At 59.8% G+C, this 98,570-nt stretch carries 95 protein-coding genes; 53 read left to right on the top strand and 42 right to left on the bottom strand.

The features are described 5' to 3' along the window. Window positions 1–596 precede the first annotated feature (596 nt). The gene (locus tag AC1D35_RS05410; RefSeq protein ID WP_113301803.1) at window positions 597–1,640 is read left to right on the top strand and encodes an NAD(P)-dependent alcohol dehydrogenase; all 1,044 of its coding nucleotides are present in this window, start codon (window positions 597–599) and stop codon (window positions 1,638–1,640) included. Window positions 1,641–1,647: 7 nt separating this feature from the next. Here the strand turns inward: AC1D35_RS05410 and AC1D35_RS05405 are convergent, their stop codons facing one another. The 4 genes from AC1D35_RS05405 to AC1D35_RS05390 form a co-directional block, all read right to left on the bottom strand. Then, window positions 1,648–2,214 (bottom strand): DedA family protein, encoded by a 567-nt coding sequence (locus AC1D35_RS05405; protein ID WP_113301802.1) that lies wholly within the window; start codon window positions 2,212–2,214, stop codon window positions 1,648–1,650. Between the two features lie 55 nt (window positions 2,215–2,269). Then, complete coding sequence (locus AC1D35_RS05400) at window positions 2,270–3,631, bottom strand: FAD-containing oxidoreductase (RefSeq protein ID WP_477832952.1); 1,362 nt, start codon at window positions 3,629–3,631, stop codon at window positions 2,270–2,272. Continuing rightward, entirely contained in the window at window positions 3,631–4,089 is a 459-nt protein-coding gene (locus tag AC1D35_RS05395; protein WP_477938332.1) for a DUF4126 family protein, read from the bottom strand. The genes AC1D35_RS05400 and AC1D35_RS05395 overlap by 1 nt, the downstream gene beginning before the upstream one ends. Window positions 4,090–4,185: 96 nt before the next feature. Next, on the bottom strand, window positions 4,186–5,373 hold the full coding sequence (locus tag AC1D35_RS05390) for an acyl-CoA dehydrogenase (RefSeq protein ID WP_477938331.1): 1,188 nt from the start codon (window positions 5,371–5,373) through the stop codon (window positions 4,186–4,188). A 215-nt stretch (window positions 5,374–5,588) separates the two neighbouring features. On the opposite strand from AC1D35_RS05390, the gene AC1D35_RS05385 reads away from it, so the two are divergent. Then, window positions 5,589–5,927, top strand: a complete 339-nt coding sequence (locus tag AC1D35_RS05385) for a cupin domain-containing protein (protein ID WP_113301798.1) — start codon at window positions 5,589–5,591, stop codon at window positions 5,925–5,927. Here the strand turns inward: AC1D35_RS05385 and AC1D35_RS05380 are convergent, their stop codons facing one another. After that, window positions 5,928–6,881, bottom strand: coding sequence for a LysR family transcriptional regulator (locus AC1D35_RS05380; RefSeq protein WP_113508244.1), 954 nt, complete (start codon window positions 6,879–6,881; stop codon window positions 5,928–5,930). 251 nt (window positions 6,882–7,132) lie between these two features. Here AC1D35_RS05380 and AC1D35_RS05375 point away from each other — a divergent pair, with 251 nt between their 5' ends. The 7 genes from AC1D35_RS05375 to mmsB all read left to right on the top strand — a co-directional run bounded on the left by AC1D35_RS05375 (window position 7,133) and on the right by mmsB (window position 14,314). Beyond that, window positions 7,133–8,344, top strand: coding sequence for an ABC transporter substrate-binding protein (locus AC1D35_RS05375; protein ID WP_477938330.1), 1,212 nt, complete (start codon window positions 7,133–7,135; stop codon window positions 8,342–8,344). A 3-nt stretch (window positions 8,345–8,347) separates the two neighbouring features. Then, window positions 8,348–9,133, top strand: a complete 786-nt coding sequence (locus AC1D35_RS05370) for an ABC transporter ATP-binding protein (RefSeq protein WP_113508245.1) — start codon at window positions 8,348–8,350, stop codon at window positions 9,131–9,133. Next, the gene (locus AC1D35_RS05365) at window positions 9,133–9,834 is read left to right on the top strand and encodes an ABC transporter ATP-binding protein (protein ID WP_113508246.1); all 702 of its coding nucleotides are present in this window, start codon (window positions 9,133–9,135) and stop codon (window positions 9,832–9,834) included. The genes AC1D35_RS05370 and AC1D35_RS05365 overlap by 1 nt, the downstream gene beginning before the upstream one ends. 4 nt (window positions 9,835–9,838) lie before the next feature. After that, a complete protein-coding gene (locus AC1D35_RS05360; protein WP_113301793.1) occupies window positions 9,839–10,726 on the top strand; it encodes a branched-chain amino acid ABC transporter permease in 888 nt (295 codons plus the stop codon). Between the two features lies 1 nt (window position 10,727). Further along, entirely contained in the window at window positions 10,728–11,717 is a 990-nt protein-coding gene (locus tag AC1D35_RS05355) for a branched-chain amino acid ABC transporter permease (RefSeq protein ID WP_113301792.1), read from the top strand. Window positions 11,718–11,827: 110 nt separating this feature from the next. Beyond that, window positions 11,828–13,423, top strand: coding sequence for a GMC family oxidoreductase (locus AC1D35_RS05350; RefSeq protein WP_477938329.1), 1,596 nt, complete (start codon window positions 11,828–11,830; stop codon window positions 13,421–13,423). Between the two features lie 9 nt (window positions 13,424–13,432). Next, on the top strand, window positions 13,433–14,314 hold the full coding sequence (gene mmsB, locus AC1D35_RS05345) for a 3-hydroxyisobutyrate dehydrogenase (protein ID WP_477938328.1): 882 nt from the start codon (window positions 13,433–13,435) through the stop codon (window positions 14,312–14,314). Between the two features lie 7 nt (window positions 14,315–14,321). Here mmsB and AC1D35_RS05340 read toward each other — a convergent pair whose 3' ends face one another. From AC1D35_RS05340 to AC1D35_RS05275, 14 genes are all read right to left on the bottom strand, one after another. After that, window positions 14,322–15,371, bottom strand: a complete 1,050-nt coding sequence (locus AC1D35_RS05340) for a DUF2218 domain-containing protein (RefSeq protein ID WP_477938327.1) — start codon at window positions 15,369–15,371, stop codon at window positions 14,322–14,324. Continuing rightward, window positions 15,368–17,365 (bottom strand): Fe(3+)-hydroxamate ABC transporter permease FhuB, encoded by a 1,998-nt coding sequence (gene fhuB, locus AC1D35_RS05335; RefSeq protein ID WP_477938326.1) that lies wholly within the window; start codon window positions 17,363–17,365, stop codon window positions 15,368–15,370. The genes AC1D35_RS05340 and fhuB overlap by 4 nt, the downstream gene beginning before the upstream one ends. Further along, on the bottom strand, window positions 17,349–18,224 hold the full coding sequence (locus AC1D35_RS05330; RefSeq protein WP_477938325.1) for an ABC transporter substrate-binding protein: 876 nt from the start codon (window positions 18,222–18,224) through the stop codon (window positions 17,349–17,351). Before AC1D35_RS05330 ends, fhuB begins: the two co-directional genes overlap by 17 nt. A 3-nt stretch (window positions 18,225–18,227) precedes the next feature. Next, the gene (locus tag AC1D35_RS05325; RefSeq protein WP_113307861.1) at window positions 18,228–19,007 is read right to left on the bottom strand and encodes an ATP-binding cassette domain-containing protein; all 780 of its coding nucleotides are present in this window, start codon (window positions 19,005–19,007) and stop codon (window positions 18,228–18,230) included. A gap of 89 nt (window positions 19,008–19,096) precedes the next feature. Next, a complete protein-coding gene (locus AC1D35_RS05320; protein WP_477938324.1) occupies window positions 19,097–21,271 on the bottom strand; it encodes a TonB-dependent siderophore receptor in 2,175 nt (724 codons plus the stop codon). Window positions 21,272–21,433: 162 nt separating this feature from the next. Continuing rightward, window positions 21,434–22,318: a helix-turn-helix domain-containing protein gene (locus AC1D35_RS05315; RefSeq protein ID WP_113508255.1), complete on the bottom strand. Its 885-nt coding sequence runs from the start codon at window positions 22,316–22,318 to the stop codon at window positions 21,434–21,436. A gap of 116 nt (window positions 22,319–22,434) precedes the next feature. Beyond that, window positions 22,435–23,190: a fumarylacetoacetate hydrolase family protein gene (locus AC1D35_RS05310; protein WP_477938323.1), complete on the bottom strand. Its 756-nt coding sequence runs from the start codon at window positions 23,188–23,190 to the stop codon at window positions 22,435–22,437. Window positions 23,191–23,268: 78 nt separating this feature from the next. Next, complete coding sequence (locus AC1D35_RS05305; protein ID WP_477938322.1) at window positions 23,269–24,636, bottom strand: FGGY-family carbohydrate kinase; 1,368 nt, start codon at window positions 24,634–24,636, stop codon at window positions 23,269–23,271. Continuing rightward, a complete protein-coding gene (gene rhaM, locus AC1D35_RS05300) occupies window positions 24,633–24,953 on the bottom strand; it encodes an L-rhamnose mutarotase (protein ID WP_113301781.1) in 321 nt (106 codons plus the stop codon). Before rhaM ends, AC1D35_RS05305 begins: the two co-directional genes overlap by 4 nt. Next, window positions 24,950–25,960, bottom strand: coding sequence for an ABC transporter permease (locus AC1D35_RS05295; protein ID WP_113508258.1), 1,011 nt, complete (start codon window positions 25,958–25,960; stop codon window positions 24,950–24,952). Before AC1D35_RS05295 ends, rhaM begins: the two co-directional genes overlap by 4 nt. Continuing rightward, entirely contained in the window at window positions 25,957–26,946 is a 990-nt protein-coding gene (locus AC1D35_RS05290) for an ABC transporter permease (RefSeq protein ID WP_477938321.1), read from the bottom strand. Before AC1D35_RS05290 ends, AC1D35_RS05295 begins: the two co-directional genes overlap by 4 nt. Before the next feature lie 10 nt (window positions 26,947–26,956). Next, a complete protein-coding gene (locus AC1D35_RS05285) occupies window positions 26,957–28,492 on the bottom strand; it encodes a sugar ABC transporter ATP-binding protein (RefSeq protein WP_113301812.1) in 1,536 nt (511 codons plus the stop codon). 72 nt (window positions 28,493–28,564) lie between these two features. Further along, the gene (gene rhaS / locus AC1D35_RS05280; protein ID WP_113301779.1) at window positions 28,565–29,560 is read right to left on the bottom strand and encodes a rhamnose ABC transporter substrate-binding protein; all 996 of its coding nucleotides are present in this window, start codon (window positions 29,558–29,560) and stop codon (window positions 28,565–28,567) included. 47 nt (window positions 29,561–29,607) lie between these two features. After that, window positions 29,608–30,420 (bottom strand): DeoR/GlpR family DNA-binding transcription regulator, encoded by an 813-nt coding sequence (locus tag AC1D35_RS05275; protein ID WP_477938320.1) that lies wholly within the window; start codon window positions 30,418–30,420, stop codon window positions 29,608–29,610. Window positions 30,421–30,615: 195 nt separating this feature from the next. Between AC1D35_RS05275 and AC1D35_RS05270 the strand changes: the two genes are divergently transcribed. Both AC1D35_RS05270 and rhaI read left to right on the top strand, forming a co-directional pair. Beyond that, entirely contained in the window at window positions 30,616–32,712 is a 2,097-nt protein-coding gene (locus AC1D35_RS05270; RefSeq protein ID WP_477938319.1) for a bifunctional rhamnulose-1-phosphate aldolase/short-chain dehydrogenase, read from the top strand. 63 nt (window positions 32,713–32,775) lie between these two features. Next, a complete protein-coding gene (gene rhaI / locus AC1D35_RS05265; RefSeq protein WP_477938318.1) occupies window positions 32,776–34,068 on the top strand; it encodes an L-rhamnose catabolism isomerase in 1,293 nt (430 codons plus the stop codon). A 24-nt stretch (window positions 34,069–34,092) separates the two neighbouring features. Here the strand turns inward: rhaI and AC1D35_RS05260 are convergent, their stop codons facing one another. The 3 genes from AC1D35_RS05260 to AC1D35_RS05250 all read right to left on the bottom strand — a co-directional run bounded on the left by AC1D35_RS05260 (window position 34,093) and on the right by AC1D35_RS05250 (window position 36,229). Further along, entirely contained in the window at window positions 34,093–34,551 is a 459-nt protein-coding gene (locus AC1D35_RS05260; protein ID WP_477938317.1) for a carboxymuconolactone decarboxylase family protein, read from the bottom strand. 278 nt (window positions 34,552–34,829) lie between these two features. Further along, window positions 34,830–35,519, bottom strand: a complete 690-nt coding sequence (locus AC1D35_RS05255) for a RibD family protein (RefSeq protein ID WP_477938316.1) — start codon at window positions 35,517–35,519, stop codon at window positions 34,830–34,832. Between the two features lie 35 nt (window positions 35,520–35,554). Continuing rightward, complete coding sequence (locus AC1D35_RS05250) at window positions 35,555–36,229, bottom strand: HAD family hydrolase (protein WP_477854496.1); 675 nt, start codon at window positions 36,227–36,229, stop codon at window positions 35,555–35,557. Window positions 36,230–36,381: 152 nt separating this feature from the next. Here AC1D35_RS05250 and AC1D35_RS05245 point away from each other — a divergent pair, with 152 nt between their 5' ends. From AC1D35_RS05245 to AC1D35_RS05215, 7 genes are all read left to right on the top strand, one after another. Further along, window positions 36,382–37,251, top strand: a complete 870-nt coding sequence (locus AC1D35_RS05245; protein WP_113301672.1) for a sigma-70 family RNA polymerase sigma factor — start codon at window positions 36,382–36,384, stop codon at window positions 37,249–37,251. Window positions 37,252–37,742: 491 nt separating this feature from the next. Beyond that, window positions 37,743–38,366 carry a c-type cytochrome gene (locus AC1D35_RS05240; protein WP_477833034.1) on the top strand — a complete coding sequence of 208 codons (624 nt, stop codon included), beginning with the start codon at window positions 37,743–37,745 and terminating at the stop codon, window positions 38,364–38,366. Then, window positions 38,363–39,628, top strand: a complete 1,266-nt coding sequence (locus tag AC1D35_RS05235; protein WP_477938315.1) for a c-type cytochrome — start codon at window positions 38,363–38,365, stop codon at window positions 39,626–39,628. Before AC1D35_RS05240 ends, AC1D35_RS05235 begins: the two co-directional genes overlap by 4 nt. Before the next feature lie 7 nt (window positions 39,629–39,635). Further along, window positions 39,636–39,803, top strand: a complete 168-nt coding sequence (locus AC1D35_RS05230; protein ID WP_477938314.1) for a hypothetical protein — start codon at window positions 39,636–39,638, stop codon at window positions 39,801–39,803. Next, window positions 39,803–40,360 carry a cupredoxin domain-containing protein gene (locus AC1D35_RS05225; protein WP_113301674.1) on the top strand — a complete coding sequence of 186 codons (558 nt, stop codon included), beginning with the start codon at window positions 39,803–39,805 and terminating at the stop codon, window positions 40,358–40,360. The genes AC1D35_RS05230 and AC1D35_RS05225 overlap by 1 nt, the downstream gene beginning before the upstream one ends. Next, complete coding sequence (locus AC1D35_RS05220) at window positions 40,350–41,972, top strand: b(o/a)3-type cytochrome-c oxidase subunit 1 (RefSeq protein ID WP_113301675.1); 1,623 nt, start codon at window positions 40,350–40,352, stop codon at window positions 41,970–41,972. Before AC1D35_RS05225 ends, AC1D35_RS05220 begins: the two co-directional genes overlap by 11 nt. Then, window positions 41,972–42,784, top strand: coding sequence for a c-type cytochrome (locus AC1D35_RS05215; RefSeq protein ID WP_477938313.1), 813 nt, complete (start codon window positions 41,972–41,974; stop codon window positions 42,782–42,784). Before AC1D35_RS05220 ends, AC1D35_RS05215 begins: the two co-directional genes overlap by 1 nt. Before the next feature lie 67 nt (window positions 42,785–42,851). Here the strand turns inward: AC1D35_RS05215 and AC1D35_RS05210 are convergent, their stop codons facing one another. Beyond that, window positions 42,852–43,700, bottom strand: a complete 849-nt coding sequence (locus AC1D35_RS05210; protein WP_477938312.1) for an IclR family transcriptional regulator — start codon at window positions 43,698–43,700, stop codon at window positions 42,852–42,854. Between the two features lie 607 nt (window positions 43,701–44,307). Beyond that, window positions 44,308–44,523 carry a hypothetical protein gene (locus AC1D35_RS05205; protein WP_113307845.1) on the bottom strand — a complete coding sequence of 72 codons (216 nt, stop codon included), beginning with the start codon at window positions 44,521–44,523 and terminating at the stop codon, window positions 44,308–44,310. A 129-nt stretch (window positions 44,524–44,652) separates the two neighbouring features. On the opposite strand from AC1D35_RS05205, the gene AC1D35_RS05200 reads away from it, so the two are divergent. Both AC1D35_RS05200 and AC1D35_RS05195 read left to right on the top strand, forming a co-directional pair. After that, window positions 44,653–45,276 carry a TetR/AcrR family transcriptional regulator gene (locus tag AC1D35_RS05200; protein ID WP_113307844.1) on the top strand — a complete coding sequence of 208 codons (624 nt, stop codon included), beginning with the start codon at window positions 44,653–44,655 and terminating at the stop codon, window positions 45,274–45,276. Window positions 45,277–45,363: 87 nt separating this feature from the next. After that, the gene (locus AC1D35_RS05195; RefSeq protein WP_113301680.1) at window positions 45,364–45,549 is read left to right on the top strand and encodes a hypothetical protein; all 186 of its coding nucleotides are present in this window, start codon (window positions 45,364–45,366) and stop codon (window positions 45,547–45,549) included. Between the two features lie 97 nt (window positions 45,550–45,646). Here the strand turns inward: AC1D35_RS05195 and AC1D35_RS05190 are convergent, their stop codons facing one another. Together AC1D35_RS05190 and AC1D35_RS05185 are read right to left on the bottom strand one after the other, a co-directional pair. After that, window positions 45,647–46,087, bottom strand: coding sequence for a DUF1810 domain-containing protein (locus AC1D35_RS05190; protein WP_477938311.1), 441 nt, complete (start codon window positions 46,085–46,087; stop codon window positions 45,647–45,649). Window positions 46,088–46,161: 74 nt separating this feature from the next. Next, the gene (locus tag AC1D35_RS05185; protein WP_113301763.1) at window positions 46,162–46,455 is read right to left on the bottom strand and encodes a hypothetical protein; all 294 of its coding nucleotides are present in this window, start codon (window positions 46,453–46,455) and stop codon (window positions 46,162–46,164) included. A 273-nt stretch (window positions 46,456–46,728) separates the two neighbouring features. Between AC1D35_RS05185 and AC1D35_RS05180 the strand changes: the two genes are divergently transcribed. Both AC1D35_RS05180 and AC1D35_RS05175 read left to right on the top strand, forming a co-directional pair. After that, window positions 46,729–48,099, top strand: a complete 1,371-nt coding sequence (locus tag AC1D35_RS05180; protein ID WP_477938310.1) for an amidase — start codon at window positions 46,729–46,731, stop codon at window positions 48,097–48,099. Between the two features lie 70 nt (window positions 48,100–48,169). After that, window positions 48,170–49,030 carry a sugar phosphate isomerase/epimerase family protein gene (locus AC1D35_RS05175; protein ID WP_477938309.1) on the top strand — a complete coding sequence of 287 codons (861 nt, stop codon included), beginning with the start codon at window positions 48,170–48,172 and terminating at the stop codon, window positions 49,028–49,030. Here AC1D35_RS05175 and AC1D35_RS05170 read toward each other — a convergent pair. Next, window positions 49,027–49,917, bottom strand: coding sequence for a helix-turn-helix domain-containing protein (locus tag AC1D35_RS05170; protein WP_113508270.1), 891 nt, complete (start codon window positions 49,915–49,917; stop codon window positions 49,027–49,029). The two genes, AC1D35_RS05175 and AC1D35_RS05170, sit on opposite strands and share 4 nt — an antisense overlap. A 116-nt stretch (window positions 49,918–50,033) precedes the next feature. Between AC1D35_RS05170 and pobA the strand changes: the two genes are divergently transcribed. From pobA to AC1D35_RS05140, 6 genes are all read left to right on the top strand, one after another. Continuing rightward, window positions 50,034–51,203, top strand: coding sequence for a 4-hydroxybenzoate 3-monooxygenase (gene pobA, locus AC1D35_RS05165; protein WP_477938308.1), 1,170 nt, complete (start codon window positions 50,034–50,036; stop codon window positions 51,201–51,203). Window positions 51,204–51,272: 69 nt separating this feature from the next. Continuing rightward, complete coding sequence (locus AC1D35_RS05160; RefSeq protein WP_477938307.1) at window positions 51,273–52,445, top strand: ABC transporter substrate-binding protein; 1,173 nt, start codon at window positions 51,273–51,275, stop codon at window positions 52,443–52,445. Between the two features lie 94 nt (window positions 52,446–52,539). Continuing rightward, on the top strand, window positions 52,540–53,403 hold the full coding sequence (locus tag AC1D35_RS05155) for a branched-chain amino acid ABC transporter permease (protein ID WP_477938306.1): 864 nt from the start codon (window positions 52,540–52,542) through the stop codon (window positions 53,401–53,403). After that, window positions 53,400–54,404 (top strand): branched-chain amino acid ABC transporter permease, encoded by a 1,005-nt coding sequence (locus AC1D35_RS05150; protein ID WP_477938305.1) that lies wholly within the window; start codon window positions 53,400–53,402, stop codon window positions 54,402–54,404. The genes AC1D35_RS05155 and AC1D35_RS05150 overlap by 4 nt, the downstream gene beginning before the upstream one ends. Continuing rightward, window positions 54,401–55,165 (top strand): ABC transporter ATP-binding protein, encoded by a 765-nt coding sequence (locus tag AC1D35_RS05145; RefSeq protein WP_477938304.1) that lies wholly within the window; start codon window positions 54,401–54,403, stop codon window positions 55,163–55,165. The genes AC1D35_RS05150 and AC1D35_RS05145 overlap by 4 nt, the downstream gene beginning before the upstream one ends. Continuing rightward, window positions 55,146–55,862, top strand: a complete 717-nt coding sequence (locus tag AC1D35_RS05140; protein WP_477938303.1) for an ABC transporter ATP-binding protein — start codon at window positions 55,146–55,148, stop codon at window positions 55,860–55,862. Before AC1D35_RS05145 ends, AC1D35_RS05140 begins: the two co-directional genes overlap by 20 nt. 7 nt (window positions 55,863–55,869) lie before the next feature. Here the strand turns inward: AC1D35_RS05140 and AC1D35_RS05135 are convergent, their stop codons facing one another. Continuing rightward, the gene (locus AC1D35_RS05135; protein WP_477938302.1) at window positions 55,870–56,559 is read right to left on the bottom strand and encodes a GntR family transcriptional regulator; all 690 of its coding nucleotides are present in this window, start codon (window positions 56,557–56,559) and stop codon (window positions 55,870–55,872) included. 280 nt (window positions 56,560–56,839) lie between these two features. Between AC1D35_RS05135 and AC1D35_RS05130 the strand changes: the two genes are divergently transcribed. Genes AC1D35_RS05130 through AC1D35_RS05120 form a run of 3 tightly spaced genes read left to right on the top strand, consistent with a single transcriptional unit; the run spans window position 56,840 to window position 60,287 of the window. Next, window positions 56,840–57,967 carry a tartrate dehydrogenase gene (locus AC1D35_RS05130; RefSeq protein ID WP_477938301.1) on the top strand — a complete coding sequence of 376 codons (1,128 nt, stop codon included), beginning with the start codon at window positions 56,840–56,842 and terminating at the stop codon, window positions 57,965–57,967. Window positions 57,968–58,003: 36 nt separating this feature from the next. Continuing rightward, entirely contained in the window at window positions 58,004–59,482 is a 1,479-nt protein-coding gene (locus AC1D35_RS05125) for an NAD-dependent succinate-semialdehyde dehydrogenase (protein WP_477938300.1), read from the top strand. A 10-nt stretch (window positions 59,483–59,492) separates the two neighbouring features. Beyond that, window positions 59,493–60,287: an aldolase/citrate lyase family protein gene (locus AC1D35_RS05120; RefSeq protein WP_113301692.1), complete on the top strand. Its 795-nt coding sequence runs from the start codon at window positions 59,493–59,495 to the stop codon at window positions 60,285–60,287. 93 nt (window positions 60,288–60,380) lie between these two features. Here the strand turns inward: AC1D35_RS05120 and AC1D35_RS05115 are convergent, their stop codons facing one another. From AC1D35_RS05115 to AC1D35_RS05090, 6 genes are all read right to left on the bottom strand, one after another. Further along, window positions 60,381–61,106: an SDR family oxidoreductase gene (locus AC1D35_RS05115; protein WP_477938299.1), complete on the bottom strand. Its 726-nt coding sequence runs from the start codon at window positions 61,104–61,106 to the stop codon at window positions 60,381–60,383. A 12-nt stretch (window positions 61,107–61,118) separates the two neighbouring features. After that, the gene (locus AC1D35_RS05110) at window positions 61,119–62,180 is read right to left on the bottom strand and encodes an ABC transporter ATP-binding protein (RefSeq protein ID WP_477938298.1); all 1,062 of its coding nucleotides are present in this window, start codon (window positions 62,178–62,180) and stop codon (window positions 61,119–61,121) included. A 61-nt stretch (window positions 62,181–62,241) separates the two neighbouring features. Beyond that, window positions 62,242–62,448, bottom strand: a complete 207-nt coding sequence (locus AC1D35_RS05105; RefSeq protein ID WP_113307832.1) for a DUF2160 family membrane protein — start codon at window positions 62,446–62,448, stop codon at window positions 62,242–62,244. Between the two features lie 4 nt (window positions 62,449–62,452). After that, a complete protein-coding gene (locus AC1D35_RS05100) occupies window positions 62,453–63,289 on the bottom strand; it encodes a carbohydrate ABC transporter permease (protein WP_113301696.1) in 837 nt (278 codons plus the stop codon). A gap of 4 nt (window positions 63,290–63,293) precedes the next feature. Beyond that, on the bottom strand, window positions 63,294–64,169 hold the full coding sequence (locus AC1D35_RS05095) for a carbohydrate ABC transporter permease (protein WP_113307831.1): 876 nt from the start codon (window positions 64,167–64,169) through the stop codon (window positions 63,294–63,296). Between the two features lie 94 nt (window positions 64,170–64,263). After that, complete coding sequence (locus tag AC1D35_RS05090) at window positions 64,264–65,697, bottom strand: extracellular solute-binding protein (RefSeq protein WP_477938297.1); 1,434 nt, start codon at window positions 65,695–65,697, stop codon at window positions 64,264–64,266. A gap of 295 nt (window positions 65,698–65,992) precedes the next feature. On the opposite strand from AC1D35_RS05090, the gene AC1D35_RS05085 reads away from it, so the two are divergent. The 6 genes from AC1D35_RS05085 (at window position 65,993) to AC1D35_RS05060 (ending at window position 71,969) form a co-directional block, all read left to right on the top strand. After that, entirely contained in the window at window positions 65,993–66,877 is an 885-nt protein-coding gene (locus tag AC1D35_RS05085; RefSeq protein WP_113307830.1) for a sugar phosphate isomerase/epimerase family protein, read from the top strand. A gap of 64 nt (window positions 66,878–66,941) precedes the next feature. Further along, a complete protein-coding gene (locus tag AC1D35_RS05080; protein WP_477938296.1) occupies window positions 66,942–68,156 on the top strand; it encodes an ROK family transcriptional regulator in 1,215 nt (404 codons plus the stop codon). Between the two features lie 26 nt (window positions 68,157–68,182). Next, the gene (locus AC1D35_RS05075; protein ID WP_477938295.1) at window positions 68,183–69,160 is read left to right on the top strand and encodes a tagatose kinase; all 978 of its coding nucleotides are present in this window, start codon (window positions 68,183–68,185) and stop codon (window positions 69,158–69,160) included. Beyond that, entirely contained in the window at window positions 69,160–70,434 is a 1,275-nt protein-coding gene (locus AC1D35_RS05070; RefSeq protein ID WP_113307827.1) for a D-tagatose-bisphosphate aldolase, class II, non-catalytic subunit, read from the top strand. Before AC1D35_RS05075 ends, AC1D35_RS05070 begins: the two co-directional genes overlap by 1 nt. A 24-nt stretch (window positions 70,435–70,458) precedes the next feature. After that, window positions 70,459–71,184 (top strand): SDR family oxidoreductase, encoded by a 726-nt coding sequence (locus AC1D35_RS05065; RefSeq protein WP_113301702.1) that lies wholly within the window; start codon window positions 70,459–70,461, stop codon window positions 71,182–71,184. 11 nt (window positions 71,185–71,195) lie between these two features. Continuing rightward, the gene (locus AC1D35_RS05060; protein ID WP_113301703.1) at window positions 71,196–71,969 is read left to right on the top strand and encodes an SDR family oxidoreductase; all 774 of its coding nucleotides are present in this window, start codon (window positions 71,196–71,198) and stop codon (window positions 71,967–71,969) included. An 89-nt stretch (window positions 71,970–72,058) separates the two neighbouring features. Here the strand turns inward: AC1D35_RS05060 and AC1D35_RS05055 are convergent, their stop codons facing one another. Beyond that, window positions 72,059–72,544: a MarR family winged helix-turn-helix transcriptional regulator gene (locus AC1D35_RS05055; RefSeq protein WP_113307826.1), complete on the bottom strand. Its 486-nt coding sequence runs from the start codon at window positions 72,542–72,544 to the stop codon at window positions 72,059–72,061. A 50-nt stretch (window positions 72,545–72,594) separates the two neighbouring features. Between AC1D35_RS05055 and AC1D35_RS05050 the strand changes: the two genes are divergently transcribed. The 6 genes from AC1D35_RS05050 to AC1D35_RS05025 all read left to right on the top strand — a co-directional run bounded on the left by AC1D35_RS05050 (window position 72,595) and on the right by AC1D35_RS05025 (window position 80,121). Continuing rightward, entirely contained in the window at window positions 72,595–74,109 is a 1,515-nt protein-coding gene (locus AC1D35_RS05050; protein WP_113307825.1) for an FAD-dependent oxidoreductase, read from the top strand. Window positions 74,110–74,300: 191 nt separating this feature from the next. Continuing rightward, the gene (locus AC1D35_RS05045; protein ID WP_477938294.1) at window positions 74,301–75,854 is read left to right on the top strand and encodes an ABC transporter substrate-binding protein; all 1,554 of its coding nucleotides are present in this window, start codon (window positions 74,301–74,303) and stop codon (window positions 75,852–75,854) included. Between the two features lie 67 nt (window positions 75,855–75,921). Next, a complete protein-coding gene (locus AC1D35_RS05040; RefSeq protein ID WP_477938293.1) occupies window positions 75,922–77,694 on the top strand; it encodes an ABC transporter ATP-binding protein in 1,773 nt (590 codons plus the stop codon). Continuing rightward, window positions 77,691–78,545 (top strand): ABC transporter permease, encoded by an 855-nt coding sequence (locus AC1D35_RS05035; protein ID WP_477854505.1) that lies wholly within the window; start codon window positions 77,691–77,693, stop codon window positions 78,543–78,545. The genes AC1D35_RS05040 and AC1D35_RS05035 overlap by 4 nt, the downstream gene beginning before the upstream one ends. Before the next feature lie 3 nt (window positions 78,546–78,548). Next, a complete protein-coding gene (locus AC1D35_RS05030; protein WP_113301708.1) occupies window positions 78,549–79,538 on the top strand; it encodes an ABC transporter permease in 990 nt (329 codons plus the stop codon). A gap of 115 nt (window positions 79,539–79,653) precedes the next feature. Continuing rightward, a complete protein-coding gene (locus tag AC1D35_RS05025; RefSeq protein WP_113301709.1) occupies window positions 79,654–80,121 on the top strand; it encodes a helix-turn-helix domain-containing protein in 468 nt (155 codons plus the stop codon). An 81-nt stretch (window positions 80,122–80,202) separates the two neighbouring features. On the opposite strand, the gene AC1D35_RS05020 is transcribed toward AC1D35_RS05025, so the two are convergent. Beyond that, entirely contained in the window at window positions 80,203–82,482 is a 2,280-nt protein-coding gene (locus AC1D35_RS05020) for a PAS domain-containing protein (protein ID WP_113307085.1), read from the bottom strand. A 53-nt stretch (window positions 82,483–82,535) separates the two neighbouring features. Beyond that, window positions 82,536–83,186 (bottom strand): response regulator transcription factor, encoded by a 651-nt coding sequence (locus AC1D35_RS05015; protein WP_113307086.1) that lies wholly within the window; start codon window positions 83,184–83,186, stop codon window positions 82,536–82,538. A gap of 897 nt (window positions 83,187–84,083) precedes the next feature. On the opposite strand from AC1D35_RS05015, the gene AC1D35_RS05010 reads away from it, so the two are divergent. Together AC1D35_RS05010 and AC1D35_RS05005 are read left to right on the top strand one after the other, a co-directional pair. Further along, entirely contained in the window at window positions 84,084–84,731 is a 648-nt protein-coding gene (locus AC1D35_RS05010) for a response regulator transcription factor (protein ID WP_113307135.1), read from the top strand. A gap of 51 nt (window positions 84,732–84,782) precedes the next feature. Further along, window positions 84,783–85,169 (top strand): response regulator, encoded by a 387-nt coding sequence (locus tag AC1D35_RS05005; protein WP_113307088.1) that lies wholly within the window; start codon window positions 84,783–84,785, stop codon window positions 85,167–85,169. Between the two features lie 108 nt (window positions 85,170–85,277). Here AC1D35_RS05005 and AC1D35_RS05000 read toward each other — a convergent pair whose 3' ends face one another. After that, the gene (locus AC1D35_RS05000; RefSeq protein ID WP_113307089.1) at window positions 85,278–86,813 is read right to left on the bottom strand and encodes a PAS domain-containing protein; all 1,536 of its coding nucleotides are present in this window, start codon (window positions 86,811–86,813) and stop codon (window positions 85,278–85,280) included. 377 nt (window positions 86,814–87,190) lie between these two features. Between AC1D35_RS05000 and AC1D35_RS04995 the strand changes: the two genes are divergently transcribed. From AC1D35_RS04995 to AC1D35_RS04975, 5 genes are all read left to right on the top strand, one after another. Further along, window positions 87,191–87,937 carry a glucose 1-dehydrogenase gene (locus AC1D35_RS04995; protein ID WP_113307090.1) on the top strand — a complete coding sequence of 249 codons (747 nt, stop codon included), beginning with the start codon at window positions 87,191–87,193 and terminating at the stop codon, window positions 87,935–87,937. A gap of 386 nt (window positions 87,938–88,323) precedes the next feature. Next, window positions 88,324–89,103, top strand: a complete 780-nt coding sequence (locus tag AC1D35_RS04990; protein WP_113307091.1) for an alpha/beta fold hydrolase — start codon at window positions 88,324–88,326, stop codon at window positions 89,101–89,103. Between the two features lie 157 nt (window positions 89,104–89,260). After that, on the top strand, window positions 89,261–89,947 hold the full coding sequence (locus AC1D35_RS04985) for a response regulator transcription factor (protein WP_477854510.1): 687 nt from the start codon (window positions 89,261–89,263) through the stop codon (window positions 89,945–89,947). A gap of 59 nt (window positions 89,948–90,006) precedes the next feature. Continuing rightward, window positions 90,007–90,252, top strand: coding sequence for a response regulator transcription factor (locus AC1D35_RS04980; RefSeq protein WP_162748414.1), 246 nt, complete (start codon window positions 90,007–90,009; stop codon window positions 90,250–90,252). 279 nt (window positions 90,253–90,531) lie between these two features. Continuing rightward, a complete protein-coding gene (locus AC1D35_RS04975) occupies window positions 90,532–90,972 on the top strand; it encodes a hypothetical protein (protein WP_113301718.1) in 441 nt (146 codons plus the stop codon). A 106-nt stretch (window positions 90,973–91,078) separates the two neighbouring features. Here the strand turns inward: AC1D35_RS04975 and AC1D35_RS04970 are convergent, their stop codons facing one another. Further along, window positions 91,079–91,834, bottom strand: a complete 756-nt coding sequence (locus AC1D35_RS04970) for an SDR family oxidoreductase (RefSeq protein ID WP_477938292.1) — start codon at window positions 91,832–91,834, stop codon at window positions 91,079–91,081. Window positions 91,835–92,572: 738 nt separating this feature from the next. Here AC1D35_RS04970 and AC1D35_RS04965 point away from each other — a divergent pair. Further along, window positions 92,573–93,211 carry a response regulator transcription factor gene (locus tag AC1D35_RS04965; protein ID WP_113307094.1) on the top strand — a complete coding sequence of 213 codons (639 nt, stop codon included), beginning with the start codon at window positions 92,573–92,575 and terminating at the stop codon, window positions 93,209–93,211. 362 nt (window positions 93,212–93,573) lie between these two features. Further along, window positions 93,574–94,335, top strand: coding sequence for an SDR family oxidoreductase (locus tag AC1D35_RS04960; RefSeq protein WP_477938291.1), 762 nt, complete (start codon window positions 93,574–93,576; stop codon window positions 94,333–94,335). 133 nt (window positions 94,336–94,468) lie between these two features. Here AC1D35_RS04960 and AC1D35_RS04955 read toward each other — a convergent pair whose 3' ends face one another. Next, on the bottom strand, window positions 94,469–95,305 hold the full coding sequence (locus AC1D35_RS04955) for an alpha/beta fold hydrolase (RefSeq protein WP_477854511.1): 837 nt from the start codon (window positions 95,303–95,305) through the stop codon (window positions 94,469–94,471). A gap of 506 nt (window positions 95,306–95,811) precedes the next feature. Here AC1D35_RS04955 and AC1D35_RS04950 point away from each other — a divergent pair. Further along, the gene (locus AC1D35_RS04950; RefSeq protein ID WP_477938290.1) at window positions 95,812–96,537 is read left to right on the top strand and encodes a winged helix-turn-helix domain-containing protein; all 726 of its coding nucleotides are present in this window, start codon (window positions 95,812–95,814) and stop codon (window positions 96,535–96,537) included. Window positions 96,538–96,559: 22 nt separating this feature from the next. Here the strand turns inward: AC1D35_RS04950 and AC1D35_RS04945 are convergent, their stop codons facing one another. Continuing rightward, the gene (locus tag AC1D35_RS04945) at window positions 96,560–97,741 is read right to left on the bottom strand and encodes an adenylate/guanylate cyclase domain-containing protein (RefSeq protein ID WP_477833006.1); all 1,182 of its coding nucleotides are present in this window, start codon (window positions 97,739–97,741) and stop codon (window positions 96,560–96,562) included. A 142-nt stretch (window positions 97,742–97,883) separates the two neighbouring features. Beyond that, on the bottom strand, window positions 97,884–98,453 hold the full coding sequence (locus tag AC1D35_RS04940) for a response regulator transcription factor (RefSeq protein WP_477854513.1): 570 nt from the start codon (window positions 98,451–98,453) through the stop codon (window positions 97,884–97,886). Window positions 98,454–98,570: the final 117 nt, after the last annotated feature.

The following is a 98,570-nucleotide window of genomic DNA, read 5'->3' as shown; positions in this document are numbered from 1 at the left end:
ATGCTTCCTCGATCGCCGCAGAAGCCTCGTTTGCGGCAAAGAGAAGCGATGCGAATAGGCAGAATGACACAATCGATTTCATGACGGTCTTCCTTGGATTGCCGATCCGCATGGTGCCGGGAGCGTCATGCCCCGTCACGCCATGCCGGCGCATGCCTAATAACGCTGCTGGGGCCGATTTCGATCCCGCATCCTTGCAATAACCCGCACCGGCTGAAGCAGCGGCTGTGGCTGGCGCCCCTGTCGGAGTGCTGCGACAGCTTCATCGACCAGGTTGCGCCAAAATTCGCGGAGCCGTCTTGTTATCTGCGAGTTGGAAGCCGAATTCCTGGCGACATTGTCGTTGTCGTGCTTCATTGCTTTCTCCTTCCACTTTGCCGTGATCCTTGAACAGAAATATAGTCCTCGGCGAGTTCTGGCGAAATCATACAGACGTCTAGGGAGCGCCTATCTTTCGGGTGATAAGCGTGTGAGCATTTCGTCATATATTGAGCAAAAGCCTCCTGGATATGATTGAATTGCTGGGCGTTGCGGTCTTATAGTCGGCCGCAAGGGCATCCCATGAATCGCGGGAGCCATAGGGAAGGAAACCGATCATGACCAAAGTCCGTGCGCTGGTACTGGAGCGCCAGCATGAGCTTGCGCTTCGCGATATCGATCTGCCTCTGGAGACGGGACCCGGGCAGGTGAAGATCAAGATCCATACCGTGGGCGTCTGCGGCTCTGATGTGCACTATTACACGCATGGCAAGATCGGCCCCTTCGTCGTCAACGAGCCTATGGTACTCGGCCATGAGGCGGCAGGCACGGTGGTCGAGGTCGGTGCCGGTGTGACGCATCTGAAGGTCGGCGACCGCGTCTGCATGGAACCCGGCATTCCCGATCCCAATTCCAAGGCGAGCCGGCTCGGCATGTACAATATCGATCCTGCTGTCGCCTTCTGGGCGACGCCGCCGATCCATGGCGTGCTGACGCCTGAGGTCGTGCATCCCGCCAACTATACGTTCAAGCTACCCGACAATGTCAGCTTTGCCGAAGGTGCGATGGTCGAGCCTTTTGCGGTCGGCATGCAGGCCGCGACCAAGGCGAAGATCGCACCCGGCGATACCGCCGTTGTTCTCGGCGCCGGTCCGATCGGCACGATGGTAGCGATTGCCGCCCTTGCCGGTGGTTGCGCCCGCGCGATTGTCGCCGACCTCGCCCAGCCGAAGCTCGATATCGCCGCCCAGTATCAGGGCGTTATCCCGGTCAATATCCGCGAGAAGAACCTTGCCGAGGAAGTCAGCCGATTGACCGATGGCTGGGGGGCCGACGTGGTCTTCGAATGCTCCGGTTCGCCGAAGGCGTGGGAGACGATCATGGCCCTGCCGCGTCCGGGCGGCGTCATCGTTGTCGTCGGCCTTCCGGTCAATCCGATCGGCTTCGACGTCTCCACGGCTTCCACCAAGGAAATCCGCATCGAGACGGTGTTCCGCTATGCGCACCAGTACGAGCGCTCGATCGCGCTTCTGGGATCGGGCCGCGTTGATCTCAAGCCGCTGATCTCCGAGACCTTCACCTTCGAAAATTCGATCAAGGCTTTCGACCGCGCGGTCGAGGCGCGCCCTGATGACGTCAAGCTGCAGATCGTCATGGAGTAAGGTGCCCCTAGGGGTGCCTTGTGAATGGTTTCATCCTGTGGAGCAGCACCGCGGCCGCGATGACGGCCGCGGCTGCGAGTGCGATCAGAAGATGGTTGTGTAGCGGAAGGCGACCGAGCATCTGTTCTATCCCATGTCCGAAGGCATAGCCGAGTGCGGTGAAAATCTGGCCCCAGACCAGCGCTGCCAGAAGATTGATGACGAGGAACTTCTGCGTCGATATGCGCGTCGTGCCGATCACGATCGGGCTGATTGTTCGCAATCCCACCAGAAAGCGGAACACGAAGATGAAGCCCGTCGGGTATTTTTCGAGAAGCTGCGTTACCCGCGCCAGCGCCGGCGTTTCCATGAGGCGACGAACGAAGCTCCATTGGGCTGCGTAGCGACCGGCGAAGAACCACATCTGGTCGCCGGCAAAGGACCCTGCCGAAGCCGCCATTGAGGCGGCCCAATAGGTCAGAAGGCCGCGATGCGCGATGACGCCGCCGAGAAAGGCGGCTGTCTCACCCTCAAAGGCGGTGCCGAGAAAGATGGCCGGGAGGCCGTAATTCTCGATCATAAGCTCGATGGACATCTGGCCTGCCTCGTTACTGGTTGCGATGCCGAGCTAGCGCTGTACCGTTGTCGGATCAGACCGCCTTCAGGTCGCCGAGCAGCGTCGGAATCAATTCCGAGACGGTTGGATGGATCGGCATGGACCATTGCAGCACCGGATAGGTCGTGCCGGCGTTCATGGCATCGATGAAGCCGTGAATCGCCTCGTCACCCTCGATGCCGAGGATCGCGGCGCCGAGGATTTCCTTTGTTTCGGCATCGGCGATTACCTTCATGAAGCCCTTGGTTTCGCCGCGCTCGTTGGCACGGCCGACCCGGCTCATCGGGCGGGTCGAGACCAGGATCTTGCGGCCGGAGGCGCGGGCCTGCTTTTCCGTCATGCCGACGCGGCCGAGTGGCGGGTCGATGTAAAGCGCATAGGCCGGAATACGGCTCGAAACCTTTCGGTCCCCGCCGTCGAGCAGGTTGGCGGCAGCTATTTCGAAGTCGTTGTAGGATGTATGGGTGAAAGCGCCGTGGCCGTTGCAATCACCAAGCGCCCAGATGCTGTCCACATTGGTGGCGAGCCGGTCGTCTACGGTGATGAAGCCGTGCTTGTCGGTGGCTACGCCCGCAACATCGAGGCCGAGATCATCGGTATTCGGCGTGCGGCCGGTGGCAACAAGTACATGGCTTGCCTCGATCGTTTCGGAATCGACCGTGATGGTTGCACCGTTGGCACTCTTTGCGAAGCTGATGGTGTTGACGTCGGTATGGATTTTTATGCCCTCGGATCTGAGGATATCGGCGATCGCATCAGAAATATCCTCATCCTCTCTGGAGGCGAGCTTCGGGCCGCGCTCGATCACGGTCACGTCTGCTCCGAAGCGCCGATACATCTGCGCGAATTCCAGGCCGATATAACTGCCGCCGATGATGGCGAGATGCTTGGGCAGACTGTCGAGATGAATGATGCCGGTGCTGGTCAGGTAGTCGATGTCGGCAAGACCCGGCATGTCGGGGATCGTCGGCCGCGCGCCGACATTCAGAAAGATCTTCGGTGCGGTCAGCGTTTCGCCGTTGACGGCGACTTCCTTGGGAGACGTGAAGCGGGCATGGCCGTAGATGACGGTCATGGTTTTTATGCCGTCGAACCAGCCGCTCAGCCCGTTTCGCGCATTCATGGTAACCGTCTCGGCTCGCCCACGCACCGTCTTCATGTCGATTGCGATCTCGCCCGGTATCTGCACGCCGTACTCGGCCCCGCGCCGCGCCACCTGGGCGGCACGCGCACTTGCCACCAGCGTCTTCGTCGGCATGCAACCGGCATTGACACAGGTGCCGCCGAGGAACTTGCGTTCGATCAGCGCCACCTTCATACCTTTTTCCGCCATACGGGCGGCCAGGAACGGGCCCGCTTGGCCGGCGCCGATGAAGATCGCGTCGAAGGTCTTCATCAGACTGCTGCTACGATGATGATTGCACCGATGATGGCGACGGCGTCTTCGATCAGGGCCGCCGGGCGATCCTGGCCGAAGGAGGCTGCGAGCCTGCCGCGAACAGCAGCCCCGCCAAGCGTGCCGWTGACAGCGCCGATAATGCCGGCGATCAGGCCACCGAAGAGCAGGCTGCTGGCTGCCCCGATCACGGCGCCGGAAAGCGCGCCCATGACGATGCGGGCGCCGAACTGGATCGGCACCTTGCGTGACGGCGTGGTGGGCAACTGGTCGGTAATGAGCTCAACGACAGCCAGTATGGTGAAGATCCAAGGTGTCCACTGGTAGCCCATGAAAGCAAGCGGCGTCTGAGAGAGATCGTACCAGCCGAGTGCGGCACCCCAGGCGACAGCGGCCGGTGCAGTCATGGCGCGAAGACCGGCAACGACACCGATCAGGAGTGCGAGCAGCAGAAACATAGGCAAATCCCCCTTGCACCGCCGGCCATTCTGCCGCGGTGAGGGGAGGTTTGCACATTGTTAACTCCGTTGCAATTCGCCTTGTGTGCGGCCGAATTAGTTGGAGAAGGAGGCAATGCCCGTGATCGCGCGGCCGAGAATGAGCGCATGAATGTCATGCGTTCCCTCATAGGTGTTGACCACCTCCAGATTGACGAGATGGCGGGCAACGCCGAACTCATCCGAAATGCCGTTGCCGCCCAGCATGTCGCGGGCTGCGCGGGCAATATCCAGCGCCTTGCCGCAGGAATTGCGCTTCAGGATGGAGGTCAGCTCGACCGGCGGATGGCCCTCTTCCTTCATGCGGCCGAGCCGCAAACATCCTTGAAACCCGAGCGAGATTTCCGTCGCCATGTCGGCAAGTTTCTTCTGGATGAGTTGGTTGGCGGCAAGCGGACGGCCGAACTGCTGGCGGTCGAGCGTATATTGCCGAGCCATGGCGTAGCAGGCCTCGGCAGCACCCAGCGCGCCCCACGCAATGCCGAAGCGGGCCGAGTTAAGGCATGTGAAAGGTCCCTTGAGGCCGGTGACGTCGGGCAGCAGGTTTTCTTCCGGCACGAAGACCTCGTCCATCACGACCTCGCCTGTTATCGAGGCGCGAAGCCCAACCTTGCCCTGGATCTTCGGCGCCGAGAGCCCCTTCCAGCCTTTTTCCAGGATGAAGCCGCGGATCAGCCCGTCCTCGGTCTTTGCCCAGACGACGAAGACATCGGCGATCGGTGCATTCGAAATCCAGGTCTTGGAGCCGGTCAGGCTATAGCCGCCATCGACCTTCCTTGCCCGCGTCGCCATGGAGCCCGGATCGGAGCCGTGATTGGGTTCCGTCAGGCCAAAGCAGCCGATCCATTCGCCGGTCGCAAGTTTCGGCAGATACTTCTTCTTCTGCTCCTCGGAGCCGAAAGCGTCGATCGGCACCATGACGAGGGAGGATTGCACGCTCATCATCGAGCGATAGCCGCTGTCGACGCGCTCAACCTCGCGCGCGATCAGACCATAGGCGACATAGCCGAGGCCGGCGCCGCCATATTTCGGATCGATCGTCGGGCCGAGAAGGCCGAGTTCGCCCATCTCGCGGAAGATCTCGGGATCGGTCTTCTCGTGACGAAAGGCTTCGAGAACGCGGGGCGCGAGCTTTTCCTGCGCGTATGCATGGGCGGTGTCCTGCACCATGCGCTCCTCGTCGGTCAGTTGCTCTACAAGCCGGAAGGGATCGGCCCAGTCGAAAACTTCGCGCGTATGCTGCATGTCCAGTCTCCTCACCACGGTTCAGGGCCCATTATTCAGGCATGCCTGATTTAAGGTCGCATAGACCCGCCGACTGGCGGCGTCAACACAAGCGACTATTGCACCAAAGATGCAGAAGTCGTCTTTTCAAATGCGGATCGTTGCGCCAGTTTGCGGCCGATGGATTCCGGCCGGATGGATTCGGGCCAGACAGATTTTCGTGTGAGGAGGCAGACATGTCATCGAGTGATCTCTTTGTATCGGCCGAAGGGGCCGAATGGGTTAACCCTGAGCCGGGTGTGACGCGGCGCATCATGGCCTATTTGCCCGAGATGATGATGGTTGAAGTCGCCTTCGAGCCGGGCGCTGTGGGTGCGGCGCATTTCCATCCGCATATCCAGGCAAGTTATGTGGCCGAAGGCAGCTTCGAAGTCACGATCGACGGCCGCACCGAAGTGTTGAAGCAAGGCGGCAGCTTCATCGTTCCGCCCAATCTCGTACACGGCGTCAAGGCGCTGGAGAAGGGCCGACTGATCGACACCTTCACCCCGCACCGCGCCGAATTCCTGAAATAGTCAGGTCTCGGCCTTTGCTTTCCGTGTCGGGGCGGGCACGTCGATATAGGGCGGGATGAAACAGACATCCTCGCTGCGGACGGCTTCGCGCAGGAAGTCGATGACAGCGCGCACGCGCGGCGCCTGCTTGAGATCGCGATGGCAGGTGATCCAGTAGTGGCGCTTGAGGTCGATCTCGTCGGGCAGCACGCGCACCAGTTCAGGATAACGGCAGGCGAAAAAATAGGGCAGGATGCCAAGGCCGAGGCCATTTCTGGTGGCCGTCAGCTGCGCGAAGATGCTCGAACTCTGGAACTGCGGCTTGATGCGCGGATGTACGTCGCCGAGATAATCGAGGCCCGGCGCGAAGATCATTTCCTCGATATAGCTGATGAAGGGATGGTTCAGCAGGTCGTCACGCGTCCTGATGGGGGCCGCGCGGGCAAGATAGTCGCGCGAGGCGTAGACCTGCAGATGATAGTCGGTCAGCTTTTCCGCAAAATAAGGGCCGCCCTTCGGCTCGTCGAGAACGACGGAAATATCCGCCTCCTTGCGCGAGAGAGACATGATCTGCTGGATGGTGACGAGTTCCAGCGCCAGATGCGGGTGACGGGCTGCAAATTGCGGCAACACCGTCGCAAAGAAGAAGTTGGCAAAGCCTTCCGGGGCGCTGAGGCGTACGAGACCGCGTTGGCTTAGCGAACCGTCAGCGAGATCGGCTCGCAACCGTTCCGTTTCCTGTTCCATCTTTTCGGCGGTTTCGACAAAGCGCGCGCCCATGGCGGTCAGCACGTAGCCGCGCGGGTTCCGCTCGAAAAGCTTTACCTTCAACGCAAATTCCAGCCGGTCGATGCGGCGTGAGACGGTGGCATGGCTGGAGCGCAATTGCCGCGCTGCCGTCGAAAGCTGGCCTGTGCGGGCGACGGCTAGAAAAAACTGCAGATCGTCCCAAGTAAATTGCGAGGCATGGCTCATCGGCGTCGTCCAATCCGTCTACGTCTTTGGTCTAATGCCGTCCGACAAAGAGTGCCGCAACTGTCTGCACAGGGGCATTTTGAAGGGTTCTGTACAAAAATGAACAGATACTGTTTGGAATTAGATGTAAACCGCCAGTTGCCTCATGGAGGGAATTCCGTGATCGTAAGGGCGGAGCGGCCGCTTTGAGGAGGGCGGGTCGCCAAATTTGAACAGATTCGCAATCTGGCCAATCTCTGGGAGGAGAGACAATGCGAAAGAATCTCATTGCGTCCGTTGCATTTTTGCTTGCTAGCAGTACAGCCGTACTCGCCCAGAACGCGGCTGTTTCCGACGGCAAGGTCAAGATCGGTATTCTAAACGATCAGTCGGGCGTCTATGCCGATTTCGGCGGCAAGTCCTCGGTCGAGGCTGCCAAGATGGCTGTCGAGGATTTCGGCGGCAAAGTGCTCGATATGCCGGTCGAGATCGTCGATGCCGACCACCAGAACAAGCCCGATATCGCCTCTAATATTGCCCGCCAGTGGTATGACACCGAGCAGGTCGACGCCATCATGGAACTGACGACGTCTTCCGTGGCGCTTGCCGTGCAGGCAGTGGCCAAGGAAAAGAAGAAGATCGATATCGTTACCGGTGCGGCAACGACCGACCTCACCGGCAAGGCCTGCTCGCCCTACGGCTTTCACTGGGCCTATGACACCCATGCGCTCGCCGTCGGCACCGGCGGCGCGCTGGTCAAACAGGGCGGCGACAGCTGGTTCTTCCTGACTGCGGACTATGCCTTCGGCTACTCACTGGAACAGCAGACCACGGATTACGTGAAAGCGAGCGGCGGCACGGTTGTCGGTTCGGTACGCCATCCCCTGTCCACGCAGGACTTCTCATCCTTTCTGCTGCAGGCGCAATCATCAGGTGCCAAGGTGATCGGCCTTGCCAATGCCGGCCTCGATACGTCGAACGCCATCAAGCAGGCGGCCGAATTCGGCATCACCCAGGGCGGCCAGCATCTGGCGGCATTGCTCTTCACGCTCGCTGAAGTCCATGGTCTTGGCCTTGAGGCCGCTCAAGGACTGACGCTGACGGAAGGCTATTACTGGAACCGCGACGACGACAGTCGCGCGTTCGCCAAGAAGTTCTTCGCCCGCACCGGCAAGATGCCGAACATGATCCACACCGGCACCTATTCGGCCGTTCTGCAATATCTGAAGGCGATCCAGAAGGCTGGCACGGACGAGACGGAAGCCGTCGCCAAACAGCTTCACGAAATGCCAGTCGATGACGTCTTCGGCCGTGGCGGCACGGTTGGCCCGAACGGCCGCATGATCCACGACATGTATCTGCTGCAGGTCAAGAAGCCCGCCGAAAGCAAGGAGCCGTGGGACTACTTCAACGTTCTCGCCACCATTCCCGGCAAGGAAGCCTATATCGACCCCGCCAAGAGCGGTTGCGATCTGGTGAAATAAGATATGGCGGTTTCCGCAATTGAAACACAGGCCAAGCCGCGGGTGGTGCTTTCCGCCCGCGGCCTGCGCCGCGATTTCGGCGGCTTCACCGCCGTCAAGAATGTCGATCTCGATGTACATGATGCAAGCGTGCATGCACTGATCGGGCCGAATGGTGCCGGCAAGACGACGGTTTTCAACCTGCTCACCAAGTTTCTGCAGCCGACATCGGGCACGATCACGCTGATGGGTACGGATATCACCAGGACGCCGCCAGACCGGGTGGCGCGTATGGGGCTCGTTCGCTCCTTCCAGATATCAGCCGTTTTTCCGCATCTGTCCGTACTCGACAATGTTCGGGTCGCCCTGCAGCGGCCGAACAATCTTTCCACGCAGTTCTGGCGGCCGCTTTCGGCGCTCGACAGACTCAACGACAGGGCCGAGCAGCTGCTTGCCAGCGTCGGTCTTTCCAAGGAGCGCGATCATATCGCCGCCGATCTGTCCTACGGGCGTAAACGGGTCCTTGAAATCGCAACCACGCTGGCGCTCGATCCGAAAGTGCTGCTGCTCGACGAGCCGATGGCTGGCATGGGGCAGGAGGATGTCGGTGTCGTCTCGGCCATCATTCGCGATGTCGCCCGCGACCGCGCGGTGCTGATGGTCGAACACAATCTCTCGGTCGTCGCCAATATCTGCCGGCATGTCACCGTGCTGCAGCGTGGCGAAATCCTCGCCGAGGGCGACTATGCGACCGTCAGCCAGGACGAGCGTGTGCGCCAGGCCTATATGGGCACGGAGGAGCACCACTGATGGCGCCGCTTCTCGAAGTCCAAGGGCTGAACGCCTGGTATGGCGAAAGCCATATCCTGCACGGCGTCGACATGACGGTCGGCGAGGGTGAGATGATCACCATTCTCGGCCGCAACGGCGTCGGAAAGACGACGACTTTGCGCACTATCACCGGCATCGTGCGTGCGCGAAAGGGCAAGATCAGCTTTGCCGGCACGGATATGATGCAGGTGCCGCTGCACAAGACGGCCCATAAGGGCATCGGTTTCGTGCCGGAAGAGCGCGGCATATTCTCGACCCTAACGGTCTCGGAGAACCTGCTCTTGCCACCGGTCGTGGCGCCGGGTGGCATGAGCCTCGATGAAATCTACGAGCTTTTTCCGAACCTTTATGAGCGGCGCGCGAGTTCCGGCACCAAGCTGTCGGGCGGCGAGCAGCAGATGCTGGCGATTGCCCGTATCCTGCGCACAGGCGTCCGCCTGTTGCTGCTGGACGAGCCAACAGAAGGCCTGGCGCCCGTGATCGTTCAGCGCATCGGCGAGGTACTGAAGGCATTGAAGGAACGCGGCATGACCATCGTTCTCGTCGAGCAGAACTTTCGCTTTGCGAGCCGTATTGCCGATCGCTTCTATCTGATGGATCATGGCCAGATGGTCTCGGAATTCCCGGTCGGTGAACTGCCGCAGCGCATGGATGTGCTGCACAAGGTTCTGGGAGTGTGACGCGATGACGATGATCTTCGGCATTCCCTTACAGGCGCTGCTCGGCCAGCTGCTGATCGGCCTGATCAACGGGTCCTTCTATGCGCTGCTGAGCCTTGGTCTTGCGATCATTTTCGGTCTTCTGCGCGTCATCAATTTCGCGCATGGCGCCCAATATATGCTCGGCGCCTTCGTCGCCTACCTGCTGCTGAATTATCTCGGTATCGGCTATTGGCCGTCTTTGTTGCTGGCGCCTGTCATTGTTGGCCTTGCCGGCGCGGTTGTCGAACGGCTGTTCCTGCGCCGGCTCTACGATCTCGATCCGCTCTACGGTCTGCTCTTCACGTTCGGCCTGGCGCTCGCGGTCGAAGGCACGTTCCGTTATCTCTACGGCTCATCCGGCCAGCCCTATGCAACGCCACCGGCACTGGCCGGCGGAATGAACCTCGGCTTCATGTTCCTGCCGATCTATCGCGGATGGGTGGTGATCGTCTCGCTCGTCATCTGCATCGGGACGTGGCTTTTGATCGAAAAGACCAAGCTCGGTGCCTATCTGCGCTCGGCGACGGAAAATGCCACGCTGGTCCAGGTCTTCGGCGTCAACGTGCCGGTTTTGCTGACCTTCACCTATGCGCTCGGGGCCAGCCTCGCCGCCTTTGCCGGCGTGCTGGCGGCACCGATCTATCAGGTCTCGCCGCTGATGGGCTCGAACATGATCATCGTCGTCTTCGCCGTGGTCGTGGTCGGCGGCATGGGCTCGATCATGGGCGCCATCATCACCGGCTATGTGCTCGGCATCGCGGAGGGCCTGACCAAGGTCTTCTATCCGGAAGCGTCCAATATCGTCATCTTTGTCATCATGGCGATCGTGCTTCTCATCAGGCCCGCGGGCCTCTTCGGCCGGGATGCGTGATATGGCTGACATCACCGAAACCATCCGAACGGAAAAGAGCCGCACCGCCCTTTCGGTGCAGACCGGGTTCCTGATTATCGGGCTCCTGCTTCTGCTGCTTGCGCCGTTTTTCTTCTACCCGATCTTCCTGATGAAGCTGCTCTGCTTCGCGCTCTTTGCCTGCGCCTTCAATCTGCTGCTCGGCTATACGGGTCTGCTCTCGTTCGGACACGCGACCTTCTTCGGCGGGGCGGCATATTTTACCGCCTATACGGTGAAGAGCTGGGGCTTTCCGCCGGAGTTCGGCATTCTCGTCGGCGTTGTCGGAGCAGCCTTTCTCGGTCTCGTCATGGGCTTCTTCGCGATCCGCCGACAGGGCATCTATTTCGCGATGATCACCCTGGCACTGTCGCAAATGTTCTTCTTCTTCTGCCTGCAGGCGAAATTTACCGAAGGTGAGGATGGCATCCAGTCCGTGCCGCGCGGCCATCTCTTCGGCTTTATTGATCTCAACAGCTCGACCAACATGTACTACTTCGTGCTGGCGGTGTTTCTGATTGGGCTTCTGATCATCTGGCGCTTCATCAATTCGCCCTTCGGCATGATCCTGAAATCGATCCGCGAAAACGAGCAACGGGCGATCTCGCTCGGCTATTCCGTGGCGCGCTACAAGCTTGGCGCCTTCGTGATGTCAGCAGCCCTTGCCGGGCTTGCCGGGTCGGTCAAGGCGCTGGTCTTCCAGTTTGCGACGCTGACGGATGTCGCTTGGCAGATGTCGGGCGAGGTGATCCTGATGACGCTGCTTGGCGGCATCGGCACGCTGATCGGCCCGGTCTTCGGCGCCGGGCTCGTCGTGACGCTGCAGAACTATCTCGCGACGTCGGAATTTCCGGTGACCATCATCACCGGCGTCGTCTTCATGATCTGCGTGCTGATCTTCCGCCGCGGTATCGTCGGTGAATTCTACGCCTCGCGGATCGGGCGTAAACTCGGTTTTGTCTATCGCCGCTGAACGGGCGGACCTCTTCTCCTGCAACGGGGGAAGATGTGCAGCGGCGCCGCGAAATCCCGCCTTCCCACTCCGGGGAGGCGGGATGCAGCTCATTTCGGAGTGCATGATCCATGGATCGCTACGACTATATCATCATCGGGGCAGGCAGCGCCGGCTGCGTGCTCGCAAACCGACTGTCTGCCGACCGTAACAACAGCGTTCTCTTGCTGGAGGCGGGCGGCAACGACAATTACCACTGGATCCACATTCCAGTCGGCTATCTCTACTGCATCAACAATCCTCGGACCGACTGGTGTTTTACCACCGCACCAGAGGCCGGGCTGAACGGACGGGCGCTGAACTATCCGCGCGGCAAGGTGCTCGGTGGCTGCTCGTCGATCAACGGCATGATCTATATGCGCGGCCAGGCCCGCGACTACGACCTCTGGCGGCAGATGGGCTGCACCGGCTGGGGCTGGGACGACGTGCTGCCGTTTTTCCGGAAGTCGGAAGACCATTATCAGGGCGAGGACGAAATGCATGGCGCTGGCGGCGAATGGCGTGTGGAGAAAGCACGCGTGCGCTGGGATGTGCTCGATGCCTTCCAGAAGGCGGCCAAGGAAGCCGGCATCCCCGAAACGGCAGATTTCAACCGCGGCAGCAATGAAGGCTCCGGCTATTTTGACGTCAACCAGCGTTCCGGCATCCGCTGGAATGCGACCAAGGCCTTCCTGCGCCCAGCCATGAAACGCGGCAATCTGACAGTCATGACGAAGGCCCAGGTGCGGCGGTTGCTGGTTGAAGAGGGCGCCGTCGTCGGTGTCGAGTTTCAGCACCGCGGCACGGCCAAGCGAGCCTATGCCGCGAAGGAAACCGTGTTGTCGGCCGGCTCCATTGGCTCGCCGCATATTCTGGAACTGTCAGGTATCGGCCGGGGCGAAGTGTTGCAGCAAGCAGGCATCGATGTGCTGGCGGAGGTAAAAGGCGTCGGCGAGAACCTGCAGGACCATCTGCAGCTTCGCCTCGCCTACAGGGTCACGGGCGTACCGACCCTCAACGAAAAGGCGTCGAAGCTGATCGGCAAGGCGGCGATCGGGCTCGAATATCTCGTGCGTCGCTCCGGCCCGATGGCGATGGCGCCGAGCCAACTCGGCATCTTTACCCGCTCCGGTCCTGATAAGGAGACGCCCGATCTGCAATATCATGTGCAGCCGGTCTCGTTGGACAAGTTTGGCGATCCCGTTCACACCTTTCCTGCGATCACGGCAAGTGTGTGCAATCTCAGGCCGGAAAGTCGCGGTTTCGTGCATGTCTCAAGTCCGGATTTTGCAGCTCAGCCGACGATTGCCCCAAGGTATCTCTCGACGCAGCGCGATCGCGACATAGCTGTTCGTTCAATAAAGCTGACACGCCGGATCGTGGCCCAGCCCTCTTTCGCCCGTTTCCGTCCGGAAGAGTTCAAGCCGGGACCGAGCTACCAGAACGAGGCGGAGCTGGAGAAAGCGGCAAGCGATATCGGCACAACGATTTTCCATCCCGTCGGAACCTGCAGCATGGGCATCGACAGGGATAGCGTCGTCGATCCGCGCCTGAGATTGCGGGCGCTCGCAAGACTGAGGATCGCGGACGCCTCCGTGATGCCGGCGATCACGTCAGGCAACACCAATTCGCCGACGATCATGATCGCCGAAAAGGCGGCGGCCATGATCCTCGAGGACAACAGATAGGAGATGAGCATGGCAAGGATCGGATTTATCGGGCTTGGCAATATGGGCGGGCCGATGGCGGTCAATCTCGTCAAGGCCGGTCACGAAGTTCTCGGCTTCGATCTCGCCGCCCCCGTGCTGAAAGCGGCTGAGGAAAGCGGCGTGAAACCGGCCAGCCATGCCAGTCAGGCGGTCAAGGACGCTGAGATCGTCATCACCATGCTGCCGCAAGGCAAACACGTACTGACGGCCTGGACCGATATCCTGCAATCGGCTGCGCAGGGCACGCTTGTAATCGATTGCTCGACCATCGATGTGGAAAGCAGCCGCAAGGCGCATGAGATGGCGAAAGCCGCAGGCTGCCTGTCGCTCGATGCGCCGGTCTCAGGCGGCACGGGCGGGGCGAGCGCCGGAACGCTAACCTTCATGGCGGGCGGCTCCGGAGGAGCCTTCGCCAAGGCAAAGCCCGTTCTCGAGGCCATGGGCAAGAAGATCGTCCATTGCGGCGAGGCGGGTGCGGGGCAGGCAGCGAAAATCTGCAACAACATGATCCTCGGCATTTCCATGGTCGGTGTCTGCGAGGCCTTCGTGCTCGCCGAAAAACTCGGTCTCTCGCATCAGGCGCTTTTCGATGTCGCCTCCACCTCATCCGGCCAATGCTGGTCGATCAATACCTATTGCCCGGTGCCCGGACCGGTGCCGACCTCGCCTGCCAACAATGACTACAAGCCGGGTTTTGCCGCGGCCTTGATGCTGAAGGATCTGAAGCTCTCGCAGGAGGCGGCTCTTGCGAKCGGCGCATCCACACCACTTGGCGCGGAGGCCGCGCAGCTTTACGCGCTCTTCGATAAGCTCGGCAATGGTGGTAGGGATTTCTCCGCCATCATCGAGATGTTCCGCGAAAAGATGTAGGCAGCGCCTAGCGCTCCCAGTAGGCGCCAATGCTCATCTTGTGCCGGTCATGGCTCCGCTCGATCTTGAGGAAGTCGCGGATGCGCTTGGCCTCGGATCGCTCGCAGCCTGCCCAGACGAACGTGTCGGCATCGGCATCTGCCAGGGCATTCTTGATGGCGGTTTCGACGAGACCCATCGTGCCGGCGGGCGCGCCGTTGCGATGCATCCAGGTCAGATCGACAGTGCCGGCCGATGGCAGGGGCAGCTCTTCCGTCGGGCCATCGACTTCGAGGAAGATACGCAGCCGTGTTCCGGCGGGAACCTCGGCAGCCATGCGCGAGATAGCCGGTAAGGCCGTCTCGTCTCCGGCGAGGATCATCGATGTTGCATCGGGCACGCCGCCGCCGCCGGGACCAAGTGCCCCAGCGATATCACCGGGCTTCGCATTCAATGCCCATTCGGCACCCGGCATATTTTCGCCCTCATGCAGAACGAAGTCGATATCGATCTCGCCACTGTCCAGGTCGATGCTGCGGAACGTGTAGATGCGCACAGTCAGCGCATCCTCATCCTTCGCCCATTCGATGCGGCCGTCAGAACGCAGTTTCGGCCAGATGGGTGTGCGGCCCTTCGGCGGGATGAGCAGTCGGAAGTGCAGCCCACCGTGAGCGAAATGCCTGGCATCGTGACAGGCAACCGTCACCCGCCGCATATGCGGGCTGATGTTGCGGGAGCCGACAACGCGGATTTCACGCAGGTCGGGCAGGCGGTCCGCCTTCGGTGCGTCCGACCAGGCAAGCTCCAATGTTTCTTCGCCGGCGAACTGGAAGAGGTGCTCGGCAAGCACCGAGCGCACGTTCTGAAGTGCGCGTGCACTCTTGCAGGAGAGCTCGATTTCAAGCTTGGGACCGTCCTGGCGGATATCCGCCTTGCCGATCGTCATCTCCAGCGTCACCTGATGGCCGTCACGCTTGACGGTACTGTGTTCGGCGAAATGCGAGCAGATTTCATCGAGCATCCTGTTGGGATCGACAGCGATTGCGACGCCGGATGCGGTAAAGGGTGCAGCCATCATTGCTTGGTGTCCTTTCGCGAAAGCAGCCAGATGAGATAAGGCCCGCCGATCAGCGCCGCGAAGAGGCCGACCGGCACCTGATAGGGGTAGATGACGACGCGCGAGAGCCAGTCGGCCGTCATCAGCACGCCGGCGCCAAAGAGGACGCTAGCAGCAAGCTGGTGGCCTGGCCGGTGGAAACCGGCGAGACGCGCAAGATGGGGGGCGATAAGGCCAGTAAGGCTGAGTGGGCCGACGAGGAAGGAAGCGATCGCCGTCATCAGTGCGGCAAGCACCGCCAGCGTCAGCCGGCTTGTGCCGACGCGAAGACCGAGCGCACGGCTGGAATTGCCCCCAAGCGGCAGCATCGTCAGCCAGCGGCGGAGGAAGGGCAACGGGGCTACCAGCACGACGAGCGAGATCATCGCCGTCCAGGCTTCAAAGCTGCCGGCGCGGCTGGTCGAACCGGAGAGCCAGGTGAGCAGGATGTAACCGCGCATGTCGCCCTGCGCGAGCACCATGGTGATGATCGCCATGGCGAAGGCGCCGATGCCGACGCCCGCCAGCAGCATGCGCTCCGGTGAAAACTGTGCGTGGGCAGAAATGGCAATCATGGTGCCGAAGGCGGTCAGTGCGCCGAGCGCCATGGCAAGCAGCATGATGACGGGTGACGGAAAGCCGAAGAGAAAGAGTGCGACCGTCAGCCCGGCGCCGGCACCGCTGCTGATGCCGAGCACTTCCGGGCTCGCAATCGGATTGCCGGTGACCCGCTGCATGATGAAACCGGCTGCCGCGAGCATGCCGCCGGCGCCAGCAGAGACGATCGTGCGGGGCAGGCGGAAGGCCAGGAGATTGGTGAAATCTGTTCCCGTTGCGAAATGCCAGCCGTCATCGGCCGGGCCGAGCGTGAGGAAGAGGACGAAAAGCAGGACGATGGCGACGGAAAGTGCAATGAGCGTGGCAAGCGGCTTCGAAAGCCTCTTGAGGGCCGCAGTCGATTGTGCGGTTACAGCAGAGACGGAATGGACGCGGGGCAACAGGAAAAGCAGCAGCGGCCCACCCAGCATGGCAGTTGCGGCGCCGGTCGGGGCAAGATCGGTGAAGCCTGGCCCGAGGATTTGTGTCAGGCAATCGGTCAGGAATAACAGACCGGCACCCATCAGCGGGGCCGCGATCATCAGGCTTCCGGTGCTACGTGCGCCGAAAAGCCGGGCAATTGCGGGTGCGGCGAGGCCGAGGAAGCCGATTACGCCGACCTCGGCCGTGACCGAGGCAGCGAGCCAGACGGCCAGCACGAGGATGGCAAAGCGCGCCGAATGCAACGCAAGGCCGAGACTTCTTGCGCTCGTATCGTCTAGTGTCAGAATACCGAGCGGGCGCATCAGCAGCAGGGCGGCAGCAAAACCGATCATAAGGCGGGGACCGAGCGAAAATAGGCCGTTCCAATCTTGCTGGCTGAGCGACCCGGCGCCCCAGATATAGATCGACATGGCATATTCGCCGCGCGCCAGGATCAGCGTCACGCTGAGCGCGGCGGCAATCATGCTGACGATCATGCCGGAGAGCGCGACGGTCACCGGATCGAGCCCGCGCCGCCAGCTGAGTGCGAGCACGAGCGCAACGGCGCCGATCCCACCGCCGAAAGCGACGATCTCCCGAGAAAGGCCGATCAGCAGCGGCGAGAAACTGAGCGCCGCCGTCATCGCCAATTCCGCGCCGGAGGCAATGCCGAGCGTCGATGCATCGGCAATCGGATTGCGCAGCACACGCTGGAGCAGCATACCGGAAAGGCCGAGAGCGGCGCCTGCAATCAGCGCCAGCACCGCGCGGGGCAGAATGCTGTTCCAGAGGATCGCGCCATCGAGTATTGCGGCCTGGGCAACATCGCCGGGCACCTGCGGACGCGTTGCGATCAACAATAGGAAGGCGGCTATGCAAAGGGCCGCAAACGCAATCGCCGAGAAGGGAATGCTGACGCCGCGTGCCGGTCGGGCGAGACTAACCGTTCCATGCATGGCCAAGCCCCTCCCGAAGAAGATCGGCAAACCGCATGGCGGCCGGCAGCGCACCATAGGGATTGATGGAGCCGAGGATCAGCACGCGCTTCTCGCGCACCGCCGGTAGCGCATTCCAGAAGGCGCTGGTGGACAGGGTGGCGATCGCATCGGCCGGATGAGGCGGGATCATCACGATCCAGGCATCCGGCATCGAGGCCAGCGTCTCGATGCCGACGGGAGCGGCGGCCGAATAGCTTGTTGCACCTTGCCACGCGTTGGTGAGGCCGACCCGCTTCAGCACCTCACCGAACATGCTGTCGGAGCCGAAGACGCGAAAATGCCTGGCATCGCCAAGATTGATCGGGATCACGGGCCGGCCGTCGCCCGCCGCAAAACCAGTCTTGTAACGGTCGAGCTTGTCATAAAGCTCTTCGGTGAGTTGCCTTGCGGCGGCAAGCTGCAGCCTATCGCCGATGGCAATCGTCGCCCGCTCGGCCAGCGTGTAAGGGCTTTCGCCCGGTTTATAGATCGCATGGCTTTCGACAGGGGCGATCGGCTGCATCCGTGCATCCGCCCAGGCGTAAAAATTCGAGTTGAAGATCAACTCCGGGCGGGCAGATTGCAGCACTTCGAAATTCGGCGTTCCGCGCAGGCCGAGATCGGCAACGTCATCGGGTATGACGGGGGTTACCGCCACGTCGCGAAACTGCCGCAGCTCCGTTCCAGCAACGACATTGGCGCCGATCGCCAGCAAGGTTTCGAGGATCGCCCAGTCAAGGGTCGCGACGCGCAGGCTGTCGGCCGCCCGCAGCAGCGTGGGGGCCGACAGCGTGGCCGCCGCACCGGCCAGAAACTGCCTGCGGGAAAAAAATGCCATGGCCTACAACAGATAGCTGACCGGCTCGTTGCGAACCGGATGCGGGAAGACACCCATGCCGACGCCGAAGATGGACTGCAGCTTGTCGGCCTGCATGATGTCGGCAGGCGTGCCCTCGGCAGTGATGCGGCCATGGTTGAGCGCGATGATGGCGTCGCAATAGCGTGCCGCGAGGTTGATGTCATGCAGGACGATGACGACGGTGAGCCCGCGCTCGTGGCTGAGTTCCTGCACCAGCGATAGCACGCTTGCCTGATGTGCAAGATCGAGCGCCGAGGTAGGCTCGTCGAGCAGCAGGCAGCGGGCGTTCTGGGCAAGCATCATGGCGATCCAGGCGCGCTGCCGCTCGCCGCCGGACATGCTGGCGACGAGACGATCGGCGAAATCCTCGAGCTCTGTGCGGACGATCGCTTCCTCGACCATGTCTCGATCGGCAGCGCTGAAGCGGCCGAGGGTGCCGTGCCAGGGGAAGCGGCCGAGCGCTACCAGTTCACGCACGGTCATACCGTCGGTCGCCGGTGTAAACTGCGGCATGTAGGCGACATGGCGGGCGAAGGCGCGGCTGCCCCAATCGGCCGCCGCCTTGCCGTCGAAGGAGATCGAGCCGCTCTTCGGTGCTATCTGCCGGGCGATGATCTTCAGGAGGGTGCTTTTGCCGGAGCCGTTCGGGCCGACAAGGCCATAGATGCGGCCTGTCTCAAGGGTCAGGTCGATGCCGTTGAGAATGGGCCTGCTGCCGATGGCATATTCGATCCCGGCGAGATTCAGGAAAGGCGTAGACACGAGAAACTCCGGCTTTGCTGCTAAGGGTTGGGAGGGCAGAGCCCTCCCTTTATCGCAGCTTCCTGAAAAACTAAACTCTATTTGTCAACTTACCATTTCTTGCTGAGCTTGAAAGTGACGGTGCGCGCATCACCATAACCGCAGACCGTCAAGCCACCGCAGCTTTCGACGTAGTTCTTGTCGAAGAGGTTGGCGACGTTGAGCGAGGCGCCCCAGTTCTCTTTCTCATAACGGATTGCCGCATCGACAAGGGTCGCGGCAGGTACCTTCGCCGTGTTGGCTTCATCTGCCCAGGACGTTCCCTGATGGCGCACGCCGGCGCCGAAGCTAAGGCCTTCCATGGCGCCTGTCGTGACCGTGTAATCGATCCAGAGTGAAGCGCTCACCTTCGGCACGATGTATGGCGACTTGCCGATCAATCGCGGATCGGCCTCGTTTTCAAGCACTTCCATATCGGTATAGTCGAGGCCGGCAATGACCTTCCAGTTATCGTTGACGTTGATCTTGCTTTCCAGTTCGAAGCCGCGCGAGCGCACCTTGCCGAGCTGGCTCTGTGCGAAAGTCGCAGGGTTGGTGACCGTGTTGTTGCGCTTGTCGATCTGGAAGACGGACGCGGTGATCGATCCGTCGAAGAAGGTCGGCTCGTATTTGACGCCGCCTTCGATCTGGTAGCCTTCCTCCGGCTTCAGCGGACCGGAGACGCCGGTGCCGATGAGCGGATTGAAGAAGGAAGCGACGCTGACATAGGGCGTCAGGCCATTCTCGAATTCATAGGCGAGGCCGGCGCGACCGCTGACGGCATTGTCGTCAGAACTATAAGACGTTCCGACGACCGCATCGGAATTGGTGTCGACATAGTCATAACGGCCGTTGAGCGTCAGCAGCCAGCCATTACCGAAATGGATCTGGTCCTGCCCATAGAGACCAAGCTGCCTCTGCGTGACGGTCTGATTGATCTGCACGTCGTTGGCCGGCTGTGCCAAGCCATAGATCGGGTTGGTGGCGCTGATCGCCGTCGCAGCGATTGGCCAGGTCGGCCATTTCTGCAAGTTGTCGAGCTTGTAATATTTGTAGTCGAGGCCGACAAGCACGTTGTGTGTGGCGCCGCCAAGCTCCGCCTCGCCTTCCAGCCGGTTGTCCATGCCGAAGGAATCGACGCCCGAGCGGCCTTCGAAGCCGATACGCGCCAAATTGTAATCCGGGCCTGTGGGAACACCGCCGACCCAGCCGTTGAGGTACGGACCGATCTCGTGTTTGTCGAGGCGGCCGTAACGCAGGTTCTGCGAGAACTTGATGCCGTTGTCGAATTCATGCTCGAATTCGTAGCCGATCATCTTCTGAACATAGCTGCCGTCGTCGATGTCGGGTTCGCCATAGAAGGCGTCGCGCGGGATCTTGCCGAATGGCGCATCCTTGACTGTGCCGACATAGGGAAAGAAGCCATTGCCGGTATGGACCTGGTCGAGGCCTGCAAGGTAGCCCCAGACAGTGAAGCTTGTTGAATCGTCAGGCGCAATTTTCAGCTGCGGCATGATGAAGCCGCGGAAATCATGCGAGAAATCCGAGTAATTGTCGCCGCCGGCGACCTTGCCGGTGATGCGGTAGGTCATGGCGTCGCTGGAGCCGACCTTGTCGGATATGTCGAAGCCGGTGAAAGCATTGCCGTTGCTGTTGATACCGATATCCGTGTAGTAGAGCGGCTCGTCGAGCGGGCGCTTGCGCACGAGATTGATGATGCCGCCCGGATTGGCACCGCCGTAAAGCACCGAGGCCGGGCCTTTCAGCACATCAACGCGCTCCAGCATGAAGGGATCGATCTGGAAACCGCCGAAGCCGTAGCTGAAGAGGTTGAGATTGTCGAAGAAGACGCCGGTCTGCGTGGCGTTGAAGCCGCGAATGTAGAACCAGTCTGTGTCGGGGTCATTGCCATAGGGCTGGGCGAGGACACCGGGCGTATAGAGCAGTGCTTCGTCGATCTTGTTGGTGACGCCGCGATCGTCCATTTCCTGCTTGCCGATGACCGAGACCGACTGCGGGATCTCGTTGATCGGCGTATCGCCCTTGGAGCCGACAGACGAATTTTTCGCAACATAACCCTTGACCGGACCGGCCGCGCTGTCAGCGCCGCCCTGGATGACAATTGGCGCCAGCTGTGTCGGATTGGCATCCTGGGCAAAAGCGGAAGACGCCGCCATGATGCCGGCGACGGCAGTCCCCGTCAGAAGATTTGCCCTCGAGATGTACCTCTTGGTCTGCGATCGCATGGAATACCCCACTCGTGCCGTGGCCCTGCTTGCCACGGTATGGCCTTGAATAAGTCGAGTGTTTAACTCAATTTTAATTGGCCGGATTGTCGCGATCGGGTGGAAATTGAACGTTCTTGGGCAATTTTCCGCACTGCAAGCAAATGCCCGGACGTGCTGCAGCTACGCAATCTGCGCCTTTTTCCAGTTCGCCGGCGTCGTTCCGAGATGTTTGCGGAAGACACGGGTGAAATGCGCCTGATCGGCAAAGCCGGTTTCGACAGCTATGGTCGTCAGCGGATATTCGCTGACGACCAGCAGATGTTTTGCGCGCTCGAGGCGGGCATGGGTCTGGTATTGATGCGGCGCCACGCCGGTCGAAGCCTTGAAGGCATGGCTGAAATGCGATTGCGACAGGCCGGTGACTGCCGCGACTTCCTCAAGGCGAATATTGCGCCGGCAATTTTCCTCGATGAATTCGGTGGCGCGGCGCAATTGCCAGGAAGCGAGCTTGCTGCGCTTGCGTGGCTGCACCTTGGTGAGTTTCAGCACATCGATGATGAGAGCGAGCGCCAGGCCGTCGCCGTAGAGGTCATGCAGCGGCTGMGGATTGACGCATTCGGCGGCAATCAACTGGGCCAGCGACAGAAGGCGCTCGTCGGAAAACAGGAGCTGGGCACTCGCAAGGCGCTGCGGATCGAGATCATCGCCGAGCCTTCGGTTGATGGTCTCAACATCGAAATGGATGTCGAGATGGCGCAGAGAATGCACGTCCACCAGATCGGCCCAGACTTCCATATCGGCAGGTACGTAGGAAATCGGACGCTTCTCAGTGTCCTGCACCGTGCCATGGGCGCGCGGCGAGAGCTTCACCCGCGAATTGCCCGGCCCGCGTTTTTCGAGGAGGATGAAAAGCCGCGGGTCGCGCGATACATAGTAGCCACCACTGTGGGCGGCGCAGTCGACATCCCAGACATCGGCCACGATGCCGTTCCACACCCGGCGATTGACGCCTCTAGTAACGGAAAAGCCGTGAATCTTGTTCTGCATGCGCGGTTGAAACGTCATTCCCACTTCCGCCTCCGGCGAGACGCCGGAATAAACCTTCGTAATAAACTCAAGTTTAATACAGGAGGCGGAGCGGGATGACAATCACCCAGTTTGTGCGGCCGGAACTGCCGATATCAGACGACGGAGAAGGTCAGTCGTGCGGTATCCCCGAAGCGGATATCGATCTCGCCGGGTTCGCTAAGTTCGATTGCGCCGCTCAGCGTGCCGGTGGTGACGAGCGCGCCTGACGTCAGCGAGCCTTCCGGCCTCAGCGGATCATTGGCATAGTCCACCAGCCAGGAGACGACGTCGCCCTTCGGATGCTTTCCGAAGCCATCATAGATCGTTTTGCCGCCATGGGTAACCTTCACCGGCGTGCTTGCAGCGGTATCGATGAAGCTCTTTGCAATGGACGGGCCGAGCACGTAACCGCTATTGCCGAGGCGGTCTGCGAGGAAGAGGAGGAAGGAGACGGCGCCGCTTTCCTTGACCGCGCTGACGAGCAGTTCGGCGCCGAGATAGACGGCGGAAACTGCATCGAGCACGTCGGCGCGGCTGTAGGGCGCGCCCCTGCGATAGGGCAGGTCCTTGCCGAAACGCACGGCGACCTCTGTTTCGAACTTCAGGCCCGGATACCAGGCGATGGTGGCACCCGAGACGGCTTCGGCATAGGGATGGAGAGGTGCTGTGACCGGCTGTCCGTCGGGCGAGGCCGTGACCTTCCAGGCGTTGCTTGCAACCCCTTCTTCAGCTTTCAGGAAGTTCTGTGCGTCCATCGCCTGCTGCAGATCGTTCGGCAGCCGAAAGGCGCTTGTCGGCTCCTGCTTTCCGGCCTGGCGCAGGCCGTGGAGTTTGGCGGCCAAAGCGCGCGGGTCAAATGATTCAGTCATGCTGTCTCCTCCATCAAATCGAGAGGTGCCACAGTAGCGGCGCAGCCGGCACGGACAAGGGCAGTCTTGGAAAGACTGTTATTCCATCGCGACGTACCAGCGCTCCCGATAGGCGGGAAGACCTGGAATTGCCAAGGGCGCGAAATGCTTTTCCACCCCGGACACCGGCCGGATGCCGGCGAGAAGCGCTGCGCCCTGGCTGGTGCCGGTCGAGCCCGGCAGGGCCATCGTGTCGCGGCCGGTCAACGCGGAAAGCAGCGACAGATAGGTCTCGTTCAGCGCGAAGGGTCCTTCGACAATAATAGGGCCTTTGGCACCGATCAGGCCGAGGCAGGCTTCCGTCATCAGCGCCAGATAAAGACAGGCGGCGGCATATCGCTCTTCGCGACTTGCGCCTTCGGCGCCGAGCCAGCGACTGACCTTGCCGGGGAAGGGGCCGGAACCGGGCGCCACATTCGGCAGCAGCATAATGCCCTTGACCACGACATCCTCGATGACGGCCTTTGCCGCGGCATCGTCTACCTGGCCGATCTCGGCTGAGAGCATCTCGAATTCGCGTCCGCCCATGAAGCGTGAGGACGGTACGGCGCGGCCATAGGCATCGACATTGGCAAGGGCATCACGCTTGGCATCGAGATGGTCGAGGTCGCCGCCGACGCCGAAATTGATGACCCAGGTGCCGGTCGAAACGACCGCGAACGGCGCTGCGCGGCCGACAAGATGCGGCAAGAGCGAAGCATTGGAATCATGGATGCCGCAATAGACAGGTACCGAAATGCCGATTTCCTCGGCGATGTCAGGGAGGACCTGGCCGAGCGCATCGAAGGCCGAGCGGATCGGCGCCATCCGGTCACGAATGGCGAGCGTGTCGACCAGCGAGGAATAGGCGCCGGTTCTCGGGTTCCAGAGATCCGTATGGCAACCGAGCGACGTCGCTTCGTTTGCCACGACACCGGTCAGGCGCGCCGACCAGTATTGCGCATAGGTGAGAATATCAGCGACTTCCACGAATTCCACGGGAAAGGCGTTCTTCTGATAGTGAAGTTGCGCGCCGATATTCAGCCCCATCGACAGCCGCGGCGAGTAGGTCTCGTCGAAGGAAGGGCGAAGCGCATCATAGGCGTCGCGGATATCCTGCGGATATTCGTGTTCATAGTCGATGACAGGCATCGCCAGCTTGCCATCTGCATCGAGCAGGGCGGCGGCCGCACCATGCGTGGTGATCGAGATCGCGTCGAAACCTAGTTCGCTGGCAAACGTCTTCAGCGCTGCAAGCGCGAAACTCCAGAGCGTCTCGATATCATAGTGTGGATAGAGGCCGTCGCGGATGACGGTGTTAGGTTGCTTGCGGACGGCGATTTCTGCGCCTGTCGCGCTGTCGAGCACGACGACCTTGGCATTCGTCTTGCCGATATCGAGAACGGCGATGCGGCGATAGTCACTCATGGCATATGGAAGAGAGTAACGAGGCCGCTTTGGACGGGTGAATTATCCGGATTGGTTTCCATGATGTCGCCCATATGCGCCCACCACTTCTTCATGACCGGATGCTCGGGCAGGCTCCCCATCGTATGGTCTTTCGGCCGCGTCAACACACCGAAAAGCGTGTTGGTCTCGCGATCGAGATGGATGGAATAGTCGCTGGCGCCCGACTTATGCAGGAGATCGACCAGTTCCGGCCAGATCTCGTCATGCCGCTTCCTGTATTCGGCCTCCATGCCGGGATTGAGCTTCATCTTGAAGGCGTGTTTTTCCAGGGTCATTTGGCGCTCATGGCTTTGATGCGGCGGGCGATGATCGGGATCGCGATGGTGATGATCAGAAGCAGGCCGATGAAAATCGACATGACGATGCCGGGCACGTTCAACAGGCCGAGGCCGAAGGTAACGAGGCCCATGACGAAGGCCGCAATGACGACGCCGCCGATCGTGCCGGAACCACCGAGGATCGAGATGCCGCCGAGCACGACCATGGTAACGACTTCGAGTTCCCAGCCCTGCGCGATCGACGGGCGGGTTGAGCCGAGGCGCGAGGTCAGGCAGACGGCTGCGATGCCGCTCATCACGCCGGTCAGCAGGAAGAGGATGAATTTCACGCGCTCGACGGGAATGCCGGAGAAGCGGGCGGCGAAATCATTGTTGCCGATCGTATAGACCTGCCGACCGAAATTCGTCGCATGCAGCAGGATGGCGAAAAGGATCGCCAGCACGATGAACAGCACGAATTCGAAGGAGAAGACCCAGACGACGTAACCCTGGCCGAAATAGGCGAAATCCGCCGGATATTTTCCGTAAGCCTGGTCGCCGAGCACGATGTAGGAGATGCCGCGGAACAGGCTCATCGTGCCGATAGTGACGACGATCGACGGCAACTTCAGCACCGAGACGAGGAAGCCGTTGAACATGCCGCAGAGAAGCCCGGTACCGATGCCGATCAGCACGAGGCCCGGTGTGCCGACGCCGGCCTGCGCCGCCGCACCCATCGCCGTCGAGGCAAGCGCGATGATGGCGGCAACCGACAGGTCGATCTCGCCGGCGATGACGAGCAGCGCCATGGCGAAAGCGATCATCGCTTTTTCGGTGAAGTTGAAGGTCGCGTCCGAGAGGTTCCAGGCATCGAGGAAATAAGGCGAGGCCAGAGAATTGAAAATGAAAATGAGGACGGCGACCCCAAAGAGCAGCACTTCCCAGCTCGACATGATGCGTTTGAAGGGTGTGCCGAGCCGATCGGGAATGACGCGCTTTTCTGGATTGGCGGAAACCATGCTCATGCTGCGACCTCCGCTGCGGCGCGGTCACGCAGGATGATGCGGCCGCGATTGCGCTCGCGCCGTGCGTTGAAGACGACGGCAAGAATGATGACGGTTCCGGAAATCGCCATCTGGGTGAACGGCGAGATGCCGATGACGGGCAGTGCATTCTTGATGACGCCGAGGAAGAGTGCGCCGAGTACCGTTCCGGCGACCGAGCCGACGCCGCCGGCAATCGAGATGCCGCCGATGACGCAGGCTGCGACGCTGTCGAGCTCAAAGCCATTGGCGATATCGACGTAGGCGACCGCATAGCGCGAGACCCAGAGATAGCTTGAGAGGCCGGCGAGCGCGCCCGAGRGAACAAAGGCAAGGAATTTCGTCTTGCCCGTATCGATGCCGGCGTAGACAGCAGCGGTCGAGTTGCCGCCTGTTGCATAGGCCGAACGGCCGAACTGGCTGTAACGCAGCAGCATGTACATCAGCGCAACGATGATGAGCGCCACCCAGCTCAGCACCGGCAGGCCGAGGATCGGCGTGCGGGGAACGGAAAGGAAGGTCGGCGTCATCTGGTGCGCATTCACCCAGGCACCGCCCGACAGCACGAATGCCATGCCGCGATAGATGGTGAGCGTGCCGAGCGTCACGACGATCGGCGGGATTTCGAGGCGCCAGACCAGGAAGCCGTTGATCGAACCGAGTGCTGCGCCAATCACGACCGCCGCAAGGATGAGCACGATGAGCGGCAGGCCCGGAAAGGCAGCATTCATCATTGCGATCGCCATGCCGGTAAAGGCGAGATTGGCGGCAACTGAAAGGTCGATCGATTTCGTCAGAATGACTGTCATCTGCGCAAGCGCCAGGATGATAAGGATCGCCGTGTCGTTGAAGATGCCGGCCAGATTGTCCGGCGTTGCGAAATCGGCAGCACGCGTCGAGAAGACGGCGATCATCACCACGATGATGGCAAAGAGCAGGGTTTCGCGTTTTCTGATCAGTCTCATCATGCTCGTCACCTCATGCATTTCCGGTCGCCGCGCGCACCAGCGCTTCCGGCGAAAGCTGATCGCGCTCGTAGAGCCCCGCCGACAGGCCTTCCTTCATGACAAGCACGCGGTCCGACATGCCGATGATTTCGGGCAGTTCGGAGGAGATCATGATGATGGAAAGACCCTCGGCCGCAAGTTCGCTGATGAAGCCGTGGACCGCGGCCTTTGAGCCGATATCGATGCCTTTGGTCGGCTCATCGAGGATGATGACCTTTGGCATGGTGGCAAGCCATTTGCCGATGACGACTTTCTGCTGGTTGCCGCCCGACAGAGTACCGACAGGCACGGAGAGGGCAGCGGCGCGCAGATCGAGCCGCTCTGCATATTTGCGGGCGAGCGCGAATTCGTCTGCCGCCTGCAGGAAGCCCTTGCGCGAGGTGCGCGTCAAAGAGGGCAGCGTCATGTTCTGATAGATCGGCATCGGCAGCGCCAGGCCGTGGCGGCCGCGCTCTTCCGGCACGTAGACGATACCGGCGCGGATGGCGTCCTGCGGAGAATTGATCGAAATCTCCTGGCCTTCGAGAACAAGCCTACCGGAAAGCGGCTTGGTGATACCGAAGAGAGATTGCGCAAGCTCCGAGCGTCCGGCGCCGATCAGTCCATAAATGCCGAGGATCTCACCCTTGCGGAGCGTCAGCGAAATATCGCGGAATTCAGTGCGATGACAGTATTTCTCGACCTCGAGAACCGGGCCACCAATCGCCACATCGATCTTCGGGAAGGCGTTTTCGACATCACGGCCGACCATCATACGGACGATTTCGTCCTGTGGCGTTTCCTTCAGCTTTCCGTGGCCGACATCGCGGCCGTCGCGGAAGACGACGTAATTGTCGGCGATCTCATAGAGCTCGTCGAATTTGTGGCTGATGAAGAGAATGGCCTTGCCGCTTGCCTTGAGTCCCTCGACGATGCGGAAGAGATCGTCGATTTCCTTGCGCGAGAGCGCGGCGGTCGGTTCGTCCATGATGACGATGCGGGCCTCGATCGACAAGGCGCGGGCGATCGCCACGAGATGGCGCTGCGCAATCGAGAGGTCCTTCAGGCGGATCGTCGGATCGATATTGCTTTCAAGCGAGGTCAGCAGCGTCCTGGCGCGGCTGTTCATCTCACTCCAGTCGATGGTGCGCCAGCGGGTGCGTGGCGCGTGACCAAGGAAGATGTTTTCGGCGACCGAAAGCTCGTCGAAGAGCACGGTCTCCTGATGAATGGCGGTCACGCCGGCATCGATGGCGGCCTGCGCCGTCGCAAAGTACACCGGTTTGCCATCGACGAGAATCTCGCCCTCGTTCGGGCGATAGATGCCAGTCAGGATCTTGACGAGCGTCGACTTGCCGGCGCCGTTTTCGCCGATCAGTGCCGTCACCTTGCCGGGATAGAGCGCGATGCTGACATTATCGAGCGCCTTCACGCCCGGAAAGATCTGCGAGATACCGCGCATTTCCAGAATGGCGGCAGCGTCATCGGCTTTTTGGTCCGCGACGGGATGTTGAAGGGCAGGGGTCATCAGCAAGCTTACCACCATCGAAAGAGAAGCCCGGCGGCAGAGCCGCCGGGTGTCTGTTCTGAATGTCTGAAATCAGAAGACCTTGGAGAACTGGTCGATGTTCGAGGCATTGTAGACGAAGGGGTCGGCCATAGCGGCTTCGCCATTGTCGCCGATCTTGATCTTGCCCATGCGGCCGGCTTCGATCTCGCTGCCCGGCTTGCCATCGGCATCACCCTTTGCCAGGTGATAGGCGATCTGCGTTGCGGAATAGCCGAGGTCGATCGGGTTCCAGATGGCGAATTCCTTCGTCGCACCAGACTTGATCGCGCCAGCCATTTCGGAAGGCAGGCCGAGACCGGTGACGTAAACCTTGCCCACCAGACCCTTGTCTTCAACGACCTTGGAAGCAGCCAGAACGCCGACCGTCGTCGGAGCGACGATGACCTTGACGTTCGGGTTGGACTTCAGAAGACCTTCGGCTTCACGATAGGACTTGTCCGAGAGGTCGTCGCCGTAAACCGTGGTCACGAGGTTGAGGCCCGCGAAGTCCTTGAGCTGCTTCTTCATCTGGTCGATCCAGATGTTCTGGTTCGTCGAGGTCGTCGTTGCCGACAGGATGGCGAAGTCGCCCTTGCCGCCGTCAAGATGATCCTTGACGAGCGTCAGGCACATCTTGCCGATCAGCTCGTTGGACGACGGGTTGAGCTGCAGGATGCGGCCTTCCGGAGCAACGCCGGAATCCCAGGAGATGACCTTGATGCCGCGCTGGGCGGCCTTTTTCAGAGCCGGAACGACAGCGTCCGGATCGTTTGCCGAGATGGCGATGGCATCGACGCCCTGAGCGATCAGCGAGTTGATGACTTCGATCTGGCCTTCGGCCGTCGTGCTCGTCGGGCCGGTGTAGATCACTTCTACGCCGCCGAGTTCCTTGGCCGCTTCTTGAGCGCCCTTGTTGGCGGCGTCGAAGAAGCCGTTGCCGAGCGACTTTACGACGAGGCCGATCTTGATGTCCTTGGCGCTTGCGGCGCCGGCCATCATGGCGACGGCAAACGCCACGCCGATTGCAAGTGTCTTTGCAAGTTTCATGTCATGTCCTCCCACTGAGTTTTAGACTTCCACACCTCGCCGACGCCTCATGCGACCGACGAGGAATCCTCCTTCACTGCCTGCGCCATCGGGCTCGCAACAACGAGCCGGACGCCTGCATTCTCGACCATACGGGCCGCCTCATCGGCGATGCCGTTATCGGTTATGATTGTTGAAACACGGTCGAGCGCGCACAGAATGAGGCTCGACCGGCGATTGAACTTGCTGGAATCGGCCATGACGACCAGTTCGTCGGCCTGATGCATCAGCTTCTGTTCGCTCTGGATGATCAGCGCATCCGCCTCCATGATGCCGAGCGGTCCGACGCCCTGTGCGCCGATGAACATKCGCCGTGCATAGAAATTGCGGATCGCATCGTTGTCGAAAGGCGACAGGATCAGGCTCTGCTCGCGATAGATCGCGCCACCCGGAACTGTCACAGTGTTTTTCGAATGCTTCACCAGATGCTCGGCAATGGCGAAAGAATTGGTCATGACCTGCATGCGATGACCGGCCATATAGTGAACCATCTGGAAGGTCGTTGTGCCGCCGTTGATGATAATCGCGTCGCCGGCCTCGCACAGATCCACCGCTGCGCGCGCAATTGCGCGCTTTTTATCGATGTTGACTGATTCTGACACTCTGAACGGGCGGCCGGCAAGATTGCCGAGCTGCGGCGGGTGCACTGCTTCTGCACCACCGCGAACGCGCCGTATCTTGCCCTGCACATGAAGGGCCGCGATGTCACGCCTGATTGTCGCCTCGGAAGCGTCCGTCAGTTCAGAAATATCCTGAATCGTGACGACGGACTTCTCCTGAACAGCGCTCATAATGATGCGATGGCRTTCGCGTTCGTGCATTGGGCTCCTCCCGTGTCACATTTATTTCTTATCCGTTAAAAGCTGTCAATCAGAAACGATCATAATTTTTCATATTGCGATGCAACATAATCGAATTTGATCGTTTTCGATTGACAAGCTGCATTTCGATGCGCGATACCGTGACCGAAACGAGCGCTCACCGGAGTGCTCTGGAAGCCTTAATGGGAGGATGATATGGCGGCAAAGGTTCGACTTCTCGACAACCGGTGGGATGATGCTTACGCGGTGGGACTCGATGAACCCGGCAAGCTTCTTTATCGCTCGAATCTGCTCGGCGCCGACAAGCGCATCACCAATTATGGTGGCGGCAATACCTCTGCCAAGGTCATGGAAACCGATCCCCTGACCGGCGACAAGGTCCAGGTTCTCTGGGTCAAGGGTTCGGGTGGCGATGTAGGCACGATCAAGCTTGATGGTTTTGCCACGCTTTATCAGGACAAGCTAGAAGCGCTGAAGGGCATCTACAAGGGCGTCGAGGATGAAGACCGCATGGTTGGCTTCCTGCCCCATTGCACCTTCAACCTGAATGCCCGCGCGGCTTCCATTGACACGCCACTGCATGGTTTCGTGCCTTATACGCATGTCGACCACATGCATCCGGACGCAATCATCGCGATTGCCGCTTCCAAGAATTCGAAGGAATTGACCAAGCAGGTCTTCGGTAACGACATCGGCTGGCTGCCGTGGCGCCGTCCGGGCTTCCAGCTCGGTCTCGATCTTGAAGCCTTCGTCAAGGCGAACCCTGGCGCCAAGGGTGTCGTGCTGGAAAGCCATGGCCTGTTTACATGGGCGAATGATGCCAAGGCTTGCTACGAGCTGACGCTCGATATCATCAACAAGGCAATCGAGTGGTTTGCCGGCCAGACCGAAGGCAAGACGATCTTCGATGGTGCAGTCGTCGAAAGCCTGCCGGTCGCCGAGCGTCGCGCCATCGCCGCCCGCCTGATGCCGGAAATCCGCGGCCGCATCGGCAAGCAGGAGCGCAAGCTCGGTCATTTCGACGATCAGGATGCCGTGCTCGAATTCGTCAATTCCAAGAGCCTGCGCCCTCTCGGTGCACTCGGCACCAGCTGCCCCGACCACTTCCTGCGCACCAAGATCCGCCCGCTGATTGTCGATTTCGATCCGGCCAAGCCCGATGTCGATGCGATCGTCGCCGGTCTCGACAAGTCGCTCGAAGACTACCGCGCCGACTATGCCCGCTATTACAACAGCTGCAAGCACAACAATTCACCGGCTATGCGCGACGCCAATCCGGTGATCTTCCTGGTGCCTGGTGTCGGCATGTTGTCCTTTGCCCGTGACAAGGCGACGGCTCGCATCGCCAGCGAATTCTACGTCAACGCCATCAACGTGATGCGCGGTTCCTCGACCGTATCCGAATATCAGGGCCTGCCGGAGCAGGAAGCCTTCGATATCGAATACTGGCTGCTGGAAGAGGCCAAACTGCAGCGCATGCCGAAGCCGAAGAGCCTTGCCGGCAAGGTTGCCTTCGTCACCGGCGGCGCCGGCGGCATCGGCCGGGCAACGGCTGCCCGTCTCGTCGGCGAGGGTGCCTGCGTGGTGYTTGCCGATATCGATCAGGCAGCACTTGAAGCGACGGAAGCAGAATTCGTCAAGAAATATGGTGCCGACGCGGTTCGCGCCGTCAAGCTCGACGTGACCAAGGAAGATGCGGTTATCGCTTCCTTCGCCGAATCCTGCACCGAATTCGGCGGCATCGATATCCTCGTTTCGAATGCGGGCATCGCTTCTTCGGCACCGATCGAATTGACCGAGCTTTCGACGTGGAACCGCAATATCGACATTCTGGCGACCGGCTATTTCCTCGTGTCTCGTGAAGCCTTCCGGCTGTTCCGCCGCCAGGCCCTCGGCGGCAACGTCGTCTTCATCGCGTCGAAGAACGGGCTTGCCGCTTCGCCGAATGCTGCCGCCTATTGCACGGCGAAGGCTGCCGAAATTCATCTTGCCCGTTGCCTGGCGCTGGAAGGTGCGGACGCAGGCATCCGCGTTAACACCGTCAATCCCGACGCCGTCCTGCGCGGCTCGAAGATCTGGAGCGGCGAATGGCGCGAGCAGCGTGCGGCTTCTTCCAAGATTGAAGTGGATGATCTCGAAGAACATTACCGCAAGCGTTCGATGCTCAAGCTCAACGTGTTCCCGGAGGACATCGCCGAAGCCGTCTATTTCCTGGCGTCCGATCTTTCTGCCAAGTCGACCGGCAATATCATCAATGTCGATGCGGGCAACGTTCAGAGCTTCCCGCGCTAAGCCCAACTTTTGCGGCGGGTGTCATACCCGCCGCTTCTCACGCTAAAGTACCGGGAGGAACTCATGGCCGAGTTTAAGATCGCGCAGGATCTGATTGCGCAGGAAAACGACAAGCGCGCATCTGCGCTCAAATCCGATTATGAAGCGCTCGGCGCCAATCTTGCTCGACGTGGTATCGATATTGATGCGGTGACGAGAAGGGTGTCGGAATTCTTCGTGGCTGTGCCGTCCTGGGGTGTCGGCACGGGCGGTACACGCTTTGCCCGTTTTCCCGGCACCRGCGAACCTCGCGGCATCTTCGACAAGCTCGATGATTGCTCGGTTATCAACGAGTTGACGCGCGCGACCCCGAATGTTTCGCTGCACATTCCGTGGGACAGGACGGACACCAAGGAGTTGAAGGCTAAGGGCGAAGCGCTCGGGCTCGGCTTCGATGCGATGAATTCCAATACGTTCTCCGACGCACCGGGACAGGCGCATTCCTATAAGTACGGTTCGCTCAGCCACACCGATGCGGCTACACGCGCCCAGGCGGTCGARCACAATCTCGAATGTATCGAGATCGGCAAGGCAATCGGCTCCAAGGCGCTGACGGTCTGGATTGGCGATGGTTCGAATTTCCCCGGCCAGAGCAATTTCACCAAGGCATTCGAGCGTTATCTCGCCTCGATGGCGGATATCTACAAGGCGCTGCCGGACGACTGGAAGCTGTTTTCCGAACACAAGATGTACGAGCCGGCCTTCTATTCGACCATCGTCCAGGACTGGGGCACCAACTATCTGATTGCCCAGACGCTCGGCCCCAAGGCGCAGTGCCTGGTCGACCTCGGGCATCATGCGCCGAATACCAATATCGAGATGATCGTCGCCCGCCTGATTCAGTTCGGCAAGCTTGGCGGTTTCCATTTCAACGATTCCAAATATGGCGATGATGATCTCGATGCCGGTTCCATCGAGCCTTACCGTTTGTTCCTCGTCTTCAACGAGCTTGTCGATGCCGAGCAGCGCGGCGTCAACGACTTCAATCCCGCTCATATGATCGACCAGTCGCACAACGTGACCGACCCGATCGAAAGCCTGATCAACAGCGCCAACGAAATCCGCCGCGCTTACGCGCAGGCCCTGCTCGTCGACCGCAAGGCGCTCGCCGGCTTCCAGGACGATAACGACGCGCTGATGGCGACGGAGACGCTGAAGCGCGCCTACCGTGCCGATGTCGAGCCGATCCTTGCCGAAGCCCGCCGGCGCAAGGGCGGTGCGATCGATCCGATCGCTACCTACCGCGCCAGCGGCTACCGCAGGCAAGTCGCCGCTGAGCGTCCCGCCTCGGTTGCCGGCGGCGGTGGTATTATCTGATCTGAACGAAACGGAAGCCGTGGATCACGGCTTCCATCTCCCCGCAATCTGCCGGGTGGCGACGTTCAGCCGGTTCCAGACATTGATATTGGCGATTGCGATGACGAGTGCCGCAAGGCTCTTGCCATCGTAATGGCGCGTGCATTCGTCCCAGATCTCATCCGATACCGGGTTGGCGCGGTCGCTGAGACGGGTGAGGGCCTCTGTCAACGCGAGGGCGGCGCGTTCGGCATCGCTGTAATAAGGCGCCTCGCGCCAGCCAGCGACGGCAAAGAGCCGTTCGTCGGTCTCCCCGTGTTTGCGGGCAATGCGCCAATGCCCGTCGATGCAAACGCTGCAGCCGTTGATCTGGCTGGCGCGCAGATAGACGATTTCCAGGAATCCCGGCGCAAGTCCGGCCGCAACAGGCATTTTGCCGAGGGCATTCAGGGCCTGCATGGCTTCCGGGATGACGAGGGCTGGATTTCCCATTCTCTCTTGCATGTTCAATCTCCTGATAACGTATTCCGTTTGACGCAGAGCCGGCCGGTTGCCGGCTTTCGGTCGTCATGGAGTTGACGCATCAGGATAAGGCAATGTGACTGAGGCAGGAAAAAATGGACGTCTCAGGATTCCGGGAACGACCGCACCATCTGGTCGATATCCTGTGGCTTGCCCCACGCTTCGACGGCAAGCGGGTTATCAGGCACACGATATCCGGATCGGTGGTGATCATGGGGCAGGACATGGCGCTTCGCAGCCACGGCCATCCGTCATGCGTGTCAGGCGTGGACTTTATAGCGCAGGGCGACGGCACCGTTGTCTTTCGTTTCTGCCGATATCAGCGATAGCCGGGTCTTGCCCGCCAATCCGCCGTCGAAAGTAACGACGGGTTGGCCGCCACTGCCATCCAGGGCCGGAGCGACGAGCAGATAAAACTCATCGATGAGCCCGGCGGCAAAGAAGGCGCCGTTGATCGCGGCTCCGCCTTCGAGCAGCAGCTTGCGAATGCCGAGTTCCTGCTCCAGTACACCGAGCGCTGCAGACAGGTCGATCTCGGGGKATGGTGAGACGATGTAGGAGATGCCGTCGGCTGCGAGCTCGGCAAGATGCGTGTCCGGCACGTCGCTGCCGAGAATGACAACGACATGGTCGCCATCGATGTCAGGCCGCGTGAAATGCAGCTTGCCAGAGGTGTCGAGGGCGATCGCGTAGTTGGTTGCCTCGCGATCGGCAAAATGGTTTGGCCGTTCTGCTGAACCCGCTGCTTGCGGCGGATGCGGCTCTCCCTTCGCCATTTCGGCCATAGTGACGCGGCCAACGATCCAGGCATCACCCTGCAGATCTTCATGGGCTTTCTGATAGAGCGCCGTCCATTCCCTGCGGCCRCCATCGGGGCTTTCTGTCCATTTGCTCGGATGCAGGCCGCCATCGAGCGACGACATCATCAGGCAGACGATTTCCGGTTTCATGGGAGATTCCTTTCCGGCGGTGTGCGGCAGGCCGATCAGAACTTGATCGAAAGGTGACCGCTGTCAGAAATGAGAACGGAAGCGCCGCCATAATGTTCGATTTCCGGATAGCCCTGCAGCGAATGCTTGTGGCCGGCCGCGGTGATGACCATGATATCGGCGCCCGCCGCGGTTCCTGCCTTCACGCCAGCTTCGACGTCTTCGAAGACCAGGCATTCATGCGTTGCAAAACCGAGCTTTTCGGCGCCGAGTATATAGCATTGCGGGTCGGGCTTGCCGATGGTCACATCTTCGGCAGTCACAATAGCCTGGGGCATGGGGAGCCCGGCTGCCTCAAGCCGACGCTCCGCAAGGCGACGCGGGGAGGAAGTGACGATCGTCCACCGGTTCGGAGGCAGGGACGCCAGGAAATCGGCAGCACCCGGAAGTGCGACGACGCCTTCGACATCGCGGATTTCGTCCTCAGTAATCTGTGCCGCTTCCGCCTCTGCATCGACACCCGGAAGGTTCAGGCGCCTGATCGTGTCGATGCCGCGCGATCCATGCATGATTGGCAGGAATTTTTCCACATCCAGCCCGTGCCGTTCGGCCCAGCGTCCCCATACGCGCTCTGCCGACGCAATCGAGCTCAGGATCGTGCCGTCCATGTCGAAGAGGAAGGCGGCATATTGTTTGGAACTGTTAAATCGGGGGGACATGGGAAACACCATAGGGAGGGATCAGCCTACCATCAGCCAATGAAAAACGCGGCAGGTCAAGTCATGAGCCAAACCTCGCCGGGACTTGATACGATGGCGCACCTGTCACATCGTCCGGTTTCCGTTCGTCATGGCCTTTGATGCAACAGGATTGGAGTGGATTGATGGACGAGAATAAATGGCTGGCCGGTGAGTTCGAGGCGAACCGCGGGCAGCTGCGGGCCGTCGCTTTCCGCATGCTCGGCTCCCGCGCAGAAGCTGAGGATGCGGTGCAGGAGGCGTGGCTGCGCCTGACAAGGTCGGATAGGGGCAGCGTCGATAACCTTGGCGGCTGGCTGACGACGGTCGTGGCACGCATCTGCCTGGATATGCTCCGTTCGCGCAAGACGCGACGCGAAGAGCCGCTCGACCTGCCGGCGCATGGTGCGATCGCGGATATCGCCAGCAATCCGGAGCACGAAGCAGCCTTTGCCGATTCGGTCGGCATCGCCCTGCTCGTCGTGCTGCAAACTCTCTCGCCTGCCGAACGCGTCGCCTTCGTTCTGCATGACATGTTCGAGCTGCCCTTCGAGGAGATCGCTGCGGTGATCGGGCGAAGCGCTGCCGCTGCCCGGCAGCTTGCCAGCCGCGCTCGGCGCAGGGTGCAGGGGCAGCCGGAAACGCCTGATATCGATCTCGCGCATAAGCGCAGCATAGCCGAAGCCTTCCTCATCGCCTCCCGCAATGGCGATCTGGAGGGGCTGATTGCGGTCCTCGCGCCGGATGCCGTCTTCCGACCGGATACGGCTGCGACCCGTCTGGGTAATGTGGTGCCGCTTCGCGGCGCTGGTGCCATCGCCGAAAGCTTCAAGGGGCGGGCGACATCGGCGAAAGTCGCACTTGTCGATGAGGAAGTCGGTCTCGTCGTCTTCATCGAGGGCCAGTTGCGCGTCGTGCTGGCGCTGAGCTTTGACGGCGACAGGATCTCGGCGATCGATGCTATCGCCGACCAGAATCATCTGCGTGATATCGGTTATTCGGTTTTCGAAGGCTGAGCGATCATAAGCGGTGAGTTTCTTCAGACAGGTGGCTTCCGATCAGGTCGCCTGCCGGCACCCTGCAGCGACACACGAAGATCCAGTGTCCACGACTAAGGACTATAAAAGCCTTATCTGGCAACACTGCCATGAGGCGGCCCTGACTCAAAAAGGAGGATTGCTAGGCCGCAAAACTAGGTCAGTACTCCGACCGCACTAGCATCCATCAAAATCGCTAATATCAAGCGCTTCGCGGCACTTTCTTGACTTTTGTCAAGGCGGGAGCCTTCGAATGCAGCTACTGATTCAACGCGGATCGGGCGCAGTTTCACGCCTCTCACCGATGTAATTTCTTTCGGGGTGCGATCCCCATCAAGATTTTTCACTGTCACGTGATTGTGCTTCGGAGAAACGTAGTGCGCATACGAGAAATCTTCCTGGCATTCTGTCTTTTCTTCCTGGGCGCAAGCCTGGCGTCTGCCCAGGAAGCCAAAGCCTACCCAGCCGATATGTCGGAGCGCGTTCAAGCCTGCACGCCATGTCATGGCGTGGAAGGGAAAGGCACGAACGACCCCTATTTCCCCCGGCTCGCCGGCAAGCCGGCCGGGTATCTCTTCAATCAGTTGGAAGCCTTCAAGTCGGGCAGGCGCAAATACCCGCCGATGAACTATTTGCTCGCATATCTGACGGACGATTATCTGCGGCAGTTCGCAGAATATTTCGCCGATCAGCGGCCGGCGCTGCCCGAACAATCGCCCCCCGATGTCAGCCAGGCGGTGCTCGATCACGGCCATGCGCTCGTCACGCAGGGCGACGTCGACCGATCGATCCCGGCTTGCGTGAGCTGTCATGGCGGCGCTCTGACGGGGCAGTCGCCCGGCATTCCAGGCCTTCTCGGACTACGGGCGAGTTACATCAGCGCTCAGCTCGGCGGATGGCGTTACGGAACGCGCACGGCAATCGCTCCTGATTGCATGCAGATTGTCGCGGGACATCTCACGGAAGATGACGTGCGTGCCGTCGCAGCCTATCTCGCCAATCAGCCGCAGCCCGCCGATCCCGCACCGTCTTCTGCCGGATCCTATTCCTTGCCCTTCGCATGTGGCAGCCAGCCGGAGGGCAACAAGCCATGAGCGCGCATATGAGAATTCTGCCGGCCCTTGTTCTGTCGTCGATGGTGGCGCTTGTGGCAGCCCTTTCGCCCGTCGCAGCACAGTCTCCACAGCCGAACAACTCCTCCGATGTGGTCAAAAAGGGCGAATATCTCGCCCGCGCCGGGGACTGTGTCGCCTGCCATACGGCACCGGAGGGAAAGCTCTTCTCGGGCGGACGCGCCATGCCGACGCCGTTTGGCACCATCTATACGTCGAACATCACGCCGGACGGGACGGGTATTGGCGCGTGGTCCGCTGACGACTTCTACAACACGATGCACCACGGCCGTTTCCCTGATGGGGGGCTACTCTATCCAGCCATGCCGTTCGGGTCCTATACCAAGGTGACCCGCGAAGACAGTGATGCGATCTTCGCCTATCTCAAGTCAATCCCGCCTGTCCATCAACCAAACCGTCCGCACGAGCTCGACTTTCCCTACAATAATCGCTCCCTCATTCTCGGATGGAGAACGCTCTTTTTCAAGGAAGGCGAATTCACGCAGGACCCTAAGCAGTCCGAGGAATGGAACCGGGGCGCCTACCTGGTGGAAGGCCTTGGACATTGCGGCATGTGCCATAGCCCGATCAATGCGCTCGGAGGAAGTCGCGAGTCGGAAGCTTTTCAGGGCGGGCTGATACCGATGCAGGACTGGTATGCGCCGTCGCTGACGTCCAACAAGGAGGCGGGGCTGGGCGACTGGTCGATCGAAGAGATTTCCGACCTCCTGCAGAAAGGCGTCTCGACGCGTGGCGCCGTCTACGGCCCGATGGCGGAGGTGGTCTTCAACAGTCTCCAGTATATGACGGATGAGGACATCCGGGCGATGGCCRTTTATCTGAAGAGCATCGCGCAGGATGAGCCTGCGCCGCCTCGGACATCCGTCAGAACGCAGGAGGCAAGTCTTCTCATCAGTCTCGGGAAGGCAGTTTACGACAAGCAATGTGCGAGCTGTCATGGCGCGGGCGGCGAAGGCAGGCCGCCGCACTATCCGCCACTGGCCGGCAATCAGTCGATCCAGATGGAATCGGCAGTGAACGGGATACGTATGGTGCTCAACGGCGGCTATCCGCCTGCGACCGAAAAGAACCCCATGCCTCACGGAATGCCGCCATTTGCCGTGACGCTGTCGGACGACGAGGTTGCCGCCGTGGTGTCCTACATCAGGACCGCTTGGGGCAATCGCGGCACGCCGGTCAGCGCGTCCGAGGCGAACAAACTTCGTTCCGCTCCACTCCAATGAGGACGTCATGATCAATTCGGAAGATCCTTCAGATGCTCCCGACGACGCCCTCGTCGAGAGGATCGTTGCCGAGGGACCGCATGGTGCCGTCGTCGTCGCGGGGATAGCGACTGCGATCGTCGTTCTTATGTGGTTGCTTTTCTATCTGCTCGTATTCTTGCCCAGGAGCGGCTGATGACCGATATGCATAATCAGGCAGCGGCAGTCTCAGAGCGCGTCGAGCGACGCTGGGCAACCGTTGCGGTCCTCATCATCGTCTTTCTGGCGGGGATGGCAGCTTTCGCAGGCATCCACAATGCCACGATGCCGCAGACGACCGTCGAGACAATCGATCCCACCACGATCCACCTGGCGGGCGAATTCATCGAATCCAATCTCGGCAGCGCCGTCGAATCCGACGGCTCCGTGACGGTGCGCGCGATCGGGCAGCAATATTCCTTCTCGCCGCCCTGCATCGTGGTGCCGGCTGAGACACCGCTCACGTTTCGGGCCACCAGCGCCGACGTCGTGCACGGTTTCCTCATTCAGGGCACCAATATCAATACGATGCTCGTGCCGGGCTACGTGTCGATCCAGAAGGCGAGCTTTGCAGCGCCCGGCGACCATCTGATGCCCTGCCAGGAGTTCTGCAGCGTCGGCCACGAAGGCATGTGGGCAAGGGTGAAGGTCGTGGACAAACAGCAGTTCCTTTCGGAAATGGCGGACAAGAGGAGGCTTTCCTGTGCTCCATAATCGCAGGCTGATTATCGCGCACTTCTGGCTCGCCTTTGCCGTCTTCGGCGTGGCTCTGCTGCTCGGTGCCTGGCAGATGTATGTCCGCAGCCCGCTTTCTCCCTGGGTCAACAATCCGGAATGGTATTACCGCTCGCTGACGGCGCACGGCACCGTCATGGGCTACGTGTTCCCGACCCTGGTGGCGATGGCCTTCGGATATGCGATCAGCGAGTCTTCTCTGAAGCAGAATCTCATCGGCGTGCGCTGGGCGTGGGCGGGATTCTGGCTGATCGCCGTCGGCTCCGTGGTCGCGATGATCCCGGTTGCGCTCGGGATGGCGTCCGTTCTCTACACCTTTTACCCGCCACTGATCGGTAGCCCCTTCTACTACCTCGGTGTCGTGATGGTCGTCGTCGGATCCTGGATTTGGGTGGCGCTGATGTCCGTCAATCTGGGGATCTGGAAGAAGGCCAATCCCGGCGCCCCGGTGCCGCTGCCGATGTTTGCCAATGTTGCCGGATCGTATCTTTGGGGCTGGACCGCCGTCGGGGCGGCGCTCGAACTTCTGTTGCAGATCCTTCCGGTAGCGCTCGGCTTCAGGTCGACGATCGATGCTGGCCTTGCCCGCGTGTTCTTCTCATGGACATTGCATGCGATCGTCTACTTCTGGCTGATGCCCACCTATATCGCCTATTACACCATCGTTCCGCGGTCGATCGGCGGGCGGATCTACAGCGATACGATGGCTCGGATTTCATTCATCCTGTTCCTGGTTGTGGCTATGCCGATCGGCATCCACCACGCTTTTGCCGATCCGCAGGTTGGAGCCGGCTTCAAATTCATCCACTCCGCCTTCACCGCTCTTGTCGCACTTCCGACACTACTTACCGTATTTACCATCTGCGCTTCGGTGGAGATCGCAGCCCGCGCACGAGGCGGCAAGGGCATATTCGGCTGGCTGAAGGTGCTGCCGTGGCGCAATCCGATGATGCTGGCGGTGACATTCTCTTTCATCATGCTCGGCTTCGGCGGTGCGGGCGGCCTCATCAACATGAGTTACCAGCTGGATGCCTCGATCCACAACACGCAGTGGATTACCGGGCATTTCCATCTCATCTTCGGCGGCGCGATCGTTATCATGTACTTTGCGATCGCCTATGACCTTTGGCCCCATCTGACCGGCCGCCCGCTCGTCAGCCTCGGGCTTGTCAGGCTGCAGCTCTGGCTCTGGTTCGTCGGAATGATCGTGACGACATTTCCCTGGCACTATGTCGGCATCCTTGGCATGCCGCGGCGAATGTCGTTCTTCGACTACACGGACCCGGCGCTTGCCAACGAGGCGTTGTCCGTCGTGTTCTCTGCCTTCGGCGGCTTCATCCTCGTTGCTTCCGGCCTCCTGTTCATCGCCATCCTAGTCCGGACGCAGTTTGCAGTACCGCAGCAGCCCGAGGAATATCGCTTCGCAATCGCCGTTCATCCGCCCACCAGGGTGCCAGCGGCGCTCAACAGCTACCGTCTCTGGATCGCCCTGATGGTCGGGCTGACCATCACGAACTACGGCTATCCAATCCTGCAGCTTGCCGTGCGGGACGATACGTCCGTACCGGCGGTCTATGTCGGAGAACGATGATGGCAGGTGACAAGCTGATCAGGTTCCGCAACAGGTGGACGGTCATGAGCGTGACCCTTACGGCCGTCATTTTCGTTATCGCAGCGGGTCTTGGTTTCGTGCTTCTGCCGCGTCTTGAGGCAAGAGAGCAGGTGGCCAGCATCTGGGATTCGATCTGCCGGGCCGCCGGATTACCCCAGCCTGGAGCGCCTTCCGAGACGGTCAAGCCAGACTACAAGACGTCGCTGGTCAAGGTCGCGACGGCGGTGCCGAGAAAGCGGGACAACGAGGCAATCGGGCGCGGAGCAACGCTGGCTCAACAGTGTGCGATCTGTCACGGCCCGACAGGTATCAGCCGTGCGGATTCTCCCAACCTCGCGGGGCAGTATGCGAGCGTCATCTACAAGCAGCTTCGCGACTTCAAGGACGGCGTGCGTGTCAACGCCGTCATGAGCCCGTTTGCCGTAAAGCTGACCGAGCAGGACATGCAGGATCTGGCTGCCTACTATTCCTACCTGCCGCGGCTTCCGGGCTTCCATCCATCGGGCAGCAATCCGGTGCCGAGGATCGTCGCCAGCGGCGCGCCGACACGCGGCGTTGCGCCTTGCGGTTCGTGTCACGGCGGTATCGAGAACAAGCTCGGCAGTCCCTGGCTCGAAGGCCAGTCGGAATTGTACTTGAAGACGCAGCTCATGGCCTTTGTATCCGGGTCGCGGCAGAACGACATCAGCAGCCAAATGCGCAATGTCGCCCGCGCGATGACGCCGGAAGAGATCGATGAGGCAGCGAAGTACTATGCGAACAAGGAGCCGCCCTTCGCCGCTGCGGAATGACGTCGTTCGCTTCGCCGCCGCCTGCCAGGGTTAGGAAGCAGGGCGCGCGTCCGTTTGAGGCAACCGCTCAGTGACCGCGCCAGCCCATCAGCTTTTCGATGCGTTCGGCGGAGCTGCGCACATGCGCGGTGTAGTGGCTTTCGTCCGAAAATGCCTTCTGCTCCGGCAGAACGATGGAAATGGTGGCAATACACTGGCCCTCACGATCGCAGATCGGTGAGGCGATGCAGGCGACCGCATAATCGGATTCACCCGCCTGGATCGACAGGCGCGATTCGAAGGCCTTGCCCGCCGATTCGGACAAAGTCGCTGCGTCGATTTCGGCGCGCCCTGTCGGCGAAGAGCGGGCGCAGCGCTTGAAGAGCTCGATGCGCTCGTCTTCCTGTAGATGGCCAACCAGAAGGCGACCGGACGCCGTCCAGTTGAGGGGCACGCGGGTACCGACACGCGAGGCGACCTGGAAATGGCTGGGGCCATCGGCCATGGCGAGAACCAGCATGAAATCGCCGTCACGACCGCAAACCTGAACGGTTTCGCCAACCTGACGGCAAAGGTCGTGCATTTCGTGCGTAGCCACACTCATGAAGTCCAGCGAGCGGGCATAGGCAAGGCCGTAATGGTAGAGCCGCGAGCCGAGCCAGATGGAGCCGTCGGACTGGCGCGTCAGCATGTTCTTTTCGACCAGATCGTCGACAATGACATAGACGGTCGAAAGTGGCGCCTTCACAGCCTTGGCGATGGCATAGACACCGGCCGGCGATCCCGTCTCGTAAAGGTGGTCGATCACCTGCAGCGCGCGGTCGATACCGCTGACGCGGGCGCGGCGGGCGCCCTTGGTGCCAGCCTCTTCAGCGGGACCTTCATCTTCGGAGTGGATTGCGGGTGATGTCTTTCCGTCCAATTCAACGTACCTCATATTGCCATGCCAACCTGTTACATTACTATGGCATAGCTGCTTGCGAAGCAAATCCCAAAATCTTCGGAGATAAAATCTCCGGCCGGTCATCGCGATGCCATTTGCCAACGCAGCCAGCCGCACGCAGCCGAGCGTTGAAATTGCTGGATCGGGAAGGGACTGAAGGATTTTCTGTCGAGTGTTGAAGGCGCCGCGGGGGTCTGCGAGCCTCTTGCCATCCCCCGACGTGGAGCAGTTCTCAGCGCGGGACCGGAACAACAAGCCGCAGCCCGAGTTCTTGTCCCATCAGAGCAGATACCGGCTGATCGGATGCGGGCTATGTCTCCGGCCGGGCATTGCGGTCAGCGGTGGCAAGCCGGTGCTTTTGCAGCTTGCCGAAGCCACCGCCGGTGGCGCCGTTACGAGGACGGCGTCCCCGGCGGCGAGCGTCGCATCGTCTTGGGAGAGATTTCAGAATTGATTGTTCCAGAACACTACAGGAGCGCTGGCGACATGGAACGCAACGATTGCACGTCGCAAGGGCTGCCGCCTGTTTATAGCGGCAGCCCGTCTGGGAACAGGGCTTATCCCCAGTGCCGATCGGGGCCTTATGGTGCCAGCGGTCAGATCAGCCGAAGCAGGGCATCGCCGGCAGATTGGCGCGGCTGGCAAAGGACCCGATCATATCGCTCGCCGTGGAGGGACGCGGCTCGCGTTTACGGGCAGCCACCTCAAGGAGTTGCTTGAAATCTTCAAGCTTTACGCCGTCGGCGCGGAGCACCATGGCGATCAGCGGGTCGCGAAGGGCTTCTGAAATGGTCAAATCTTCTCTGGTCTTTCTCATGGTACGGTCCTCCTTTCGTGGGCGGTCGCCCGTGTTCCACTCCTGCTGCCAAACGCTCCGGCGTTGACTTCTGCGGAGAGTGGTGTTACCGGTAAGTAACAATGCATTTGTTACCGATCGGTCACATCGATGTCAAGGACTCTGTCCGCGAAAAAATCAGAAACATTGAACGAAATCTCCGCAGCCGCTTCAGACGATCGAATCCCTCCGAGGGAGCGTATAGTTTCGACCGCTTCGGAGCTTTTCCGCGAACGCGGCATTCGCGGCATCGGCGTCGATGCCATCGCGGATGCGGCTTCTACCAACAAGATGACGCTCTACCGCCATTTCGGCTCCAAGGATGAGCTGGTCTGCGAGACGTTGCGCCGCGCCTCCGATAAGGCCGAGAAGATCTGGCGCGATCTCGAAGCCGCCCATCCCGGCGATGCGCGCGGTCAGCTGCTTGCCTGGGTCGAAGATCGGGCTCACTGTTTGAACGGCGAGCCCGCAGGTTGCGATCTCGCCAATGCGGCCATCGAACTCAAGGGCGAGGGCCATCCGGCGCACGAACTGATCGAGCGCCACAAGGCCATGCAACGCAACCGGCTTGCGGCCCTGTGCCTGGCGGCCGGCGCACGTGAGCCGGAGCTTCTTGCCGACACGCTGACACTGCTGCTTGAAGGCGCGCGGGTTACCCGCCAAGCCATGGCGGATGGCGGCTGTTCCTGCCATTTCGAAAAAGCTTGCAACGTGGCGATTTCAGCCTTCGGCTGACTTGAGGCTGCCAAGGAACCCAGGCTGGGGAACCTTGGGGTTCCGCGGCCGTTTTTCTGCTGATCTGCGAGCAATCTGGAGGCAGAGATGAATCACGCTTATCTCCGGCGTCTATATGCCAGACGTGCCGAGCTCGAAGCCAAGCTCGAATTATATGATGCACGCTACTGCTTCGGCGAAGAGGAAGTCGACGACGGCACGGAAAACGAATTGAAACAGCGCATCGAGGAAATCTCCGACGAGATTACGGCGCTGGAGCATTCGCGGGGCTAGAGCAAGTCGCGTAAACGTGTGCAGCGGTTTTGCGATGCCGACATGCTGAAAACAGGGACTTAAAGCGTCGGGAGCGAGACAGAAAGATCGCGGCGCTTTAGGTGTTGCCGGCGCTCAGTATGGAAATTGTCCGTTCGTCGAATTTTCCATCGTAGAAATGGTCGATCGCTTTGTGAAATGGCGAGCCGTGATCGCTGACCGCAGCAAACAGGGTCATAGACGAGCGCAGCTTCAAATCATCGGGGGAGCCCATGATATCATGGGCGCTGCGGGCATCGATGGAAAGGATTGCCTCGACGCAACGCAACAGGCGGCTGCCGAGGATTGGATCGGCGAGATAGGATGACGCTTCCTCGGCAGAGCGGATGGCATATTTCTCCGCCATGGAAGATGTCCCGAGACCGGCGATCTGGGGGAAGATGAACCACATCCAGTGGGACCGCTTGAGACCGGCTTTCAGCTCTGCAAGAGCCTGTTCGTATATGCCGTTCTGTGCTTCGATGAAGCGGTGGAGGTCGTAGTCTACGTCACCGGCCATGGCTCTTTTCCGTTCCTATGCTTCTCATGCACGTCAGACGAAAGATTTCCATGCCCGGCGAAAATCGCTGGCTCTTAGCAGACCTTGTCTGCGTAGGGGCTCGTTTCACGGCAGTGGCCGTAGCGCTGATGGTGCGACACCAGACTATCACCCGGAGGAGTAACCTCTTCAATGGCTGAAGTGGTCATCGGATCGGTCGCTGTCGTCTGTGCCGATGGTGCCGTGAAGCCTACAAAGCTCAGCAGTACCAGGGCGCCGACGACCACGATCCGCTCCAGGACCGACAGCTTCTGTGCGCTGACGTGGTCGGCGTAGTCGCGTTCAGCTTCGCCGTAGCTCACGTCCTCCTTCACATGCTGGTGCACCATATCCTGGTGACCGGAGGTCCAAGTTTCAGATTGTATCATTTCAAGTCTCCTGCAATGCACCGGGATACGGCTTGGGAAGGCAAGCTAATGGCGCGCCTATCCGCTTCCCGCGTGCAGCACCGCATGTGTGTCTTAATTGCGGTAAATTGAAGAGGGCTAAATCAAACTCAGTGTTCACAAAATCGTACCAATCATCGTGAAAAGCTGTGCAAGGGCTGGTCGCGCGAAATGATAGGCGGTAAATCCTATTTGTTTTCCACAGGACTCTCCTTCATGGCCCTTTCTTTCGGTGCGATGTCGATCGCTCAGCTTTCTCTTCTCATCCAGGGCGGCAAGGCCGATCCTGTGGCTATTGCCGAGGCGCTTTTCGACCGGATCGATCAATACGCCGACAGGGCTGTCTTCACGGTCCTGTTGCGTGAGCGGGCGATGCAGGAAGCACACGCGTCTTCGAAGCGCGTTCGCGACGGGCGTTCCCTCGGCGTCCTCGACGGCATTCCAATCGCCTGGAAGGATCTCTTCGACATTGAGGGCATGGCAACCACGGCGGGTTCGGTTGTTCTGGCGGGTAATGCGCCTGCCAAACAGGATGCCGTCATCGTCACGACCTTGAAGAATGCCGGGATGGTGGCCATCGGCCGCACCAATATGAGCGAATTCGCCTTTTCCGGCCTCGGCATCAATCCGCATTACGGCACGCCGGAAAATCCCTCCAGCAAGGATGAGCCACGTATCCCCGGCGGTTCGTCCTCCGGCGCCGGCGTGGCTGTTGCCGCAGGCCTGGTGCCGGTTGCAATGGGCACGGATACCGGCGGCTCGGTGCGTATTCCGGCCGCCCTGAACGGTATTGTCGGCTACAAGGCCACCCGCCGGCGCTATGCCATGGAAGGCGTCTACCCGCTTTCGACGAGCCTCGACTCGCTTGGCCCCCTCTGCCGGTCCGTGCAGGACGCCGTCTGGATCGACGCTGCCATGCGCGGACTGACGGCGTCCGCCATCACTCGGCAGCCCCTGCGGGGCGTGGAGATCGTCATCCCCGGGAATGTCGTGTTCGACGGCCTGGGTTCCGGCGTGGCCGAAGCCTTTGAAGGTGGTGTCGCGCGCCTGCGTGCCGCAGGTGCCCATATCAGTCCGGTCGAAATCCCGGCTTTCGATGAGATCCTGGCACTGATGGCAAAATATGGTGCTCTCGTCACTGCGGAAGCTTTCGCTCTCCATCGCGAACGGCTGGCGGGACAGGAGGCCGCACGCATGGACCATCGCGTCGTCATGCGCACGCGCCTGGGCGAGAAAACCAGCATGCCTGACTATATCACCATTCTTGCTGCGCGTGCCCGGCTGATCGCCGATGTCGAACGGTTGGTCGGTAACCGCTTGATCGCCTTTCCTTCGGTCGCCCATGTGGCGCCGCCGATCGCAGCGCTGGAGCGCGACGATGAGCTTTTCATTGCGACGAACGGCAAGACGCTACGCAATACTGCGCTCGGTAATTTCCTGGACTGGTGCGGCGTCTCCATTCCCTGCGGCCGCGGCGAGGCGGATATGCCGGTCGGTTTCCTGTTGTCGGCACCGGCAAACCGTGACGAAGCGCTGCTTGCCGTTTCGCTTTCGGCCGAAGCGGTCATCCGCGATGACCGGATCTAGGTGATTGCGGGCTYGATGCCGCCCGCCATTCTTGCCAATGTCCTCCCGAGGAAATGGGAGGAGATGAAAGATGCAGGCTTTGCAGAACGGCCGGTTTGCGGTGTCCACGTGGTCGCTTCACCGGATGCTGGGTGCAACCTACCGCTATAGCCCCGATCCGCAGAAAAGCGCGGCGCGCCAGGAGCCTTACGGGCCGGCCACGGTCAGCCTGCTCGAAGTGCCGCGCATGCTCGCCGAGCGTGGGCTTGGCCGGCTGGAGGTCTGCTCCTTCCATTTGCCGAGCCTTGACGCCTCCTACCTTGGTGAAATGCGCGATGCGCTGAAGGCGTCCGAAATTCTTTTCCAGACGCTGCTGGTCGAAGACGGCGATCCCAGCAACGCCGAGACGGCGGAACGCGACATAGACTGGATTGCCGGCTGGATCGGTATCGCAAAGGCTCTCGGTGCCGAGCGCATCCGCGTTATCGCCGGCAAGCAGGCGCCTGTTGAGGAAAACCTTGCGCGCTCCGCGCAGCATCTGAAATGGCTGGCGGGACAGGCGGAGGGAAGCGGCGTGCGCGTCGTTACCGAAAACTGGTTTGCCCTTTTGCCGTCGCCGAAGGAAATGAACTGGCTGCTGGACGAGATCGGCGGCAAGGTGGGTCTGAATGGTGACCTCGGAAATTGGGCGGCACCCGGAAAATACGAAGGCCTTGCGGATATCATGCGGCGTGCGGAAATCTGCCATGCCAAAGCCAACTATGATGCTTCCGGCATCGATGCTGCAGATTATCGCCATTGCCTGGAGATGTGCGAGAAGGCCGGTTATGCAGGACCCTACACGCTGATCTATGACTCGCCGTTCTTTGCGGACGAGTGGGATGGCATTCTCCTGCAGAAGCGCTTCATCGAGGAATTCCTGCAGGACGCGCCGGCGCGCCGCACGGCTTAGGCTCGTTCAAGCCTGTTCTTTTCCCGCTTGCGCCAATCCTTGGGCGTCTCGCCCGCATGTTTGAGGAAAAAGCGGGAGAAATAGGCCGGGTCGGCAAAGCCCAGCCGATAGCTGACCTCCTGCATGCTCGCGAGTGTGAAGACGAGTTCACGTTTGGCCTCGTCGATGAGCTTGCTGGCGATCAGCTCGTGGGCCGTCCTTCCCGTCATCGAGCGGACGATGCGGTTGAGGTGCGTCGGTGAAACGCCGACTTCCCTGGCGTAGAAGGAAGCCGGCTTGTGGGAGCGGAAGTGCTGCTGGATGAGGCCATTCAATTGCTCCATCCGCCGCTCGTTTTCATCTGCCGGGAACTGGCTGGCATCCTCCTGGTAGGAAATCCTCACCGTCAGTCTGAGCGCGATATCGACATAGGAGGCGAGAAGCTCACTGCGGCCGCTGCGATTGTTGCGATATTCTTCGCCCAGCCGCTTGAGGCTCTGCATGAGATAGGCGGCGTCGGGATCTTCCGGATCGAGCGGGGTGAGGTGCGGCACAGCAAGCCACTCGCCGAGCCTGCTGCGGTCGCCCGGAAGATGGCTGAGATTGGCGCTCAGCATTGTGATGACGAGGCCGTCGATATCCCGCGAGAAACGAAAGCCGTGGTCTAGGCCTGGAGGAACCGTGACGACTGCCGGTGGCTGGATCGCGTGGCTCCGCTCTCCGAAGACTGCATCGCCGGCGCCGGCATCGATGTACAATATCTGAAAGAAACTTGCATGCCGGTGCAGCTTGATCTCCCAATGGTGCAGGCTGCTGCGTGAGGGAATCGTTTCGCAATGCAGCCAAAAATCGGGTTCATTGCCTGATGTTTCCCCATAGAGCTCATAGGTCGGCACATGCCTCATCATGAGTTTCCTTCCATTCTAATGTTCGATTTGTGCAATTTTTAGGTGGGAAAGTCCATTGTTGCTTCGGGCGCGACGCGGCAGAATTGTCAAAACGCAAAATTGCAGGGAGGAAGCAATTGCGCACCCAGATCACCATCATCGGCTCGGGACCTTCGGGTCTGCTGCTCGGCCAGCTTCTGACGGAAGCCGGCATCGATAATGTCATTCTCGATCGGGTGGGCAAGGACTACATTCTCGGCCGCGTTCGCGCCGGTGTGCTGGAAGAGGGCACTGTCGGCCTCCTGGATGAGGCGCGATCGGCTTCCCGTCTGCATGCCGAAGGCCTGCCGCACGACGGCTTTTCATTGGCATTTGACGGGCGCGATCACCGCATCGACCTTTACGAACTCACCGGCGGCAAGCGCGTCACCGTCTACGGCCAGACCGAGGTAACGCGCGACCTGATGGTTACGCGCGAGGCAAGCGGCGCCCTGACGGTCTATGACGCTGCCAATGCAACGCCGCACGACTTCGACAGCTCGCCTTACGTGACCTATGAGAAGGATGGCGTCACCCATCGTATCGACTGCGATTTCATCGCCGGCTGCGACGGTTTTCACGGGGCGAGCCGCAAGGCGGTTCCGGAAAAGGCGATCAGGACCTTCGAGAAAGTTTATCCCTTCGGCTGGCTTGGCCTGCTTGCCGATGTCGCCCCTGTCAATCACGAGCTCATCTATGCCAATCACCCGCGCGGCTTTGCGCTCTGTTCCATGCGGTCAGCGACCCGCAGCCGCTATTACATCCAGTGTTCCCTCGATGAGAAGGTCGAGGACTGGAGCGACGACCGCTTCTGGGACGAATTGCGCCGCCGCCTGCCGACCCATCATGCCCAAGCGCTGAAGACTGCGCCGTCCTTCGAAAAGTCGATCGCGCCGCTGCGCTCCTTCGTGGCCGAACCCATGCGCTTCGACCGACTGTTCCTTGTCGGCGATGCTGCCCATATCGTGCCGCCGACCGGTGCCAAGGGGCTGAACCTTGCCGCGAGCGACGTGCATTATCTGTTCGAAGGCTTGAGGGAATTCTATGACGCTCGCTCGAGCGCCGGCATCGACGCCTACTCGCAGAAAGCGCTTGCACGGGTCTGGAAGGCGGTGCGTTTTTCCTGGTGGATGACGACGATGATGCATCGTTTCCCGGATACCGGCGATTTCGACCAGAAGATCCAGGAGGCCGAACTCGACTATCTCACGCATTCCCGCGCCGCTTCGACGGCACTTGCGGAAAACTACGTCGGATTGCCGTTCTGACGGGATGATTTAAGACCGGTGCCGATACCATAGAGGGCGGCACCTTTGACAAAGGGAGGAACTTCAACAATGAAAAAGCTGGTTATCGCTGCCGTCGCGGCTATGGTCCTTGGCGGGACCGCGTATGCCGACACGATCAAGGTCGGCGTAATCGGGCCGTTTTCCGGTCCGTTTGCCCTCCAGGGCAAGAATTTCAAAGCCGGTATCGATGCCTATATGGCGCTGAACGGCAACAAGGTCGGCAATGACACGGTCGAAATCGTCTACCGGGACGTGCCGCAGGCCGATCCGGCCCAGTCCAAGGCGCTGGCGCAGGAACTGATCGTCAAGGAAAAGGTGCAGTATCTCGCTGGCTTCTACTTCACGCCAGATGCGATGGCAGTGACGCCGATCCTGAAGCAGGGCAACGTGCCGATGGTCATCATGAACGCCGCCACCTCGGCGATCGTCACCAAAAGCCCGCTTGTCGTGCGCACATCCTTCACCACCTGGCAGACCTCGACGCCGATCGCCAAGGTCGCCTTTGATGCTGGCGTCAAGAAGGTGATCTCCGTCGTCAGCGATTACGGTCCGGGCATCGATGCCGAAAACGCCTTCAAGGCGGGCTTTGAGAAGGCTGGCGGGCAGGTGGTTGAGGCGATCCGCATGCCGCTCGCGACCAATGACTTCAGCCCGATCATGCAGCGCATCAAGGATTCCGGCGCACAGGGCGTTTTCGCCTTCCTGCCGTCGGGTCCGACGACGCTTGGCTTCGTCAAGGCTTACAATGAAAACGGCCTCAAGGCTGCCGGCGTCAAGTTCTTTGCGCCCGGCGACCTGACGCAGGAATCCGACCTGCCAGCGCTCGGCGATGCGGCCCTCGGCATCCAGACGACCTTCCACTACGCGGTGTCGCACGGCTCGCCGGAAAACATGACGTTCGTCGAAGCGGCCTCCAAGGCGATCGGCAACAAGGCGGAGCTCTCCTTCCCGGCCGTCAGTGCTTATGACGGCATGTATGTCATCTACAAGATGATCGAGGCGACAGACGGCAAGCAGGATGCGCAGAAGGCCGTCGATGCGGTGAAGGGCCTCTCCTGGGTAAGCCCGCGCGGCCCGGTTTCCATCGATCCGGAAAGCCGCCACATCACGCAGAACATCTATCTGCGCGAAGTCGCCAAGACCGATGATGGGACTTACATCAATAAGGAAGTCCAGACCTTCGAAAAGCAGGGTGATCCGGGCCTTGCGGCCGCAAAGTAAAGGTCACTCTTTTCGAAAGAGACATGCGACGGACCCGGCAGAGATCTTCCGCCGGCTTCCGGCAGGGTCCGCCGCATTAACGCAGGGTAGTTCCATGCAGACAGTCTTCAGCATAGCCGTGGATGCATTTGCCTATGGCATGGTGCTTTTCGTCATATCGATCGGCCTTTCGGTGACGATGGGGCTGATGCGCGTCGTCAACCTGGCGCATGGCGCCTTCGCGATGATCGGCGGCTATGTGGCTTCCTACGTCGCCCGCGATCTGGGGCTCGGTTATGCGGTCGCAATCATCACTGCAGTTGCCGTGACCATTCTCATCGCCATTCCGATCGAGCGTTTCCTCTATCGGCGCATCTATGGCGCGCCGGAACTGACGCAGGTGCTGATGACGATCGGCATCACCTTCTGTGTCATCGGCATTGCCAACTATCTCATGGGGCCGACGCTGAAGACCATTCCGCTTGCCGAGGCTTTGCAGGGATCAGCCGATCTCGGCTTCCGCACCATTCCCGTTCACCGGCTCTTTGCCATCGTCTGTGGTCTGGCTGTCGCCCTCGGCCTCTGGTTCGTGATCGACCGGACAAGCTTCGGTGTGAAGCTGCGCGCCTCGGTCGATAATGCGCCCATGGCGGCCGCCCTCGGCGTGCGCACCGAGATCATCTATGCCGTCAGCTTCGGTGTTGCTGTTGGCCTCGCCGCGCTCGGCGGTGTCGTCGGTGCCGAGCTTCTGCCGGTCGAGCCCTATTATGCGCTGCGCTACATGGTGACGTTCCTCGTCGTCGTCTCGGTCGGTGGTGCGGGCTCTATCCCCGGCGCGCTGATCGCCTGCCTGCTGCTCGGGGCGATCGATACGACAGGACGTTATCTCATGCCGGAATTCGGCGAATTCTTCTTCTATCTCGCTGTCATCGCCATCATCTGCGTCTTTCCCCGCGGCCTTGCCGGGAGGGCGAAATGACGCTCGCCATGCACGACAAGGAAATCCTGATCCAGCGCCGGCGCAGTGCGCTCAGCCGCGATCTTGCCGGTCTTGCCGTTATCATTGTTGCCGCTGTCATTGGATACTTCGCCTTTCCGGACAATCTTGCGCTGCTGACGCGCATTATCGGCATCGCCCTCCTGGTGCTGTCGCTCGATCTCGTCACCGGCTATGCCGGTATTGCGACCCTCGGCCATGCTGCGCTCTTCGGCTCTGGTGCCTATGCGGCCGGCATTCTTTCGGCCCATTACGGCATCAACGATCCGCTGTTGATGACGGTCGCCGGCATTTTGGGCGGAGCGATCGCAGGCCTCATCTGCGGCGCCGTCATCCTTCGTGCTCAGGGCTTGCCGCAACTCGTCCTGTCGATTGCGCTGATCAACCTCTTCCATGAATTCGCCAACAAGGCGTCGTCCTGGACCGGTGGCAGCGACGGCCTATCCGGCATTTCGCCCGATCCGATCTTCGGCATGTTCGAATTCGATCTCTATGGCCGCACTGCCTACGGCTTCGGTGTCGCTCTGCTCTTGATCGTCTTCATGCTGCTGCGGCTTCTCGTGCGCTCGCCCTTCGGCATGCTTTGCCGCGGCATCAAGGAGGATCCGTTGCGCATCCGTGCCATCGGCGCATCGCCGAAGGCGGCCCTTGCAAAGATGTATGTGCTCTCGGGTGCTGTCGCCGGTGTCGGCGGTGCCTTGAACGCGATCTCCACCCAGGTCGTCGGCCTCGACAGCCTGTCCTTTACGCAATCGGCAGAAGCGCTGGTCATGCTGGTGCTGGGCGGCACGGGGTCGCTCTTCGGTGCGCTGTCAGGCACTGTCATCTTCATGCTGTTCGAAGACTATGTTTCCGCGGCCAATCCCTTTCACTGGTTGACGATGATCGGCGCCCTGTTGATAGCGGTCGTGCTTTTCGCACCGAAGGGCCTTTATGGCACGGCTGCAACCTTGATTGCCCGCAGCAAGGAGCCACGCTCATGAGCGTCGTTTTCGAAGTCGCCCATCTGAAGAAAGCCTTCGGCGGTCTGGCTGTGACCAATGACGTGTCGCTTTCCATGTCATCAGGCGATCGCATCGCCCTGATCGGCCCGAACGGCGCCGGCAAGACGACCTTCGTCAATCTGGTTACCGGCAATCTGCCGCCCGACTCCGGCGAGGTGCGGCTTGCAGGTGAGGTGGTGACGAGAGTGGACGCCATCGGTCGCGTGAGGCGTGGGCTCGTTCGCTCGTTCCAGGTCACGCGCTTGTTCCAGGATATGACTCCATCCGAACATGTCGCGCTTGCTGTCCTGCGCCGGAAAGGACGAACCGGTCGCCTCATTGGCAATTTTTTGGCCATGCCTGATGTCATGGCAGAGGTCGATGAGCTGCTGGACAAGCTCGGCCTCGGACCGCTGATGCATCGCAAGGTCGCCGAGATCGCCTATGGCCAGCAGCGGCTGTTGGAAATCGCGCTGGCGCTTGCGCTCAAGCCGAAGGTGTTGCTGCTCGATGAGCCGGCGGCCGGCGTGCCGCAAAGCGATACCGGCCGTATCGAACAGGCGCTTGCCGATCTTCCAGCCGATCTCGCCGTGCTGATGATCGAGCACGACATGGACCTCGTCTTCCGTTTCGCCAAGCGGGTCATCGTGCTGGCGGCCGGCGCGATCATTTTTGACGGCTCACCGTCCGAGGTGACGAAGGACGCCCGTGTCCGTGAGGCCTATTTGGGGAGCTATGCCAATGCCAGCCATGTCGCTTGATGTTGAAAACCTCTCCGCCGGCTACGGTCCGACCAAGGTGCTGGAAGGCGTGTCCTTCTCGGCGCCATCAGGCTGCCGTCTCGCCATTCTTGGTCGAAATGGCATGGGCAAGACGACGCTGCTTGCAACGCTGGCCGGCCAGACGAAACGATATGGCGGGCGCATCAGGCTCGGCGAAACCGATCTCACAGATGTGCCGAGTGCCACGCGCGCCCAGCGCGGCCTCGGCTATGTACCCCAGGCACGCTGCGTCTTCCCGACGCTGACTGTAGAGGAAAACCTGTTCGTCGGTCTGAAGGGGCGCCCGAAGACGGCGCTGGAAGAAGCCTATGCGATGTTCCCGAGGCTGAAGGAAAGGCGCAGGAACCTCGGCAATCAGCTCTCCGGCGGGGAGCAGCAGATGCTCTCGACGGCTCGCACCATTCTCGGTCGCCCGTCCGTACTTTTGCTTGATGAACCGTTGGAGGGGCTGGCGCCTGTCATCTGCGAGGAACTGATGGCGGCTTTTGGCGAACTCGCCAAGGCTGGCGATGTAACCATCCTGCTTGTCGAGCAACGTATCCAGAGCGCGCTTGATTTTGCCGATCGCGTTATCATTCTTGAACGCGGCCGGCTCGCCTGGACCGGCACGCCGTCGGAACTAACGGCGGATCACGATGCCGTGGAACGGCTGCTCGGCGTCGGCGGGCTGCATTGAGTGAGGTTTAGCGGAACGGATGCGCCCATTGCGTGCTCGCCAGCCGTAGGTAGGCTTCCTTCGACGGTAGGATATGATGGCCAACGATCTCGATGAGCTTTTCTCGATCGCCTTTTTCCATATAGTCGATCATCAGACCGTGCTCCTCGCGGGCGCGGTTGACCAGGCTTTCATCGACGATCGCGTGAAAGCGGATCGCATGGGCGCGTGAGGCCAGCGCATCGATCTGCTCGGCGAGATAGGGATTGCCGCAGGCGCCGAAGAGCACCCGGTGGAATTCCAGATTGGCGCGAAAAACCACGCGCGGCTCGTGGTCGTCAACGGCCTTGCTGTGGCGGGCTTGGATCACACGAAGTTTTTCCAGCACCTCAGGGGCGGCCGGCAGCGGCATGATCAAGGCGGCGTGGCCTTCGAGAAGCAGCCGAACGTCGTAGATCTGTTCGACCTCGAGTGGGGAGAAATCGCGCACTGCCGCACCCTTGTTGGGCTGGCGCACGATGATGCCCATCGTYTCCAGTTCGGCGAGTGCGGCACGGATCACATGGCGCTTGGCATCGAAATGCTTGGCCAGTTCCTCCTCGAGCAGACGCTCGCGCGGCCTCAGCCGCCCGAGCACGATTTCTTCCTCAAGGCTGCGCACGATCCGCTCGATGCGGGCTAAGGATGAGGTGTCATCCTGCGTCTCGATTTGATCCACGCTGTCTCCTGTCGCATGTTTCCACCATGTCTTTGCGCCCTATACGCGGGCAGCGGATATCGCAACAATATTGTTGGGAATCTTGGCAGCCTGTGCAAGAACTCAACAGCCATGAAAGCAGGATCGCCGACGGAGTGAAGCTGCAATGCATTCCCGAGGAGATCAAGGTCTAGGATTTGGCCGATGCCTGCCTGTTTCTTGCCTGCGACGACAGCCGCATGATTAGCAGGCAGATACTGCTGCTCAATGGCGGCCTCATCTGACGATTAGTGGGGATATCATGAACGCCAATACCAATACCCCGCTCCGCCGCTACCGCATCGCTTCCGTTCCGGGCGACGGCATCGGCCCCGAAGTCATCGCCGCCGGCCTCGAAGCGCTCGACGTACTGGCCGCCCGCAGTGGCACCTTCGCGCTCGACATCGAGCCCTATGACTGGGGCAGCGAGCGCTATCGCAAGACCGGTGCCTTCATGCCGGACAACGCCCTGTCTCTGCTCAAGCAAGCCGATGCCATCTATTTCGGCGCTGTCGGCGCGCCTGACGTGCCCGATCATGTGACGCTTTGGGGCCTTCGCCTGCCGATCTGCCAGCGTCTCGACCAGTACGCCAATATCCGCCCGACCCGCATCTTCCCCGGCGTGAAGAGCCCGCTGAGGGGTGTCGAGGAAGGCGATCTCGACTGGCTGATCGTGCGCGAAAATTCCGAGGGCGAATATTCCGGCCATGGCGGCCRCGCCCATGTCGGCCTGCCCGAGGAAGTGGCGACCGAGACCTCGATCTTCACGCGCCGTGGGGTCGAGCGCATCATGCGCTTTGCCTTCCGCGAGGCGCAGAAGCGGCCGCGCAAGCTCTTGACCGTCGTCACCAAGTCCAATGCCCAGCGTTATGGTCTCGTGCTGTGGGACGAGATTGCAGCTGAGGTCGGCAAGGATTTCCCAGATGTGACCTGGGACAAGGAACTGGTCGACGCGATGACCTTCCGCATGGTCGCAAAACCGAAGAGTATCGACACGGTCGTTGCAACCAACCTGCATGCCGATATCCTGTCTGATCTGGCGGCCGCGCTCGCCGGCTCGCTCGGCATCGCGCCAACTGGCAATGTCGATCCGGAGCGCCGGTTCCCCTCGATGTTCGAGCCGATCCATGGTTCGGCTTTCGATATCACCGGCAAAGGTATCGCCAACCCCGTCGGAAGTTTTTGGACAGCATCGCTGATGCTGGAACACCTTGGCGAGGTGACTGCGGCAAAGATACTGATTTCGGCAGTGGAACAGGTCTGTGCAGCCGGCATTCTCACACCAGATCTTGGTGGCAAGGCAACCACGGCGGATGTGACCCGCGCCGTTTGCGAAGCGTTGCGGGGATCGAACTTCGCCCCTGATGACGAAAATATTCCGGCCGCCTGATCCCTGGCGGCCGCGTTTCATGGAAGGTATCCAGTCATGAGCAATAGACTTTCGGGCTACAAGCTCCGCCGCTCGGAGCTTTTTCGCGAAGCGAATTATATTGACGGCCAATGGGTGCAGGCCGATAGCGGCCGCACTTACGATGTCACCAATCCCGCGACCGGCGAGGTGATCGGCACCGTACCGGCCATGAGCGCCGTCGAGACGAACCGCGCGATCGACGCTGCCTATAAAGCGCAGAAGGCATGGGCGGCGCTGACCGCTGAGCAGCGCGCCAATTATCTCTGGAAGCTCGCCGAGCTGATGCACGAGAATATCGAGGATCTCGCGGCGATCATGACGATCGAGCAGGGCAAGCCGCTTTCCGAAAGCCGTGGCGAGGTCGTCTATTCCGCGAGCTTTATCGAGTGGTTCGCCGAGGAGGCGAGGCGCATCTATGGCGACACGATCCCATCGCCGGTTGCCGGCCGACGCCTGATTGTGCAGAAGCAGCCGATCGGCGTCTTTGCGGCGATCACCCCCTGGAATTTCCCCTCGGCAATGATCACCCGCAAGGCCGGGCCCGGTTGGGCGGCAGGCTGCACCGGCATCATCCGTCCGGCGAGCCAGACGCCCTATTCGGCGCTGGCGCTGGCCGTCATGGCGGAAGAAGCCGGCTTTCCGGCCGGCGTCTGCAACGTCATCACCGGCCCCTCGTCTGAAACCGGCCCTGCGATTACCGGCAGTCCGAAGGTGCGCAAGCTCACCTTCACCGGCAGCACGGCGGTCGGCGCCAAGCTGCTTGCCGAATGTGCGCCGACCATCAAGAAGACCAGTATGGAACTTGGCGGCAACGCGCCCTTCATCGTCTTCGACGATGCCGATCTCGACGAGGCGGTCAAGGGTGCCATGGGCTCCAAGTTCCGCAATACGGGGCAGACCTGCGTCTGCGCCAACCGCATTCTCGTACAGGACAAGGTACATGATGCCTTTGCCGAAAAGCTTGCAGCCGCCGTTGCCAAACTGAAGCTCGGCGACGGCATGGAGGAGGGCGTCACTCTCGGCCCGTTGATCGATGAAGCTGCGGTCAAAAAGGTCGAGACGCATGTCGGGGATGCCGTCAAGCGCGGCGCCAAAATCGTTTCCGGCGGCAAGCGTGATGAGCGCGGCGGCAACTTCTATCTGCCCACCATTCTCTCGGATGTCTCCCGCGAGGCGGAAATCTTCTCGGACGAGACGTTCGGTCCGGTTGCCCCACTTTTCCGCTTCAAGTCAGAGGAAGAGGCAATCGAAATGGCGAACGATACGCCCTTCGGTCTCGCTGCTTATTTCTATGCCCGTGACGTCGGCCGCATCTTCCGGGTTGCCKAGGCTCTCGAATTCGGCATTGTCGGTATCAACGAGGGACTCATTTCGACGGCGGTCGCTCCTTTCGGCGGCGTGAAGCAATCCGGCATCGGCCGCGAAGGTTCGAAATACGGCATCGAAGAGTTTCTCGAGGTCAAATACATGGCCATTGGTGGCTTGTTGAACTGAGGAGAATGCCATGAGTGCAGCTGACATCGACGGCTTTTCAGCCCGGATCCGGAACCCTGAAAGCGCGATGATCTCCGCTTGGGTGGGCATTCCAGATCCGCTGCTGGTCAATCATCTGGCCCAGGAAGCCTTTGATGCTGTTGTACTCGATATGCAGCACGGCATGTGGGACCTGCCGTCTGCAGCTGCCGCTGTCGGCCATGTGCGTGTGACCGGCAAGCCGGCGCTTGCCCGCATTCCGGTCGGCGATTTCGCCTCTGCCTCGCGTCTGCTCGATGCCGGAGCTTCAGGTGTCATCGCGCCGATGATCAATTCGGCCGAGGATGCGAGGGCCTTCGTCAGGTCTACCAAATACCCGCCGGTCGGCGAGCGCAGCTGGGGTCCTTCGCTGGCCCTCAACCATACCGGCCTTTCGGGTGACGACTATCTCAGGAACGCCAATGATCTGACGGTGGCAATCGCCATGATCGAGACACGCGCAGCGCTCGAAGCTATCGATGATATCCTTGGCGTGCCTGGCATCGATGGCATCTTTGTCGGCCCGTCGGATCTCTCCATTGCTCTATCGAACGGGGATCAGGTGGCGCCGAATGCCGCCGAGATCGACAGCGCCATGCAACATGCCGTTGCCCGTTGCCGTGCACATGGCAAGTTTGCTTGTGCTTTTGCCAATGACGGTGAGCGTGCCGGTGAACTTCTGAAATTCGGCTTTGCCTTCGTCATCGCTGGAGCGGAAACCGCGCACTTACGATCCGGTGCCCGCAAACAGATCAACGCCGCCAGGAAGATTGCTTCCGGCGGCTGATCCGTCCCGGCCCCAACGGGGTTCGCATATGCGTATCGTCAGAAGTCCCGCGCTTTTCATCGCACAGTTCGCGTTCGGCCGGGCAATACGGTCTCACGCGATCATGTAGCCGCCATCGATAGGCATGGAGATGCCGTTGACCATCGCGGCTTCGTCGGAGAGCAGGAAGAGGATCACCTCTGCCACGTCCTCGGGTTCTGCGAACCGGCCGACCGGGATGCGCTTTTGCATTCCGGCGGCCTTCTCCGGATCGCCCCAGGCCTTGATCGCCATCGGCGTCAGCGTCACCGTCGGATGCACGCCGTTTACCCGGATGCCTTGCGGTGCCAGTTCCTTCGCCATGACGCGCGTCAGGCCGTCCAGGCCGCCCTTCGAAGCGCAATAGGCTGCATGATCCGGGATGCCGACGAAAGCGGCAACGGAGGATACATTGACGATGGCGCCGTGGCGGCCGTCTTCGATCAAGGACCGTGCATATTCCTGCGCAACGATCATCGGGGCGCGCGTGTTGACGGCAATCAGGTGGTCAAAGGCTTCGACCGTGGTTTCGAGAAAGGGCTGCAGTTCGGTCGTTCCAGCGCAGTTGATAAGGAAATCTGCCGGAAGTGCGGCGCGCGCGGCTTCTCGCGTCGCCTTTGCGTCGGCAAGGTCAACCTGAAGGGCCCCGCAACCAAGGTCCTTACGTAGGGAAACGACATCGTCAGCACTTCTGGTGAGTGCCGTAACCTTGGCCCCACGCTTGACCAGTATCTCTGCGACAACGCGACCGATGCCCTTGCCGGCACCGGTGACGATCACTTTTTTGCCTTCGAAATTCATTTGTTCCTCGCCTTACAATCGCTGTCCTGTTGCCTGATCAAAGACGTGAACCCGTCGCGGATCAATATGAAAATACAGCGTCCGGCCGGGTTCGACCTCAATGCGCTCACGGATCAGCGCATCGATCGGCACTCCGCCGACACGGCCGAAGATCAGTGTTTCGGAACCTGTCGGCTCATACACCGACACTTCCACCGGAATACCGTCATCGCCAATGGTTATGTGTTCCGGGCGAATACCGTAGGTCACGGCCTTGCCTTCCTCTGCATTCACGCGGTCTACGGGAAGGGTGACACCCTGATCGGTGATGACAACCTGCTTTCCGTCCCGGGTTGCGATCTTGCCCTGGAGAAAGTTCATCGACGGGCTGCCGATGAAGCCGGCGACGAAGAGGTTTGCAGGGAAGTCGTAGAGATCAAGCGGTTTGCCGACCTGCTCCACCCTTCCGTCGCGCATGACGACGATCTTGTTGGCCATCGTCATCGCCTCGATCTGGTCATGCGTAACATACACGGTGGTCGTCTTCAGCCGCTGGTGCAGTTCCTTGATTTCGACGCGCATGGTAACGCGAAGCTTGGCATCGAGGTTCGACAGCGGCTCGTCAAACAGGAAGACCTGCGGGTCGCGGACGATGGCTCGGCCCATGGCAACGCGTTGCCGCTGTCCGCCCGACAGCTGTTTCGGGTAACGGTCGAGATAGCGCGTCAGATCGAGGATCGCAGCTGCCCTGCCGACCTTTTCGTCGATCTCCGACTTCGGTCGTTTCGCCATCTTCAGCGGAAAGCCCATGTTCTCGGCGACCGTCTTGTGGGGGTATAGCGCATAGCTTTGGAAGACCATGGCGATATCGCGCTCCTTCGGCGGAGCATTGGTCACCACGCGGCCGCCGATGCGGATATCGCCGCTGCTGACAGTCTCCAGACCGGCGATCATGCGCAGCAGCGTGGACTTGCCGCAGCCGGAGGGGCCGACCAGCACGACGAACTCGCCATCTTCTATGTCGACGCTGACGCCGTGCATGACCTGAAGAGCGCCATACCTCTTGGTGACGTCGCTGACCTGTACGTTTGCCAATGTCTCTTCTCCCTAATCCAGCACGGCTTGCGTCTTGATGTTGTTGACAAAGCTCACCGGCTCACCCCTTCCAGACGATGTAGGCGCCGAGTACGGCGGAGATAGCCGCCGCAAACCACACCGAGAGCCCGAACGGTTCGATGAACCGCATCCAGAGCAGGGAGAGCGCGACCCAGATCACGACCGAGATGAACAGCCGGTCGAACCAGTTCGTCTCGATCGGCAGGAAGCCCGGCTGTTTTTCGTTGTTTCGAGTATCCGAAGCCATCTTGCTATCCTTTCACTGCGCCGAAGGTCAGGCCGGCAACGATGTGACGCTGCACCACCGAAAAGACGATGAGCGCCGGGATCAATGTCAGCATGGAGATCGCAGCCATGATGCCCCAGGCCGTCCCTGTCGTCGTCACGTATTCCGACAGGCCGGTTGTCAGCGTGCGGGCGTTGAAGTTGGTGAGTGTGGCGGCAAGCAGATATTCGTTCCACGCGAAGACCCAGGTGAGGATGAGTGTCACTGCAAGTCCCGGTCGCGCCAAGGGAAAGACGATGTCGTAGAGGACCATCCAGGGACTTGCGCCGTCCATATAGGCAGCCTCATCCAGTTCCTTCGGAATGCTCTCCACCGTCGGACGCAGAGTCCAGATGGCGAAGGGAAGGTTGAAGGAGCAGTAGACAAGGATCATACCCAGGCGGGAATCCGCCAGCGTGAAGTCGCCGATCCTGTAGACCTGCGTTAGGAGCAGGAAGAGCGGCAGCAGGAAGACTGCCGGTGGCGCCATGCGGTTGGTGATCGTCCAGAAGAAGATGCTCTCCTTGCCCGCAAGATCGAAGCGCGTCAGCGCGTAGCAGGCAAGAAAGCCGAGGGTCGTCACCAGGATCGCGTTGCCTGACGAGATGATCAGCGAGTTGAGCATGTATCGCCGCAAGGTCTCGTTCGTCAGCACGTCCTGATAGTTTTTCCAGAAGAAGCTCCGAAGCACGACATCGGGCGTCGAGAACAGGTCGAAGGGCTGCTTTACCGATATGACGAAGAGCCAGTAGATCGGAAAAAGGGTTGCGAAGCTTATCAGCGTCCACATGAGAACCGAAAGCCAGGGATTATGTCGGTTCATCGCCTCAGCCTCTCTTCGCGCGGGGAGCAATCAGGCCGACATAGAGCAGCCAGCAGACGACGATGGTGAGGTAGAGTACGACGACGGAGATCGCCGAACCGTAGCCGTAGTTGGTCTTGGGGAAGACTTCCTTGAAGATGTGGACACCGAGGTAGCGCGTCGCCGACCCCGGACCGCCGCCGGTCAGCATCAGGACTTCGTCGACTGTGCGCAGCGCGTCCATGAGCCTGATGAACACCGTGGCCAGGAGGGCAGGGCGGATCAGCGGGAGCGTGATGTGCCAGAAGATCTGGCTCTTGCCGGCGCCATCGATCTGAGCCTGTTCGAAGGGGTCAGGCGGAAGCGAGACCAGTGCGGCGATCAGAGAGAGGGTGACCAGCGGCGTCCAGTGCCAGACGTCCATGATGATGGTGATGACGAAGGCCGCGGTGGCGCTTTGGCCGATGTTCAGGTCGTATCCGAACCAGCTTCGCAGGAGATAGGGGATGATGCCGATCGACGGCGTCGTCATCAGCTTCCACACAGACCCGACGATGATGGGTGCCATGATCAGAGGAAGGGTATGGATGGTGCGGAAGAAGGCTTTTCCCGGAAAGTCTTTCATCAGCGCCTGCGCGAGCACGTATCCGAGCACGAGTTCGGACACGACCGCGAAAAAGACGAATGCAATGGTGATGCCAAGAGAGGCCAGGAATTGTGGGTCGAAGACGAGGGTTCGATAATTCGATGCCCAGTTGAAGACCATCAGTGGATTAGCGGCGAAAGGGTTCCACTGGTGAAACGAGACCCAGACGACGTAGATGAAAGGAAAGATGCCGAAGAGCCCGAGGATCAGGATCGTCGGTGACAGCAACAGCCATCCAAGCTTTTGTGAATGCATTGCCTCATCCTCTTTGGCACCCTTGGGGGCCTATCGAGCCGGGAAAGAGGCGAGTCGCCGTGCGAAGACGACCCGCCAAGGTGGGGAGGATGATTTATTTGCGATAGCCGAGCGACGTAAGCTCTTCTTCCGTCTTGGCGGCCATCTGGTCGAGCCCTTCGTCGGGCGCAATCTTGCCGGTCAGGATGTCGAAGAAGATCGGCGTGGTCGCTTCACGCACCTGAGCGTGGAACGGGTACGGGGGAGCGCCGGCGAACAGCTTGCCCTCGTCCTTCAGCATCGTGTAGAAGCCGCCGAGCTTGACGTCCATCGCCTTGACCTTCGGATCGTCGAAGGTCGCTTTGTTGGTGATGCGCGGCGCGGCGATGGCCCAGTCGGGCTGCACGTCGTTCTGACCCATGAAWTCGAGGAACAGCAGAGCTGCTTCCTTGTTCTTGGATGTAATAGGCAGGCCGAAGGCGCCGCCGTCATAATAGCCGATATAACCCTTTCCCGACGTTGCGTCCTCCATGACGCCCGGCTCGAGCGGCGGCAGAGCGAAGCCAACCTTGTCGACCACCTTCGACTGCGCAGGATCACTTGCGATCCATGCCGCGTTCTCGCCGTAGATCAGCCCCTGAGCGACACGGCCCGCGGCAAATGTCGTCGCGGTTTCCGTCCAGGTCGACTGGGTCGATTCAGGCGGAGCGATGTCGCGCAGGTGCAGCCAGTATTTCAGCGCGGCCTTCGCCTTGTCGCTGTTCATCGCACCGCCATGCTCGACCGTCGCTGCGTAGTTGTTGCTGGCGTCGATGCCCCAGTTGTAGACGCCAAAGGTCGGCGCGATGGATTCGAAATATTCGTACCAGGACGCGGCGTGACCCGTATGGGCCTGGGCGGTGGTGCCCCAAAGCTCAATGCCGTTATCCTTGCCGTATTTGGTGAAGAATTCGGCGATCTGAGTGTAGTCTTCATGCGTGGTCGCCGGCTTGAGGTCCTTGCCGGTTTCCTTCTTGAAGGCCTCCTTGATCTTCGGATCGTCGAAAAGATCCTTGCGATAGAGGTAGGTCTTCAGGAAGGCTTCCATCGGTACGCCAAAGAGATCGCCCTTCTTGTCCTTGAAGTAGTCGGCAAAGCTGGTGAAGTTCGCGTCGTCGTAGGTCGGCGCCTTCAGATCCGCCTGATCTTTGAGCGTCTGGGTAATGTTGACGAGGAAATTCCGGGACAGATATGAATAGATGATGTCCTGCTCGATATAGACCATGTCGTAGATGCCGGTCTTGGCCTCCATGTCCTTGATGGCCTTGTCGTACATCTGATCCCAGGACGTCGTCTCGATTTCGACCTTGATGCCGGTCTTCTTCTCGAATTCCGGCGCGAGCACGTTCTTGATGTAGTTGGATGGCGGCGTGCTTTCGGTCACGCCGTGCAAGGTCACGCCTTTGAACTTGGCGCCGGCGTCGGACCAGAAGTCTGCCCATGCCGGCGAAGCGGCGGTGGCGAGACTGAGCGTCAGCGCAAGCGCGCTGGCTTTCAGAGCGTAATTCATTTCAATCCTCCCAGATAGCAGCGAGATCATTTCGCCGAGCCATTGTGTAGACGAAAAAGGACGGCCATGCAATATTTGTTGTCTAAACCTGCAAATATGTCGGCTATGTCGTTGATTTTTGTGGGAACTAATTCTTAACGAAGTAACAGATGCAAAGTTCCTAAAATAAAATGCTGCAACGCAACGAATTTTCTCGCAAAGGCAAAATTATAAATAGTAAATTTATTTGTTGCTTTACCATACTAAATGACATAGCTGTGGCGCAACGGAAGGCTTCCAGCGGAGGAAAAAGGCCATGCGCCGATTGGGTATCCATTCATTTGTATGGACAGGCGGCCAAACGCAGGAAGGGCTCGAAATGGCCCTTAACAAAACGGCCGAGCACGGATATCGCACAATCGAATTCGCTTATCTCCGCCCCGAGAAGTTCAATCTCGACCGTCTGGCGAAGCTCGCGCAATCGCTCGATGTCGAGATCGGCGTGACGATGGGCTTGCCGATCGACAAGGATATTTCGAGCGAGGATGCCGCTGCGGTATCCGCCGGCAGGCAGACGCTGGCCGATGCCGTGCGTGCGGTCCGTGACATCGGCGGAAACAAGCTCGGTGGGATCCTTTATTCTGCGCACACCAAGTACAACCGCCAGCCGACGAGGAAGGGCTGGGACAACAGTGTCGCCGCTATCGCCGCGACTGCCGATATCGCGAGGGATGCGAAGGTCGATCTCGTCCTGGAGATCGTGAACCGCTTCGAGACGAACCTTTTGAATACGGCCGCGCAGGGCTTGAAGTTCATTTCAGACACCGGATCGGACCATGTCCGACTGCATCTCGACACGTTTCACATGAATATCGAGGAGGCAAATCCGGCTGCTGCGATCCGGCTCGCCGGTGACAAGATCGGTTATTTCCACATCGGTGAAAGTAACCGCGGCTATCTTGGTGACGGCGTCATCAATTTCGATCTCATCTTCGACGCGCTGCTGGATATCGACTACAAGCGCGACATCGTGTTCGAAAGCTTTTCGACTGCTGTTGTCGATGAAGGCCTTTCGCTCGCCTGCGCAATCTGGCGTGATACGTGGACCGACAATGATCCGCTGGCGGCCCATGCCAAGCGCTATATCGAACTGAAATACGAAGAAGCCAAACGCCGCCGCGTCACGAACGCGCGCCCCTGATAATCCTTCTGCCGATCTGCTTGGTAAGTATAGGCTGGAGCAGTCGATTTGAAGGGAAGTGGACATGAACGACACCGTCTCCATCGGAAGCTCACCGCGCAGGATCAGGCAAAACAACATTGTTGCGGCCCTGCAGACGATCTACAGCCATCGCCGCCTGAGCCGGGCCGATCTGGCGCGGAAGCTCGGCATGAACCGCTCGTCGTCCGGAGAAATCGTTGCCGAACTGACGGAAAGCGGCTTTGTTCAGGAGTCGGAGGAGAGCAGCAAGCAGCGCTTGGAGCAATCCCGTGCCGGCCGGCCGGGCATCATGCTCGAACTGGTTCCGGATGCGGCATTCTTCGTCGGCATCGAAATCGGCGTCGAGCATATATCTGCTGTTGTTGTGGACCTTTCCGCCGATGTCCGGGCCTGTCGCAGGCTGGCCTTCCACGCGCAGTCCTCGACGGTGGAGGAGGCCGTGGCAAGCGGCGTCGAGCTGATCGTCAGTGCCATGGCGAAAGAGATGATCAAGCGCTGCAAGGGGCTTGGCATATCCGCGCCGGCGCATATCCGGCCCGACGGAATTGTCACGCTTGCGCCGATCATCGGCTGGCGGGAGGTGCCATTGAAGGAGATCGGCCGGAGCGCCTTTCCGGCCGACGTGCCGATCTCGGTGGAAAACGACGCCAACGCTTTCGCGATCGGTGACAGCTATCGTCACGGCGTTGCCGGCGTGACGCTCTTCCTGCTCATGGAGACCGGGGTCGGCGGCGGCATCATGATCGACGGAAAGCTGTTTCGTGGCGGTCACGGCCTTGCGGGTGAAATCGGCCATACCCTTGTGCCGGGAAGCGCCGGGCAGAAATTCGAGCAGTTGATCGGCCGCGAGGTATTGATCAGGCAGTACCGGGAAGCGACCGGTCGCGCCGACGTCGATTTGCAGGAGTTCCTCACTGACGTTCGCGATCGTGTTCCTGATGCCGTGAACATAGCGGAAAACTGGTCGCGGCATCTTGCCTATGCGCTGCTGCAGGCCTGTCGTCTGCTTGATCCGGATCGGATCGTGCTCGGGGGTTCCGTAGCGTCGCTCTATCCGATGGTGGCGGCCCGCGTGGCGGTCCACATGTCGGAGGGGCAGAACATTCCTTTTCCGACACCCGAGATCGTCGTCGATGGCGACGCGGAGTTCGGTTCCGCCTTCGGGGCGGCATGCATGCTGCACCAGCGCTTCCTCTCCCTCGAAAACGAGGAATTCGGTGGCGAAGACGGTGCGATACAACGAACAACGACGATTTAGCGAGACCTTTTGAAAGCGGGATTGCAATGGCTTCAGTGCTGGCTCCGGACCATCTCGGTCCCACGGTTTGCGTCGGCGAGATTCTGGTGGAGATCGTTGCTACGACGGTCGGAAACGGGTTCCTTGAAGCCCAGCCGCTCGTCGGGCCGTTTGCCAGCGGAGCGCCGGCGATCTTCATCTCGCAATGCGGCCGGCTGGGCGGAGCGGCGGCCATGGTCGGAGCGGTCGGAAACGACGATTTCGGCCGCGTCAACATCGACCGCCTCAAACGTGACGGCGTCGATGTCTCGACCATTTCCGTCGACCCTGACTATCCGACCGGAAGCGCCTTCGTCCGCTACCGCAAGGACGGTTCGCGCGACTTCGTCTATAATATCGCGAGATCTGCGGCCGCGCGCTTCGGCTGGTCTCAAGGCGTCAGCGATCTCATCAGCCGCACCGGCCACCTTCATGTGATGGGATCGGCTTTGTCTGTTCCGAGCGCGCGCGAGGTGATCGACAAGGCGGTCGACATCGTGAAGGCACGGGGCGGCACGCTTTCGGTCGATCCCAACATCCGCAAGGAACTGCAACTCGACGAGGATACCGAGCGGCGATTTGCCAGGCTCGTTGCCGCCGCCGATCTTGTTCTGCCTTCAGGGGAAGAGCTTGAGCGGGCTGCCGGCGTCGCAGGCGAAGCCGAGGCGATCCGCCGCCTGTTTCAAATCGGTGTGAGGGAGATCGTGCTGAAGCGTGGAGCGGGAGGCGCCACCTATTTCGGCGGGGACGGGGACCGCATCGACGCTGCCGCGTTTCTCGTGGAGGAGGTCGATCCCACCGGCGCCGGCGACTGCTTTGGCGGGGCGTACCTCACCTGCCGGCGTCTTGGAATGTCTCCAGGGGATGCGCTCACTTACGGTTCGGCGGCAGGTGCGCGCAATGTGACGATCCGTGGACCGATGGAGGGCGCTGGCACCCGTCAGGAACTCGATGCGTTCATCGCTGCAACGGAAAGGCGTTCCTGATGCAGATAGAACTGAGTAAACTGGCTGCCCTTAGGGCTCAGGGCCGTCCCACAGGCATCACCTCGGCCTGCTCAGCCCATCCGATCGTGCTGCGCGCGGCTCTGCGCCATGGGCGTGATCATTCGAGCACGGTTCTGATTGAAGCCACCTGTAATCAGGTCAATCATCTGGGCGGCTATACCGGGATGACGCCTGCGGACTTTGCCACGCTCGTGCGCCGCATCGCCGATGAAGAGGGATGCCCGGAAAACCTCATCGTGCTTGGCGGTGACCATCTCGGACCGAATCCCTGGCGAGACCGGGCGGCAGAAGAGGCCATGGCGGAAGCCGAGAGGATGGTGGCTGCCTATGTCGATGCCGGATTCCGCAAAATCCATCTGGATGCGTCGATGGGCTGCCTGGGCGAGCCCGCTGCATTGGACGATGAGACGACGGCCCACCGCGCCTCGCGGTTGGCCGCTGTCGCAGAGGCTTCGGCAAGGCAGGCAGGGGGCGCTATGCCGGTCTATGTGATCGGCACGGAGGTTCCTCCCCCCGGCGGTGCAGATCATGCTCTCACCACGATCGAACCGACCGCGGCTTCGGCGGCCAGGCAAACCATAGAGGTACATCGCCGTGTCTTCGCCGAGGCTGGCCTTGCGGGCGCCTTTGAGCGCGCTATCGGCCTGGTGGTGCAGCCCGGCGTCGAGTTCGGCAACCACAATGTCATCCGGTACGACCGCAGCAAGATCGACGCGTTGAAACAGGTGCTCGAGGACGAGCCGCAATTCGTGTTCGAAGCGCATTCCACTGACTATCAGGGCGCGGATCCGCTGACGGCCCTGGTCGAAGACGGGTTTCCCATTCTCAAGGTCGGGCCGGAGTTGACCTTCGTGCTGCGCGAGGCGCTTTACGGGCTGGACCTGATTGCCTCTGATCTCGTGCCTGATTATGGCGAGCGTCCRCTCTACGCGGCGATGGAGGCTTTGATGCTGGCACATCGGGAGAACTGGAGCCGTCACTATCACGGCACGGTGGAAGAGCAGCGCTGGCTTCGGCATTATTCGCTGTCCGATCGCATCCGATACTACTGGGCGTCTAAAGAAGCTCAATCCGCCGTCGCACGCCTTTGCGACGCGCTTGCCGGAAAATCCGTGCCGCTTCCGTTGATCTGGCAGCACATGCCGGCTGCCCAACAGTTTTCCGACACGCCGCTGAATCCGGAAGAGGTTCTGATCTGGCGGGTGACGAAGAGCCTTGCCGAATATCATGCAGCATGCGGCGCAGGCAGATAGCGCCGCTCAACCGAGGAGGAAAGAATGAACGAGTTGAAAGGGAAGGTCGCTGCAATCACCGGCGCGGCGTCCGGTATCGGAATGGCGTCGACGGAGGCGATGATCGCAGCGGGCGCCACGGTCGTTCTCGTTGACCGAGACGAGAAGGCGCTGCAGTCGGCCTGCGAACGCCTTGGGGAAAGGGCCATACCTCTCGCTTTGGACCTGCTGGATCCTCAAGCATGCGCTAAGCTTCTTGACCGCGTGTTGTCGAAGGTTGGGCAGCTCGACATTCTGCATGCCAATGCCGGCACCTATATCGGCGGGGATCTTGCAGATGCCGATCTGGACGCCATCGACAGGATGCTGAACCTGAACGTCAATGTCGTCATCAAGAATGTCCGGACCATCATTCCGCACATGATCGAACGTGGGACCGGCGACATCATCGTTACGAGCTCGGTCGCGGGCCATGCGCCCGTTCCCTGGGAGCCGGTCTATTCGCCGTCGAAATGGGCGATGCATTGCTTCGTCCAGACGATGCGCAGGCAATTGCTGAAAAGCGGTATTCGTGTCGGCTCGGTTTCGCCGGGACCAGTCATCAGCGCATTGCTTGCCGACTGGCCGGAGGAGAACCTGCGCAAGGCGAAGGAGGCCGGTGCCCTGATCGAACCCAAGGAGGTTGCGGACGCCATCATGTTCATGCTGACGCGACCCCGCAACGTGACGATCCGCGACATCGTCGTTCTTCCAAGCGCATTCGACATCTGAGGAGCCGAACCATGAGCTATCAGGAAAAATTCCGCCTTGACGGTGAGCGCGCCGTCGTCACCGGTGGCGGACGGGCCATCGGACTTTGCTGCGCCCACGCGCTCGCCGAAGCTGGCGCCGCCGTCGTCGTCATCGAGCGCAATGAATCCGACGCCGAGCAGGCTCTGGCGCTTAAGGACAAGGGATATGACGTCGAGCTGCGTCTTGGTGACGTGACCGATTCCGCCCGGATGGAGGCGATCGCCAATGAACTCGCCGCCAGCGGCCTCCCAGCGACGATCCTAGTGAACAATGCGGGCATCGGCCAGAACGGAATTGCGGCAGAGGACGTCACGGACGCCGATTGGCTGCGGATGATGAATGTCAACGTCAATGGCGTATTCTGGTGCTCACGCTCCTTCGGCCGCCATATGGTGGCGATGAAACGCGGTGCGATCGTCAATCTCGGCTCAATGTCCGGCATCATCTGCAACCGGCCACAGCCGCAGACGGCTTATAACGTCTCGAAAGCTGCCGTTCACCACCTCACCCGTTCCATGGCCGCTGAATGGGCTCAGCACGGTGTGAGGATCAATGCGGTTGCCCCGACCTATATCGAGACGCCGATGGTCGCGGCCGTCGAAGCCAATCGCGAGCGGATTCCAATCTGGCTTGCCGATACGCCCATGGGGCGAATGGGCACGCCGGAAGAGGTCGCAAGCGCGGTTCTCTTCCTTGCATCCGGTGCAGCGAGCTTGATGACGGGAGCAATCGTCAACGTTGATGCAGGATTCACCTGCTGGTAATCCGGCTTCGAATGAGAGTCTCAAGGCGCCGGCGATCCTGCTGACGCCTCACTTCCTTCCGCCAGCCTGCCCATCTGCACGGTGGCTCGTCAGCTTTTGGCCGGATCATCCTTCACGGCATCAGCAAATTTCCGCATCAGGCGAACCAGATTGTCCAGATCCTCGGGATCCCAGCTCTTGAATATCTCGATCCCGATCCTCTCGCGTGCAGCATCGACACGGTCCGTCATCGATTTGCCCTTCGTGGTGACGACCGCTTCGCTGACGCGCCGGTCCGTTGCACTCGGCCGACGCTGAACGAGGCCGAGGCTCTCGAGCTTGGCGACCTGGCGGCTGACCGTCGTGTAGTCCCGCCCAGCGCGGTCAGCCAGATCGACCACGCCGATCGGCCCCAATCTTTCAATGCCCACCAGCAAGGGGAAGAGGGCGCGGTCGAGCGAAATTCCTGCCTCTCTGACCATGGCCTCATCCCGTTGGGGCCGGTTCATGACACTGACGATCTCGAGCAGCGATCCATGAAGCTCATGGATACGGGCTGAGATATGTGTATTTTGCACATTTTTCATTGACGGCATTCCTGATCTCCTGTTATGTGCATAATACACACAAACGAGGAGCAACAGCAATGACGGAAGATGACGCAATCGATGTATTGATTTGTGGCGCCGGCGCAGCCGGCCTGACGCTGGCAATCGATCTCGCCCGGCGGGGTGTATCCTTCCGGCTGATCGAGAAGATGAATGATCCGTTCGGCGGTTCGCGCGGTAAGGGCATCCAGCCGCGAACCATGGAAGTCTTTGAGGACCTCGGTATTGTCGATAGGATTGCCGCCTCGGGCGCCTTCTATCCACGCCAGCGCGAATATCATGGCGACGGTAGTGTAAAGGACGGCGCGCTTTTCGAGGCCGGTGACCCAATCCCGTCGGAACCCTATGGCGCGCCTCTGCTCGTGCCTCAATTTCTGACGGAGGGAGCGATGCGGGAGCGCCTTGCCGAACTCGGCCACGCTCCGGAATTCGGCTGCGCGTTGATCGCCTTCAAACAGGACGGGCAGGGTGTAACCGCAAGGCTTGCCAATGGCAGTGAAGAGCAGACTATCCGCGCACGCTATCTCGTCGGCACCGATGGTGGCCGGAGCTTTGTGCGCCAGGCGCTCGCCGTCGGTTTTCCCGGAAAGACGCTCGGCGTTCGCGCCATTGTTGCCGACGTGACCCTGACAGGCCTCAGCCGCGATGTCTGGCATCGCTTCAACGAGGGGTCGATGGAGATGCAGATATCCTTTTGTCCCTTGGCCGAAACAGGAGTTTTCCAGCTGCAGGGACCGGTGCCTCTAGAAGGCGACATAGACCTGTCGGCTGAAGGACTTTCTGCGCTCACTGCCGAACGCACCGGCTGCACGGATATCGTCATCCAGTCTGTCTCCTGGGCATCGGCATTCAACATGAATGCCCGGCTTGCCGACAGCTATCGTGTCGGCCGCGTCTTTCTCGCCGGGGACGCCGCCCATACCCATCCGCCGACGGGCGGCCAGGGTCTGAACACCAGCGTTCAGGACGCCTACAACCTCGGCTGGAAGCTGGCGGCCGTCCTGTCAGGTGCTCCGGAGGCGCTTCTCGATAGCTATGAGGAAGAGCGCCGCCCGATCGCGGCAAGCATGCTGGGACTTGCTGTCAGACTGCTCGAAGACATGAAGCGTGGCGAAATTCGGCGTGGCCGCGAGGTTCGGCAACTGGACATCGCCTATCTCGGCTCGAGCCTGTCGCTCGAAGAACCCAAGCGTCAGGCTCGCGTCCTTGCCGGCAGCCGCGCTCCCGATGCGCTGTTAAAGGGCGCCGCAGGGCAACCCGCGCGGCTGTTCGATCTCTTTAAAGGTCCGCATTGGACGCTGCTGGGATTTGATATGGAAACGGCTGGCGTCCAGCCGCGCAAGGGATTGCATATTCATACCATCGGGCAAGGCGGCAACCTCATCGACAGCGAGAACCAATTCCGCGAGACCTACGAGCCGGCGCCTGGCGACTGGATCCTCGTCCGCCCGGATGGTTATGTCGGTGCGGTGGTCTCGCAGGGCAAACTGCCAGCATTGGAAACTTATCTTCATGATGTCGGACTGCGAGCAGGGGCGGTAGCCAGGCGATGAAAATGCTTCCGCGGCATCGCTTGCTCAACGGAAGCAAAAATATTTATGGCGCGGAATCTTCAAAGCTTTTCAGTAGCGCGGCGCTATGATTGTGATGACGATGGGCGTTCGACGACGGTTGAGCACCAGAGCAATGACAGCCTCACGCTTCCGCCGTCCGCGGCCGGTATGACGCAATCACGGATCACCTAATGCCGAAATTCCTGTTCACTTCGATATTCTCACGTTTCAACTGCGTTATCAGCCTTCGCCTGCTCGCACTTTCGCTCGGATTTTTGATCGCCGTTGCCTCGGGTCATGCCGAGGATGTACTGCGMATTCCCTATTCGTCGGATATAGGCACTCTGGATCCCGACAACGGTTTTGAGGTTGCCGGATTGACTGCGCTGGATAGCGTCTATGAGGGGCTGGTCAAATATGAGACCGGCTCGACGAAGATCGTGGGGGCGCTGGCCAAGAACTGGGAGATATCGGGAGACGGGCTGGTCTATACGTTCCACCTCGTAAACGGTGTCAGGTTTCATGACGACACAGCCCTGAATGCAGATGCGGTGGTCACCTCGTTCARGCGGCGCCGCGACGGCGGATTTGTGCAGAATTACACGCTCGCCAACATGGCGGATATCGCAGCACCTGATGGTTCCACCGTCGTCATCACGCTGCGCCATGCGCAACCCTCCTTTATGGACAGTCTTGCAAGCCCGTGGGGGCCGAAGATCATCAGCCCGACGGCACTTTCCGACCACGCCGGAGGCGACCGTGCGACGGCATGGCTTACCGATCATGCGGTTGGAACTGGGCCGTTCAAGCTCGCCGAATTCAAGCGCGGCGAACGTTATGTGCTCGAACGTAATGAAGATTATTGGGGCGCCAAACCGTCTTTCGGCAAGGTAGAGCTTCCTGTCATCCCCGATATCGGCCAGCAAATTCTGAAATTGAAGGCCGGCGAGATCGATGGCGTTCCGGCCAATTTCCCGTTTGCGCAGCTCGGCAATCTGCCGACCGATCTGGAAATAACGTCGGCTCCCAGCATGACACAATACGAGGCCTTCATTAGGCCGGGGTCGCCGCTTGACGATGCCGAAGTTCGCAAGGCGGTTCTAACCGCAATCAACCCGATTTTATGGGCGAGCGACGCCTTCGGACAATATGCTCATGTCTCGAAATCGCTCTATCCAAACGTCATGCTGGATCCGGGCCAACCAGTGCAGTTTCCGACGGATTTGGAGGCGGCAAAATCTGCCATCGCCAAGCGCGGACCGGTCACCATCAGCATCGGGCTCTACAGCGCCAATCCCAGTTATGGACGTATCGCCGACCTGATGATCGCTGAGCTATCGCTGATCGGCGTGCAGGCGACGTCACACATCATGCCGCCGGGCGCGGCCTACGCCATGAAGGGCGATCCCGCCGCCCCCGACATGCTGCTGATCATTGCTTCTCCCGATGCGGCTCATCCCGACAATCAGGCAAAGGCCTTTTTCACCAAAGATGCGCCGCTGAACCTCTATGGAAGCGCTCTTCCGGAAGCCGATGCCGTCGTCGCCGAAGGTGGTTCCACCGCGGACATCGCTACGCGAAACGCGCTTTATGAGAAGGCCGGGAAAATGTATTTCGATGCGGGCTATTTCATCCCGCTGGTCGATGTCGACGACGTGGTCGTCCATCGCAGAGGGCTGAAGGATCTGGGGCTTCGTCCGGTTTTCCCGAGGGGCAGTATCGACTTTTCCAGTGTGAGGCGCTGATGGCTGAGCAGGCGGCTTCCGGCAGGGTTTATGGCTGTAACTCGACCTTTGAGGAGTTGCAGAGGCTGTGACCGAAGCTGCGCTCTCCATCGCCGGTCTCAATGTCTTCCTGCGGCGAAACGGTAGCGATCATCTTGTGCTCGACGACATCGGTTTCGAGGCGATGCCGGGTGAAATCATCGCCATCGTCGGAGAAAGCGGCTCCGGCAAATCCACCCTCGGAGCGGCAATTCAGGGCCTGTTGCCGGCCTCCAATGAGCCCAAGGTCAGCGGCTCCATTCGTCTTGCAGGCACCGAGATCGTAGGAGCAAAGCCATCGGTGCTGCGCGCGGCTCGTCATTCACTCGTGCGTGCCATCCCCCAGGATCCGATGGGTGCACTCAACCCGACGATGACGATCCGCCGTCAGCTCAGGGAATCGGCCAGTGGAAACGACGGCTTCGTCAGGGATTGGCTGAGCCGGGTCGGACTCGCGGATGCCGATGTCATACTCGATGCATTTCCGAATCGCCTGTCTGGCGGGCAGCGCCAGCGCATCCTTATCGCAATGGCGTTGATGGCACAGCCAAAGGTGCTGATTGCCGATGAATCGATCACCGCGCTCGACTTCGCTTTGCGCGGCCAGGTCATCGAACTCCTGCGCAGGATCGCGCGCGAGCAGCAGACTGCAATTCTTTTCATCACCCACGACCTTACAGCTGCCGCATCGCTCGCGGACCGCGTGCTTGTGCTCTACGGCGGACGTATTCTGGAAGTGGGAAGAACCGATGATGCTTTGAAAAATCCCGGCCACCCCTATCTGGCGGGCCTGCTGGCGACTCAGTTCGATTTTGACACGGATCGCCAGCACTCTCTGCCCACTCTACCGGTCGAGCGGATGCGCCTTGCCGATCTGGGAAACGCTTGCTGCTATGCCTCCCGTTGCCTCATCGTCGGGGACCAGTGCATAAACAGACGGCCCGAACTCGCGCCACTTTCGGCCACCGGTCATGTTGCCGCCTGCTTCTTCCCCGACTTGGTGCAATCCAGCGTCGCTCAATATCGCTCCGCGGAACTCTGGCCAACCACGACAACCCTGAAGCCTGTTGACGCGCTGCTATTGTCCGATGTCAGCAAGAGCTTTACGTCCACCGGCCGATTTGGGCGTCGCCGGTCGCGGCAGGTGCTGGAATCGGTCAATCTTTCGGTCGCTCTTGGTGAGTGTGTTGCCCTGCTTGGGGACAGCGGCGCCGGCAAATCGACGATTGTCAGGCTCGCGGCCGGGCTTCTGAAGCCTGATAGTGGAGAGATTTCCTGTATCGATGATGCGCCGCAGGTTGTTTTTCAGGACGCAGTTGCATCCCTGACGCCCTGGCTTTCGATCGGCGAGCAGATCGGCGATCGGTTGCGGCCTCTGCCTCTCGGCAAGGCAGAGCGTCTTCACAAGGTTGTCAAAGCGCTAGAAATGGTGGGCCTCGATGAGAGCCTTATGTCTTCGCTGCCCGCCAGCCTGTCCGTTGGTCAATGCCAGCGCGCAGTGATTGCCCGAGCGATCATTGTGCCGCCGAAACTTCTGCTCTGCGATGAGCCGATCAGCGCGCTTGATGTGTCGCTGGCTGCTGCGACGCTGAACCTTCTCGGTGAGATCAGGCGGCGTCTTGGCATGGCGGTGCTGTTCGTCACCCATGATCTGGCGGCCGCGAGGATAATCGCCGACCGCATTGCAGTGCTGGAACACGGCCGGGTGGTGCAGCAGGGAGATCCCGACGCGATCACCGCCGGTTTTAATCGCCTGTCGATGGGCACCATTCTCACGGCAATACCGAAAACCCATGCGAGCACAGGCGGACGGGACGCATGAACGTTCCCGAGTTTCTTCCCGAAGAGCGCTTCGTGCGCTGGTCCGTCGTTCTCTGCCGAACAGGCTGGATCGACCGAATTGGCTTGTTCGGCGTCATCGCTACAACGATCGTTGCCTTGTTCGCCACATGGCTGACACCGTTCAATCCGCAGCTCCGCGTGGCGGCGGCCTATCTGCCACCTTCCACTGAGCATTGGTTCGGGACAGACGAGATCGGGCGCGATCTTTTTTCGCGTATCGTCCTCGGTATCCAATATACATGGCTGCCCGCACTTGCCCTTGTCATCATCAGCCTCGTCGTCGGCACATGCATCGGCATGATACCTGGGCTTATCAGCCGCAGGCTCGACATGCTGGCGCAATGGGTCGCCGAATTCTTCCTGATCCTGCCTTCGACACTCGTGGCGCTGGCGGTGATCGCGACGCTAGGCGGGGGACTTGCCAATACGATGATTGCGATGGGTATCGCATGGTGGCCCTGGTATGCGCGCATATCCCGCGATGAGCTTCGCCGGCTGAATGTTCGCCCGCATGTCGAGGCTGCCAGAATTGCTGGCATCAGCGGCCCACGCCTGCTGTTGCGCTACCTTCTTCCCGGTGCCCTTCCGGCCCTGCTAGTGGCGGCGACACTGGATGTGGCAACCGCCATCATGACGATGTCGCTCATGTCCTTCATCGGTCTCGGCCAACCAGCTCCGGCGCCTGAACTTGGGGCGATGACATCAAGGGCACTTGATAGCCTGTCCGTTTATTGGTGGCTTCCAATGCTGCCCGCGGCTGTCATTTTTCTCGTCTGCCTCCTTGCCAATCTCGCGGGAGACGGTCTTCGTGCGGCGTTGCGAGGAGCCTAGGGTATGCTGGCCTATCTCTTTAGACGCATAGCGGGTCTCGTCGTCGTTCTCCTGGCGATGAGCTTTGCAGTGTTCTGCCTGCAAAGCATCATTCCCGCTGACCCCGCGCGCGCCATCGCCGGGCCGCTGACGCCGCTTTCGAATGTGAACGCTCTTCGCCAGCAGCTTGGCCTCGATGATCCCATTATCGTTCAGTATGGCCGGTTTTTGTCGCGAATCGCGCAAGGCGATCTCGGGACGTCGACCAGGACCCGTCAGCCGGTGGCCGTCGATATAAGGCAATATCTGCCCGCATCGCTCGAACTGTCACTGGCAGCTCTCTGCCTTGGGCTTTCGCTGGCAGGTGTCATTGCGGTGATGCCCCGTATCGCAGGCGGCTCCGGAGGGTTGAGGCTTCTCTTCATTGCGGCTGGCTCGGTTCCAACTTTTATGTCGGCCTTGCTTCTGGTCTATTTCTTCTGGTTTCGCCTTGGCTGGTTGCCCGGTTCGGGCAGGATGAGCGAAGATGATATCGGCGGCCCGACCGGCTTCAATTTGATCGACGCGCTTGTCGGCGGCAGGGGCGACCTCAGCCTGGATGCGACCAGGCATCTGCTCCTGCCGGCCTTCGCTCTGGCACTGCCGATCGCGGTCGCGGTGGGGCGAAGTCTCGACAGCGCGTTGCGCGAGGTGATGCAGCAGACCTATATCGGAACTGCGCGGGGAAAGGGTCTTCGGGAAACCGCGGTCGTCTTGCGGCACGGCCTTCGCAACGCCGCCTCGCCGGCTCTGGCGATGATCGGTCTGCAGATCCGGCTTTTGTTTGGCAATCTGCTGATCGTCGAGCTTGTGTTCGGGTGGCCTGGCCTTGGTCTCTACATGGTCCAATCTCTGACCAGCGCCGACCTCCCGGCTGTTCTCGGCGTCACCATCGTCCTTGGGACCTTCTACATCCTCGTGAACATCATTATCGAAATCCTGCAGACATTGGCCGATCCCCGGATCGAGCTTTAGCCCGCCTGAAACCTATCCTTTCGGCCTAGTTCGCTAGACACCTACCTTATGGATTTCCCCTACATTCAGCGTTCATCTGAGACTGGCGATCCCGGCCATTGTCTAGGGCGGTCAGATGAATCAAGAGATCATGTTAAAAAGAGGTAATTCGGCACCGTCCCCGGACCGCGTTCTGTCCGATCCTCTTGATTGCTTGCAGGACGCCAGGTCAGACGGTGCGGACAAAGGCCGCCGCAGGACGGGCCTCAGCAATTGGCAGGTCAAACGCGTCACCGAATATGTCGATGAAAGGCTGGAGGGGCCGCTTCGCGTCGATGATCTGGCGGCCGCAGCAAAGCTCAGCCCCGCCCATTTCCGCCGCGCCTTTTCAATCAGCTTCGGGATGTCTCCCTACGCGTTCGTGATGCAGCAGCGCATCGAGCGCGCCCAGACATTGCTGCTGGCCGCCGAGCATGAAATGGGCGATATTGCCTTTGCCTGCGGCCTGTCGGACCAAGCACATTTCAGCCGTTTATTCCGGCGCTTCGTCGGCACGACACCCAGCCAATGGCGGCATGAACTCGGCGCGCAAAGCGCCTCTTAAACGGCTTGCGCCAGGTGGATCACGCTCTCACCATGATCCACCGGCTACGGGGAGCAGCCGCGATGCCGGCATCTCGTCCGGTTATGCCGACAAAGCTTCGAGCTCCCGGACTGTCGGTCTGGCCTGGTTTTCCCGCGGTGCGAATTTCGCCTGAACGTCCCGGACCGGCAGACTGAATGTGATGGACGCACCGCTGCGCGCACCGTTTTCCGCCCAGAGACGTCCTCCGTGGGATTCAATGATGGAACGGCAGATCGCAAGGCCCATGCCCATACCATCCTGCTTTGTTGTATAAAAGGCCTCGAAAATCCTCTCGGGGTCGCTGATGCCGCTCCCGAAGTCGCTCACTTCCACCTCAACCGTATCATCGTCCCGCAACCGCGACTCGATCTTCAGCATGCGGGCTCCAGGCTCGATGTCGTGCATCGCTTCGATGCCGTTGCGGATGAGATTAAGCATCACCTGCTCCAGCTGCACATGGTCTGCGCTGGTCGCCGGCAGATAGGGGTCGAGCTCGATGTCGAGCCTCACCTTGTTGGAGGCGAGCTTGTCGGCGAGCAGTTCGCAGGCATCACCGATCAGATTGTTCAGATCGACTGCCGTTCGGGGGTAGGCTGTCTTGCCGAAGAGCGCCCTGATGCGGCTGACGACATCGGCGGCTGCATCGGCATCGCGCACGATCCAGTCGGCAGAACGCAGTGCGCGCTCTAGGTTCGGCGGATCGGCACTCAGCCAGCGGCGGAATGCATTCGCATTAGCGACGACTGCCTGTAGCGGTTGATTGAGTTCATGCGCAATCGAGACGGAAAGCTCGGACATACTGGCAGCGCGCAGTGCCCTCGCCAGTCTTTCGTCGGACTGACGCAACGCCTCCTGCGCGCGAACCTCATCATCGATGTCGAGGTTGACGCCATACCAGCGGATGATTTTGCCGTTTTCGTCGCGTAAGGGTTCGACGCGTGAATCCATCCAGCGATATTGACCGTCCCTGTGGCGAAGTCGGCCCTTGTGGTTGATAGGCTGACCTGTCGCAATGGCGTTCCTGAACGCCTCCGTTACCGCCGCGCGATCATCCGGATGGACAAGTTCTGCCTGAGTGGCGACCTGTTCCGGCGTCTTCGAATGAATATCGCCTTCATCGAGCCCTGCCCATTCGGAGAAACGCTTGTTGAAATAGCAGGGAAGCCCCTCGGGCGTCATCAGCCAGATCAGCGACGGCACCGTATCAACGATCAGGCGCAGCTCTGCTTCACGCTCACGCGCCGCTTCATGGGCTTCCATCTCGTCGTGGATGTCGAGGCAAACGCCGTACCATTGAATGATCTGACCATCAGCGTCGCGTAGCGGCTCAGCCTTGCCGTCGATCCAGCGATAGACGCCGTCGAAACGCCGTTGCCGATATTTCAATACGAAGCGCTCGCCAGTTTCAAAGGCCTGCGACAGGCTCTTCTGGAATAGTGCGCGGTCTTCTGGGTGGATGGCTTCGATAATCGCCGTCGCGAATCTTTTTGTGTCCGCGGGATCGTTGCTCGCAAGCGAAATCCCGGTCCAGCGCATAAGCGGCCCGTTGATGTAAGAAGTTTCGCCGGCTGCGTTTGCGCACCAGATGAGGGCCGGCACCGTATCGATCATCTGTTGCAATTGCTGCTGGCTTTCCCGAAGGGCAGCTTCCGCCTTGCGTTGGTCATCGATGTCGACGGAGGTCGCGAACCAGGCCGTGATTCGGCCCTGTTCGTCACGCGAGGCGATGGCGGAATCGCGAAGCCATCGATAGGTCCCGTCGGCGCGCCGGACCCGCTGCTCTTCGAAGATCGGCACACCCGTTTTGAGGCTGTGCTCCCATCTTGCCTTGCATCCTTCGACCTCATCGGGATGGACGAAAAGACTCCACCACGAATGATTGTCAAGCTGGGCGATCCTGCTCATTTCTTCGGCGGTCACGCCGACAAAATCGAGCGCTTTCGGATTGAGGAAGCGCAGGCGACCGTCAGGATAGGCCGACCATCCGAAGCCTGGAATATCTTCGATATTGGGCTGAATATTCTTGTACACACGGTCGAAAAGGCTCTGCGGTTTGAAGACGTTGATGAAAAACCAGAGAGCCGCAGCGGAACAGGCAAACATGACGACTCGCATCGGTTCGTCATTCCCGAAATTGACAGGCGAAAGAACGACGGTTGCGGTCAACAAACAGCCGATGAGCAAAACGGCCAGGCCCGTGCGCCAGCTCGTATAGAGCCAGATGGCCACCATTGCGACGAGAATGCCGGAGGGATCTGCGAAAAGCCCTGCCATCAGGACGCCGCTGCCACCAACAGCCATGGCTGTGACGATCCGTTTTTTAGACGATGTCAACTGCATGGAAAACCCCTTTGCCTTTTCTATGTCTGACTTTCCATGACCTGGCGCTCATTTCAGCCATCGCTCATTCGAACATGCGAAGGCAGCGCCTGCCAGACATTGAAAAGCTGCGCCACCGAACTGACCTGCATTTTCTTCATCATATTGCTGCGGTGAAGCTTCACCGTAAATTCGCTGATCCCAAGGGAGAAGGCTATCTGTTTGTTGACTTCGCCGGAGACGACCAGTTTCAGAACTTGGCGCTCGCGTACCGTGAGGGTTTCAAACAGAGAAACGTATCTATCGGCTGCAGACAATGCGTTCCTGCGGCTGACATCGGTGGCAATGGCATTGGAAACGGCATCGAGAAAGGTCTGGTCCCGCACGGGTTTGGTCAGGAAATCCTGCGCCCCGGCCTTCATCGCCTGCACGCTCATTGCAATATCGCCATGCCCCGTCAGAAACAGGACGGGTGTCGTGACGCCGTTGCGGGTCAGATGATGCTGCAGGTCCAGGCCACTGATGCCGGGCATACGGACATCCAGCACGACACAGCTCGGGCGGTCGGGCAGCTTTGTATCGAGAAATTCCCGGCCCGACAAAAATGTCATTGCGTCAATGCCGACCGAATTCAGCAGGTTCTCCAGAGCCGCRCAAACCGTCGCATCATCGTCAACCAAGATCGCGACCGGACTTTTCGACCCCTTGGAGGTGGTCACCCCCATGCATCATCCTCCAACTGCCAGCAGACATGCTGCTTCCCGGAACTGCAGGAGAATACAGTCACTGACGAGGAAATTGAAGGAGGGGGTGACTAAACCAAATATATATGGCGCGGCGCATTTTTTTATGTCTGATTTTTTTGCAGCATCTGCTTCTGCTTTCAAAAATGAAGGAAGCCCTGCTGAAATACGCCTCGATTTCGGCTAACGAGACGCAACCTTCAATGCCGTCGGCCGATGCTCGAGTGATACCGCGAGCGTTTCGCCATTCGCGACAAAATAAGCGACCGTCGGGTCTGCCTGCGATGACGGGGAGGCGGCGAGCGGGACATAGATTTTTGTGGACGCCTTGGGTGCAAATGTCGCGCCGTAGCCGAGATACGCCAGTATTCCCGTGATCAGGCAGCCGATGACCAAGAGCGGAAACCTCGGTATCTCAAGAGGTCTGTACTGAGAGCTTGGGTCATGCCGCATGATCATCGCCTTCGACCGATTTTCGACATCATCAGCTTACAGACGGTTTGCTGCCTGAGGAGCTATACGAAGGTGTGCGCGGGGGCAACGAAGGTGTGCCTTGCGGCGGCTGTGTGTGGAGTGCATCCAGCCTGGAGCACCTGTCGCAGCTGGCGGAACTACCTGGTTGCAATTACGAGAGAATTTGATGGAACTCTGGACCGGTCTCGCCGCCCAACCTACACCCTTGGCGTATTTTTGTGAGGGGGTCCACGTGTTAGAGTGGTGAAGAGGCCACCATGCCGCCAAATGCAATTCCGGCGTGGACTTGGCTGATGGGGATCCCTTCATGAATGCCGCGGAACGAGGCAGTGTTGAACTCAGGCTTGGCCGTGGCGTGGCAGTAAGGAGGATGCGCAAAACCGTCGTTTGGAGGCGCAGAAAGCCATGATGTTCGATCAAGTCAGCACGAGGGACGAGCCGGTTGTCTGTATCGTCGATGACGAAGGCCCTGTCAGGGCGTCGTTGGTGGACCTTTTCGAGTCGGTGGCGATGAAAGCTATCGCATTCGAGAGCGCTTCGGATTTTCTGGAGCGCTGCGATATGGGGCAGGCAGGTTGCATTCTTCTGGATGTGCGGATGCCCGGCATCAGCGGCCTGGATTTCCAGGATCAGCTCGCTGCGGCCGGAAACACCATGCCGATCATCTTCATGTCGGGTCACGGAAGTGTTCCCTTGACCGTCAAGGCCATGAAAGCGGGAGCAACGGATTTTCTGATCAAGCCGTTTGCCGGCAGCGCCGTGATCGCCGCAGTCGGAGAGGCGATCAGGCGGGATACTGAGAACCGGAAAGAGGCCGCTGCACGCAACCAGCTGGAAAATTGTGAAGCCAAGCTTACCCCGCGCGAGCGGGAGGTTCTGGGCTATGTGGCTGCCGGGCTGATGAACAAGCAGATCGCGCATGAGATGCAGATCAGTGAAATCATGGTGAAACTGCATCGCGGGCGAATGATGAGAAAGATGCAGGCGGGTTCTCTTGCGGAACTCGTCCGCAAATTTGACATGTTGAAACCGGATCTGAAACTGTATCAGTAACCTGCGTGGCGCCTAGCTCATTGCCCGAAAAAGAAGAATTGTGCTGACGCAATGGCAAGTTTCCCCAATAAGACCGTCGCTGTCATCGATGATCATCGCTACCTCAGAGAATCCCTTAAGGATTTGCTCGAGGCGGCTGGCTATGAAAGTGAGCTTTACGACTCCGCCGAAACGTTCATGAACGAAAAAGGTTATTCGCTCGTCGATTGCATTCTTGCCGACGTCAGAATGCCGGGAATGTCGGGCGTCGAGATGCTCCAGGCATTGAGCAGGATGCCATCGCACCCGCCGGTCATCATCATGACCGCTCATGGGGACAAGGACGTCGAGGCAGCCGTTTTTCAGGCGGGCGCAATCGCCTTTCTGAGGAAGCCCGTCAATGCCGATTTGCTCATGTCGTGGCTGGAGCGGGCGATCAGCGATTATCGCGGCGGCTAGGGCGATTCAGCAAAACCGTGCAGCGGCCTTGCGTCCGGAATTGCGTGAAACAAAGCGATAGAGCATTCCGTAAAAACGGAACTGCTCCAACCGCCGCGGCCGCCGCCGTCACGCGTGAGCGATCTGTTCCATTTCAACCGGCAGGGTGAAGATGAACCTCGCTCCGTGTGGATCGGCCTGCTCCACGCTTAACCGTCCGCCATGGGATTCGACGATGGAGCGGCTGATCGCCAGCCCCATTCCCATCCCCTGGCCCTTCGTCGTGAAGAAGGGCTCGAATATTCTGTCGGGAAATTCGACGCCCGGCCCGCGATCGCTGATCTCGATCTGCACGGCATCTGTCGCGCGGCGGGCACGAATGTGCAGAATGCGGTCATCGCCAGCAGAATCCATGGCCTCAAGGCCATTGCGAATGAGATTGATCAGGACCTGTTGAACCTGAACCCGATCGAAGGCAATCGGTGGAAGATCACGCTCAAGCTCGATATCCATGCGCACGCGCCGCCGCATCGCCTCCTCGGCCATGAGGTCTCGCGCTTCCCTGACCACGTTGTCGAGTGCGGTATAATTCCTCGACGTTTCGGAGCGTTTGAACAAAGCGCGGATGCGGCCGATGACTTCGACGGCGGAATGGGCGCTTGCCGAGATGCGCTCGACTGCTTTCTGCGCCCGTTCGATATTGGGCGGTTCCGCCGAAAGCCAGCGCTGGCTGACATCCGAGCTTGATATGACGGCTGCGAGCGGCTGACTGATCTCATGGGCGATCGAGGCGGAAAGCTCGGCGAGGCTCGCCGCCTGGCTTGCGCGCGCAAGATTCTGCTGGGCGAGGCTCAAAGCCTCCTGCACGCGCACCTGATCGTCGACATCGATGGAAAGGCCGTACCATTCCACGATGGAACCGTTTTGATCGCGAAGAGGCTCGAACCGGCCCTCCGTCCAGTGGAACATACCGTCCGCTCCGCGCCGTCTGTACCGCATGACGAAAGGTTCGCCAGCCCGGATGCAATGCGCGGCCCTGAGCTGCACCTCCGGACTATCCTCGGGATGGACAAGTTCTTGCGCCGCCCGCGCAAATTCCGCGAAATTCGCTTTGGAAAGGCCCAATTCCTGCATGTAGCGCCTGCTGACGTAGGAAAGCTCGCCCACAGGAGTCCAGCTGCAGATATGGACCGGCAAAGCGTCAATGAGCCGTTGAAGGTGTCGTTCACTGCGCTGCAGCGCCTCTTCGGCATGAACCTGATCGTCAATATCGTGGCAGAGGCCATGCCATTGAATAATCCGTCCATGCCTGTCTTTTACCGAGTCCGCACGGCTCGACATCCAGTAATAGACACCGTCATGGCGGCGCAGGCGATATCGCGTGGAAAAGCTGTCTCCGGTGGCGAAACAATGATCCAGCGCGTCCCTGAACCCTTCGGCGTCATCGGGATGGATCGCCATTTCGATCATCGCATCAAGCCGGCTCATGCCTGGTTGCTGGATATCGGCGATATCCCGGCCGAGGTAATCGACCATCTGTTTGTTGAAAAAGATCGGTTCCCCGTCTGCCGTCAGTCGCCAGATGTGAGACGGCACCCTGTCGACGAGTTCGGAAAGGGCCCGTTCCCGCTTACGCAGTGCCCTGACGGCCCGACTGACGATCATCCGCTGCTCCTGACGACAAATTTGCGCCTCATCAGGCAGAAATGCCTGCAGCAGGATTTATCCTACGATACAGCGGAAAACGAAAGCAATTCATGCGGGACGATGCGTCATGGCTGTTGACCGCTGCCGCCCTGCCTAGAGGTCGTCGCGCCGGATGACGAACTGGACGCGTGCGCTGGCAAAGCGGATCTCGTGATAGACGATCGGCCGCGCTTCCGTATCGAGATTGACGCTTTCGACTGCCTGGGATTCTCGATGTCGTCGGGCGACGGCGGCGGCTCATTTGCCTGTTTTAGGCAAAGTTCCTTGTCCTGAGAACCAGCTAATTGCGGCCGATGCAACTGTTTATCTCCTTCGCATCAACAAGGAGAATTCAGATGCCAAGTCTAACGAATAAAGTGGCCGTCATAACAGGTGGCAATAGCGGAATAGGGAAAGCGACAGCGCGTCTTTTCGCAGAAGAGGGGGCGAAGGTTGTCATCACCGGACGCCGTCAGGATGTCGTCGACGAAGCGGTCCAAGAGATTGGCCACGGGGCAATCGGAATTTGCGGCGACGTCGCCAGCATCGATTATCACCGCCGGCTCGCGGCTGAGGTAGCGGAGCGCTTTGGTGCGATTGATGTCTATATGGCCAATGCCGGGATCATCAATCTTGCCGCTTCGGAGGCCGTTAGCGAAGCCGAATACGACCAGCATTTTGCGGTCAATACGCGCGGTGTCTTCTTCGGTGTTCAGGCCATCGCCCCGCATATCCGCGATGGTGGGAATATCATCGTCACGAGTTCTCTGGCCGGCACGAAGGTTTTGCCGAACCACACGGTTTATGCTGGCACCAAGGCTGCACTCGCCGCATTTGCCCGCAATTGGGCGATCGAATTCAGGTCGCGCCGGATCCGCGTCAACATTCTCAGCCCCGGTCCCGTTGAGACTGAGATCCTGGGGAAACTTGGCGTCAGCGATAGCAACCGCCCGCAATTCGAGCAGCAGATGGCGGAGCTGATTCCGGCAGGACGTCTCGGACGTCCCGAAGAACTGGCTCAGGCCGCACTCTTTCTTGCTTCGGCGGGTACTTTCGTCAACGGGATCGAGCTTCATGTCGACGGTGGCATGTGCGTCGCCTAACCCCTGAGGGCAGTTGGAGTTTTGCGTGGTCGGTTTGCAATGCCCGCCACGCGACCATTTGCTCAGAGCAACCCGTCGATCGACCGCCAGCGCGGTCCGCCCGGAGGCCGTGTTTCAGCCGCTCAGGCGGAGTTTCCCGGCGCCGGCCGGCTTCCACGGTATGGTTTCTCCCGGGTCAGAATTGTTCGGAAGACATTAGAACTGAGGTTTGGGTTGCCGTAGCGCATTTGGCCAGTACAAGAATCCTACCTGTTTATTGACCGGCCCCGGGCGCGGCCTGTTGAAACGCCTTCCGTCAGCCGCTCGCGCTCGTTGAACAAAAAGTGAGTGGACATATTAATCGTGTCATATTAAGTTGTGCGCAATTCAACAAAGGAGACCAACCCATGAATGGAATTCTGAAATGCGTATTCGCGCTCGGCGCACTGGCAGCTCTTGCCGCTCCTGCTGCCGCTGAATCTGCAAAGCCGACGGTGGTGCTTGTGCACGGCGCCTTTGCCGATGCATCGAGCTGGAACGATGTGATCGCTCGTCTGGAAAAGGATGGTTATCCGGTTGTCGCGGTGGCTAATCCGCTGCGCAGCGTAAAGTCGGATGGCGATTATGTCGGCCGCGTCGTGGCCGGCATCAAGACGCCGGTCGTTCTCGTCGGCCATTCCTACGGCGGCTCGGTCATCAGCGAGGCCGCTGCGGAGACGAAGAATGTCGAGGCCCTGGTGTATGTGGCTGCCTTTGCCCCTGAAAAGGGTGAGTCCGCAGCCGACCTCTCGGGCAAGTTCCCCGGCAGCACTCTGGCGCCGACACTTGCCGCGCCGGTGGCATTGGAAAATGGTGGGAAGGATCTGTATATCCAGCAGGACAAGTTTCATGAGCAGTTTGCTGCCGATGTCCCGGCGAAGACGGCAAAACTGATGGCAGCAACCCAGCGCCCGATTACCGAGGCGGCCTTGACCGAAGGTGCGCCTGGTGCGGCATGGCAGAACATTCCGTCCTGGTTCATCTACGGCGACGCCGACAAGAACATCCCCGCCAAGGCTCTCGGCTGGATGGCAGAGCGTGCCCATTCCAAGGAGACCGTCGTGGTCAAGGGGGCCTCCCATGTCGTGATGGTTTCTCATCCCGACAAGGTTGTGAAGATCATCGAAGACGCAGCCTCTGCCAAGTAAGCCAAATCGTGGCGGCATGATCTTTCTGCCGCCACGTTCTCCCCGTTGATCTTCTGGAATGAGCTCCATCCCGGAAAGGCGGCCCAATTGCCATGATGGCACGGCTGACGTTGTAAACAATCTGAAATTGTGTAGCTTGATCCGGCCGAGGCGTTTCATGTTCGCCTTCGCAAGCTGGGGTTCTGGAAGCTACATACCGATGCCCGATGAGCAGCTGGAGCAAGATATCCCGACGGTCTGCATCGTTGACGATGAGGCGTCCATACGCGCATCTCTTGTCGATCTCTTTGAATCGGCGGGCATGCGGGCAGTCGCGTACCAAAGTGCCGATGATTTCCTTGATCGCGCCGATCTTTCTCGGGCTGGATGTATTCTGCTCGACGTTCATATGCCCGGCCTCAACGGGCTCGATCTTCAGTCTAGGCTGGCAGCGGCGGGATGTTTCATGCCCATCGTGTTCATGACGGGTCGCGGTACGGTTTCCATGAGCGTCCAGGCCATGAAGGCCGGTGCCAGCGACTTTTTGCTGAAGCCGTTCGAAAACGCCGAACTGATGGAGGCTACACGCGAGGCTATCACCAGGAATATCGAAAGACGCGAAGCTGCTGCAACTTATGATGCCATCTGCACGACTGCCAAGACCTTGACGCCGCCCGAGCGGGCAGTCATGAAATATGTGGGCGAGGGGCTTATGAACAAGCAGATCGCCCATCAGATGCAGATTGGCGAAACGATGGTGAAGCTCCATCGCCGGCAAATGATGAAGAAGATGCAGGTCGGCTCGCTGGCCGAGCTGGTGAAAAAACTCGACATGGTTGCGGGCAAGTTCGACATCTATCAGTAGAACAAGTCCGATTCCGGCCGTTACAGCAGAAATCTCCTCTGGAGAGATCGCAGAGGCCCATGGCCGCATTGAATACAAAAAACACCGCCATTGTCGATGACAACAGGCGTCTGCGAGCGCCGATCAAAGATCCTCTTGAAAAAGAGGGTTTTGCCAGCGAGTGCTACAGTCGCGCCGAAGACTTCCTGCTGCAAGAGGGCTATCTTCCTCCCGATTGTATCCTGGCCGATGTCAGAATGACGGCGTGTCTGGCATCGAAATGTTGCGTATCCTCAAGCATAGGGACGTTTACCCGCCAATCCTGATCACGACGTCCTGCTCGGACGCGCAGATCGAGTCCGCCGTGTTACAGAGCGGAGCTGCGGCCTTTGTCGGTAAGTTGATCGATAGCGGGCGGCTTCTCTCATGCCGCGAGCTGATCGTGTTTCAGCTTCCAACGACGATATCCCATTGAAATAGCTTTTTTCTTCGGCCGACGGCGGTGTTTCGACCGCTATCGCGACCTGCTCCCCAACCTTGGTTTGGGAAGTAAGCGTTAGCCTTGGATGTTAATTTTGAGGCCCGCTTATCCTAAGGAGGTTACGATGCAGGTCACGAAGTTCATTGTATACGGCATGGTCGGTTTTAACGTACTGCTTGCCGGCTGGTTGGCCCTTTACATGCTCTACGATCCAGAGAGCTGGTATTATTTTGTCCCCGGCGTGACCGATACCGGAATGTTCAACCAGCATTTCATTCGCGATATCGGCATCATCCAGGGTTTCATTGCTCTTGCTTTTGCTTTTGGCGCCTGGAAGCCGAGCCGGCGGGTCGAGCTATGGGCCGGGGCAACACTCTGGCTCATTGCCCATGCTGCGTTCCATCTGTGGGAAGTCGCCGTCGGCATTTGCTCGTCGTCGGTAATCATGCGCGACTTTCCGGCGGTAAGCCTGCCCGCGATTTTTGGGATACTTGCGACGCTTTGGGCCATTCAACAGGCCTTGGCCTCATCGAGCCGGCAGGGGGTTGTAGGAATCCGCGCCTAAGACAGAGGCTTCAGTCAATAGAAGGAGGCGCTTCGGCACCTCCTTTTCTGTCTTAGTTACACATGTCGAATTGTCGCCAAGGCGACATGGTATCTGGGCCGTCTGCTTAGGCGGCCATCATCGACCGTGAAAGCCAGTCGTGAAACGTCAAACTTCCGGCAAGAGCATTCGCTCCCGGCAGAAGTGTTGTCCTGGCAAGCTCGACGCCGAAGTATGGCGCTTCGGGATCGATTGCGATCGACCGAGGATCTTCCGTCACGGTCAGTATCTCGCGCGCCAATTGGTCAAGCTGGACGGATTCCGGGCCGGCGATTTCTACGATGTCATTGTGGGGCGACCCGACTATGATCCGGGATATCAGGGTCGAAGCCTCGTCCGCTGCGATCGGTCTCATCAGGGCAGGCGACAGCCGAAATCCATTGGTCTCGGCTGYCGAGCTGATGATCCCGTCGAAGAACTCGAAGAACTGCGCGGATCGAACGATGGTGTAAGGCAGGCCGGATGCCCTTATGAGATTTTCCTGCACCATTTTTGCTCGAAAGTAGTCGTTTTCGACCAGGCGATCCGCCGCGACGACCGACAGAGCAAGGTAATGGCTGACGCCCGCTTCCTTTGCTGCCGCCAGCAGGTTCTTTCCCGCCTGCTTGAAGAAGCCGAGCGCGTTGGAATCTCCGAACGAGCCGGAATTCGTAACGTCGATCACGACGTCCGTATCGGCTAACGCAGCCTTCAACCCTTCGCCGGTATAGGCATCGACGCCCGTACTCGCCGAAGCGCCACTAACGGACTGGCCGGCCCGTTCCAGTTCGCGAACGATCTTGGATCCCATCATCCCGCTCGCACCAACCACCGTAATTTTCATCTCAAGTCTCCGGGATATGACTGACATGTTTGAGAGGATAGCCGTTTCCGGGATTGGATCGATAAAACGAAGTTTTGGGTTGACCCCGAAGTAGGGCGTGGAGTTGGCAGATCGCTGGCGCCTATGAGCGAATGTCCGTGTGACGTCGCAAGCTGCCTTTGCAGAGGATGGCATATCCGCCCCGTCGCCTCTCCCTATCGGTTCATGTCCATTGTGAGGCTCGTTGCGCAAGTTCTCTATTTACGAAAAATGTGCGCTTTCAGGAGGATAGGCTCAACGCAAACGAAGGTTTGGCAAACGAAAGGTAGGGATGTCAGGCGCTAGGTCGACCAGTATCTGAGTATTCGTGGGCCGTGTTAACCGGACACGATGGAGATGATGAACGCAGGGCTTTTTTCGGTTTCATCCTGCGGCCAACGAAATGGCAGCCGAGCGTCCAACCCATCCGGCCTATGTCGTCGAGCAGGCAAAACCGGCAGCGTTGCTGCCGGTTTTGTTTGGCTTTGGAGATCACGAACACAGCTTCCGGCGCACACTAGAGCGAGCGATGGTAAACCAAGGTGTATCGTCCGCCGGCGCGTCTTCTATGTTATCGGTTGGCGCCCTGTTGAGAAGGCTGGCACCATGCAGGCCGGCACTACGATCTTTTTCGGGTTGGCGACCGAAAGCCGGCATAGGGCAGGCAGAGAGATAGGCGCGTTCAACCGCCGGAATCTCTGGTAGCAAAGAGGTAATTCGATGCAAAACGCTCAGGTAAAGACGGACAGGTGCGCCGAGCCGATCGTTTACGTCGTCGATGATGATGCAGAGATGCGCAGCGCCCTTCTGGACCTCTTCACGGTCACCAACAAACGCGCGTCAGCCTTTCCAAACGGCCTGGAATTTCTCAAATTGGCAGACGTCAACGCAGCCGGCTGCATTGTCGTGGATCTGCGGATGCCGGGGGGCACAGGCCTCGATCTTCAAAGCCAGCTTCTAGCCTTGGGCTGCAAGCTGCCGCTTATATTCCTCACGGCCCACGCCGACGTTCCCACAAGCGTTAAGGCGATGAAGGCCGGCGCGACCGATTTCATCACCAAGCCCTTCGTCAACCAGGTTCTCCTTGATGCTGTCGATCATGCGATCAGGTTGGATGACGAGCGCCGCAAGTTGCGAGAAGAATTGAAACGCGTTCAAACGCTTGCCGATAGCCTCACTCCGAGGGAGCAGGAGGTCATGCATGCGGTGGCGAGCGGTTTGATGAACAAGCAGGTCGCCTATCAGCTCGGCATCAGCGAAATGACGGTCAAGCTTCATCGCATGAGCCTCATGCGCAAGATGCAGTGCCGGTCGCTGGCGGATCTGGTGCGCAAGGTCGAGCAGCTTCAGCGGGGTTAAAACCTCCGTGCCCTGCGATCGAATCGAACGGCTATCCCAAGACGGGCCAGACAGGCTGCGACTGTATCAGCGGTTTTGCGGGCAGGTGGGTTTGTGGACGCCAAGTTCCGATAAGGCGCACTTTGCTGCTGCTCGTTTAGTCGGGCATTTTCTGCTGGATCCTTACTCAATCGCGCGGGTCGCCAGCTGATCCCCAACATACGTTTGGGTATGCGTCCGACGATAATCGCTTAGGCTTACATTCTGGCTGCTGCTGCAGCGCTGGGTTTGGACGGAGCTGGCCTGAACTAACAAGCCGCGCCGACTTGCCCCCGCAGCGCGGTGTTCTTCGAACTCTCTAGTACAGCAAAAAGGAGCAGATCATGAAAATCGTCGTCATCGGGGGAACCGGCCTCATCGGTTCAAAGCTTGTCAAACGCCTCCAGGCAAAGGGCCACGAGACTATTGCCGCATCTCCCGCCTCCGGCGTCAATACGATCACCGGCGAAGGCCTTGCAGACGTTCTTAAGGGAGCGCAGGTCGTTGTGGACCTCTCCAATTCCCCGTCTTTCGAAGACAAGGCAGTGATGGACTTCTTCCAGACCGCGGGTCGCAACATCGCGTCTGCCGAAGCGGCCGCCGGTGTGAAGCACCATGTCGCTCTGTCCGTTGTCGGTACCGAGCGCCTTCCGGAGAGCGGCTACATGCGCGCCAAGCTTGCTCAGGAGACGATCATCAAGGAATCCAAGATTCCCTATTCCCTGGTTCACTCAACGCAGTTTTTCGAATTCATGTTCGGCATCGCTCAGTCCGGCGTGCAGGGTGACAAGGTTCACCTTTCGCCGGCGATGATGCAACCGATCTTCTCGGACGATGTTGCCGACGCGCTCGTTGATGTCGTTTTAGGCGAACCGCTGAATGCCACCGTCGAAATCGCCGGCCCGGAACCGATCAAGATTGCCGATGCCGTCACTCGCTATATGCGGCAGATCGGCGACAAGCGCGAGGTTGTCGCCGATGACCAGACCCGCTATTTCGGCGCTTTGTTGAAGTCTGAATCCCTTAYGCCCGGCAGCCAAGTGCGGATCGGCAAGACGCGCTACTCCGAGTGGGTCAAGACGGCGACGCCGCCTCCGGGGCACTGATCGGACATCAAATTCCGCATAGAAATAGTCAAAGCCCCAAAAGGGGCTTTGATCGTTTTCGGCAAATGGATTGTGGGTCGAAGGCTCATTGCCACGCAGTCTCAAAGGGGCGCCTCAACGGCGCCCCTCGGCATCAGGCCTTGAAGAAGCTCAGCAGATCCGCATTGACGACGTCGGCATGCGTTGTCGCCATGCCATGCGGCAGCCCCTTGTAGATCTTCAGCGTGGCATTCTTCAGCAGCTTTGCCGAAAGCGGTGCGGAATCGGCGATCGGGACAATCTGGTCGTCGTCGCCGTGCATGACGAGGGTCGGCACTTCGATCGACTTGAGATCTTCGGTGAAGTCCGTTTCCGAAAATGCCTCGATGCCGTCGTAATGGGGCTTGGCGCCGCCGCCCATGCCCTGTCGCCACCAATTCTGGACGATCGCCTGCGATACCTGGGCGCCCGGGCGATTGAAGCTGTAGAACGGGCCGCTGGCGAGGTCTATGTAGAACTGCGACCTGTTTGCCGCCAGCGCTGCGCGCAGACCGTCAAAGACTTCGATCGGCAGGCCGCCTGGATTGGCTGGCGTCTTGACCATGATCGGCGGGACGGCGCCGATGAGGACGAGCTTGGCAACCCGACCCGTGCCGTGACGCGCGACATAATGCGTCGCCTCGCCGCCGCCGGTTGAATGGCCGACATGGATCGCATTGCGAAGATCGAGGTGCTGGACGACAGCTGCGGCGTCAGCTGCATAGTGGTCCATGTCGTGACCGTCGCTGACCTGGCTGGAGCGACCGTGGCCACGGCGGTCATGCGCAATGACGCGATAGCCCTTTCCGAGGAAGAAAAGCATCTGGTTATCCCAGTCGTCGGCGCTGAGCGGCCAGCCATGGTGGAAGACGATCGGCTGAGCATCCTTCGGACCCCAATCCTTGTAGAAGATCTGGGTGCCGTCTTTCGTGGTGACGTATTCATTGCTCATGGCATGTTCTTCCTTCGATTTCTTTGGCTCGTCGGCCATTGCGGATGGGGAAAATTTCAATGTTGCGGCAGCGACTGCAAGTGTTATCGCTCCTGTCATCGTATCTCGGCGCGTCGGCTGAAATTGTTTCGGGTCCATATAAGTATCCTTATTTCGAGATGCTTCATAAGCGCCTTGAAAGGCTCGTTTCTGGAGAGGTATCGCCGCCGAGCCAAGCCTGAGAAAGCTACCCTTTGTGTAGATTGTGGGAAGCTATACTTCCGTTTCATTGCGGCTGTTGCACGCATGAAGAACTGGCTTGCGCCCCAAAGGGATTTGAAGACCGTCGTTTCAGGGCCATCATAAACGTGCAAATTTTCCGGTTAAACCTAAACGGACGTTTGATCGTCCAATCGGCGCGTTTCGACTATCAACCGGAGAGGGGCATCGTTCACGACAGAAACATCGCAATTCATTGTTACATCTGACTGACCCGTGCCCCGTCGCGTTGCCAGACGGAGAAACCCATGCAGCATGTCCTCGTTGTCGATGACGATCACTCTGCACGCAGTCTCATCAGTGATTATCTCGTGCAGCAGGCGTTTCGCGTCACTGCGGTCAGCAGTGGTGACGAACTGCAGAGCGTGATCTCAATGGATATAGTCGATGCATTCGTCATTGATGTGAGCCTCGAGGGAGAGGACGCCCTTGAGATTGTGCAGCAACTTGTGAGCCTTTCGACAGCGCCGGTTATCATCACCAGCGCCGACCGCATCGAGGAGGCCGACAAGGTGCTGGGGTTCGAGCTTGGCGCCAGCGATTATATAACCAAGCCGTTTGGGCTGCGAGAATTCCTGGCGCGGCTCAAAGCAGCCATGCGGGTGAGGCCCGCGCCCGAGGCCGGCCGGGAGCGCCGGACCTATATGTTCGGCGACTGGACGCTCTCCATGCATCAGCGAGCGCTTATCCGACCGGATGTCGGTGAGACGAAACTGACTGCTGCAGAATTCAATCTTCTCGTCGCATTCCTGAACGCACCAAAACAGGTCCTGTCCCGTGAGCGGTTGCTTGCGGCGAGCCGTGTTCACTCTGAGGAAGTCTTCGATCGAAGCATTGATGCGCTGATCCTGCGCCTGCGACGAAAGCTGGAAACCGAGCCGTCAAAACCGAGCCTGATCAAGRCCGCACGCGGAAGCGGCTATATTCTGGATTGCAGCGTCACGGTGGACGAGCGGCCGAGGCTCAAACGATAAGCCCGCCCTTTGCCGCCTGATGTCAGCGCCTGGTCGGTGGAAGGCGCAGTGCGTGAACCTCGACAGGTTGTTCGAAACCCCTGAGGTTATAGGGACCAAGCCATTCCGTCTGGTCAGCACAGCCGGCCATTCTTACAAAATCCGCTGATATCAGGACGGGGTGCTGCAGTTCCTTCGTCAAAGCCTCCAGGCGGGAGGCGATGTTCACCGCCGGGCCGATCACGGTAAAATCCAGTCTCTTTTTGGAGCCGATATTGCCGTACATGACCTCTCCAAGGTGAATGCCCGTGCCGTAGCGGACCTCGTATCCGAGAGCTGTTTCCTGAAGCCGTTTGATCGCCTCCTGCGCCTCGAAGACGGCTTGCAGGAGATCACTACAGGCGTCAGCCTGCTCCAGGGGAAAGACCGCCAGCAGGCCGTCCCCCATGAACTTGAGGATTTCGCCGCCATGCCTTTCGATCGGATCGGCGATGGCATCGAAATACTGGTTCAGGATGGAGATAACCTCGTCGCGGGGCCGGCGATCGGACAGCTTCGTAAAGTTTCTGAGATCACAGATCATGATTGCGGCATTTACCGACACGCCGCTCCCGCGCGTCGTTGCTCCATCCAGAATCTGTTCGCCGGCGTGCGGGCCGACATAGGTTTGCAGCAGCGTCAGGGCCAGCTGGTTCTTGAGGCGAATTTCGCTGACCAGCGAGAATAGCGGAAGGATCTCGCGGAAGAGCGCGATTTCCTCGTCCGTAAATCCGCCCGGCTCGCTCGTCGAAAACGTCGCAAGGTGTCTCTTGCCCTGGGTATGGTCGATCGGCCAGGCAATGTAATCGGTGTGGCCTTCCGCCTTCAATTCTTCGAAGACAGAAAATTGATGCGGTCCGTAGATCTGAAGCCGCTGCCGGATTTCGACGCCGCTCTTGATGACGACACGAAACGGACTTCTGAGAAAAGCATCGGTCGCCTCGACATCGTAACCGATCGTGGTGATATCCGCTTGCCCGTGATCCTTGACCCAGACGACCCGCGTGCCGAGCCATTGGGGATGGTGAACGCGAAGATGAAGACTGGCGCGGCTCAAAGCGACGCCGCACGAAACGAGACGATCACACAATTGCAGAAATATCGGCTCGATCTGCAGCTCGTCTCGAACGCCCGATATCAGCCAGCTCATGAGAGAATGGCGGTTGGCGCTGTCAAGATTATGCATTTTGCTCCTCGTTCACCCGCAGCGCTTTTGCTGGGCCGAAGCGCCCACCCGACATCGTGCTCAACACCTTGATTCTTTTCAGCCGCGTCAATGGTGAGCATAGTGATGAATGGTTCCTCAGTCCCGAGCGAAATGATCAGGATCAGCGCCGTGCGGCGGAGGCTATGAATTCCATCAGATCCTTGGAGTTCAATGGCTTTTCCAAAAAGGCGGCTGCGCCCGATAATCTCGCGGCCGTTTCGGTGCGATTGTCGGCAGAGGAGGTCATGATGCAAACCGGCGGGCCACCGTTCCGGACCACGGCAGAAAGCAGGCCCAGTCCGCTGGTGCCGGGCATTCTCACATCGGCTAATACACAATGCACACGATGCATATCGCCGGAATTCAGGAAGGCGTCCGCGGACGTATAGGTCCGGCTTTCAATGCCGGTCGTTTCGAAGAGATCCTTGAGCGATTCCAAGAGAAACTGATCGTCGTCTATGATCGCGATTGTGGTTTTTTGCTCGGACTGCATCAGGCCTCTGACAATATAGAACCGGTCATCCGGCATTTTGTGGACATTGGTACGCCTTATAAATCGTAGGCATCGATGGAAATCAAAAACACATCTTTTTTCAAGATGTGCACGGGTCCATTCGTCAGGCTCCCAACATCGTTGATGCCAATGGAAGCCCGAGCGACGGTCTATTTCCCATGAGACATCCCCTCCCAAGTCTGCATCCTATGGTAACAAACAATGGCCGCCTTTCAACTAAACCGAAGTTTGTCTCCCCTCAGAGAGTGATTTAAGATCCGCAACAAAGTCAGCCAGGTTTTCAATCGTCGTGGT

The sequence above is a fragment of the Rhizobium sp. P1_E6 genome (assembly GCF_056405875.1).
This window is presented reverse-complemented; position numbering and strand designations above follow the sequence as displayed.

What these genes read in the sequence shown, in the direction of transcription:
- AC1D35_RS05410 (WP_113301803.1), top strand. Translation starts at nt 597, where the DNA reads ATGACCAAAGTCCGTGCGCTGGTACTGGAGCGCCAGCATGAGCTTGCG.
- AC1D35_RS05405 (WP_113301802.1), bottom strand. Translation starts at nt 2,214, where the DNA reads ATGTCCATCGAGCTTATGATCGAGAATTACGGCCTCCCGGCCATCTTT.
- AC1D35_RS05400 (WP_477832952.1), bottom strand. Translation starts at nt 3,631, where the DNA reads ATGAAGACCTTCGACGCGATCTTCATCGGCGCCGGCCAAGCGGGCCCG.
- AC1D35_RS05390 (WP_477938331.1), bottom strand. Translation starts at nt 5,373, where the DNA reads ATGCAGCATACGCGCGAAGTTTTCGACTGGGCCGATCCCTTCCGGCTT.
- AC1D35_RS05385 (WP_113301798.1), top strand. Translation starts at nt 5,589, where the DNA reads ATGTCATCGAGTGATCTCTTTGTATCGGCCGAAGGGGCCGAATGGGTT.
- AC1D35_RS05380 (WP_113508244.1), bottom strand. Translation starts at nt 6,881, where the DNA reads ATGAGCCATGCCTCGCAATTTACTTGGGACGATCTGCAGTTTTTTCTA.
- AC1D35_RS05375 (WP_477938330.1), top strand. Translation starts at nt 7,133, where the DNA reads ATGCGAAAGAATCTCATTGCGTCCGTTGCATTTTTGCTTGCTAGCAGT.
- AC1D35_RS05370 (WP_113508245.1), top strand. Translation starts at nt 8,348, where the DNA reads ATGGCGGTTTCCGCAATTGAAACACAGGCCAAGCCGCGGGTGGTGCTT.
- AC1D35_RS05365 (WP_113508246.1), top strand. Translation starts at nt 9,133, where the DNA reads ATGGCGCCGCTTCTCGAAGTCCAAGGGCTGAACGCCTGGTATGGCGAA.
- AC1D35_RS05360 (WP_113301793.1), top strand. Translation starts at nt 9,839, where the DNA reads ATGACGATGATCTTCGGCATTCCCTTACAGGCGCTGCTCGGCCAGCTG.
- AC1D35_RS05355 (WP_113301792.1), top strand. Translation starts at nt 10,728, where the DNA reads ATGGCTGACATCACCGAAACCATCCGAACGGAAAAGAGCCGCACCGCC.
- AC1D35_RS05350 (WP_477938329.1), top strand. Translation starts at nt 11,828, where the DNA reads ATGGATCGCTACGACTATATCATCATCGGGGCAGGCAGCGCCGGCTGC.
- AC1D35_RS05340 (WP_477938327.1), bottom strand. Translation starts at nt 15,371, where the DNA reads ATGATGGCTGCACCCTTTACCGCATCCGGCGTCGCAATCGCTGTCGAT.
- fhuB (WP_477938326.1), bottom strand. Translation starts at nt 17,365, where the DNA reads ATGCATGGAACGGTTAGTCTCGCCCGACCGGCACGCGGCGTCAGCATT.
- AC1D35_RS05330 (WP_477938325.1), bottom strand. Translation starts at nt 18,224, where the DNA reads ATGGCATTTTTTTCCCGCAGGCAGTTTCTGGCCGGTGCGGCGGCCACG.
- AC1D35_RS05320 (WP_477938324.1), bottom strand. Translation starts at nt 21,271, where the DNA reads ATGCGATCGCAGACCAAGAGGTACATCTCGAGGGCAAATCTTCTGACG.
- AC1D35_RS05310 (WP_477938323.1), bottom strand. Translation starts at nt 23,190, where the DNA reads ATGACTGAATCATTTGACCCGCGCGCTTTGGCCGCCAAACTCCACGGC.
- AC1D35_RS05305 (WP_477938322.1), bottom strand. Translation starts at nt 24,636, where the DNA reads ATGAGTGACTATCGCCGCATCGCCGTTCTCGATATCGGCAAGACGAAT.
- rhaM (WP_113301781.1), bottom strand. Translation starts at nt 24,953, where the DNA reads ATGACCCTGGAAAAACACGCCTTCAAGATGAAGCTCAATCCCGGCATG.
- AC1D35_RS05295 (WP_113508258.1), bottom strand. Translation starts at nt 25,960, where the DNA reads ATGAGCATGGTTTCCGCCAATCCAGAAAAGCGCGTCATTCCCGATCGG.
- AC1D35_RS05285 (WP_113301812.1), bottom strand. Translation starts at nt 28,492, where the DNA reads ATGACCCCTGCCCTTCAACATCCCGTCGCGGACCAAAAAGCCGATGAC.
- rhaS (WP_113301779.1), bottom strand. Translation starts at nt 29,560, where the DNA reads ATGAAACTTGCAAAGACACTTGCAATCGGCGTGGCGTTTGCCGTCGCC.
- AC1D35_RS05260 (WP_477938317.1), bottom strand. Translation starts at nt 34,551, where the DNA reads ATGCAAGAGAGAATGGGAAATCCAGCCCTCGTCATCCCGGAAGCCATG.
- AC1D35_RS05250 (WP_477854496.1), bottom strand. Translation starts at nt 36,229, where the DNA reads ATGGTGTTTCCCATGTCCCCCCGATTTAACAGTTCCAAACAATATGCC.
- AC1D35_RS05245 (WP_113301672.1), top strand. Translation starts at nt 36,382, where the DNA reads ATGGACGAGAATAAATGGCTGGCCGGTGAGTTCGAGGCGAACCGCGGG.
- AC1D35_RS05240 (WP_477833034.1), top strand. Translation starts at nt 37,743, where the DNA reads ATGTCGGAGCGCGTTCAAGCCTGCACGCCATGTCATGGCGTGGAAGGG.
- AC1D35_RS05230 (WP_477938314.1), top strand. Translation starts at nt 39,636, where the DNA reads ATGATCAATTCGGAAGATCCTTCAGATGCTCCCGACGACGCCCTCGTC.
- AC1D35_RS05225 (WP_113301674.1), top strand. Translation starts at nt 39,803, where the DNA reads ATGACCGATATGCATAATCAGGCAGCGGCAGTCTCAGAGCGCGTCGAG.
- AC1D35_RS05215 (WP_477938313.1), top strand. Translation starts at nt 41,972, where the DNA reads ATGGCAGGTGACAAGCTGATCAGGTTCCGCAACAGGTGGACGGTCATG.
- AC1D35_RS05210 (WP_477938312.1), bottom strand. Translation starts at nt 43,700, where the DNA reads ATGAGGTACGTTGAATTGGACGGAAAGACATCACCCGCAATCCACTCC.
- AC1D35_RS05205 (WP_113307845.1), bottom strand. Translation starts at nt 44,523, where the DNA reads ATGAGAAAGACCAGAGAAGATTTGACCATTTCAGAAGCCCTTCGCGAC.
- AC1D35_RS05200 (WP_113307844.1), top strand. Translation starts at nt 44,653, where the DNA reads ATGTCAAGGACTCTGTCCGCGAAAAAATCAGAAACATTGAACGAAATC.
- AC1D35_RS05195 (WP_113301680.1), top strand. Translation starts at nt 45,364, where the DNA reads ATGAATCACGCTTATCTCCGGCGTCTATATGCCAGACGTGCCGAGCTC.
- AC1D35_RS05190 (WP_477938311.1), bottom strand. Translation starts at nt 46,087, where the DNA reads ATGGCCGGTGACGTAGACTACGACCTCCACCGCTTCATCGAAGCACAG.
- AC1D35_RS05185 (WP_113301763.1), bottom strand. Translation starts at nt 46,455, where the DNA reads ATGGTGCACCAGCATGTGAAGGAGGACGTGAGCTACGGCGAAGCTGAA.
- AC1D35_RS05180 (WP_477938310.1), top strand. Translation starts at nt 46,729, where the DNA reads ATGGCCCTTTCTTTCGGTGCGATGTCGATCGCTCAGCTTTCTCTTCTC.
- AC1D35_RS05175 (WP_477938309.1), top strand. Translation starts at nt 48,170, where the DNA reads ATGCAGGCTTTGCAGAACGGCCGGTTTGCGGTGTCCACGTGGTCGCTT.
- AC1D35_RS05170 (WP_113508270.1), bottom strand. Translation starts at nt 49,917, where the DNA reads ATGATGAGGCATGTGCCGACCTATGAGCTCTATGGGGAAACATCAGGC.
- AC1D35_RS05160 (WP_477938307.1), top strand. Translation starts at nt 51,273, where the DNA reads ATGAAAAAGCTGGTTATCGCTGCCGTCGCGGCTATGGTCCTTGGCGGG.
- AC1D35_RS05155 (WP_477938306.1), top strand. Translation starts at nt 52,540, where the DNA reads ATGCAGACAGTCTTCAGCATAGCCGTGGATGCATTTGCCTATGGCATG.
- AC1D35_RS05150 (WP_477938305.1), top strand. Translation starts at nt 53,400, where the DNA reads ATGACGCTCGCCATGCACGACAAGGAAATCCTGATCCAGCGCCGGCGC.
- AC1D35_RS05145 (WP_477938304.1), top strand. Translation starts at nt 54,401, where the DNA reads ATGAGCGTCGTTTTCGAAGTCGCCCATCTGAAGAAAGCCTTCGGCGGT.
- AC1D35_RS05140 (WP_477938303.1), top strand. Translation starts at nt 55,146, where the DNA reads ATGCCAGCCATGTCGCTTGATGTTGAAAACCTCTCCGCCGGCTACGGT.
- AC1D35_RS05120 (WP_113301692.1), top strand. Translation starts at nt 59,493, where the DNA reads ATGAGTGCAGCTGACATCGACGGCTTTTCAGCCCGGATCCGGAACCCT.
- AC1D35_RS05115 (WP_477938299.1), bottom strand. Translation starts at nt 61,106, where the DNA reads ATGAATTTCGAAGGCAAAAAAGTGATCGTCACCGGTGCCGGCAAGGGC.
- AC1D35_RS05105 (WP_113307832.1), bottom strand. Translation starts at nt 62,448, where the DNA reads ATGGCTTCGGATACTCGAAACAACGAAAAACAGCCGGGCTTCCTGCCG.
- AC1D35_RS05100 (WP_113301696.1), bottom strand. Translation starts at nt 63,289, where the DNA reads ATGAACCGACATAATCCCTGGCTTTCGGTTCTCATGTGGACGCTGATA.
- AC1D35_RS05095 (WP_113307831.1), bottom strand. Translation starts at nt 64,169, where the DNA reads ATGCATTCACAAAAGCTTGGATGGCTGTTGCTGTCACCGACGATCCTG.
- AC1D35_RS05085 (WP_113307830.1), top strand. Translation starts at nt 65,993, where the DNA reads ATGCGCCGATTGGGTATCCATTCATTTGTATGGACAGGCGGCCAAACG.
- AC1D35_RS05080 (WP_477938296.1), top strand. Translation starts at nt 66,942, where the DNA reads ATGAACGACACCGTCTCCATCGGAAGCTCACCGCGCAGGATCAGGCAA.
- AC1D35_RS05075 (WP_477938295.1), top strand. Translation starts at nt 68,183, where the DNA reads ATGGCTTCAGTGCTGGCTCCGGACCATCTCGGTCCCACGGTTTGCGTC.
- AC1D35_RS05065 (WP_113301702.1), top strand. Translation starts at nt 70,459, where the DNA reads ATGAACGAGTTGAAAGGGAAGGTCGCTGCAATCACCGGCGCGGCGTCC.
- AC1D35_RS05060 (WP_113301703.1), top strand. Translation starts at nt 71,196, where the DNA reads ATGAGCTATCAGGAAAAATTCCGCCTTGACGGTGAGCGCGCCGTCGTC.
- AC1D35_RS05055 (WP_113307826.1), bottom strand. Translation starts at nt 72,544, where the DNA reads ATGCCGTCAATGAAAAATGTGCAAAATACACATATCTCAGCCCGTATC.
- AC1D35_RS05050 (WP_113307825.1), top strand. Translation starts at nt 72,595, where the DNA reads ATGACGGAAGATGACGCAATCGATGTATTGATTTGTGGCGCCGGCGCA.
- AC1D35_RS05035 (WP_477854505.1), top strand. Translation starts at nt 77,691, where the DNA reads ATGAACGTTCCCGAGTTTCTTCCCGAAGAGCGCTTCGTGCGCTGGTCC.
- AC1D35_RS05030 (WP_113301708.1), top strand. Translation starts at nt 78,549, where the DNA reads ATGCTGGCCTATCTCTTTAGACGCATAGCGGGTCTCGTCGTCGTTCTC.
- AC1D35_RS05025 (WP_113301709.1), top strand. Translation starts at nt 79,654, where the DNA reads ATGAATCAAGAGATCATGTTAAAAAGAGGTAATTCGGCACCGTCCCCG.
- AC1D35_RS05020 (WP_113307085.1), bottom strand. Translation starts at nt 82,482, where the DNA reads ATGCAGTTGACATCGTCTAAAAAACGGATCGTCACAGCCATGGCTGTT.
- AC1D35_RS05010 (WP_113307135.1), top strand. Translation starts at nt 84,084, where the DNA reads ATGATGTTCGATCAAGTCAGCACGAGGGACGAGCCGGTTGTCTGTATC.
- AC1D35_RS05005 (WP_113307088.1), top strand. Translation starts at nt 84,783, where the DNA reads ATGGCAAGTTTCCCCAATAAGACCGTCGCTGTCATCGATGATCATCGC.
- AC1D35_RS05000 (WP_113307089.1), bottom strand. Translation starts at nt 86,813, where the DNA reads ATGATCGTCAGTCGGGCCGTCAGGGCACTGCGTAAGCGGGAACGGGCC.
- AC1D35_RS04995 (WP_113307090.1), top strand. Translation starts at nt 87,191, where the DNA reads ATGCCAAGTCTAACGAATAAAGTGGCCGTCATAACAGGTGGCAATAGC.
- AC1D35_RS04990 (WP_113307091.1), top strand. Translation starts at nt 88,324, where the DNA reads ATGAATGGAATTCTGAAATGCGTATTCGCGCTCGGCGCACTGGCAGCT.
- AC1D35_RS04985 (WP_477854510.1), top strand. Translation starts at nt 89,261, where the DNA reads ATGTTCGCCTTCGCAAGCTGGGGTTCTGGAAGCTACATACCGATGCCC.
- AC1D35_RS04980 (WP_162748414.1), top strand. Translation starts at nt 90,007, where the DNA reads ATGGCCGCATTGAATACAAAAAACACCGCCATTGTCGATGACAACAGG.
- AC1D35_RS04975 (WP_113301718.1), top strand. Translation starts at nt 90,532, where the DNA reads ATGCAGGTCACGAAGTTCATTGTATACGGCATGGTCGGTTTTAACGTA.
- AC1D35_RS04965 (WP_113307094.1), top strand. Translation starts at nt 92,573, where the DNA reads ATGCAAAACGCTCAGGTAAAGACGGACAGGTGCGCCGAGCCGATCGTT.
- AC1D35_RS04955 (WP_477854511.1), bottom strand. Translation starts at nt 95,305, where the DNA reads ATGAGCAATGAATACGTCACCACGAAAGACGGCACCCAGATCTTCTAC.
- AC1D35_RS04945 (WP_477833006.1), bottom strand. Translation starts at nt 97,741, where the DNA reads ATGCATAATCTTGACAGCGCCAACCGCCATTCTCTCATGAGCTGGCTG.